Below are 113,635 nucleotides of genomic sequence, written 5' to 3' on the forward strand. Positions count from 1 at the left end.
CCGATGACAGCGCCGCCGCCGGACTCCTTCAGCTTCCGGGCCGCTGCCTCGAACTCCTCCCACGTGGTGGGGACCTCGATGCCGGCCGCGTCGAAGAGGTCCTGGCGGTAGAGCATGCCCATGGGGCCGCCGTCGACCGGGATCGCGTAGACGGCGTCGCCGCTGCTCGCGTCTTCCCAGGCGCCCTCGGCGTAGTCCGCCTTAACGTCATTGGCACCGAACTCCGTGAGGTCCACGAGGGCATCGCGGATGGTGAAGCTGGAGAGGACCTCGGATTCGAGCTGGATGACGTCGGGGGCGCCGGAGCCGGACTCGATGGAGGTGGAGAACTTCGTGTACTCGTCGTTGCCCTGGCCCGCGTTGGTCCAGCAGATCTGGACGTCGTCGTTGGCGTTGTTGAACTGGTCGACGACCTCGTTGAACGCGGGGTACCAGGCCCAGACCGTGACCTGGGGTGCTTCGGCATTCACGATGGTGTTGGTGCAGGACGCCTCTTCCGAGCCGCCTCCCCCGCCGCTTCCGTTTCCTCCGGAGCAGCCGGTCAGTGCTACAGCAGTGGCGGCGACGATGCCTGCCGATGCCAGGAACTTGGCTTTCATATCTCTTGCTTCCTCTCGCGGTGATGTTCCACCGTGGTCCGCCCAGGGGCGGCCGGTCCGGGTGCTGCAGGGAGGAGGATCACTGTGGCAACAGATGCTGTGCCCGCTCGAATCTTCCTTGATCCGGGCCCGTCCTCCTGCAGATACACCTCGCTCAGCGAGGGTCTCCGCAAGTGCCGGTTCCGTCGTTTACATCGTTGTAGGTAAACGTTGTAGAGAAAGCATGCCGAGTGGGGTGGGTCACTGTCAAGCGGTGCTCCGATATTCTTTCGGAGAGGCCGACATTACCCGGGCAGGGCCGTGGACTCGCGCTCGATCACCCGGAAACGGGCCTCGAACTCCCGGGGAGCAGTGTCCTGCTCACTGCCGGAGATGCGCTCCTGGAGGACGCGCACGGCGGTATCGGCGATCTCGTCCCGGCCGGGATCGATCGTGGAGAGCGTCGGCAGGGAGTAGCGTCCCTCGTCGAGGTCGTCGAACCCGATGACGGCGACGTCGTCGGGTATCCGCCGCCCGGCCTCCTGCAGCACGCGCATCGCGCCGAGGGCCAGGGTGTCATTCATGCCGAACACGGCGTCGAACTCGACCCCGGACTCGAGCAGCTCCCGCATGGACGTGGCCCCGTTCGAACGATGCCACAGGGTCGTGTACCCCAGGAGCCGTGGATCGACCGGGATGCCGGCTTCCTCGAGCGCCTGCTCGTACCCGCGCAGGCGAAGGCCGGCGGAGCCGATCACCTCACCCTCGTGGGCGCCGACGACGGCGATCCGCCGCCTGCCCTTGGACAGCAGGTGCGCCGTGGCGGCACGCGCGGATTCGACGTTGCTCATCGTCACATGGTCCGTCGGACCGCCGAAGATCCGCTCTCCGAGGAGGACGAGCGGGAAGTTCACGTTCAGGTGGTGGGCGTCATCGTTGGACATGCCGAGGGGGCTGAACAGCAGCCCGTCGGTCATCTGGAGCCGGGGGCTGGAGAGGATCTCGAGCTCATGGGCGCGGTCTCCGCCCGTCTGCTCGATGAGGACCTTGAGGCCGCGCCGCTCGGCGGCCCGGATGATGGAGTCGGCCAGTTCCGCGAAGTAGCTCAGCGAGAGTTCGGGCACGGCCAGCCCGATCACGCCCGTCTTGCCCGAGCGCAGGCTGCGCGCCGAGAGGTTCGGGCTGTAGCCGAGTTCGGAGATGGCCTCCATGACCCGCTGCTTGGTGTCGGCGCGGATGTGCTGGTAGTCGTTGATGACATTCGAGACGGTCTTGATCGAGACACCGGCCGCCAGCGCGACGTCCTTCAGTGTGGCCGCCATGCCGCTCCCTCATCCTGCCGTGATGCCCTGTACGTCACGCGTGAGGCGAGTCTACAACGATGTAGGATGGCCGGGCACCGTTGACGAGGTGATGCAGCTTTCATCCATCGTCGTGATACCCATCGTCGCGATACCGGCCAGAGAAGGACCACCATGATCGAGGAACAGGTACGGGACCGGCTCAACTGGGCGGGGAACTACGAGTACCGTGCCCGGACGATCGAGCATCCCGCCTCTCTCGCCGACCTCCAGCGGGCGGTGGCCGGTGCCACGCGCGTGAGCGCGCTCGGCTCGCGCCACTCCTTCAACGACATCGCCGACAGCCCCGAGACCCTCGTGTCCCTGGACGTGCTCGACCCGGGCGTCGACGTCGACGAGCGTGCGCTCACCGTCACGGTCGGCGCCGGGGTCCGGTACGGCGTCCTCGCGGAGCACCTGCAGCGCCGCGGCTTCGCCCTCCACAACCTCGCCTCGCTCCCCCACATCTCGGTCGGCGGCGCCGTCGCCACGGCCACCCACGGGTCGGGGAACGCCAACGGCAACCTCGCCACCGCCGTCGTCGGGCTGGAGCTGGTCACCGCGTCCGGCGAGGTCCTGACCGTTCGAAAGGGGGACGCCGACTTCGACGGCATGGTGGTCGGCCTCGGCGCACTCGGTGTCGTTCACCGCGTGACCCTGCGCATCGAGCCCACCTTCGAGGTGCGCCAGGACGTGTTCACCGACGTCCCATGGGACGCGGTTCTCGCCGACTACGACGCCGCGACCTCGTCCGCCTACAGCGTCAGCCTGTTCACCGACTGGGCCGGGGACACCATCGGCCAGGCGTGGCTCAAGAGCAAAATGGACACCGGCTCCGACGCGCCGGCGCAGTTCTACGGCGGGGTTGCGGCGGACCGCGCCTACCACCCGGTGCCGGGCGTCGCCGCCGACCACTGCACGCAGCAGCTCGGCGTCCCCGGACCGTGGTCCGACCGCCTCGCGCACTTCCGCCTCGCCTTCACCCCCAGCAACGGCCAGGAACTGCAGACCGAGTACCTCGTGGGAAGCGAGCACGCCGTCGAGGCCATCCAGCGGATGCGCGAGCTCGCCCCACGGATCACGCCCCTGCTGCAGGTCTCGGAAGTGCGGTCGATGGCGGCGGACGAGCTGTGGCTCAGCACCAACTACCAGCGCCCCGGGATCGGGCTGCACTTCACCTGGAAGCCCCTGCAGGACGAGGTGGAGGCACTCCTGCCCGAGATCGAGGCCGCGCTCGCCCCGCTCCGGGCCCGTCCGCACTGGGGCAAGCTGTTCGCGGCCGAGGCCGCACAACTCGCGCCGCTCTACCCCCGCTTCGACGACTTCCGCGCGCTGGCCCTCCGCATGGACCCCGAGGGCAAGTTCCGCAACGCCTTCCTCGACCGTACGGTCTTCGGCACGACGCCGTAGGAGGGGACCACTACTGACCTACCTACCCTGCTCTCCATGGCAGGGATACCAACGACAAGGCCGGCGCCATACTCGCCCCCACGCTGGTACTCACCCTGGAATAGCAGGTCGCGGTCGGTATCCGACACCACGTGCCGGGACCAGTTCCCTCGGGATGCTGTCCCGGCACGTTCATGTCCGTCTGCTGACCCCGGTACAGTTCAGGCACCCTCCGGCTGCCAGTAGCGCAGCCCCCCGCTGGTGGTTCCGTCCCGGGCGACGTCGACCACGACGTACGGGAACGCCCGACGGTCCGATCGGTCAGGTCCGCGACCGCGGACGTCCGAACTCCAGGTGCCGGTGTTGGCGTACCGGGTGGGGCTCGACTCGAGGGCTGATTCGAGGGCCCGGTGGGTATGTGCCGAGACGTACCAGGCCACTGCGGCACCGTGCATCTCGAGGGTACGGGCGACGCGGACGGCTGCAGCGGGGGCGTCCTCCCTGACGACGTTCCGCCCGGCGGCCGCGAGCACCATCCGGGTCGCGGTGAGAGGGAGCGCCGACACCGTCCGGAACCGGGACAGCCGCGCCAGGTCGCGAACGGCCACCCGGTCGAGCGCGAGCCGCCGCGACTCGGTCTGCAACAACTGGTCGTACGCGTGCTCCCGGACGCGGAGTTCCGCACGCTCGGACGCCAAGCACGCACGCGCGACAGCCCCCACGCGGCTCAGGCGAGACCTGGACGGATTGTCGTGCCAGGCGGCGAGCGGTGGTAGGTCCAGCTCGTCGGTACCGTTGACCGCGGCACGGAGTACCTCAGGTATTCGGTGCAGCGCGTGGTGCTGGTGCCCGTGCTCCGCCACCAGCACGCGGGGCACGTGGAGGAACCATGGGTGCACCCGGACCCGTGTGGGCTCCACGGGTGACAGCAACGCCGACAGGCGTGCGGCGACCGAAGGCCGTGCCAGCTCCACGTCATGGTTCCCGCACACGAAGTGCAGCTGCAGGCCGCGCATGGCGCACGCTTTCAGCGCCCGGAAGGCGTCGAGGTGGCAGGACAGGATGGACTCGAGCCGGGCCAGGCTCTCCTCCTCGGTGAACCCGGCCAGTTCGAACGTGTCGCCGACGAACACGACGTGCTGCTGCGGACCGGAGGATGCAAGGACCTCGCGGCGCAGGAACTCGGACAATACCGTCCCGGGGGATCGGGGGTCGTCGTCCGACACGCCCAGGTGGAGGTCGCTGACGAGCAACCACCGCGCCGCGCCGCTCACAGGAGCAGTCCCATGACGCGGGGAAGAACGAGGAGGAGGTACATGATCCACATGATGGCGACGCCCCTGCGACTCACGGTCCCTGCCAGGTCGATCAGCACCCTGCCCGCCGAGCGCGTGCCCTGCACGTAGGGACGCTGATGGCGTCCGTCATGACGACGCACACCTGCCACGGCCGCAAAGCGGGGTAGAACATCGCCGGGAGCGAAGCGAGGCAGAACACCAGGACGAGCAGCGTGCCGAGCAGCATGTCGGGCAGCTGCGGAAGGTAGGCCGCTGTCCGTTCCGACGCGCCGGAATTCGAGCGTGACGAGGGTGAAGAGCAGAATCGCAGTCGCAAGCAGTCCCGCCACGTCGATGATCATGCTGCCGCCTCCTGCCGTGCGCGCGCCACGCACGCGAGGATGGTGATGACGCCCATCGTGACGACACACGCCTGCCACGTCCAGAGCGCGAGGTAGAACATCGCTGTCGACACCGCCGTGAGCGAGGCGAGGCCGAGTGCCAGGACGAGCAGCGCGCCGAGCGCCACGTCCTTCACGTGTATGAGTCGTACCAGTGCCTGTCCTGGGAGCAGGATGAGGACGGCTATCGCGGAGACCGCCTGCAGCGGTGCCGGCAGCCCGACGAGCGTCGCCAGCGACAGCGCGACGGCCAAGAGACCGAGCGCCAGGGTGCCCCGGCTGACGCCGCTCATCGCGCCACCGTGTAGGCGCGCGCATCGGCGTTGCTGAACGCGAGCTCCACGCCATCCTGCACGCTCAACCACTCCTCCAGCTCGGCGAACTCGCCCGCAGTGGTGTTGCCCTGAAGCACGAGGCTCGCCTCCGCGGAGCGCGTGAGCAGCACGACGCCGCCGGCAGGATTGTGCCGGATGTAGTCGTAGACAGCCGGGCCGCAGGTCACCGCCGCCAGGTCTTTCAGGCACAGGTCATTGATCGTCCGGTACCGGTTGTCGAGGTAGCCCTCGCTGCGCCACGGCGTCGGATTTGCAGCCGAGACGATCGCCGAACCCGGCTGCGCGATGCCCTGCACGGCAGCGATGGCGCTCATCTCATCGTCGGTGAAGACGTCATACCGGGCGTTCCCGAACCGGCCGGTCACTGTCAGCACGGCCAGCAGGAAGCAGATGAGAACAAGGGCCGCCGCGGCGCGGGAGGAAGGACGTGTGCCGCTGTCGGGAAGCAGGACCGAACACGCCTGCAGTGCGACGAAGGGCAGTGCGAACAGCGAGACGCGGATGAGCATCTCCCCGCCGTACGCCTGCGCGGGGAAGAGCATCAGGGGGGTGACGGCGAGGAGTACCACGCGGATATCGAGACGCCTTCGGCGCCAGTCCCGTAGCGCACCCACTGCGGCGAGCACCCACAGCACGAGGGTGAGAACCACCCGGATCTGCACCACGAGCACATGCCCGGCCGAGCCGGCCACGCGGTCGACGACGTTCGCTTCGGTCGCGGTCTGCAGTCCTGCGTCCGCCAGCGGCGGGTGCCCGACGAGGTAGGCACTCGCGGGGTAGAGAAGCCAGAGCGCCAGCACGACTGCCGTGATCAGAAGCAGCCGACTCGGCCAGATACGTCCACTCAGGGTGAGGGCGGTGATGGCAATGAGCAACATGAACGGTGTCAGTTGATGGCTCGCGCAGATGATGACGACGAGCAGGAGGGTCACCGCGAGGGCGCCCGTCCGGAACCTCGGCCGGGTCTCGGCGGCCGATCGCCCTCGCCACCACGACGCGAGCTCCACGCGGCCGAGGCCGTGGATCCTGGGCACCCGTGCCGCCAACGGGCCGACGACCAGCGCGATCACGACGAGATGCAGGAAGAAACCGAACGCCTGGGGGGACAGGTAGTCCTGGTCCTGCCAGTTGCCGAGGCAGAAGAGCCAGAGCGCAAGCCAGCGCCGTCGCGCATCGCGCGTCAGGTAGCCGGTCAGCACACCCATGGCAGCGAGCCACAAACCCATGTTGAGCACCGGTGCCCACAGAGCGAGGGTCATCGGGTCGAGTCCGGTCGCCCCGAGCACCGTCGCCAGGAGGGCGAAGAAACCCGGCCAGTTGAAGTACGCGTCGATGGACGGGTCGATCCCCTTGGTGCGCGAGAGGGCGTCGGCGATGCCGAGGTGGCGGAACGCGACCTCACCCCGCGGTACGTCCGTCACGAAGGCCGCGGTCCCGAAGAGCATGACCACGAGCACCACGACGAGCCAGATCATGACCGGGCGGCGCGCCGGGCCGGCGGCATCCCCCCGCAACGCCACGACGAAGGCAACGTTCAGCAGCAGGACCCCCACCCAGAACGGGTAGGGCAGCACGGCGACGAGCCCCAGGTCGCTGTCCACGGGCACAGCCACCGTGGAGGCGGCCCCCGCAGCGAGTGCCAGCGCCACGACGCCGGCCACTATACATAGCACATCGCGCGGCTTCCGGCGTCCGGCGGTGCGGTGGCTGGTTACATCCAGCGTGCTGGTCGTCATTGTGCGTCCTTCGTCAGGCGGCGGAGGACGGCGACCAGCCGGAGGCCGATCGCCACGGACCCGATGGAGAGCACCACGAGCCACGCCAAGGCCATCGCCGTGGCGCCCCTGTCGGCGGCCAAGAGCGCTGCGGCGCAGAGGGCGATGCCGAGCGCGAGGCCGACCGCGATCGCCTCCGCGTAACGACCGCGGGCCCGGCACACGGCGTTGTAGGCCTGCAGCACCGCGTATGCCACCACTCCGGTCGCCAACCATCGCAGGGCGCCGGCGGACGAATCGGCGTACCGCTCCCCCAGCAGGGTGAGCAGCGGGTGGGCGAAGAGGATGAGGACGGCAGCAGCCAGGCCTCCTACCGCGAGCGACCACCGGAGACTCGCCCAAGTGGTCGACACCAGACGGGCCGGTTCGCGGACCCCCTCCGAGAACTGGACGATGCCCATCAGCATCGGGGCGGTGTATGCAGCCCAGGCCATCATCCATGCGGGATACCAGTAGGCCGCGGCCTCCGGCGCCACCATGTGCGCGAGCAGCAGCGGCAGCACCAGCCCGGGGAGGCGCTCGGTGAGGGTGAGGAGTTGGTTCGGGATGCCCAGCGACAGCAGTGGGAGGCCGCTCGCGGCGCCCAAGGACGGTCGCGGCCGGTAACCGACCAGGCGTCGCAGTTGGACCGCACCGACGGCGCACGCCGTGATCGATCCAAGCCCCCAGCAGGCCATCAGCACGTCGGCGGACGCACCCTGCGCCTGCCACGCGACGAGCGCCGCGGCCGCAAGTGAGACCCCGCCGGCCAGGATGTACCTCGGGGTAGCGGTAGCACCTCGACCCAACGCCACGAGCGCCTGGTCCAGGACGATGGCGACGGTACCGGCGACGGCAGCCACGAGGAACGTGAGCCAGAAGAGCACCGATTCCGAGGACGTGTCCGGTGCAAGGGCGGACTGCAGCACGAGGTACCCAAGGGCCAACGCTGTGCCGGCCAGCCCAACGATGGCGAACGCCGCGTCCAGCACCCGCCCGGGCGGCTCACCTCGGCCTACCGCGACGATCACGGCGGACCCGGCGCCCAGCACGGCCAGCTGCGTGCAGATCATCACCGCCGACACCGCGGCCGCGGTAAGACCGATCTCACGATCCGCCGTGGCATTGGCCGCCACGACCCAGAAGGCGAAACCCGAGCCTGTCTGGGCGACCTTGCCCACGATGAGGCCGAGCGAGCTGCGCAGGGCGGAATGGCGGACGATCGCCGCATCCGCTACAGCGGGCCCGCGCCTAGTCCTCACGGCGCGAGACTCCCCTCGCCAGGCCCGCGTAGTTGTACCAGCAGAAAGCGACGTAGTAGCGCAGCCACCGGGGCTGACCTGCGACCAGGCTCAAGGCGCTACCCCGAACTGCTGCGGCGGCCGGCAGTAGCGCCAACCTCGCCCCGCGCCAGCCGTGCTTCCGGATCATCCGGCCCAGTCCCGTTCCGTCCATGAGGAACTGGTCGAGCGCGAAGTCGAAGTCGTCCGCGGCGAAGCGATGTTCGACCATGACCCGCTCCGACACCGCCGTTCGCAGCCCGGACTCCCGCATCCGCCACCGCAGCTCGATGTCCTCCCCCGACTTGAAGGAGTCGTCGAAACCCATGCCCAGCATCAGGTCCCGGTCGACGAGCGTCGCCACCAGCCCGAACCAATTCCGGCTGCGGCCGGTGCGGTGGTGATGCGCCAGCGCCTGTCCCCAGTAGCCCGGTCCAGCGACACTCTCCAGACCGGCCTGGAGGGCGTCGTAATTGCCCTCAACCAGCTCCGTGAGCAGGTCGGTGACCCCCGTGGACCCGAAGACGACGTCGGCGTCGCAGAGCAGGACCCACCGGGTGGTGCTGCTCTGCACGCCGAGCGTCCGTGCCCACGGCAGACCGCGGCCCTCGTCGCTCAGGACCCGGGCGCCGGCCGCGCGGGCGAGTTCGACGGTGCGGTCCGTGGACAGTCCGTCCACCAGGATGATCTCGGCGACACCGGACGCGCGCAGGGCCTCCAGACAGCGCGGAAGCAGTTGCTCAGCGTTGCGGGCCGGAACGACCGCAGTGACCTCGGCAGGGCTGTGACCCACGGTGCCCACCTCAGACCTGCTCGAGGACCGACGGCAGCAGCTCCTCAAGGTACCGGACGATATCGTCCGACGCCTCGTCGGCAGTGTACGCGGAGGGCACCTGCAGCAGGTGGCAGGGTCGTCCGTCGAGCGCCTTGCTCAGCACGTCCCCCTTCGCCGCGAAGTGCTCGCGCCATGGGACGACCGACGTAGCCGCCAGACCGGTGACAACCTGCTGCGAGAAGCCTGCCATCTCGATGTGGAAGTTGCCGATCATACGGTCGACCATCCACTCCTTCGACCGCTCGATGATCCGGGAGCGGGTGCCCTCGTAGCGCTCGATGTAGACGACGGCGGCGAGCGGGGCCGAGGTCGTCACGTCCTGCCCCGGGAACGCGGTCGCCGGTGCGACCATGCGGTGCTCGGGTGACCAGCGCCGGGAGAAGTCCGCGAGGCGCGGATAACGAATGACGTACGGATGCACCACGGTGGTGAGACGGCCGACGCTCTGGGAGAGCCGTGATGGGACGAGGGGCTTCCGGACACCTTCGAACAGATGCGGGTAGATGGTCCGGTGGTGGGGCTTGATGAACATCGGCTTCGCGTAGCCAAGCAGCCTGGCGTCCTCGGAGAGGAAGGCCCAGTCGTCGCCGATGAACGACCATCCCTCGCGCCGCATCAGCTTGGCGGCGGTGCTCGTCTTGCCGGTCCCTCCGGCGGCGGGAAGCGCGATCGCGTGACCCCGGTATGCCATCGTCGCCGCGTGGATCATTCCCGCTCCCCGACTGACCATGGCGGCGTCGAGAACAGGGACCACGGAGGTCAGCAGTTCGCCCGGCCCGTGGATGCGCCACTGGTCTGCGTCCCTCACGATCTGGACCCGATCGTCCTGGAAACGAACGCTGTTCTCCGTGTAGGCAAGCTCGTGCTCGAGCAGGCCGGCCTCGGGCATCGGTTCCGGCCGGTCATCGACGACGATGTCAGCCGGCCGTTCCGTGTCGGTGGCGAAGCACGCCAACATGCTCTTGAGCTGCATCGCTGCCGGTGCTTGTGCGTCGACGCGGATCGTGACGCGGCCGTGGATGTCGAAATACAGTGCCTCGGTCTGCGAGGTGCGCATGGTCGTCCCCTGTCTGGATGTGGTGTAGATCGGATCGTCGTGCTGGTGGGCGGTGTCAGCCGGGTCAGGCCACGCTTGTCACGGGAAGAACGCTTGTCGGATCAGTGGGCGTTCGGGGGAAGGTCACGTTGGCGTAGGCGTACTTCACGCGGCGCAGCGCCTCCGGGCGCGCGCCGGCAGTGGGTGCCTCCCAGAGAAGGCATTCATGGGCCATCGTCCCCAGCACCCGCCAGCCGTCCCTGAAAGTCTGGAGGTTCGACGCCCCGGAGATGCGGTCCAGTTCGAAGCTGGGGACCTCGGCGATCCTGAGGCCCGCCCTCGCGGCCCTGACGATCAGCTCCGTCTCGATTTCGAATCCGTCCGATTCCAGTTGCAGAATTTCCAGGCACTCCCGCCGGAACGCGATGTAGCCGTAGCAGAGATCGGAGTAGTTGCTGTGCAGAACAGCGTTGGCCAGCCCGGTCAGCGCGCGGTTTCCTGTCCGCCGCAGCCACGTCAGGTCCTCGGACCCTCCTCCGGTGACGTATCGGGAACCCTTGACGAAGTCGTAGTCGTGCTGGAGTGGGGAGACGAACCAGCCGATCTCCTGGGGATCCATGCTTCCATCGGCGTCCAGCATGACGATGATGTCACCCGTTGCCGCAGCAAATCCCGACCGGAGTGCGACACCCTTGCCCTTGCGCAGTTCATTGACCACGACGATATCGCTGCGCAGTGCCCGCGCGACCCCGACGGTATTGTCCGTGGAACGACCGTCGACAAGCACGACCTCGTCCACGTACAAAGGCATACGCCGCAGTACCCAAGGGATGTTTTGGGCCTCGTTCAAAGTTGGAATTACGACGCTTATCGACGCTCTCACCGGCACTGTCGCCGGTTTGGAGAACGAAATTGAGGGCTGGATGGAAATAGACAAATGCCTCACCACTTCATGGTGTGTAGGTTACTGCGGCCTCTGGAAGGCCCCGTTGGGGGGCCAGTGACCCCCGAGCATATAGTCGACCAAGCCGGCTAAACACCAGTAGCAGGTACTCGCTTTTATAGCGCTTCCTACTTGGGGAATTCCCCTGTACCGCAAGGGCTAGGGGTGCAGGAGTATCGCCGAGTGACCCGTTAGGTACAGGGGGGATTATCCCGCGAGCGCGTTAGGTAGAGGGGGTGCCGTTCCGCTGCAGGGCACAGTGCTCCCGCTTCGTGCCTTCGGGTTGATCGAGGAAAACGGCGCCCGAGTTCCAGGAGGTCCGGGGCAGGGCCTCGGTAACCCGTCCCTGCCGGCCCGGTGCTAGTGCTTGCGCGTGAGCCACTTCCAGTGTGCCAGCGTGCGCAGGCGGATGAGCAGGACCCGCGACTGCTCGGGACCGTACGGCAGGATGGGGATGGCCTTCGTCACGTCCAGGGACGCCTCATCCATCGCGAGGCGGGTCACGCGGACGGCGCTACGCATCTTGTTCATCTGCGTGATGACCTCGGCCACCGCCACGGGCTCGCCGTGGCCCGGCACGAAGACGTCGTAGAGGTCCTCCAGCGCCACCATCTTGCCGAGCGTCCGCACCCAGTCGGTGGGGAACGAGTCCTCGAACGCCGGGTCGGCGCCCTCCTCGACGAGGTCCCCCGTGAAGAGGACGTTGCCCGCTCCGACCAGGAGGTCGTGGTCGGTGTGGCCCCGGCCGAGGTGGAACAGGGTCACGGATACGCCGCCGAGGTCGAGGTCCACGGGTGTCCCCTCGACCAGGCGGTTGGCAGGCAGGACGTCCGTCTGGGCGCCGTCGCCCGCTCCCATCGCGGGTTCGACGGTGGCGACCAGGGTGCGCTGCTCCTCGCCGGTCTCTGCCTGCACCGTACCGCAGCGCGACGTCGCCCAGAACTCCTCGACGCCGCGCGAGGCGAAGTAGCTGTTGCCGAAGAAGTGGTCGGCATGGGCGTGCGTGTTGACGACGATCAGCGGCAGTTCCGTGATGCCCCGCACGTGCGCGAACACCTCGGCGGCTCCGAGGGGGCCCGCGCCGGTGTCCACGACGAGCGCCCGCTCCGCCCCGACGACGAGCCCGACATTCATCCGGAAACCAGCGGTGCGCAGCACGTAGATGCCCTGCCCCACCTCGCGCCAGGGGCTGAGGTTCTCGGTGGCGGGGACGACGGTGATCATGGGATCCTCTCGGTGGCGGCAGGACTACCAGTCTAGGTCGGCGTCCGCCGATTGCCTCCGGCTCCGCCGGTTACCCCTGGCTCCGCCGAAGGAGTGCCGCAGGCGCCGGGAATCAGCCGACCGCGGGCTCCGGCACCGGCCGGGGACGCTCGGGGATGCGGAACAGCGGCAGCGCGACATTGACCAGCGGCCCGATGAGGAGTGCGAAGGCCACCGTTCCGAGGCCCACCGATCCTCCGAGCAGCCAGCCGAGCAGCAGGACCGTGCCCTCGATCGCCGTCCGTACAAGCCAGATCGGCAGGCCGAAGCGGTCGTGGAGGCCGGTCATGAGGCCGTCGCGGGGCCCGGGGCCGAGCCGCGCGCCGATGTAGAGCCCGCTCGCGGTGGCCAGCAGCACCAGGCCACCCGTGAACAGCAGGATCCGCGCCCACAGCGGGCCCGGCTCGGCCAGGAGCGCCAGGCCCACCTCCGCGCTCGGTCCCACGAGCAGCGCGTTCAGGACGGTCCCGATGCCCGGGCGCTGCCTGAGCGGTATCCAGAGCAGCAGGACGACCAGGCCGATGATGTTGGTCATGAAACCGAACGGGATCCCGGTCCTGAGGGAGCCGCCCTGGCTGAGGACGTCCCACGGCGACACCCCGAGCGTGGCCCGGATCATCATGGCGAGCGAGAAGCCGTAGAGGAAGAGGCCGAGAAGGAGCTGCAGCCCGCGCCGGGCGCCGAGAAACGTCATTCCCCCAGTAGAGCCGTTGATTGGACTTACATCAAGATGCCAATCGTGGCATCGTGGCCCCATGATGGTTCTACCCGCCCGCCGCCTGGTCACGGAACTCGGTGCCTGGCGCTCCACCGGCCCCGCCTACGTCGCCCTGGCGGACCGCATCCGGCTGCTCACCCTGGACGGCCGGATCCCCCTCGGCACGCGGCTGCCGGCGGAGCGTGAGCTCGCCGTACAGCTCGCCGTCAGCCGCACCCTGGTGGCAGCGTCCTACGCGCGGCTCAGGTCTGCCGGCTACATCGAGAGCACACGGGGTTCGGGAAGCGTCGTCGCCATGCCCGGGCGCGGTGCCGCGCACGACGACGGCGGGACCGGCGTCGTCCTCGACCTCAGCAAGGCAACTCTTCCCGCAGCGCCCCAGGTCGGCGAGGCGGCAGCCAGGGCAGTCGCGGAGCTTCCCGCCTACCTGAATGCGAGCGGCTACGATCCGCACGGACTTCCGCGCCTGCGGCAGGCCCTCGCGGACCGGTACACGGCGCGCGGCGTCCCTACCGGTCCCCACCAGATCATGGTCACCCTCGGTGCACAGCACGCCATCGCGCTCCTCGCGCGAACCCTGCTGAAGCGCACCGACACAGTGCTCGTGGAGGCGCCCAGCTACCCCCACGCGTACGAGGCCCTCCGATCGGCCGGCCGGCGCCTCGTTCCCGTGGCGGTGGATGTGCACCGCGGCTGGGACGACGACGGACTCGACCAGGCTCTCCGGCGTGCGCAGCCGGCCCTGGCATATGTCATGCCCGACTTCCACAACCCGACCGGAGCCGTCATGCCCGCCGAGCAGCGGCAGAGGCTGATGGACGCGGCCGCACGGCAGGACACGGTCGTCATCGCCGACGAGACGATGGCCGAACTGCGCATCAACGGCAGTGCAGAACTCCCCCTTGCCGCCTACGGGCCGGCCGTCCTGATCGGATCCATGGGCAAGACGGTCTGGGGCGGGCTGCGCATCGGCTGGATCCGCGCGGGCGAGGAGCTGATCCACCGGCTCGTCCAGTCCCGGTACTCACAGGATCTGGGGACACCGATCCTCGAGCAGCTGATAGCACTCGAGATGCTCGGGAACTACGACGAGCTGCTGAGATTCCGTGCGGGCCAGCTCGCGGAGGGCCGCGGGAACCTCGAGTCGCTCCTGCGCGGGGTGCTGCCGGAGTGGGAGGTTCCGCACGTGACCGGCGGTCTGTGCACGTGGGTCAACCTCGGTGCGCCCGTCAGTTCGCAGCTCGCCCTCGCGGCCCGGGACCGGGGACTGCTGCTGGGAGCGGGGCCGCGCTTCGGCATCGGCGGGGTCTTCGAGCGCTTCCTCCGCGTCCCCTTCAGCTACCCGCTCGAGGACACACGCCAGGCCGTCGACATCCTGTCCTCCGCCTGGCACTCACTGGATCCGGGGGTGCCGGTCCGGGACGACTTCGCCCCGGCGCTGGTTTAGCGCCCCTACGGTCGTCGCATGAGTTCTCTCGAATTCACCTCACTGGTCGTCCTGCTGGCAGGTCGGCGGAGATGGTCCTAGCGATGTGTCTGGCCGCGGCCGCGCAGAAGATGAGCTGGCCGGGCACGTTCTCGAATCCGATGAAATGGAGCCCGCGTTGCGCGGCCTGGAATGCGGAGGTCACGGGAACGCCGCGGTCGTCGAGGACTTCGAGATGACCGAGGAGCGTTCCGAGGTCAGGGGCGTATCCCGTCGCAGCGATGATCCGGTCGACGTGCAGGCGTGAGCCGTCCACCAGCACCACACTTCCGACATCGAAGCCCGCCACCGCGGGGACGACGTTAATCCGGCCGGCCCTGATGGCGGCCAGGACCTCCGGGTCGACTCCGGCAGGGCTTGCCCCTGTCCGTTTCAGCTGGGTGAACGGTCCCTCCGCGGGGGTGGGCAGCCCATGACCGGATAGGTCACCAATGGTCAATTTTTGGATCACCCGCACCTGAGCGTCCCCCAGTCGGGGCGGGAGCTTCATCATTTGTTTGACGCCCGGCAGTGCTCCGAAGATGCGCGGCATGATGTTCGGCGGCGTGCGTACGGACAGGCTGACCGACGCGGCTCCTGCTGATTCGAGCTCACCGGCGATTTCGAAACCCGAGGTGCCCGATCCGATGACCAATACGGCCTGCCCGATGAACGGCTCGGGCCGGATGTAGTCGTAGGCGTGGATCAGGCGGTCCGCGACCAGTTCTAGTCCCGGCCATCGGGGCGTCCGGGGAGAGCTGTAGAGACCAGTGGCGACGATGACGTGCCGGGCCCGTAAGCGGCCGGCAGTTGAATCGAGAATCCAGCCGTCACTGGCTCGGTCGATGCGATGGACTTCAACTCCGGTCCTGAGATCGTCGACGTGCTCTGCAGCGTATGTCTCGAGGTATGCAATCTCCTGATCCCGGGTGGGAAAGACAGGAGTGTGGCGGGGATAAGCAGTTCCCGGGAACCGGGACATCCTGCGGCCGCTGTTCAGCCGCAATCCTTCGGGACGGTGTCGCCAGGAGGAGGCGACGGCGTCGGACTTGTCCACGACGACGGCGGTGATTCCACGGTTCTTGAGCGCCGCGGCCACAGAGAGACCGGCGGGCCCCGCGCCGATGATGATCGCCGGGTATACGTCCATGCCGGGTCTCCTTGCCTCGCTGGCCGGAGGTGCCTCCACAGTAGACCCGCACGCCCGGGGGCGTAAGCCCTGGGTCAAGGAAAACCGGCCCGTGGTGCCTCATCCACCTGACTCTCCCCGACCTGCCAGCCGCTCACGGGCGGGCGTCGCCGCGGGTTGCTTCACCGGATTGCGACCACTCGACCGGGCCGATGTCCTCGGCATCGGTGGCCCTTCGGGACCGAAACTGACGGAACAGATCCGCCGTCCAGGTTGTTGTACAGGGTGATGACGACACTCCAGGAACTGGATCTGACCTCTATCTCTCCTCCGCGTCTGTGGGTCCCCCGGCATGTGATGATCACGCGCGCTGCGGCGGATCTGCCGCATACCGCAGAGATCATCAGGCGTTGCGAGCGTGCGGGAGTCGAGGACATCCGGTTTCTGCCCGGAAACGCGCTTACAGGCCTCCGCGGCGCCAGCGAGCGCGAGACATATGCGTCGGCGAAGAACACGCTTGCGGTCGTCGTAGCCCCTCCCAGCGCGCTGAAGCCGCAGCCGATCCCACCGAGTGCTGACTGGCGGATCGATCTTGCCAAGGGCTGCCCCGCCCACTGCCAGTACTGCTACCTCGCCGGGTCCCTGCAGGGGCCGCCCGTGACCCGCGTGTACGCCAATATCGACGATGTGCTGGACGGGGTACGCACCCACTCCGGCAGGGGTTCGGTTACCCGCGGGACCCTGGAGCGGGGGAACGAGGGGACGACCTTCGAGATGTCCTGCTACACCGACCCACTCGGCATCGAGAGTGTCACCGGTTCGCTTGCTGCCGCCATCTCCCGCATCGGTTCGGGCGAGTTCGGCAGTGACGTGCAGATGCGGTTCACGACGAAGTTCGACGACGTCGGTGAGCTGGTGACCCTCGACCACGGGCGGCGGACGCGCGTCCGGTTCTCGGTCAATGCTGCAGAGGTGGCGAACCGGTTCGAAGGCGGAACTGCGCGAATGCCCGCGCGCCTCGCCGCTCTCCGCGCGGTGGCGGCCGCCGGCTACCGGGTGGGTCTGACGATCGCCCCCGTCATGCCCATCCCCGGCTGGCGGGAGCAGTACGGGGCACTGCTGGACGACATCTCCGGCGCGGTCGCCGGCATCGACGACCTCGATCTCACGGCCGAGATCATCACGCACCGCTTCACCCCCGCGAGCAAGGAGGTGCTGTTGGGGTGGTACCCGAAGACCAAGCTCGAGATGGACGAGGATCTGCGGAGCCAGAAGCGTTCGAAATTCGGCGGAGTGAAGTACGTGTACCCGAAGCAGACCATGGCGGAGATGCGGGAGTGGTTCACGGAGGAGCTCGAGCGGCGCCTACCGGCTGCTCGGCTGCTCTACTGGACCTGATCCGCAGGCACTCGTCCCGGTGGCCGGGTCTCTGGTGGCGCTCCGCGACCTGTGGTTGGATGTCCTTAGGTAACTTAGCAATCAGGCGGACCGTGGCGCACAGTGTCGTGGGCATCTGATTGGACGTGGTTCCTAGAAGGTCTCAGTCACATGCTCACTGCTCCGCTGCCCATCCTTTCCCCTCGTACGAGTCCGTCCGATCCATCTGCCCGCGCCGACACCGGTGGTCCCGGGTCCGTTGATGCGTTGCTGCTTCGTCTCGCTGACGGTGATGCGTCGGCGTTCACCGCACTGTATGAGTGCACCTCCCGCCGCGTGTACGGGCTTGTGCGCAGGGTGCTGGTGGACGCGGAGATGAGCGCCGAGACGACGCAGGACGTGTACCTCGCCCTCTGGCAGGGTGGAGCAGCCCGTTTCGATCCCGCCCTGGGCTCGGGGATGTCATGGATCCTGACACTCGCGCACCGCCGCGCGGTGGACAGGGTCCGCGCGGAGGAATCCCACCGCGTCAGGGATCTGACCTGGGGCATCAGGAACCGCGACGTCGACTACGACCAGGTCGCCGACGCCGTCGTCCAACGGACTGAGACCGACGCAGTCCGGGCGGGACTGGGCATGCTCTCCGCCGTGCAGCGGGAGGCCATCGATCTCGCGTACTACGCGGGCATGACCTACACCCAGGTCGCCGACCATCTGGGCATCCCCCTGCCGACGGCGAAGACCCGGATCCGCGACGGCATCAAACGCCTCAGCTCGTGCCTGCAGGAATCCGGCTGACCTCTTCCGGAGGGGACGTGGGACGTCACGCTGCCGGAGGGCGCCCGTCGAGGTGGTCCGCGAGGTAGGGCGCGGTGACGCTCGTCCCCGAGGCGAGCGCGGCAACCTGCTGCGGAGTCCCGGTGGCGACGATGCGGCCACCGGCCGAGCCGCCGCCGGGACCGAGGTCGACCACCCAGTCGGCCGCGGCGACGACGGCCATGGTGTGCTCCACGACGACGACCGTGTTGCCGGCCTCCACCAGCTTCCGTAGCTGGGCGAGGAGCAGGACGACATCCGCGGGGTGCAACCCCGTGGTCGGTTCGTCGAGCAGGTAGAGGGTGGAACCGCGCCGGGCACGCTGGAGTTCGGTCGCCAGTTTGATGCGCTGGGCCTCCCCTCCGGACAACTCGGTGGCCGGCTGGCCGAGCCGCAGGTAGCCGAGACCGACCTCCCGGAGCGTGGCGAGGGAACGGGCCGCGCCCGGGATATCGCCGAGGAAGCCCGCCGCGTCATCGACCGTCATCCCGAGGACATCGGCGATGGTGCGCCCGTTGAACCTCACCGACAGGGTTTCCTCGTTGTAGCGGGAACCGTGGCAGGTGGGGCAGGGCCCGTAGCTTCCGGGCAGGAAGAGGAGTTCGACCGACACGAAGCCTTCGCCCTGGCAGGTCTCGCACCGGCCGCCCTGCACATTGAAGGAGAACCGGCCCGCGCCGTAGCCCTCCGCCTTCGCGGCGGGCGTGGCCGCAAAGGCTTTCCGCACCGCGTCGAAGAGCCCTGTGTAGGTGGCGAGGTTGGAGCGCGGGGTCCGGCCGATCGGCTTCTGGTCCACGCTGACCAGGCGGTCGATGTTCTCGAGCCCGCTGATGCGTCCGACGACGGTGGCGGCGCGGTCCGCGATGTCGTCGGCCGGTTCGCCGTCGACCGGCGTGTCATCCCGCACATGGGCACCGACCGCCTCCGCCAGGACCTTGCTCACGAGGGTGGACTTTCCGGAGCCGGAGACACCGGTCACTGCTGTCAGCACCCCCACCGGGATCTCCGCGTCCAGCCCCCGGAGGTTGTGGCGGTGGATCCCCTCGAGCCGCAACCACGCGGCCGGCGTCCTCACCTCGCCCTGCCCGTCACGGGACGGCGCAGTCCCGGACAGGAAGGGTGCCGTCAGGGAGTCGGGGACCTGCGCGAGCCCGTCGGCGGGCCCGCTGTAGATGATGGTGCCTCCTCCCTCGCCGGCGAGCGGTCCGACATCGACGATCCAGTCCGACCGTCGGACGACATCCATGTTGTGCTCGACCACGAAGACGGTGTTCCCCGCGTCCTTCAGGGCCTCCAGCACGGCGAGGAGCGGCTCGACGTCGGCGGGATGCAAGCCTGCGGACGGCTCGTCGAGCACGTAGACCACGCCGAACAGGCCCGAACGGAGCTGCGTGGCGATCCGCAGCCGCTGCATCTCACCGGGCGAGAGCGTGGGTGTGGCCCGGTTGAGGCTCAGGTATCCCAGGCCGAGGTCGACCAGGACGCCCAGCCGCTGGACGAGGTCCCTGCTGATGGTGACGGACACCTCCGTACCCTCGCCCGAGGAGGAGGACCGGTGCGCGGCTGCCGGATGCTGGATCGTCGCTGCGGGCTCGAGCCGGGCCGCCAGCTCCCCCAGCGGCAACGCGTTGGCGTCCGCGATCGAGAGCCCGCCGAATGTCACGGCGAGCGCCTCCGGGCGCAATCCGCTGCCTCCGCACGCGCTGCAGGGCCCTGATTCCATGAAGGGCAGTACGCGGTCGCGCATCTGCTGGCTCTTGGAGTCGTGCAGCGTGTGCAGCACGTAGCTCTTCGCACTCCAAAACCGCCCCTTGTAGGGCTTGGCCACGCGGTCCCGCTGGGGAGTGACCTCGACGACGGGCTGCTCCTCGGTGAACAGGAGCCAGGCCCGTGCTTCCTCCGGAAGTTCGCGCCAGGGGACGTCGATGTCATGGCCGAGTTCGCTGACCACATCACGGAGGTTCTTGCCCTGCCAGGCACCGGGCCAGGCCGCGATGGCGCCTTCGCGGATCGTCAGGGAATCGTCGGGGACGAGCGTCTTCTCCGTCACGTCACGGGCGATCCCGAGTCCGTGGCAGCGGGGACATGCCCCGGCGGCCGTGTTGGGCGAGAACGCGTCCGACTCCAGCCTGCCAGGTGCATCCGCCGGGTACGTCCCCGCCCGTGAGTACAGCATGCGGAGGGAGTTCGAGAGCGTCGTCAGGGTGCCGACGGTGGAGCGGACGCTCGGCGTGCCGCGGCGCTGCTGGAGGGCGACAGCGGGAGGAAGCCCGGTGATCGACCCGACATGCGGCGTGTGCCCCTGCTGGATCAGCCTGCGCGCATAGGGAGCGACGGATTCGAGATAACGCCGCTGGGCTTCCGCGTAGATGGTCCCGAAGGCCAGCGAGGACTTCCCCGAGCCGGACACACCGGTGAAGGCGACCACGGCGTCCCTCGGGCAGTCGACGTCGATCCCGCGCAGGTTGTTCTCGCTCGCGCCGCGTACCCGGACGAACCCGTCCCGGACACTCGACAGCTGGGCAGGGGCGTCGTTCAACGATTCGATCACCAGTCCCACCCTACGGTCCTTCAGCCGCCCCGGAACACAGGCGCCGGATGGCGGATCACAGGACGCCCGGAATCGAAGTGGAAGGAGCCCTGCACCGGCGGATTCGCATCGGCCGGACGATGTCCCGCTCCTAGGGTGGTGGAATGGCTGATATCAAGGAAGAGTTCCCCACGCTGGACGACCTCAACCCTGACAACGACGCTGTCGCGCCCCTCCCGCCAGACACACGGGAAGGCCGACGATCACATGGACGGCGACGCTCTCGCCCTGGCTACCGAGCGCGAGGAAGTCGCTCTCGGCCTGAAGGACTACGTGCCGGACGACGTCCCGGACGCCACGGATCCGCTGCCCGAGGGCTCCGCACACGAGGCCGACCTGGCACAGCGGGGATTGCTCGGCGACCCCGACGACGCCTGATCGCTGATACCCGTCGCCGCGATCCCCTCCTCGAGGGGCGCGGCTACAGGTCGGCGAGCATCGCCCCCGGGTCCTCCATCGCGTCCGCGACGAAGCGCAGGAACCCACCCGCGGTCCCGCCGTCGCAGGCACGGTGGTCGAACGCGAGCGTCAGTTCGGTCACCTTGCGCACCGCGAGCTGCCCGTCCACGACCCAGGGACGATCGAGGATGCGGCCCAGGCCGAGGATCGCCGCCTCCGGGTAGTTGATGATCGCCGCACTGCCGTCGACGCCGAACACCCCGTAGTTGTTGAGGGTGAAGGTGCCCGAGGACAGGTCCGACGGCGACACTTCGCCCTCACGCGCACGGGCGGCAAGGCGGCGGATCTCCGCGTCGAGCTCGCGGGCGGACAGGGTGTCCGCCCGACGGATGCTGGGCACGACAAGTCCGCGGTCCGTTTGCGCGGCAATCCCGAGGTTGACGCCATCCACCCGCACCACCTCCTGCGTGCCGTCGTCGCCCGTCTCGACCCTGCTGTTCAGCTCCGGGTACCGGGCGAGGCCCGCGACCACGAAACGGGCCACGAAGGCCAGGATGCCGGGGACCGCGTCGGGCGTGCGTCGCTTCATCCCCTCACGCAGCTCGACGAGGGCCGTCACGTCGACATCGACCCAGACCGTGGCCTCCGGGATCTCGCGCCTGCTGCGGGTCACCGCGTCAGCGATGGTTCGGCGGACACCCCGTAGCGGTGTCCGCTCGAGCACGGCGAGCCCCGAGCGTGAATCGAGCGAACGCACCTGCGCAGGAGGGACGGAGACCTCGCCCGACGGCGGCCGGGCACCGGCCGGTTCGGCCGACCGCACCGCACCGGAGTGATCCTCCGATCGCGCGAGGGCCTGCTCCACGTCGCGGCGCAGGATGAGCCCCTCCTCCCCCGACCCGGGAACGGCATCCAGACGCAGTCCGTGATCCCGGGCAAGTTTTCGGACCAGCGGGGACACACAGAGAGACGCGAGCCCGCGGGCGAATGCCGTGGGAGCCGGTGCCATGGGAGCCGGTGCAGTCGGAGCCATCCCGGGGTCCGTGATCGTGGCCAGGTCGGTTGCAGGGGCGGACGCGGCAGGACGCCCACCCTTCCTGCGCGGACGCGTCCGCCCTCCCGTGAGGCCGCAGGTGGTCCCGTACCCGATCAGCACATTTCCCGAACCCGCACCGTCTACAGGCGGGTCGTCCGTCCCCCGGGCCGCGGGCGCGGGAACCCCCGCGTCCTCCCGCATCTCGGCCGCCGCCTGCTCGACGGATTCCCGCACGGACTCCCGCGTGGACTCCGGCGTGGACTCCGGCGTAATCTTTTCGCTCGGGGTCGGAGCGGAAGCCGGGGATTCGACACCCTCGGGGCGCACCGACAGGAACGGTGCCCCGACAGCCAGTACCTCCCCGGGCCTGCCGTGCAGGACAGCGACGGTACCCGCGAAGGGCGACGGAACCTCGACGACGGACTTCGCGGTCTCCACCTCGGCGACCGGCTGGTCGACGGCGACAGCATCGCCCTCGACGACGAGCCAGGACACGAGCTCCGCCTCGGTCAGGCCCTCCCCGAGGTCGGGAAGCGCGAAGACCAGGAGCTTCGGGGTGATGGTAGGCACGCTCACGGTCAGTCCTCCCACTGCAGGTCGTCCACGGCATCCAGGATGCGGTCGACGCTCGGCAGGTGGAAGTGCTCGAGCTTCGGGGAGGGGTACGGGATGTCGAAGCCGGTGACGCGGAGCACGGGTGCAGCGAGGGAATGGAAGCAGCGCTCCTGCACCCGTGCCACGATCTCCGAGGCGACCGAGGCGAAACCCGGGGCTTCGGCGACGACGACGGCGCGTCCGGTGCGTCGCACGCTCGCGCAGACGGTCTCGTCGTCGAACGGGACGATGGAACGGAGGTCGATGACCTCGATCGAGCGCCCCTCCTCGGCGGCAGCGGCAGCTGCTGCGAGAGCCGTCGGAACGGACGGGCCGTAGCTGATGAGGGTCGCGTCGGTTCCGGCACGGGCCACGACGGCGCGTCCGATGCGCCGGGGAGCCTGCCCGTCGTCGAAGGTTCGCCGGAGCTCCGCGAGGTCGACGTCCTCCCGCGACCAGTACAGCTTCTTCGGTTCCAGGAACACCACCGGATCCGGGAAGGCGATGGCCTCGCGCAGCAGGAAGTAGGCGTCGCGCACCGTCGCCGGAGCAAGCACCGTGAGGCCGGGCGTGTGCGCATAGTAGGCCTCGGACGAATCACAGTGGTGCTCGACCCCGCCGATACCCCCGGCGTAGGGGATCCGGATGACGATCGGCAGGTGCACCCTGCCCCGCGTGCGGTTGCGCATCTTCGCGACGTGGCTCACCACCTGCTCGAAGGCCGGGTAGGCGAAGGCATCGAACTGCATCTCGACCACGGGCCTCATGCCGTTCATGGCCATCCCCACGGCCATCCCCACGATGCCGGCCTCGGCGAGCGGCGTATCGAAGCAGCGATCCTCCCCGAACCTGGCGGTGAGGCCGTCGGTGATGCGGAAGACTCCGCCGAGCACGCCCACGTCCTCGCCGAACATCAGGACGGTCGGATCAGCCTCCATCGCATCCGCGAGCGCAGCATTGAGTGCCTGCGCGAAGGTCGAGGCGGCCTTCACCGGAACGGGCCGGGACCGGTGCGGGGAGCCCGCCAACGGTGCTTCCGTGGTCTGCGTCATGGCAGTTCACCCTCCGACTGGTCCCCGGTTCTCGCTGATCCGGCCTCAGCATCCCGCGCCAGTTCCTCCCGCAGCTGCTCCGCCTGCTCGCGTAGCTGGGATGTCTTCTCGGCGTACACGTACTCGAACAGCTGCGCCGGATTCACCTCGGCCTCCGTGCCCAGTTCCCTGCGGATGGTTGCGGCAATCGAATCCGCCGTGTCGGACAGGGCCTGCTCGCCCTCGTCGGTGAGCAGGTTCAGCCCGCGCAGGTAGGTGCGCATCCGCAGGATCGGGTCCCTGGGCACCCAGCGCTCGACGTCGTCGGCCGAGCGGTAGCGCGTGGCATCATCGGCGTTGGTATGGGCGTGCATCCGGTACGTGTGCGCCTCGATGAGCGAGGGTCCGCCGCCGTCGCGCGCGCGGTCCACCGCGGCTCCGAGCACGACGAGCAGGGCAGCGAGGTCGTTGCCGTCCACGCGCTCGCCGGGCATCCCGTAGCCGATCGCCTTGTGCGCGAGCGAGGGAGCGACCGTCTGGTGATCGAGAGGAACGGAGATCGCGAACTCGTTGTTCTGGATGAGGAACACCACGGGGACGTGGAAGACGGCCGCGAAGTTCATCGCCTCATGGAAGTCACCCTCGCTGGTCGCCCCGTCCCCGCACATCGCCAGGACCACGGTGGACTCACCGCGCAGCTTCGCCGCGTGGGCCACCCCGACGGCATGCAGCAGCTGGGTCGCGAGCGGCGTGGCCTGCGGTGCCACCCGATGCTCGTGCGGGTCGTAGCCGCCGTGCCAGTCGCCGCGCAGCAGGGAGAAGACCTGGAGCGGATCGATGCCACGGGTGATGACGGCGACGGTGTCGCGGTAGGTGGGGAAGAGCCAGTCCTCCTCGGCGAGGACGACGGCGGCGGCCACCTGGCAGGCCTCCTGGCCGTGCGACGAGGGATAGACCGCCAGGCGCCCCTGCCGGACGAGGGCGTTGGCCTGGTCATTGATGCGGCGGCCCGCGACGAGGCGCCCATAGGCGGTGAGCAGCAGTTCCCCGTCTGGCAGCGGGTAGCGGTCGTCGTGGATGTGGCATCCCTCCGGATCCACCAGCTGCACGGGCTTCGCCGACGGGAGCAGGGCGCTGTCCATGCCCGGCTGGGTTGCACCGGCCGACGCCTCCATGCTTCCGCGTCCATTCGTTGCCGTACTCATCCCGCCTCCATCTTCGGCCGCCGCGGCGGCTCTCCTACGGTGCGCCAGCGGTAGCTCCGGCGCTGGATGCTGTGTAGATCCAGTATGGGCAGGCGCCCCTTTTGTATCCATGGACTGCGGGAAGTGTGGATTATCGGGCGAAAAGCGCACTAGTGTTTGGACGAATCAGCAATGTGAGCTGTATTACACGGAGGAGTGTGGACACGTGGCGGATGGCAGCCTGGACGACGTCGATCGGAAGATCCTCGCCGAGCTCACGAGGGACGGCCGGCAGTCGGTCACCTCGGTGGCGGAACGCGTGCACATCTCCCGCGCACACGCCTATTCGCGGATCGCGAGGCTGACCGAGGACGGCGTCCTGACCCGGTTCACCGCGATCATCGATTACGCCAAGGCGGGGCTGCGGTCCTCCGCCTACGTCACGCTCAAGGTGCGGCAGGATTCGTGGCGGGAGCTCCAGGACAGCCTCCGGACCATCCCCGAGATCCACCACATCGCACTGGTGGGCGGCGACTTCGACGTGATCCTCCTGGTGCGGGCGGAAGACAATGTAGGGCTGCGACGCGTCATCTTCGACCAGCTGCAGTCGATGCCGGGCGTACTCGATACGCAGACGTTCCTCGTCTTCGAGGACCTCGACACGCGCTGAGTCCAGCTTCCTGAGACGACAATGCGGGAGAACAGCAAGCTCCTACCATTCGTTCCCGCTGTCGGGCTCGTCGTAGTCCGGCGTGTCGAGGGGCCCCTGCCTCCAACCGCGAGAGCCCAGCCCTCTCCGGGTACTCATCCAGAATCGGGCCCCGGATCTCGTCCCCTTCACGAGTGCAGAGCACTACCTGGTGCTATGGGTCACCGTCCTCATGACTCCAGAGCAGCACAGATATCCACCTGACGCCCAGAAGTACTCACCAAGGTGAAGACACCGGTGACGGGGTCAACGTTGTAGACGATGCGGCCTACGTACTGGGTGGCAGTGGGGCCAGCGGGCACATCAGAGGGGAACAGAATGAGGCCGTTGTGCCCTGTTCCCGTGACGGTCAGAGTTCCATCCTCATCGGTCTCTGTCCGTGTGACTGACCCGGCTGTCTTGAAAGTGATGGATTCCCCGGCGACGGGGTTTTCAGGGTCGGTTCCGTAGTTGGTGTAGGTCAGGACGACGTCATTGCCGACAGAAATCGTGCGGACCACGTTGCCCTGCTTGTCGGTGAACTCCCGCACCAGGGGGTCGCTGCCGGTGGCAGACAGTCCAAGGATGAAGTCCGGACAGCCGAGACCGGCGGGCAACAGGACATCCGGCTTCTCCTCTACCGCCGAAGCCGGCGGGGTGCTGATGGACAGGACTGCACCCAACAACACCGTCGGCAGGAGAGCGCGTTTCGTTGATGATTTCATGACCGTCTCTATTCATTGCATAAGCACAACAGAGGTGGACTCACAGCCCTGAGGTCTCAGTACGAGATGGTCTGATGCGGAGGGATAAGTCCTGATGACAGCTGGTCAGGCCAACTGCTCGTAGCGACGGCCGATCACGCCGACTGCTCAGCGTTCGGGCCACAACGGTCGCTCACCCTCAATAGGTGACGTACGGTTCAGAATGGCACTGGCTATGAGGAATGTCGAGATAGACGAACGGGTAATTAGCGACGTAGATCATCGGGCATCACAGCCCAATCACAGAGAAGATCAAGACCATCGACCTGCCCGGCCCCCGGACGATCGAGATCTCGCCGGGTGCCAAGGTCACCCTGACCGGCGTGTCGCCGACCGGTTAGACCGGACCGACGGTCACCTACGTCATCACCGGTTCCGCACATACCCTCACCCTGCCCGACGGCTCGCAGGAGATCAGGTCGATCGGAAGGAACCTTGTCAGGGTTCCCGAGACGGATGACCACTCCGAGGGCCTTTTCCTTACGGCGGGCAACGTCGACTTCGCCCTCAACGCGGACGGATCCGAGAAGCGGCTGTTCTCCGGGTCCGGCTCGGTGACGGACGTCTGCGCGGTACTCGCACCCTGACCTGCTCAGCACCTCCTCCGGGATTGCAGACACTTCAGGCGGTTGCTGGACGTGCCTGCAGCGCGCCAGGGTCCTAGCCACGGGTAGAAAGGAGCCGGGCAGCTTCTCCCGCATCGCGACGTCGATGCGGCCGTCGATGCGGCCGTCGATGCGGGCCGAGGACAGCGGCCCTACGCCTTGTTCAGCCCTGACCTGGAATCTTCCAGGGAAGCCCGCAGCCACTCGTACGCGCTGGCTTCCGAGGTGAAGAAACGGGTGGGGTGAACGGCTCGGCGGGCCCCCGCCGCCAGCACCTCGTCCATGGGGCCATCCCCCAGCAGTGCCGCCGCCACTACGAGCGCCTCCGCATTGAACGCAGCACGCGCACCCGGGTGAAGATCGACGATCTCGGTCATCTCGACGAGGATCGCGTAGGGGCGGCCGCCCGAGAGCTGCCTGCTCACGGCGAGGACGGACAGTGCGTCATCGGGAGTGATCGCCACGCGCGCAGCCCAGGCGAGGTGCTGGAGGTCCGATGCCACCAACCGGACCGTAGCCCTTCCGCCTGCTGCCGCCAGGCTTTCCATGGTCCCCCTTCGGACGAGGCCTCGACGGCCGCGCTTGCCGCACTGCCGCGGAGTGCGCGCGATGACGCCGGATGTGCCAGAAGATATCACGACGACCGGTCCGGGGGGACGCTTCCGGGGCGAGGGGTCAGCGCGAATGGGCGAGGGGTGTGGCTCTGCGGGCCGCCTTGGCAGCCGCGTCCGCCGCCCGGGCAGCCTCCGCCGCTTCCGCCACCTGCACGAGGTGACGCAGGGCAGCGGCCAGTTCGGGATTCGGACGTCCGGCGAGTTGTGAGTGCAGCCAGGCTGCCAGACGCTTCTCTCCGGCCGACTGCGGTGACGTCAATGATGGCAGGCGCCCCTCCTCCTCGAGGAAGTCGGCGATGCTCTCGACCTTCAGCCACACTGCACCGCTGTGGCTGCTGTCGCGCTGTTCCCGCGCGTGCAGCAGCCCCGCCTCCTGCAGGGCCAGGACGCGACCGGCACCCAGCCTCCCGGCCCGCACCGACTTCCGCTGCTCCTCGAGCCAGAGGGCGAGCCGGTGCTCACCGGGCGAGGCTGCGCGACCGGAGGGCTCCCGACCTTCGGCGGCGACGAAGGCCGTCAGGGCCCTCAGCCGGACCTCCCAGGATGTCGTCGCCATGGAATGGCCTCTCGAAAGCAGGAATCGGACGATCAGTAGTGAGTTTACTGATAAGTATGCTTACCAACTACATCTGACCGGTTCATGACGTCGGAACAGCACTGCAGGCCGCCCGGGTCCATGGGCCCGTCCCGCCTGCCGGGGTCACCGGACGCCGGAGCGTCAGTGGCAAGATGGGAGCCATGACCGCTGACGCCATCGCACTCGTTGTCCCCGTCCCGCCGCCGGCCAGGAAGGTGCCTCAGCTGCGCACGCACCACGGCGACACGTTCGTCGACTCCTACGAGTGGATGCGCGACAAGGAGAGCCCCGAGCTGATCGACTACCTCACGCGCGAGAACGAATACACCGACGCCGTCACGCGCCACCAGGAACCGCTACGGGAAGCGATCTTCGACGAGATCAGGGAACGGACGCAGGAGACCGACCTGTCGGTGCCGGCTCGCAAGAAGGGCTGGTGGTACTACTCGCGGACCGAGGAAGGGAAGCAGTACGGCATCCAGTGCCGGACTGCCGCAGAGGACACCGGCGATCTCAGCCGTGACTGGACGCCCCCCGAGGTCGTCCCCGGCCGGCCCGTTCCGGGCGAGCAGATCCTGCTCGACGGCAACGAACTCGCCGAGGGCAAGCCGTTCTTCTCCCTCGGGGGCCTGTCCGTCACCGAGGACGGCACGCTGCTCGCCTACTGCGAGGACAATGCCGGCGACGAGCGGTTCACGCTGCGCATCAAGAACCTCGAGACGGGAGAACTCCTCCCCGACGAGGTGCCGAACATCTTCTACGGGCTGTCCTTCTCCCCCGACGGTACGCGCGTCTACTACACGGTCGTCGATGACGCCTGGCGCCCCTACCAGGTGCGCGCGCACACGCTGGGTACTCCAGTCGCGGACGACGTCGTGGTGTACCAGGAGGACGACGTCGCGATGTGGACCGGCTTCGAGGTCTCCGCCGACCGCACACAGCTCCTCCTCAGCATCGGCTGCTCCGAGTACAGCGAGTACCGCGTCCTCGACCTCGCGAGGCCGGAGGACGGGCTGACCACGCTGATCTCCCGCGACGAGCGCATCCTGTACGACGCCGAGCCCGTCACCATCGGTGGCGCCCCGCACTACCTGCTGACGCATGACCGCAACGCGAAGAACTCGATGGTGAGCCTCGTCGCCGCGAGCGAGTTCGCACGCCCGCTCGCGGAGCAGCAGTGGACCACGGTCATCCCGCACGACGACGCCGTCCGGGTGAACGGTGTCGCGGTCACCCGCACCCACCTCGTGCTGTCCGTGCGCAAGGACACCATCGAGCGCGTGCAGGTCCTCCCGCTGGCCGGGCTCGGGACGGCGGGCCAGGAGCTGCCGACGGAACCGGACTTCGACGAGGAGCTCTTCTCGAGCAACCTCGCCAACGCCGAGTTCGACTCCCCGATCGTTCGGCTGTCCTACACCTCCTACCTCACGCCCCCGCGCGTCTACGACTACGTCCTCGAGGACGGCTCGCTGAAGCTGCGCAAGGAGACCGAGGTGCGCGGCGGGTACGACCCCGCCTCCTACGTCGCCGAGCGGCAGTGGGCGCCGGCCGCTGACGGCACCCTGATCCCGCTCTCGGTCGTCCGGCGTGCGGAGCTCGTCCCGGACGGCACGAACCCCGCGGTGATCTACGCGTATGGCAGCTACGAGGTCAGCATGGATCCGGGCTTCTCCATCGCGCGGCTGTCCCTGCTGGACCGCGGCATCATCTTCGTCACCGCGCACATCCGCGGCGGCGGTGAGATGGGCCGCAGCTGGTACGACCAGGGCAAGAAACTCGAGAAGAAGAACACCTTCACCGACTTCGTCGATGCCACCACCTACCTCGGCGCCTCCGGCTGGGTCGATCCCGGACGGATCGCCGCGATGGGCGGGTCCGCCGGCGGTCTGCTCATGGGCGCCGTCGCCAACCTCGCGCCTGAGAAGTACCGGGCGATCGTGGCGCAGGTGCCGTTCGTGGACGCCCTCACCACCATCCTCGACCCGGAGCTACCCCTCTCGGCGCTCGAGTGGGAGGAATGGGGCAACCCCATCACCGACCCCGAGGTGTACCGGTACATGAAGGAGTACACGCCGTACGAGAACGTGCGGCCGGTGGCGTACCCGCGCGTCGCGGCCGTCACGAGCTACAACGACACCCGGGTGCTCTACGTCGAACCGGCGAAGTGGGTGGCGCAGCTCCGCGAGACAACCACGGGCAGCGAGCCGATCGTCCTGAAGACCGAGATGGACGGCGGCCATGGCGGGGCCAGCGGGCGCTACTCCCGCTGGCGGGACGTCGCCTGGGACTACGCCTTCGCGGCGGATGCGGTGGGCGCCACCGAGGTGCTGGCGCGTTCCACCAGCTCCGTCGAGTAGATCACCGGCTCCGGGTGCGAGCCCGGAGCCTCGATCTCCTCGAGGAGCATGGAGCCGGCCTTCACGGCCATCTCCACCATGGGCTGGGTGATGGTGGTGAGGGGTGTCGGCGCGGTCTCCGCCACGGCATGGTTGTCGTATCCCATCAGGGCGATGTCCCCGGGGACCGTCCTGCCGGCAGCGTGGATGACGTCCAGGACCCCGAGCGCCATGAGGTCCGAGGCCGCGAAGATCCCGTCGATGTCGGGATGCTCGGCGAGCAGCCTGCGTGCCGCGGCCGCGGCGCCGTCGGTGGTGAAATCTGCATGGACCACCGGCCCTTTGGGGAGCCCTGCCTCGGCCAGGCCCTCCCTCCAGCCGCGGAGGCGGTCGACGGCGGCCGTCATGTCCGCGGGGCCCGCGACCGTCGCGAGGCGTCGTCGTCCGATGCCCGCGAGATGACGTGCGGCCAGCCGCCCGCCGCCCACGTTGTCGGTATCCACATACGTGACGTCGAACGCCATGTCCCACGGGCGTCCGATGAAGATGGTCGGCAGGCCGGTCTCGGCGAGTGACCTCGCCCAGGAGTCGGCCTTGTGGTGCGAGACGACGATGGCCCCGTCCACGTGCCCGCCCCGCAGGTAGCGCAGCGTGCGGGACGAGTCATCGTCGGTCCTCGACATCAGCAGCACCAGCTGCACGTCGGTCTCGCGGAGGGCCTCCGTGATGCCGGTGATGACGACGGCGAAGAACGGGTCCATCATGACGCGGACGTCAGGCTCCGGGATGACCAGGGCAATGGAGGACGTCCGGCGGGTCACGAGGCTGCGGGCGGCCCGGTTCGGGATGTATCCGAGGGCGACGACGGCGCGGTCCACCGCGGCCTGCGCTTCGGGGCTGACACGGTCCCCTCCGTTGATGGCGCGCGACGCGGTGGACCGCGACACCCCGGCGGCCACGGCGAGATCCTCGAGCGTGGGGCTCGTGCGAACTGCTGCGTGCCGCAGCGACCGGGGCGGGGACGTCTTCATCACCTCGACAATACGACACCCGCGCTTCCGCCGTCAGTCGCCGGGACGGCCGACGGGACGGTCGACGGGACGGGCGACGGGACCGCGTTGGAGGCCGCGACGCGTGCGTACCAGAGGGCGCTCGCCTTCGGTGTCCGCTCCTGCGTCCCGTAGTCCACACGGACCAGCCCGAAGCGCTGGTGGTACCCCCACGCCCACTCGAAGTTGTCCAGCAGGGACCAGGCCAGGTAGCCCCGGACGTCCACGCCGTCGTCGATCGCGTCCTTCATGGCCCGGAGGTGGACGTCGAAGAACGCGAGGCGGTCCTGGTCGTCCACGAAGCCCGACCCGTCGGGGACGTCGTCGTAGGCGGCTCCGTTCTCCGTGATGTAGATCGGGATGCCCGCAGGGCCGGTGTACTCGTCCTGCAGCCTGTTGAGCAGGCGGCGGAGACCGTCCGGCTGCACCTCCCAGTCCATCGCGGTGACCGGCAGGCCGCGCGCAACGGAGCGTACGCCGGAGGCGGCGACGTAGGGCGAGGAGACCGGGCGCTCGAGGGGCGCGTGGCCCTCCTGCGGCGTCGCCTCGTCCGACGCCGTCCTGGTCACGGCCTCGCCGTGGTAGTAGTTGACGCCCAGCACGTCGATCGGCGTGCCGATGATCTCCAGGTCGCCCTTCCGGATGGACTCGGTCAGCCCCAGGTGCTCGACGTCCCGCAGCACGTCCTCCGGATACGAGCCGCGCAGCACGGGGTCGAGGAAGATGCGGTTGAACTGGCCGTCGATGCGCCGGGCGGCGTCCCTGTCGTCCTCGCTGGTGGGATCGAGGGGATCGGGGACGGTGAGGTTCAGGGTGATGCCGAGCGTGGCGTCCCCGTCCCGGCGGCGCAGCTCCCGGGTTGCCAGCCCATGTGCGAGCAGCAGGTGGTGGGCGGCGGCGAGTGCCGCGGTCGGCTCCTGCCGTCCCGGCGCGTGCACGCCGGCCGCGTAGCCGAGGAACGCGGCGCACCAGGGTTCGTTGAGGGTCGTCCAGACCCGGACGCGGTCGCCGAGGGCCTCGTGCATCACCGCGGCGTACTCGGCGAAGCGGTAGGCGGTATCCCGATTCGTCCAGCCTCCCCTGTCCTCGAGGGCCTGCGGCAGGTCCCAGTGGTAGAGGGTGAGCCACGGCGTGATACCGGCCTCGAGGAGCTGGTCCACGAGGGTGGAGTAGAACCGGATCCCCTCGATGTTGGGCGTCACTCCGTCCGGCATGCAGCGCGACCAGGACGTCGAGAAGCGGTAGGCCTGCAGGTTGAGGCTCTTCATGAGCGCCACGTCCTCGGCGGACCGGTGGTAGTGGTCGCAGGCGACGTCGCCGTTGTGCGCGTCGGCCACCGCTCCCGGGACGCGGGAGAACGTGTCCCAGATGGACGGTCCCCTGCCGCCTTCGCGGGCGGCGCCCTCGATCTGGTAGGCGGCTGTCGCCGCGCCCCAGAGGAAGCCCTCGGGGAAGGTTCGTTCGGTGCTGCTCATCCTTTGACTGCTCCTTGCATGATTCCTGAAACGAGTTGGCGTCCCGCGACCGCGAAGAGGAGCAGCAGCGGGATGGTGGAGAGAACCGCTCCGGCGAGCACGATCGAGTAGTCGACGAAATGCGCGGCCTGGAGCAGCTGAAGCGCCACCGGGAGTGTGGGGTTGGACGGATCCAGCACGATGAACGGCCAGAAGAAGTTGGTCCACGTTGCGACGAACGTGAACAGTGCGAGCATCGCCGCCGCCGGTCGGGCCGCCGGAAGGCCAACGTACCAGAACGCCTGGATCATGGAGGCGCCGTCGATCCGCACGGCCTCGATCAGCTCGTCCGGCAGCGCGTCCCGCAGGTACTGGGTCATCCAGAAGACACCGAACGCCGTCACGACGCCGGGGACGATGACGGCCCAGAGCGAGCCGGTCCAGCCGAGCTTGGCCATGACGATGAACAGGGGTACCACCCCCAGCTGGGTGGGTACGGCCATCGTGGCAACCACGAACACCAGCAGTCCCTTGCTGCCCCGGAAGCGGAGCTTGGCGAAGGCGAAGCCGGCGAGGGTCGAGAACAGCACCACCGAGGCTGCGGTGACCGTGGAGACGATGATGCTGTTGCCGAGTGCCTTCCAGAACGGGATGCTGTCCAGCACGGTGGCGGCGTTGGCGAGGAAGTTGCCCCCGGGAATCAGGGGTACCCCCTTGCTGATCACCGAGCTGTCGTGGCTGCCCACCAGGAAGGACCACCACAGCGGGAACACGGAACCGAGGATCACCGCGCCGAGGAAGCCGTAGGTCAGGAACCCGGGGCGCCGCATGGTGCCGCCCGTGCGGCGCCTCGCGCCGAGCCCCCGCTGCGCCGCACGGGCAGCGCCCTTGCCTGCAGTCTGCTCGATCATGGGGATGGAACTCATCGTCGGCCTCCCTGGCTTGCGATGCGGCGGGTGATGAGGAAGTTGGCCATCGCGATGAGGACGATGATCAGGAACAGGAGCCAGGCGACCGCCGAGGCCCTGCCGAAGTTGCGCTGGCCCCAGCCGAGCTCCCAGATGTACATGGTGAGCGTCTGCCATTGCCGGTCCGCGCCGCCGAGGCCCGCCTGGTCGAAGACCCTGGCCTCGTCGAAGATCTGGAGTCCGCCGATGGTGGCTGTGATGACCACGAAGATGATGGTCGGGCGCAGCATGGGGACGGTGACGGAGAAGAACTGCCGGAGGCGCCCGGCGCCGTCGATGGTCGCCGCCTCGTAGACGTCCCGGGGGACGGCCTGCATGGCGGCGAGGAAGATGAGCGCGTTGTACCCGGTCCACCGGAAGTTCACCATCGTGGCGATCGCCGCGTGGCTCGCCAGGGACTCGGAGTGCCAGCGGACCGGGTCCAGCCCTATCCCCGCCAACAGCTCGTTGAACAGGCCTGCCTGGTCAGCGAAGAGGTTGTTGAAGATCAACCCGACGGCCACGGGGGCCACCACGAAGGGAACGAGGACGCCCATCCGCCAGAACGTCCGGGCCCTCAGGTTGGCGTCCAGCACCGCGGCGATGGCGATGGCGAGGACGACCTGCGGGACGGACGAGAGGAGGAAGATGCTGAACGTGTTCCCTACCGCATTCCAGAAGAACGGCTGCGCGACCACGAACTCGTAGTTCTCCAGCCCGATGAACCCGCCCTGGCCCCCGATGAGGTTCCAGGTGTGGAGCGAGACCCATGCCGTGTACAGCAGGGGGAACAGGCCCGTGATGGCGAAGAGCAGGAAGAACGGCGAGATGTAGAGGTACGGGGACAGCTTGACGTCCCACTTCGACACCTTCTGGGAGAGGGCCAGCCGCTTGACGCTCCTGTCGCGCAGCGCCCGCTGATGCGTGTCGGGAGGAGGTTGGACCCGGTCCGTGACGGCCATCGGCTACAGAGCGCCCACTGCGGTGACGAACTTCTCCCAGGAGGACGCGGGGTCGTCGGTCTTGTCGACGTCGACCCGGGTCAGGGCCTGCTGCATCGCGTCGTTGATCGCGAAGTACTTGGGGCCCTTGAACGGCGTGACCTTCACGGCGGCGGCGCGGTTGGCGAGGATCTCACCGGTCGGTGCGTCGTTGAAGAACGGGTCGACCTGTCCCTGGAGTTCCTCGCTCTCGAGCGCCTCGACCTGGCTGGGGAACGTGCCCTTCGACTCGAAGGCCTTGATCTGCTGGTCCGGGGCGGTCAGCCATTCGGCGAGCTTCTTGGCTTCGGCCTGGTGTGCGCCCTGGGTGGGAACGGTGAGGTACGATCCGCCCCAGTTGCCGCCGCCGCCGGGGAAGACATCGGCGATGTCCCAGCCCTCGACTCCTTCGGCGTTGCCCTCGATGATGCCGAGCATCCAGCCCGGGCAGAGCTTCGTGGCGAAGGCGTCGGACTGGAAGCTCGCCGTCCAGTCGTCCTCCCACTGCGTGAGGTGGGCGGAGAGCCCGTCGGTGACGGACGCCTGCAGGACCTGTTCGTAGATGTCCTTGACCTCGGGGTTCTCGGTGGCGATCACCGCGGCGTCGTCGTCCTCGTAGGCGTTCTGGACCTGGTTGATCATGCCCTGGTAGGTGGCTCCGGCGGAGTCGAACCAGGCCACGCCGTCGCTGGCGGCGACGAACTTCTTGCCCGCATCGAAGTAGTCCTGCCACGAGCCGTCGAGCATCTCGGCGACGGACTCCCGGTCGCTCGGCAGCCCGGCCTTCTCGAACAGGTCGGCGCGGTAGCACACGCCCTGGGGCCCGGCGTCGGTACCGTATCCGATGAGCTGTCCGTCCTCGGTGGTCGCTGCGGCGGTCTTCCAGTCCAGCCAGCGGCCCTGGACGGCGGGGTCGGTGAGGTCGGCGAACTGGTCGGGGTATTCGAGCAGCTCGGGCAGCCAGTCCACCTCGATCGCCTCGATGTCGGAGAGGCCCGAACCGGCGGCGAGCCTCGTGGTGAGGTTGTCCCGGGCCTCGTTGGAGGTGGCTGCCTTCTTGTGTTCGATGGTGACGTTCGGGTTGAGCTGCTCGTATTCGTCGAACAGCTCCTCGTAGCCGAATTCGTTGAAGGTGCCGACGGAGAGGGTGACGTCCTCGGTGCCGGTCTCGCCGTCGACGCCGGCCTCGCCTGATCCGCCGGATCCGCAGGCTGTGAGGGCCATGGCCAGGCATGCCGCTGCGGCCGAAAGTGCGGTGATACGTGCTCTGCTGTGCACGGGTGACTCCTTTGTCAGCTTGGATTCCGCTACGGGGTGCAGCGGAGTCTTGGTGGACCATCCCGACAGGAACTGCCGGAGGGGAATCCGCCTGCGGAGCCGGTTCGCGAGGACCCGGCCCAGGACGGTGGCGGCGACGGTTGCGTGATCGCCCGGAACGCCGCCGAAGAGAGCGCAGGAGAGACCGCGGGTCCACGGGCTGATCAAACGCCGTGGGAGCGCTCTCACGCCGTGCACCCATCCTGACTGTGACCTCTGACACTGTCAAGTGGGAGCGCTTCCACAGCGGGAAGATTTCTTGTCCGAGCTGTATCACCGCAGGTCAGAGCAGCCTTGGCCGGGAACCTGTGATCCGATCGTTACGCCGCCGCCACGTCCCGAGGCCCCTCCCGAGGCCCCTCCCGGGGCGCTAGAGTGGCGCACACCCCATCAGCACGCCGATCAGGAGCAGCCGGGCAATGACGCACGAATCCCCTCCACCGTGGACCATCTCGCTCGGTGAACTCGACGAGAAGATGGGCGTGGCCATTCTCGAGCAGTCAGCCGAGCGGGTCGTGGCGACGATGCCCGTGGAAGGCAACCGCCAGTCCTTCGGACTCCTCCATGGGGGCGCCTCCCTTGCAGTGGGTGAGGCGGTAGGCTCCTGGGCGGCGGTGATCCATGCGTCCTCCCTCGGGAAGACCGCCGTCGGAGTGGAGGTGTCGGCCACGCACCACCGCAGTGCGCGCGACGGCACAGTCACGATCACTGCGACCCCGCTCCACCTGGGCCGGACCCTCACAACCCACGAGGTGCTCCTGACGGACGAGGCCGGCCGTCGACTCTGCACCCTCCGCATCACCAACCTGCTCCTCGACAAGCCCGCAACCCTGAGTAGCTTTAACCCATGACTCCCGCGACGCACACCCTCCGGTTCCGCTCCACCAGGTTCATCGCCCTTGCCGCCGCGGCCTCCGCCGCGCTGCTCGGCGGTTCCGCGGGTCCAGCCGCGGCAGCGCCCAAGGAACCCCTGTCCTATGCCGCCCTCGGCGACTCCTACGCTTCCGGTTTCGGCGCGGGTTCGTACGTCAACGCCTGCGGCCAGTCTCCCCTCGGTCTGCCCGGACTTCTCGACGCCAAGAAGCAGATCGACCTGGTCGTCGACGCGACGTGCGCCGGCGCGAAGGTCGCCACGGAGCCCGGAGGCGCCATCGACCTCCAGGAGCAGCTGGCCGCCCTGTCCGCGGGTACCGACCTCGTGACCATCTCCGCGGGCGGCAACGATGCAGGCTTCGGCACGGTGGCAGGAGTGTGCGCCAGGCAGCCGGCTGAGGCCTGCCGGCAGGTGATCGCCGCCACCAATGCGACGACGCTGCCGGTGCTCACCGCGAACCTCGACGCCCTGTACGACGCCATCCAGGCGGCTGCGCCCGACGCCACGGTGGTGGTCACCGGCTACCCTCACCTGTTCTCGCCGGAATTCGGTAACACGACCATCCCCCTGGCATCACAGGAGGCGTTCAACACGGCCACGGACGCCCTCAACGCCCTGATCCGCGAACAAGCCGAGGCGCACGGCTTCGTCTTCGTGGACCTGGTACCGAAGTTCGAAGGACACGGGTTCGGCTCCCCCGACCCGTGGATCACCTTCCAGCCGGGTGCCATCGACAACCTGCACCCCACGGCCGAAGGCTACAAGTCCGGGTACTACCCGGCCGTGCGGAGCGCGGTCAACTTCGCCCAGCTCCAGCGCTAGGCCTGTTGCTGGTGCGTCCTGCCCGGCCCGGAACGGCCGGTTCCACCCACCCCTCGTGCAGCGGGGTGGGCGGACCCGGCCCGGGCTGCCTCGCCGCTAGACTCGACGGGTGACTTCAGAGCTTCCCGCCAAGGTATCCGACATCTTCGACCCCACCCGCTGGCGCGTCGTGGCGGGTTTCGAGGACTTCACGGATCTGACCTACCACCGCCAGGTGGAGCGCGACGGCGCCGTGGTGCGCGACCTCCCCACCGTACGCATCGCGTTCGACCGCCCGGAGGTCCGTAACGCCTTCCGCCCCGGAACGGTGGATGAGCTGTACCGGGCCCTCGACCATGCCCGCATGACCCCCGACGTCGCGACCGTGCTGCTGACCGGCAACGGCCCCAGCCCGCGGGACGGCGGACATTCCTTCTGCTCGGGCGGCGACCAGCGCATCCGGGGCCGCGACGGGTACCGCTACGCGGAGGGCGAGACGAAGGAGACCATCGACCCCGCCCGTGCGGGGCGCCTCCACATCCTCGAGGTCCAGAGGCTCATCCGGACCATGCCGAAGGTCGTCATCGCCGTCGTCAACGGCTGGGCGGCCGGCGGCGGACACAGCCTGCATGTCGTCGCGGACCTGACGATCGCCTCGGCCCAGCACGGGAAGTTCAAGCAGACCGATGCCACCGTGGGCAGCTTCGATGCCGGCTACGGCTCCGCGCTCCTGGCCCGTCAGATCGGCCAGAAGAAGGCACGCGAGATCTTCTTCCTGGCCCGCGAATATTCCGCGCAGGACATGGTGGACATGGGCGCGGTCAACGAGGCGGTCGACCACGCGGAACTCGAGGCGACAGCGCTGGCCTACGCCGCGGACATCGCACGGCAGAGTCCTCAGGCCATCCGCATGCTCAAGTTCGCCTTCAACCTCGCCGACGACGGCCTCGCGGGCCAGCAGGTGTTCGCCGGTGAAGCGACCCGCCTCGCCTACATGACCGACGAGGCCGTGGAAGGCAAGGAAGCGTTCCTCGAGAAACGCGCCCCGGACTGGTCCTCGTTCCCCTACTACTTCTAGGAGACACGTGGAACTCCTCCCCGTGCACACCCCCGAGGGCTTCGATGCCCTCGGACTGCTGAAGCCACTCGCCGCCGCGCTGGCAGGCGAAGGCCCCGCCGTCGCGCCACACGTGCTGCCGGACCAGGCCTTCGGCGGTTCGCTGCCGAACGACGAGATCGCCGCCGTCATCAGCACGTCGGGGTCCACCGGCGTACCCAAGCAGACGATGCTCAGCGTCGACGCCCTCGCCGCGTCGGCCATGGGTACCGCCTTCGCCCTGAAGGCGGAGGGCCAGTGGCTCCTCACCCTCCCCGTGCACTACGTCGCCGGTTTCCAGGTGCTCGTCCGGTCGCTCTACGCCGGCACGCAGCCATGGGTCATGGACACCTCCGCGGGCTTCACGCCGGAGGCCTTCACCCGGGCCGCGGCGGAACTGACCGACCGGGTCCGTCTCACGTCACTGGTACCGACGCAGCTCCACCGGCTGCTGACGGATCCGTCCGCCGAGACGCTCCGGCTCCTGCGCCGCTTCGACGCCATCCTGCTCGGCGGTGCACGGGCCGGGGCTCCCCTGCGCGCCCTCGCCCGCAGCCAGGACCTGAAGATCGTCGAGACCTATGGCATGAGCGAGACCTGTGGCGGGTGCGTCTACGACGGGACTCCGCTCGACGGCGTGGAGCTCCGCTCGGTCGGAGGGCGCCTGCGCATCGGCGGACCAGTCCTCGCCGATGGCTACCTCGACGCCCCGGAGCTCACCGAGGAGAAGTTCGTGTTCAATTCCGGCCAGCGCTGGTTCGTCACGGACGACGCCGGCGACGTGGCACCCGACGGCTCCGTCACCGTCCACGGGCGTCTCGACGACGTCATCATCACGGGGGCACTCAAGGTGTCTGCCGCGAAGGTCTCCGACGTCATACAGGCCCTCCCGGGCGTGGAACAGGCAATGGTGCTCGGCATCCGCAGCGAGGAATGGGGCACAGCCGTCGCCGCGGCGATCGTGGGTGACGTCGACGCCGACGTCATCCGGCAGGCGGTCCACGTCGAGCTGGGAGCGCACGCCGTGCCCAAGGCCATCGTGAGCCTCGACGCGTTCCCCTTGCTACCCGGTGGCAAGCCCGACCGCCGGACCATCCAGGCGCTCCTCGAACGCGCCTAGGACGTTCGAGGCACACAAGCACGAGACCGACCGCCCGACCGACCGACCGACCGACAAGAAGGAGCTCCGTGGCGACTGCCGCTCAATGGCTTGAAGGAGCCCGTCCCCGCACCCTCCCCATGGCTCTCGCACCCGTGATCATCGGGAGCGCCGCCGCGTTCGGCCTCGGCTCCTTCCGGCCCGTCAACGCCGTGCTTGCGGCGGTCGTCTCCGTGCTGCTGCAGGTCGGCGTGAACTACGCGAACGACTACTCCGACGGCATCCGCGGCACGGACGACGAGCGCGTCGGTCCGCTGCGCCTGACGGGGTCGGGTGCAGCGCAGCCGCAGCAGGTCAAGCTCGCCGCCTTCGCGTGCTTCGGCCTCGCCATGCTCGCCGGCCTGGCACTGGTCGTCCTGTCGCAGGCCTGGGTACTGCTCCTCGTCGGCGTGGGCTGCATCGCGGCTGCATGGGGCTATACCGGCGGAAAGAACCCCTACGGGTACCTCGGCCTGGGCGACCTGTTCGTCTTCGTGTTCTTCGGGCTGGTCGCCACCCTCGGAACCACGTTCACGCAGGCCGGCCAGCTCAGCGGCGCGGCCTGGATCGGCGCCGTGAGCACCGGCCTGATCGCCATGGCGCTCCTGATGGCCAACAACGTCCGGGACATCCCGACGGACAGCGCGGTCGGCAAGCGGACGCTCGCCGTCCGGCTGGGGGACCCTGCTGCCCGCATCAGCTACGTCCTGATGCTCGCCGCGGCCATCCTGCTGCCCGTGTTCCTGAGCTCCGACTATCCGTGGGTGCTGCTCGTCCTGCTGCTCATCCCGGCGGGCCTGGCGCCGAGCCGACTGATGCTGAAGGGCGAGAAGCGCAGGAGCCTGATCCCGGTGCTGAAGCAGACGGGTCTAATCAACCTCGCGTTCAGCCTGCTCTTCGCTGCGGGTATCGTCACCACGGTCCTGCTGCGAGGCTGACCGACCAGGCCCGACCGAGGGTCAGGCTGCAGTGCCGCGGGGCCGGCGATCCGAGTTGACCGTGATGTTGGGATCCAGCGAGTCCTCGGCGGCGGCGTCGTCGAGCTCGACAGCCGTGCGGAGCGGCGGGGCGCCGGGTGTGAGCCGGCGTTGCAGGGTGGCCCCTGCGGCGTCCCGCAGGTTGCGGAAGAAGAGGTACGTCACGCACCAGGCGAGGATGGCCGCCACCACCGCGGAGAGGAAGAGTCCCAGCCCGAGCAGCACGCACGCCACATAGAACACGACGATCAGCAGCAGGCGGAGGGCGGTGAATTTGAGGAAGGCCACGCTCCAAGTTTACTCGCCTACAATTGGCGCATGCCCCGCCTCCTGCTCTTCGCCGCGATCCTGGGGGTCGCCGTCGTGATCTATGCGCTGATCGACTGCGTCATGAGCCGAAAACACGAAGTGCGGAGCATCTCGAAGACCGCCTGGTTCATCACCATCCTCGTGCTGCCGCTCATCGGTGCGGGAATGTGGTTCCTGTTCGGCCGCCCGCGCAGCGAGGGTCCCTCGGGGCCACGCCGCCCGGCGCCCCGCACACCGACCGCTCCCGACGACGATCCCGCCTTCCTCCAGAACCTCGAGGCCCAGCGCCGGCAGCGGGCCCGCGAGCAGGAGAAACGCCTCCGCGAGAAGGAACAGCGCGAGCGCGAAGCCAAGGCCCGCGACGCCGACGGGGACCGCAAGGACGACAAGCACGACGGCGAGGGCAACGACGACGCCGGGTCCGGTCCTGCGGGAGTCCACCGCCCCTGACGCAGCCGGAGGGCCGGCACCTCGCGCGGCGACGCCCTCCCTGCACGCGAGAGCGCCCCGGCGACGACGTCGGCCACGTGCGCCCTGCGGCCCCTTCCGGCACGCGAGAGCTCCCCGGCGACGAGGCCGGCCCGGACACCTGTGGCACCGCGTGTTCTCCCCCGGTACGCAGAAGCCCCGCGGCAAACGCCGCGGGGCTTTCGCGTACCGGCCCGGACGGGAGACCCGGCCTAGACCCCGGAGTAGCTGTGGAGGCCCGAGAAGTAGATGTTCACGATCGTGAAGTTGAACACGATGCACAGGTACCCGACGATCGAGAGCCACGCTGCACGTGTCCCGGTCCAGCCGCGCGTGGCCCGCGCGTGCAGGTACCCGGCGTAGACGGTCCAGATCACGAAGGTCCAGACTTCCTTGGTGTCCCAGCCCCAGTAGCGGCCCCACGCCTGCTCCGCCCAGATGGCCCCGGCCATGAGGGTGAAGGTCCAGCCGACGAACGCGATGGCGTTGAGGCGGTAGGACAGGTTCTCGAGGCTGAGGGCGGACGGCACCAGGCGGAGGAATTTCGCGGGGTCCTCCTTGCCCGCGAGGAGCTTGGCCTCGCGCGAGCTCTGCAGGAGCTGGAGCACCGACATGGAGAACGTGATCGTGAACAGTGCCGAGGACGCAACGGCGATGGACACGTGCACGATCAGCCAGTAGCTCTGAAGGGCCGGGATCAGCCGCGCGACCGGCGTGGGGAACCCGACAGTGGCGGCGCACAGCATGATGACCACGAGTCCCACCACGAAGGAGCCGACGAAGCGCAGGTCCTTGCGGGTGAGGGTGATGAGGAAGATCGCAGCGACGAGGAACGCACCCGTGGTGCAGAACTCGTACATGTTGCCCCACGGGACGCGGTGCGCGGCGACACCGCGCGTGATCACGGCGGCACCGTGGATGACGGCGGCCAGGACGGTCAGTGAGACGGCCATCCGCGCGGTCCTGCGCCGGGGCCCGGATCCGTAGTCCATGGAGTCGTCGGCCGCAGCGGATGTGCGGGCGGCCGCCGTCGTCGAACCCGCCCCACGGGAGCCGACACCGGCCAGGGCACGCGTCGGGGCCGCCTGCTCGCCGGCGAGGCGCGCCTCGAGGGAACCGATGGTCGTACTCGACTTCACGAGGTCGAGCACGAAGAAGACGAGGGCCACCACGTAGGCGATGGAGGCCAGCAGCATGAAGAGCTCACTGACCTGCCCGAGCTCTGCGTTGACTGGTGCTGTCATGAGTTGTCCTTTGAGTTGTGGTGCGACTGCCCCGTGCCGGCTGCCGACGAGGCACCGACCTCCTGCTGTCCATTTTCCCCTGCTGCGCCGGACGGCACCAACCAGCGGTCGGCCAGCAGCTTCTCGACGGCCGCGCCCTCGGCCGGCAGCCGGTGGTCCTCCCCGCGGGCAAGGAGCCCGTACTCGACGAGAATGCGCCCGTCCGGGTGCTCGGCCGTCCGGACCCAGAGCCTGCGGCGCCCGATGAACAGGGACGCCGAGAGTCCGAGGAGCGCGAGGGTCGAGAACACGAGGGCTCCAACCTCGCCCGGGTCGTGGTGGATGTCGAGTGCGACGTAGCGCTTGAGCCCGTCGAAGGTGATCGACCCCTTGCCCTCGGGCAGGTCGTAGGTCTGTCCGACAGCGAGCACGATGCCGCCGTCGTCGTTGTTCCGGCTGTTGAGCTCGGTGAGGTTCTCGGTGTCGAGGACGTAGACATTCTCCGGCGTGCCGTCGTCCAGCCCCAGGTCCCCGTAGTAGGAGTTGAGGTTGAGCTGCGGGTTGAAGGGGTCAGGGTCGCGTGAGAAGGAGACGCCCTGCTCGTCGACGAACGCGGTGGGGAGGAAGAACCCCACGAACCCGAGCTGGTCCGGCTTGGCGTCCGGGGCCTTGATGACGATCAGGGAAGTGTAGAGGCCGTCCGACGGGACCGAGACGACCGGTCCCTGCTGGGCGATGTTCCCGTCGCCGTCCCGCACGGTCACCACGGGCGCGTAGCCGTTGCCGACGAGGTACACGTTCGTCCCGCCGATCGTGAGCGGCGCGTTGACCTTGAGGACCTGCTGCGTCTCGTCCTCGCCGGGGCCGTCCTGCGTGGTGAGGTTGGCGGTGAAGTCGAGCGGCTGGCCGTAGTGACTCTCCTGCTCGCGGTCGAAGCGGACGTCGAACGAGTCGAGGCGGAGCGAGTACGGCTCGAGCTGGTCGTCCGAGAAGTTGGAGCCCGGGTTGAAGGAGTCGTAGCCGATCAGGGTGTTGACGAAGCTGTCCCCCTCGACGATCACCTTCTGGCCGTTGTAGCCGAAGAGCCCGCCGACGGCGACAGAGACCAGGACGCCGATGAGCGAGGTGTGGAAGACGAGGTTGCCGAGCTCCTTCGCCAGGCCACGCTCTGCCCCGACGGACGGACGGTCGGTTCCCGCGTCGCGCACGTCCACGCGGTAACCGCGCTTCCGCAGGACGGCCGCGGCCTCCTCGACGGCGGACGCCGGGGTGAGACCGGCTTCGCGTGCGGTGTGCGCGAGCACCTCGAGCGTCCCGTGGACGGGCAGGCGGGAGAGCCGTTTGGGAGTGCGTGGGGGCTTGGATCGGACAGCCCTGAAGTGGGCGATCGCCCGCGGCACCACGCACCCGATGAGGGAGATGAAGAGCAGGAGGTAGATCGCGGAGAACCAGACCGACGAGTAGACGTCGAACAGCTGGAACCGGTCGAGGACGGGCCCGGTGTCGGGGTTGTCCTCGATGTACCGCGTCACCACGGCGGGATTGGCGGGGCGCTGCGGGAACAGCGAGCCGGGGACGGCGGCGACGGCGAGCAGGAGGAGCAGGAACAGTGCGGTACGCATGCTGGTGAGCTGTGTCCAGGCCCACCGCAGGGTGCCGAAGAACCCGAGCGAGGGCAGCACGACGTCGGACGTCGCGCCCCGGGCGCCTGCCCGTTCCCTCGTGTCCTGCGGAGTGTCCTGCTTCACTGTGCCCTTTCCCTTGGCATCGGTCCTCGCGTGGCTTGGGTCATCATGGGTCAGATCGGCAGGACGACGTTGCCGATGAGGAGGTCCTGGAGCTGCGTGATCCAGTAGTTCCACACGCCCGTCACCATGAGGACCCCGACGAGCACCAGAAGTCCTCCCCCGGCCCGCTGCAGCAGCAGCCGGTGCTTCCGGAAGAAGGCGAGGGCTCCCATGCCGCGCCGCACGCCGAGTGCGATCAGCAGGAACGGCAGGCCCAGGCCCAGGCAGTAGACGAACGTGAGGACGGCGCCCTTGAGGGCTGTCGCATCGTTCCCGGAGATCGCCAGCAGCTGCACGGCCCCCAGTGTCGGGCCGATGCACGGCGCCCAGCCCAGCCCGAAGGTCACCCCGAGCAGGGGGGCACCGAGGAGTCCCGCGGGCACCTTCGCGTGCAGGCGGCTCTCGCGCTGGAACCAGGAGATGCCGCCCATGAAGACGACGCCCAGCAGGATCACGACGAGGCCGAACACCTGGATGAGCCATCCCTGCGAGACCCTCAGGAACGCTCCGAGCTGTCCGAACAGTGTTCCGTAGGCCATGAAGACGACGGAGAAACCGAGGACGAAGAGCCCGATCCCGGCGAGCATCCTGCCCTTCTTCTGCTTCTCGAGGTCCACGCCCGTCAGTCCCGTGACGTACCCGAGGTATCCCGGGACCAGGGGAAGGACGCAGGGGGACGCGAAGGAGACGAGTCCCGCCAGCAGCGCGACCGGCAGGGCGAGGAGCATGGAACCGTTCAGGACGGCGTCGGCGAAGGCGTTCCCCGCCACGAGGGGAACGGACGCAGCCAGCTGGCCCGCCATCGGCAGGGTCATCGGCCCATTCATCGGCACAGCGCGGCGACCGCGCTACTCGGCGAGCACATCGGAGATGAGTGCCTTGAGGGTCCCGCGATCGGCGAGTCCGAGGATGCGTGCGGAGACCCGGCCCTCGCGATCGAGGACGATCGTGGTGGGAACGGCCTGCGGGGGGACATACTGCGTCATGTCGAGCAGCACCCCGCCGTCCTTATCGTCGAAGCTCTCGTAGGGAATGCCGAAGCTGCGCTCGAAGGCCTCTGCCGTCGCCTGCTCGTCGCGGATGTTCACGCCGTAGAACGCGGCGCCCTGGGGTCCGTACTCATCGTGGAGCGCCACGAGGTCGGGGGCCTCCTCCCGGCAGGGTGCACAGGAGGCGTACCAGAAGTTCAGGACGGTGACCTGGCCGCTCCAGTCGGAACTGGAGACGGAGGTGCCGTCGAACAGGCTGCCGGTCACGCCCACGGGCTCACCCCGATCCGCCTTCGCGTACTCGGTCACGGAGCCGTCCCCCGCGATGTAGTTCTTGCCGTCCCCGGCTGCGGCCTGCTGGGCGAGGGGATCCTCAGCGGCACACGACGTCACGAGCGAAACCGGCACGCTGAAGGCAAGCATCATGCCCACCTTGAGCAGGAGACGGCGCTTGGGAGAACGGGCAGTTGAGGTCACGGCTTCTTCCGATGATTTCTACGGCGTGTAGTAATTCTATTACGCGCCGGGGACATTCGCGGCACCGGGCAGCAGATCGGCGCAGGGTTCCGCATAGCGCACCCGGCGGATGGCGTCACCCTCGAAGTCGAGGGACGTGACCGACGTGAGGGTGCACTCGCGCTGGCGCGGGTCGTGCCACAGGCGGCGGTGCTCGGCAGCCAGCCTCGTCACCCAGATCGGCAGCTGGTGACTGACCAGGATGGCCTCGGCCGGACGACCCGCAGTCTCCTGCCCTGCGAGCTCGACGGCACGGCGTCGGGCATCCTGCACCCCCGCCATGACGCGCTCCACCTGCAGGTGATAGGGCTCACCCCAGGACGGCCTGAACGGGTTGACGAGGAGCGGCCAGTAGCGCGGCTGGCGGAGCCGACTCTTGATCTTCGACATGCCCTCGAAGCCGTTCTCCGCCTCGATGATGCGCTCGTCGGTCGTGATGTCGAGGCCCAGGGCATCGGCAAGGGGCTGCGCCGTCTCCTGCGCCCGGGTGAGCGGAGAAGCCACGAGGTGGACGATGTTGGCACCCTCGTCCCGCTGCTGCTCGAAGTAGCCGGCCACCTGCTCGGCCATCTGGCGACCGAGTTCCGAGAGGTGGAACTCGGGGAGCCTCCCGTAAAGGACGCCTTCGGGGTTGTGGACCTCACCGTGGCGCACCAGGTGGACGGTTGATCTCTGCATGCTTCCAGTTTCCCGCATGGTCCCGCACGACGGCCAATCGGGAAATCGTTCCGACAGGCCCTCGCCATCGCTTTACTTGAAGGTTTTACCGATCTCTGGAATAAAAGATGCATACGCATGCTTTTGTATCTCGTAAGCATGCGCCACCCCCTTCCTCTCAGGAGTTCACAATGACTGTCCCCTCAGGCCTCACCACCGGCACCTGGTCCTTCGACCCCGCTCACAGCGAAGTCGGCTTCAGCGTCCGTCACGCGGGCATCAGCAAGGTCCGCGGCTCGTTCAAGGATGTCGACGCGTCCCTCACGGTCGGCTCCTCCCTCGAGGACTCGCGCATCACGGCGACCATCAGGACCGCGTCCTTCACCTCCGGCGACGAGAACCGCGACGCGCACGTCAAGGGCGCCGACTTCTTCGACGTCGAGGAATTCCCCGAGATGACCTTCGTCTCGACCTCCCACGAGGGCTCGGGCGAGACCTACAAGATCCACGGCGACCTCACCATCCGCGGCATCACCCGGCCCGTCGTCCTCGACGCCGAGTTCAACGGCGTCGCGGTCGACCCCTTCGGTGCCACCCGCGCCGGCGTCTCCGCCTCCACCAGCATCTCCCGCAAGGACTTCGGCCTGACCTGGAACGCAGCCCTCGAAGCCGGCGGCGTCCTCGTCGGCGACAAGGTGACCATCACCATCGAAGCCGCCTTCGTGGCTGCCGCCGTCGCAACTGTCTGATCCCCCGCCCGGCTCCCCTGCCGAAAGGCACCGCGGCTCCCGGCCGGCGTCGTCCACTGGACGACGCCGGCCGTCGGCGTCAAGACCCTGTTCCCGCCCGGGTCGACGAACTAGGCTGACGAGGACCGCATCCGCGCGAGGCGCCGCCATACGGGCGCCTGTGTCGGACGACAGACCACACGACGGGGCCGTGATGAGCACGCAGGACAACCCGCCTTCGGGCCAGGACGACAAGCAGTTCCGGATTCCTCCGGGATCGACGGGCGGCACGTCGCCGTACGGGCAGCAGGGCACCTGGCAGCAGAACGGCGGCCAGTACGGCCAACCGGGCCAGACCGGACAGTACAGCCAACCGGGACAGACCGGACAGACCGGCCCGTACGGCTACCAGGCAGCACAGCCCTATGCCTACCCCGGCGGAGGTGCAGGCCTGCGGCCTGCGGAGAAGGGACCCGCTCCGGCGGAGGTCGTGAGGGCCTACTACCTGATCGTGGCCGCCGGCGTCCTCTCGCTCGTGGCGTCGATCATCTCGGCGCTGACCACCGAGGTACCCGACATCGCCGGCGCGTCACTCGGCGTCGGGCTGGGCATCGCGTTCGCGGCGCTCTTCGCCGCCGTGTACGTGGTGCTGGCGGTCTTCATCAGGAAGGGCCACAACTGGGCCCGCATCACCGCGACGGTGCTCGCCGCCCTGAACGTGCTGTCCGTCCTCAGCACCTTCCTCCTCATGCCGCTGCTCGGCCGGGCCGCCGAGCTGAGCGACCAGCCGCTGGCGGCGCCGTCGGGGCTGTCGCTCGTACTGGGCGTCATCGTCATGCTCCTCGGAGTCGCTGGCGTCGTCCTGACCTATCTCAGGCCCTCGCGGCCATACTTCGCGCCGCGACGGCTCGGCTACTGACCGCAGCCCCGCGAGGAGCGGCCTACTGGGCGCGGGAGATCGGGACTACTGGACGCAGCCTATTGGGCGCGGGAGATCGGTCCGAGGTCCGGCTCCTGCGCCCTTTGCGCGTGGTACGCCAGGATCTGCAGTTCCGTGGACATGTCCACCTTGCGCAGCTGAACGTGCGGCGGAACCTGCAGCACCACCGGCGCGAAGCTGAGGATGCTCGAGATCCCCGCGGCGACGAGCCGGTCGCACAGCTCCTGCGCTACGGACGCCGGCACGGCGAGGACCGCCATGTTGGTCCGGGTGCGCTCCAGCACGGTCTCGAGGTCGTCCACGGCGCTGACGCGGAGATACCCCACTTCGGAGCCGACGACGAGCTGGTCCGCATCGAAGATCGCGACGATCTCGAAGCCGCGTGAGACGAAACCGGAATAACCGGCGAGCGCGCGGCCGAGGTTGCCTGCGCCGAGGATGGCCACGCGCCAGTCCAGTGTGAGCCCGAGGGCGATCGAGATCTGTCGGTTCAGGTACTGCACGTCGTACCCGACCCCGCGCGTGCCGTAGGACCCGAGGTAGGAGAGGTCCTTCCGGAGCATCGGAGAGTTGACGCCGGCGGCATCCGCCAGTTCCTCCGACGACACGCGTTCGATGCCCTCGGCGAGCAGGGAGTTGAGCGCCCTCAGGTAGATGGTGAGCCGGGCCACGGACGCAGGCGGAATGTGACGCGCCGTGTCGCCCACGGGGTGAAGGCCTGGCATCTCCGGCGTTGTCACTGTCATCGGCTCCGTTGCTAGCACCGCCGCGCCCGGTGGCAGGGCGGCAGTTCCGGGTATCCCCCGGCGTCGGGGGCGGAAGTAGAACCACTGTATGCCGACGACGCGGGGCCTCCAAGCCGGGCCCGGCGTCGGGACTGTCGCTGACGACGGAACGGTCGCAGCCAAGCAGGCCGGCGCCGTACCGGTGGGCTGCTAGGACAGCAGCCGGCGCAGCCTCGTCTCGTCGATGGACCAGAAGTCCCGCTGCACACCGTCGATGAACAGGACGGGCAGTTCCTCGGCGAACCGTTTCCCCAGTGCGGGCGCGTCCGTCACGGAGAGCTCCCGCCACTGGACGCCGAGTTCCGCCGTCACCCGCCCCACGACGATGCGAGCGTCCTCGCAGAGGTGGCACTCCGGCCGGGTCAGGAGAACGACGCCGGTACCTGGCTGATCCGCGGGCATTTCCATCCTCCAACCGTACTGCCGCGCCGCAGGGCAGGCACGGAGGGGAAGAACTAGACTCGGATCATGCCGGACGCCGCCCGGGGCACGCAGCCCCCCCAAGAGCCTCCGGCGCCGGTCGAGGGCGAAGCAGCCTTCTTCGATGTCGACAACACGCTGATGCGCGGCGCGAGCCTGTTCCACGTGGCCCGCAAGATGTACCAACGCAAGGCCTTCACCCTCCGTTTCGCCGCGGGACTGGCGTGGAAGCAGCTTCGCTTCATCATGCGGGGCGAGACGATGACGGACGTCAATTCGGTTCGCGATGCCGCCCTCGCCTTCGCCATCGGCATCGCCCACGAGGACATCCTCGCCCTCGGCGAGGAGGTGTACGACGAGATGATCGCCTCGAAGATCTGGCCCGGCGCCCGCGCCCTGGCGGAGCAGCACCTGTCCTCGAACCGGCAGGTCTGGCTCGTCACCGGGACCCCCGTCGAGGTTGCCGCAGTCATCTCCAGCCGCCTCGGGCTGACCGGCGCCCTCGGCACGGTGGGCGAGGTCGCGGAAGGCCTCTACACCGGAAAGCTCGTCGGCGAGTTCCTGCACGGACCTGCAAAGGCCGCCGCCATCATGGCACTGGCGGAGCGCGAGAACCTCGACCTCGCGCGCTGCTGGGGATACAGCGACTCCTACAACGACATCCCGCTGCTGACGGTGGTGGGACATCCCGTGGCCATCAACCCGGACAGCAGACTCCGCCGCCACGCCCGCGCGAACAACTGGCCGGTCTACGACTTCCGCAGCGGTCGGCGGGCCGCCACATTCGGCCTGCGCGCGGCCACCGTCGCCGGCTCCATCTACGGACTCTGGCGCGGGTTCTCACGCTTCAGGGCCCACTGACACGACTGCCCTGTCCCTCCGGACGACCCCGACGATGCCCTCGGGACCCCGGGAACGACGACGGCCCGGCTCCCCGCGAGGCGGGGATCCGGGCCGGTCGGCACACTCCGGCTCGGGGCCGGGCGCCTGACTACTTCTTGTTGCGGCGCTGGTGACGGGTCTTGCGAAGCAGCTTGCGGTGCTTCTTCTTTGCCATACGCTTGCGGCGCTTCTTGATTACTGAACCCATAGAGTCCTCACAAACTGTTGTGTAGCCAGCGCGGATCCAGGCGGGAAGCCAGGAGGCCGGCGCTGTGATGACGAAAGGCGCATGCCTGCTGGCAGTTGCCCGATGGTGCAAAAAGTCGAGCGGGCCTAGGCCCGCCCAAAACGCTCCTTAACAGGGTACATCCGTTTGGAGAACGGACCGGACGGCCCGCCCGCCGCTCAGGCGCTCTCGGTATGGACGTCGACCTGCGCCCGGCGGAGGAACTCCCCCACTGCCGATTCGGGGACCCGGTAGGACCGACCGAACTGGACGGCCGGCAGGTCTCCCGCGTGGACCAGCCTGTACACCGTCATCCGTGAAACGCGCATGAGCTCGGCCACTTCCGCGACCGTCAGAAACTGCACATCCGAGAAGTTATTCCCGTCTGCCATCACACCACTATTCCTTTGCATGGAGGCCTGGATCCCGCCCCGAGACCGCATCGAGAAGGATGCCCGGAGCGACTGCACGGCGTGTCGCCTTGTAGCAAAGGATGATCCGCCTAAGGAATCACTTTAGTGGCTGATGGAACCAAACGAAAAGGAAGCGCTGCGCCGGCCCTGCGGAGAGGGCCTCATGAATCGCGACGACGGCGCAGCTGCGACAGGAGATCGGCGGCGCGCTCGGCCGCCCTGCCCATGGTCCTGCCGATTTGGGGCCTCGGGGCACCCGGCTCGGCCGGGACCACCCGACCTGCCAGGACCGCAGCGGCAAGGACTCCCGCTTCTGCCGGCGTCGCCTCGGCGACCACGCGGGACACGACCTCGGGCACACCATCCGGTGCCGAGTCCAATCCCGCGTCCAATCCCGCGTCCAATCCCGCGTCCAATCCCGCGTCCGGCACAGCGTCCGATCCCGCGTCCGATCGCGAGTCCGATCCCGCCCCGGGCACAGCGTCCGATCTCGCGTCCGATCGCGCATCGGGTCCCGCGCCGGACCCGGCCTCGGCTCCTGCGGCGGCCGACGCGCTTCCTTCGGCCCGTTCCGCGACCCCGGGCTGCGCAGGGCGCGGATCGAATTCGGCAAGCCAGTCCCGCACGCGGCCGAGGGGGGCAGTGTCCAGCGAGTAGTAGCGCTTCTGGCCCTGCGCCCTCATGCTGACCAGTCCTGCCTCCCGGAGGACTTTCAGGTGCTTGGACACCGTCGGCTGACTCACCTGCAGCTCGACGACGAGCTCCCCCACCGCTTTGTCGCCGTCGAGCAGGTGCTTGAGGATCTGCCTGCGCGTTCCTTCGGCGATGACAGCGAATACATCATCGATTCCCATTCGCCCACCCTAGCGATATATACGCCGGTCGGCATCCTGACACCCGGCGGATCAGTCGAACCAGGGGTCCAGCCCGTGGAGCGGGAACACTGCCTTGCGCGTGGCCATCACCGTGCGGTCCAGGTCGTCGTTCGGGTCGTACCCGACCTCCCAGGAGCGCCACCACGGATCAGCGCCGTCACCCATGAGCGCCGGGGTGTCGATGCCGTGCCGCTCGAGCACGTAGTCCCGCCATGCCGCGGGCACCGGGGTCGCCGGTACTATTGCGGCCCCGGCAGCCACGGCGACGAGCAGCGTCCAGGACCGGGGCACGACGCTGGCCAGGGCATAGCCACCGCCGCCGGTTGCGATCCACCGCCCGCCGCAGAGCCTGTCCGCCAGCTCCCGTACGCCGAGCATCATCGCGTGCTGTGCGTCCACGCTGACGCGCAGGTTGGTGAGGGGATCCTCCCGGTGGGAGTCACAGCCGTGCTGGCTGACGATGACATCGGGCGCGAAGGCTCCGGCGAGCTGCGGCACGACGGCGTGGAAGGCCCGCAGAACGGCGGAATCCCCCGCGACCGTCGGCAGCGCGACGTTCACGGCGCTGCCTTCCGCACCCGGTCCGCCCGTCTCGTTGGCGAAGCCGGTCCCCGGGAAGAGGCTCATGCCCGTCTCGTGGAGGGAGATTGTCATGACGCGGGGGTCGTCCCAGAAGATGCTCTGGGTGCCGTCGCCGTGGTGGGCGTCGACGTCGATGTAGAGGACGCGCCGGGCGCCGCGGTCGAGCAGCCGCTGGACCGCCGCCGCGGCGTCGTTGTAGATGCAGAAGCCGCTCGCGCGCGACCGGGCCGCATGGTGCATACCTCCGCCGAAGTTGACCGCCCGCACCACGGAGCCCTGCAGGATCGCGTCGGCAGCGCCCATCGAACCGCCCGCAAGACGGGCGCTCGCCTCGTGCATGCCGGCGAACGCGGGGTTGTCCTCGGTGCCGAGTCCCCTTTCGGCGTCCGAGTGGTCAGGGTTGCTGCTGACTCTGCGGACGGCGCTGATGTAGTCGGGGCTGTGGACCGTCGCGAGGTCGTCGTCCGAGGCCACGAACGGTGATACGACCGTCACGTGGCCGAGGTCGAGCAGACCGCAGTTCCGGGTGAGCCGGGCGGTGAGGTGCAGCCTCTCCGGGTTCATGGGGTGCTGCCCGCCGAAGTCGTAGGCCAGCATCGATTCGTCCCAGACGACCTGGAGGGGTACCGCTGGCCCTGAGTGCGTAGACATCCCTGCAAGGCTACGCGATGGGGGAAATTACGACGACGCGTGCGGGTGAGATGCTTTACTACTGCAAGGGAGAATAAGGGATGATTCCGATGCCGCTTCGGCGGGACGACCAGCGAACGGGGCAGAGCGGGCGGCAATGGTGAGTATCCAGCCACGATGGCTGAAGGACGATCAGAACGGGTACTTCAGGCTGCTGGCCTCGATCCGCGACTTCGTCGACTCCTTCGCGAACAGCTCACCCGCCCGGCTCGCCCTCTTCATCTTCACCGCCGTCATCCTGGTCTTCACCGCGCTGCTGAGCCTGCCCATGTCGACCAGCAGCGGCACGGTCACCCCCCTCCACGATGCGTTCTTCACTGCGGTGTCCGCCGTCTGCGTCACCGGCCTCACCGTCGTGTCCACGGCGACGCACTGGTCCTTCTTCGGGCAACTGGTGATCCTGCTCGGCATCTTCATCGGCGGCCTCGGCACCCTCACCCTCGCGTCCCTGCTGGCCCTGATCGTCAGCAAGCGCCTCGGGGTCCGGGGGAAGCTGCTGGCGCAGGAAGCCCTCAACAATGCCAGCCGCCTCGGTGAGATCGGCACGCTCCTGCGGATCGTCATCGTGACTTCCGTGGTCATCGAGATCGTGCTCGCCGTCGTCCTGATCCCCCGGTTCATGATCCTGGGGGAACCGTGGTGGCAGGCGCTCTGGCACGGCGTCTTCTACTCCATCTCCGCTTTCAACAACGCAGGCTTCACCCCGCACAGCGACGGCCTGGTGCCCTACGAGACGGACCTCTGGATCCTCACCCCGCTCATGGTCGGCGTCTTCCTCGGCAGCCTCGGCTTCCCCGTGGTCATGGTGCTCGTCCAGGTGCGCCACCGGTTCAGGAAGTGGACGCTGCACGCGAAGCTCACCGTGTCCGTCTCGCTGATCCTGCTCGTCGCCGGCACTTTCGCGTGGGGGTTCCTTGAGTGGGAGAACAGTCGCACGATCGCCGACCTCAGCGTCACCGACAAGACCATCCACGCCCTCTTCGCCTCGGTCATGACCCGCTCCGGCGGGTTCAACCTCGTGGACCAGAACGACATGAACACGACGACCATGCTCCTGACGGACGCCCTGATGTTCGCGGGCGGCGGGTCCGCATCCACCGCCGGGGGCATCAAGGTCACCACGATCGCCGTCATGTTCCTCGCCATCGTCGCCGAGGCGCGCGGCGACGCCGACGTCCGCGCCTGGGGGCGCACCATCCCGCACAGCGTGATGCGCGTCGCCATCTCGGTGATCTTCATGGGCGCCACGCTCGTCCTGGTCGGCAGCGGCCTCATCCTCGCCCTCTCCGACGAACCGCTCGACAAGGTGGTCTTCGAGGTCATCTCCGCGTTCGCGACCGTCGGCCTCAGCACGAACCTGAGCGCCGAACTGCCCCCTGCGGGAAAGTACGTCCTGTCCGCCCTGATGTTCGCGGGGCGCATGGGCACCATCACCCTCGCCTCGGCGCTCGCGCTGAGACAACGCAGCACGCTGTACCACTACCCCGACGAGAGGCCGATCATTGGCTGAAAGACCCGCACACAACGCACCCGTCCTCGTGATCGGACTCGGCCGCTTCGGCGCGGCCACGGCCGAGCAACTGGTCCGCCAGGGCCGCGAGGTCCTGGCCATCGAGCGGGACCCGCAGCTGGTCCAGAAGTTCGCGGGCATCCTCACGCACGTCGTGGAGGCGGACGCGACGAACATCGACGCACTCCGGCAGCTCGGCGCCCAGGAGTTCTCCGCCGCCGTGGTCGGCGTCGGAACCTCGATCGAGTCCAGCGTGCTCATCGCCGCCAACCTCGTGGACCTCGGCATCGACCACCTGTGGGTCAAGGCGATCACCCCCTCGCACGGCAAGATACTCAAGCGCATCGGCGCCAACCACGTCATCTATCCCGAGGCGGACGCCGGCCAGCGGGCCGCGCACCTCGTCGGCGGGCGCATGCTCGACTTCATCGAGTTCGACGACGGCTTCGCGATCGTGAAGATGTACCCGCCGAAGGAGACCCAGGGCTTCACGCTCGCCGAGTCGTCCGTGCGCTCGAAGTACGGCGTCACGGTGGTCGGCGTGAAGTCGCCCGGCGAGGACTTCACCTATGCGCGGCCCGAGACGAAGGTGTCCGGCCGCGACATGCTCATCGTCTCGGGCCACGTGGACCTGCTCGAGCGCTTCGCCGGCCGGCCCTAGCCGCGGGCCGTCCCGGTCAGAGCCCGCGGGCCGTCCGGGTCAGAGCCCGCGGGCCGTCCGGGTCAGAGCCCGCGGGCCGTCCGGGGGTCAGTGCCCGCGGGCCGTCCCGGTCAGAGCCCGCGGGCCGTCCGGGTCAGAGCCCGCGGGCCGTCCGGGGGTCAGTGCCCGCGGGCCGTCCGGGTCGGTGCGCCGGTGCGTCCGGGTCGGTGCCCGCTGCCCGGCGCGGTCAGGACGACGCCGGCTCCGCCAGCTCGCGCGTGATCTCGGCCGCGCGAGCGGTGGCGGCCCGGGCGCCGTCGGCGACGATGTGCGCCAGCCCGAGCTTGTCGAAGGTCTCGATCGCGCTCTGCGTGGTGCCGTTCGGGCTGGTCACCGCCCGCCGCAGCGCCGAGGCGTCGGCGCCCTCCTCGGCGAGCATGAAGCCCGCCCCGGCGACCGTCTCGCGGGCGATCAGCCCGGCCAGGTCCGGTCCCAGCCCGAGCTCCTCGCCTGCCGCGGCCATGGCCTCGGCCAGGTAGAACGCGTAGGCGGGGCCGGAGCCGCTGACGGCCGACAGCGCGTCGACCTGCTCCTCCGGGATCTCGACGACGGTACCGGCCGGCCTCAGCAGGTTCCGCGCCTGCGCCATGAGGTCCGGTCCGGCGGAGGATCCCGCGGAGATGGACAGCACTCCTCTGCCCAGCCGTGAGGGGGTGTTGGGCATCGACCGGATGACGGGCTGCCCCGCGGGCAGGGCGGCCTCGATCATCGCGATGGACACGGCGGCGGCAACGCTCAGGACCACGGCGGAGGGCTTCAGCGCCGGAGCGACCTCCCGGGCAAGCGGAACGATGCCCACCGGTTTCACCCCCAGGATGACGACGTCGGCGTCCCGTACGGCCGCGGTGTTCGCGCCGTCCACCTCCGAGGTCGCCTGCGCGTCGATCCCGTGGCGTTGACGGAGTTCTTCCGCCCGCTCGGCGCGTCGCACTGTAGCCGTGACCAGGGCGGGCTCGAGACCGGCTGCCAGGAGCCCGGCCAGGATGGACTCGTTCATGGATCCGCAGCCGAGGAAGGCGATGCGCCGCGTGGTGTCCGTCGTCATGGCCCCATCCTGCCACGAGCGGTTTCCAGCCTGTTCCCAGCGTCCTCCGTGTTACGGCACAAGGAAGGCGCCTAGTGTTCCAAGTACCTCATAAGGGTGCGAGTGACGGACCGGAATTCCTGATCCGGTCCGGCGCCGGTGGCAGCAGATGATTCCCCGATATCCGTTCCCACCGGCGCCATTCTTCGTGGTTCCGGTCCCGTTTTGCCGGCCGTGTGCGGCGGCCTGTCGGTGACGGCCCGTCAGTGGCCGAGGTTCATCCGCGCGAAGCGGAGCGTCTCCGCGAGCCACTCCTCGCGCTCGCCCGCACCGCGTGCCCGGCGCGTGCTGACCTCCACGGCCACCACCCCGTTCCACTCCGCGTCGGCGAGGTGGTTGAGCGCCTCGGCGCACCGCTGCTGGCCCTGGCCCGGCAGCAGGTGCTCGTCCTTGCCGTTCGGCGTGCCGTCCGTCAGGTGGACGTGCGCGAGCCTGTTCCCCAAAGCCCGGATCTCCTCGTACGAGTCCATACCGGCGATCGCGGCATGGGAGAAGTCCCAGGTGATGCGCTCGTACGGCTCGGGAACGGGGTTCCAGTGCGGCAGGTATGCCTTCGCCTCGCGGCCACGGACCTTCCACGGGTACATGTTCTCGACGGCGATCTCGACGCCGTACTCGCGGGCGACCCGCATGATGCCCTCCGGGAACTCCTCGGCATAGCCCGTCTGCCACCGGAACGGCGGGTGCGTCACCACGGTCTTCGCCCCCACCTCCGCAGCCATGGCGGCGGAGAGCTCGATCTTCGTCCAGGCCTTGCCCCACACCTGCTGCGTCAACAGGAGCGTGGGTGCGTGGATGGCCAGGATCGGCATCTCGTAGCGCTGGCTGAGCATGTTGAGCTGGTCGGGGTTCTGGCTCACGGAGTTGTTGGTGACCATGACCTCCACGCCGTCGTAGCCGAGGTCCTGTGCGAGCGCGAAGGCGTCGTGGACGGAGAGCGGATAGACGGATGCGCTGGACAGCGCGACCGGGATGCGGCCGTCGGGCTGTGCCACCTCAGGCTCCCCCGGGCAGGGACACGCGTCGTGCCGAATCGAGCTGGACGTGGCCCACCCCGACTCCGGGCAGCGGCTCGTCGGCCTCGAACATCTTGGCGTCGAACCGCCGCAGCAGCAGGCCTTCCCGCAGCGCCCAGGGGCAGATGTCCATGGACGGGACGTCGAACAGTTCGAGCGCGCATTCGGCGACGAGCGCACCCGCCAGGACCTGCGGCGCACGGAGTTCGGAGACGCCGTCGAGGTTGATGCGGTCCTTGACACTCATCGCGGCCAGGCGCTTGGTCCACAGCTTGAGGTCCTCGAGGCGCAGCTCCCGGCGCACGAAGGGCCCGGCGGCCGACGGGGCTGCCCCTGCCATGCGCGCCAGCGAGCGGAAGGTCTTCGAGGTGCCGGCCACGAGGTGGGGGCTGCCGAGGTGGGCGAACTGCGGCACCGCTTCGCGGAGGGTCGCGCGGATGTAGCGGCGCAGTTCCTTCACGCTCTTCGCCGACGGCGGGTCACCGCGAAGCCAGTCGCGGGTCAGGCGGCCCGCGCCGAGCGGAACGGACAGCGCCACCTCGGGAAGCTCGTCCGTGCCCATCGCCATCTCGAAGGACCCGCCACCGATGTCGAGGTTGAGGATGGATTCGGCTCCCCAGCCGTACCAGCGGCGGACGGCCTGGAAGGTCACCGCGGCCTCCTGGTCCCCGGACAGTTCCTGGAGGTCGACGCCCGTCTCCTCCCGCACGCGCGCGAGGACCTCGCCGCCATTGCCGGCCTCGCGGATGGCCGAGGTGCAGAACGCGAGGAAGTCCTCGGCGTCGTGCCCGGTCGCGAACTCACGCGCCTCACGGACGAAGCCCACGAGCTCGTCCTGGCCCTCCCACGAGATCCGGCCGTCCTCGTCGAGATAGGCCACGAGCTGTAGTGGCTTCTTGTGGGAGGCGAACGGCACGGGCCGCCCACCCGGGTGGGCGTCCACGAGCAGCAAATGGACCGTGTTCGACCCTATGTCCAGCACACCTAGCCGCATTGTTCCCGCGCTTCCCGCTCATCCCCCGCTATCGTCTGTCTCCCCGCCGTGCTACTTGCCCGCCGCGACCTTGCGCTTCGCGGGCGCCCGGCGCGTGGTCTTCTTCGGGGCCGGGCCCTTGGCACGCTTGTCGGCGAGCATGTCGATCGCCTGTTCGCGTGTCAGTTCCTCGATCGCCATGGAGCTGGGCACCGTGATGTTGGTGACGCCGTCCGTGATATAGGGGCCGAAGCGGCCGTCCTTCACCACGATGGGCTTCTCGCTCACGGGATCGTCCCCGAACTCGGCCAGCGGTGGGGTGACCGTCCTGCCGGCACGCTGCTTGGGCTGCTTGTAGAGCTCCTGCGCCTGCTCGAAGGTGATCGTGAAGATCTCCTCCTCCGAGCCGATGGAGCGGGAGTCGCTGCCCTTCTTCAGGTACGGGCCGAACCGGCCGTTCTGCACCGTGATCTCCTTGCCGTCCTCGTCCGTCCCGAGGACGCGCGGCAGGTTCATCAGCTTCAGGGCGTCCTCGAGCGTGACCGTGTCCACCGTCATGGATTTGAACAGCGAGCCGGTGCGCGGCTTGACCTTCGCGGGCTTCTTCGGCGGCTTGGGCTTGCCGTTCTTGTAGTACTCGACCGGCTGGCTGGCCAGTTCCTCGGCCGTCTGCTCGGGGATCAGCTCGATCACGTACGGTCCGTAGCGGCCGTCGCGTGCCACGATGGTCCGCCCGGTCTCCGGGTCGGTCCCGAGAACGCGCTCCTCCGACGTCGGGGCTTCCATCAGCTCGATCGCCTTCTCGGCGGTCAGCTCGTCCGGCGCGAGGTCCTCGGGCACGTTGGCGCGCTGCGGCTCGGTGCCCTCCGGTGCGTCCGGTGGCAGGGGCTTCTCGAGGTACGGCCCGAACTTGCCCACGCGCAGCGTGATGCCGTCGGCGATCTCCACCGAGTTGATGCGGCGCGCGTCGATCTCACCGAGCTCGCTGACGATCGTGTGCAGGCCCGTGTCCTTGCGGTCACCGTAGTAGAAGTGGTTGAGCCATTCCACGCGGCCGGTCTCGCCGCGGGAGATACGGTCCAGGTCCTCCTCGAGCTCCGCCGTGAAGTCGTAGTCGACGTAGTCGTTGAAGTGCTCCTCGAGCAGGCGCACCACGGAGAAGGCGATCCAGCTCGGCACGAGGGCCTGGCCCCTGGTCCGGACGTAGCCACGGTCCATGATGGTGGACATCGTCGCGGCGTAGGTCGACGGGCGACCGATGCCGCGCTCGTCGAGGACCTTCACCAGGGACGCCTCGGTGTAGCGCGGGGGCGGCGACGTCTCGTGGCCGGAAGCCTCGATCGCCGTCGCGCCGAGAGCATCGCCCTGGGCGACGTTCGGCAGGCGCGTACCCTGTGCATCGTCGTCGGCGCCGTCCTCGTTGCGGTCCGCGTCGCGGCCTTCCTCGTAGGCGGCCATGAAGCCACGGAAGGTGATGACGGTACCGGACGCGGAGAATTCGGCATCCCGGCCGTCGGCGCTCCTGGCACCGAGGCGCAGCGACGCCGTCGAGCCCTTGGCGTCCGCCATCTGCGAGGCGACGGTCCGCTTCCAGATCAGCTCGTAGAGCCGGAATTCGTCGCCGCGCAGGCCCTGAGCCACCTGGGCGGGCGTGCGGAAGGAGTCGCCTGCGGGGCGGATGGCCTCGTGCGCCTCCTGCGCGTTCTTGGCCTTGCCCTTGTAGACGCGGGGAGACCCGGGGACGTACTCGGGGCCGTAGAGCTCCGACGCCTGGCGGCGCGCGGCATTGATGGCCTGATCCGACAGCGCCGACGAATCGGTACGCATGTAGGTGATGTAACCGTTCTCGTACAGCCGCTGCGCCACCTGCATGGTGACCTTCGAGCTGAAGCGCAGCTTGCGGGCCGCCTCCTGCTGCAGCGTCGATGTCGTGAACGGCGCCGCGGGACGGCGCGTGTAGGGCTTGGTCTCCACGGACCGCACCGTGAAGGCGGCGCTCTCCAGTCCGACGGCGAGGGAGCGCGCGGCGTCCTCGTCGAGCCGGACCACGTTGGCCGCCTTCAGCTCACCGCGGTCGGAGAAGTCCTTGCCGGAGGCGATGCGGCTGCCGTCGACGGCGACGAGCTTCGCGGGGAAGGTGCTGCCCTTCGAGGAATCCTCGGGAGTGAAGGTGCCCGTGAGGTCCCAGTACGACGCCGCGCGGAACGCCATGCGCTCGCGTTCACGTTCGACGACGAGGCGGGTGGCCACGGACTGCACGCGGCCGGCGGACAGGCCGCGGGCCACCTTGCGCCAGAGGACGGGCGAGATCTCGTAACCGTAGAGCCGGTCGAGGATACGCCGGGTCTCCTGGGCATCCACCATGGGGATGTCGACGTCGCGCAGTTCGCCCATGGCCCGCGTGACGGCTTCCTTGGTGATCTCGCCGAACGTCAGCCGGTAGACGGGGACCTTCGGCTTGAGGACCTGCAGCAGGTGCCAGGCGATCGCCTCGCCCTCGCGGTCCGCATCGGTTGCGAGGTAGAGCTCGTCGGCGTCCTTCAGTGCGGCCTTGAGCTCCGCGACGGTCTTCCGCTTCTCGGGGGACACGACGTAGTACGGCTCGAAATCCTTGTCGAGGTCCACCGCGAACTTGCCCACGGAGGACTTCTTGAGTTCCGCGGGGAGATCGGAGGGCTGCGGCAGGTCGCGGATGTGCCCCATGGACGCGGCGACCTGGAAACCCTCGCCGAGATAGCCCGAGATGCTCTTGATCTTGCTGGGGGACTCAACGATGACGAGCTTCTTGCCGTGCTTCTTGTCCGTGGCCTTGGTCGGCACTTCTCTCCTATATAAGCGGGTGCGATGCCGCAGCAGTAACGTGGATATCTGGTCCGGATCCCGCTGCTGGGCCTCACCTGACAGTATGCGTCATGCGTACCTGCACAAGGGTAACCGCTGGTTTCAGGGGGCAGGAATTAGGAAGCCCTCCCGGATGAGCTGCTCGACGTCGACCAGCAGGGCCGAGGTGAAGGCCGCGTCGGGCCTCTCCAGCAGCATGGCGAGGGCGCCTGCGATCTGCCCCGCCGTGAGGTCGCCGTCGCATGCGGAGACGAATCCGGCGAGCTCGGTGCTCAGGAGCGTGGTGCGCCGGAGGCCGGCTCCCTGCCGTAGGAGGATGACTCCGGGGTGCTCGGCCCCGGGCCGCTGGTGGCGTTCCTCCGTGACGTCGTCGGCGACGAGCAGGAACTCGTCGGCGATGCCGATGCCCGAGGCGGCCTGCTCGGTGTGGGCGGCCAGCCAGTCGTTGCGCGCGACGGCGGCGGCCAGGTGCGGGCCCACAGGCTGCTCGATGTCGTGGGTGATCTCCTCGAGCGTCACCCGGACGAGGTTGCTGGGCGTGCCCGGCCTGCGGAGCCACACCGAACCGAAGCCGATCGCCTCGACGTCCCGTGAGGCGAAGTCCGCCAGGTAGGCGGCGAAGCTGTCCAGATAGGCGCTGCGGTCGCGGTTCTCGGCGGCGTCGCGCAGCCACGTCTCGGCGTACTGCACCGGCGTCAGCTGCTCGCGCTGGATGATCCAGGCATCCACACCGGGAGGGACGAAGCTCCGGATACGGCGCTCCCAGGCCGCACCCTCGGTGATCTCCCAGTTACCGAGCAGCTGCGCGGCGCCGCCCGGTGCGAGGATCCCGGGCAGGTCCCGGACCAGGGTCTCGACGATGGCATCCCCTGCCAGTCCCCCGTCACGATAGGTATAGCCGTCCTCCCCCGTGCGCGGCGTGATCACGAAGGGCGGGTTGGAGACCACCAGGTCGAAGTGCTCCTGCTCGACCGGCGCGAGCAGGCTGCCCGAACGGAGGCTCACCCGGTCCCCGAGCCGCTGGGCGTCGAGGTCCAGCGCCGGTGCATTGAGCAGGAGGTTGAACCGGGCGAAAGCGAGGGCGCGGTCGGAGATGTCCGTCGCGGTCACGTGGCGGGCGTGCGCGAGGAGGTGGAAGACCTGGATGCCGCACCCTGTTCCGAGGTCCAGGGCCCGGTCCACCGGCGTCCTCAGAACGGTCTGGGCAAGGGTCAGCGACGCCCCGCCGATGCCCAGCACGTGGTCGTGTCGCAGGGGGCCGGGGCGCTGTTCCGCCCCGAGGTCGCTCGCCACCCACAGGTTGCCTCCCACGTCCGAGCCGTAGGGACGCAGCTCGACGGCGGCGCGCCAGCCGGGGCTCGTCGGGGCCGCTCCTGCATCGCGGCCGGCGGCGCCCTCCGCGCCGTGTCCGGCGGCGCCCTCCGCGCCGTGTCCGGCGGTGCCCTCCGCGCCGTGTCCGGCCCCGGCTCGGGTGGGGTCGCCGGCAACGCCTTCCGGTAGGACCCTCTCGATGAGCCTCAGCCGTTCGAGGCCGGGTACGCCGATGCCGGGGAAAGCGGCCTGGAGCCCCGCTTCCGGAACGGTCTCCCCGAGGAGCCACAGCAGCACCGGGACGACCTGCGCGCTCCCGCCTCCCTGGAGGAGACGCCGGCATTCCAGGAGCGCCGGAACCAGCTGTCCCCTGCCGAGGGCGGAGTACGCGGGAGCGCCGAGAAGGGCTTCGACGCCGTCGACGGTGTAGTCGAGGGCAGCCAGGTCCCCGGCGAGCGCCTCCAGTGCGGGCACGTCCGTGCTCGACGGCGCGGACGCGACGTCGTCGTCGAACTCCTGCCGGCCGGCACCCTCGGTAACCGGCATCAGGCAGCACCTGCTGCCGTCGCCTCGGCCTCGTCGGACTCGCACCCCTGCGGGCAGCGCAGGGTGACGGGGTCCGCCGCGCACCCGGCGCAGTACAGGGTCAGGTTGCGGCAGGACGGGTTGGAGCAGTTCTCGAACTTGTTCGTGGGTGCCTGGCAGCGCACGCACTTGCCGATCGTCACGGCGTCGTCGCTGAATTCAAGGTGCATGCGCTTGTCGAAGACGTAGAGCGAACCCTCCCAGAGCCCGCCGTCGCGGTACTTCTCGCCGTAGCGCACGATGCCGCCGTCGAGCTGGTAGACCTCCTGGAAGCCGCGGTTGACCATGAGGCTGGAGAGCACCTCACACCGGATGCCGCCCGTGCAGTAGGTCACGACAGGCTTGTCCTTGAGGGCGTCGTACTTGCCGGAGTCCAGTTCGCGGACGAAGTCGTGCGTGGTGCGCACGTCGGGGACCACAGCACCCTTGAAGCGGCCGATCTGCGCCTCGAGAGCGTTCCGGCCGTCGAAAAAGACGACCTCCTCCCCTGCCGCACGCTTGGCGTCGACCAGCGCATGCAGCTCCTCGGGTGCGAGGTGCGTGCCGCCGCCCACGACGCCGTTCCCGTCGACCTTCAGCTCACCCGGGGCGCCGAAGGAGACGATCTCGTCCCGCACCTTGACGCTCAGCCTCGGGAAGTCATCCGCGCCGCCGTCGGACCACTTGATCTCCATGCCCCGGAAGGCCGGGTACTCGCGCGTGGTCTTGACGTACTGCTTCACGGCCGAGATCTCGCCGCCGACCGTTCCGTTGATGCCGTCCCTGGAGATGAGGATCCTCCCGCGCAGTCCCCACTTCTCGCAGAGGGCGCGCTGCCACAGGCGGATTGCTTCAGGATCAGGCAAGGGTGAAAAGGCGTAATAAAGGGCAATACGGTTCATCGACACGGCTTAAAGCCTACTTTGCGGCTTCAAACGGCCGCCTCCGCTGCCGCAGTCCCTGTGATTCGCGGTCCCCGGGAACTATGGTTCAGCACATGGGCGCACATGCAGACGACGAGCTCCTCCAGACCTGGATCGACGGATGGTCCGCGTGCCGGGGCTACGAACCGCACCGGGACGGACGCAGTACCTCCGTCGTGCTGACCGGCCAGCAGAACCAGACGGAGCACTTCCTCTTCGAACCCACCACCGAACGGTTTCTCGAGCTGGCGTCCGAGACCCAGGAGGATCCGGGACGGGTGCTGACCGTCGTCACCAACCGGATGCAGGAGCTCATCGACGCGGCCCAGCCGCTGCACATGCATGTCACGGACCGCCAGCAGTCCCTGATGAGCGTCGACATGCGGGGCCAGGACGTCGAGGACCCGCGGGTGCCCGATGACGACTTCACCCTCGAGCGTTCCCGTGAGGGTGCCTGCCGCAGCGTGACGGTCCATGCCGGCGGGGAGCTTGCGGCCCGGGGATCGGTCTCCGTGGTGGGCGAGTACGCGGTCTACGACCGCATCATCACGGAGGAGGGCTACCGGCGGCGGGGGTTGGGCAGCTATGTCATGCGTGCCCTGACCGCCGCGGTCCTGGAGGACGACATCACCACCGGCCTGCTCATGGCCTCGGCGGACGGCCGCGCCCTCTATGCATTCCTCGGGTGGCAGAATCTCGCCGACGTGTTCGTCATCAGAGGATAAGCACCGTTTGCGCCGCGCGTGCGGGATCCGCGATGGGACAATTGCGGCGTGGCTGCGCAGAACCCCCTGATCCCGCTGCTCGGAGGTGGACCGGACCCTGAGCAGCTGCTGCACGTCCGCGAGATCCCGGCCCGGGAGGCCGAGCACGCCCCCTGGCCCGAGTGGGCGCACCAGGACGTGGTCGAGGCGTTCCGGACGCGGGGAGTGGTGGAACCGTGGCGCCATCAGGTGGAAGGTGCCACGTCCGCCCACGATGGAGCGCACACCATCATCGCGACGGGCACCGCCTCGGGGAAGTCCCTCTGCTACCAGCTTCCGGTCCTCGACGAGATCCATCGCAGCGAACTCGGAAATCGCGCGACCCTCGCACCGAACGGGTCGGTGGCCCTCTACCTCGCGCCCACCCAGGCCCTCGCCGCGGACCAGCTGTCCGCCATCAACGCGCTGAAACTGCCCACGGTTCGGGCCGAGACGTACGACGGCGACACGGAGTCGGGCGCGCGCCGCTGGATTCGCGACCATGCGAACCTGGTCCTCGCGAACCCGGACATGCTGCACTACGGCATCCTGCCCAACCACACCTGGTGGGCCCGCTTCTTCCGCCGGCTCAAGTACGTGATCATCGACGAAGCCCACAGCTACCGGGGCGTGTTCGGTTCGCACGTCGCGAACCTCCTCCGACGGTTGCGGCGCATCTGCGCCAGCTACGGCGCCGACCCCGTGTTCATCGGGGCATCGGCGACGTCGGCCGAGCCCGCCGCATCCTTCGGACGGCTGATCGGCGCCCCGGTGTCCGCCGTCGCCGAGGACAGCTCGCCGCACGGCTCGACGACGGTCGCGTTCTGGGAGCCGCAGCTCACGGGCATGAAGGGCGAGAACGGCGCTCCCACCCGGCGGACGGTCATTGCCGAGACGTCCGACCTGCTCGCGAACCTCGTGTCCTCCCGGGTGAGGACCATCGCGTTCATCAAGTCGAGGCGCGGCGCAGAGAGCATTGCCCAGACCTCCCGGAGGATGCTCGAGGATGTGCATCCGAGCCTCCCGCACCGCATCGCGGCCTACCGGTCCGGATACCTGCCGGAGGAACGCAGGGCGCTGGAGACCGCGCTGCGGAGTGGGGAACTGCTGGGCGTCGCCAGCACGTCGGCGCTGGAACTCGGCATCGACATCTCCGGCCTCGATGCCGTCCTGGTGGCCGGCTGGCCCGGGACGAGAGCTTCCCTCATGCAGCAGATCGGCCGTGCCGGACGGTCAGGACAGGACGCCATCGCGGCCTTCGTCGCCAGCGACGACCCGCTGGACACCTACCTGGTGCACCATCCCGAGGCGGTCTTCGACCTCGCCGTCGAGGCGACCGTGTTCGATCCCTCCAATCCCTATGTCCTCGGTCCGCACCTGTGCGCCGCCGCGGCCGAGCTGCCCCTCACCGACGGGGACCTCGGCCTGTTTGGTGCCACCTCGGAGGATCTGCTCGGCACGCTGTGCGACCAGGGCTTCCTGCGGCGCCGTCCCGCGGGATGGTTCTGGACACACCCGCAGAGTGCCGCCGCGATGGTCAACCTGCGCGCCGACGGGGGCGGACCGATCAATATCGTGGAGGCGGATTCCGGGGCGCTGCTCGGGACGATGGACTCACCCCAGAGCCACTACCAGGCACATCCGGGCGCGGTGTACGTCCATCAGGGGCGCACCTACGTGGTGCAGGAGCTCAACGAGCAGGACCACTGCGCCGTCGTCTCCCGCGCCCATCCCGACTACTACACCCAGGCGCGGGACGTCACGCAGATCGAGGTCATCGGACGCGATGTCAGCCGACTCTGGGGTGGTGTCCTCGCCAACTTCGGCGATGTGAAGGTCACCACCCAGGTGGTGTCCTTCCAGCGCAAGGCCTTCTCCTCCAACGAGGTCCTGGGCGAGGAACCGCTCGAACTCGGGGCTCGGGACCTCTTTACCAAGAGCGTGTGGTTCGAGATCAGCCCGGAACTCCTCGAGGCGGAAGGCATCCTCGCGGAGGAGCTTCCCGGAGCACTCCATGCGGCGGAGCATGCAGCGATCGGGCTGCTGCCCCTGGTGGCGTCGAGCGACCGGTGGGACATCGGCGGGGTGTCCACCGCCCTGCACGCCGACACGGGGCTGCCGACCATCTTCGTGTACGACGGCCACCCGGGGGGCGCAGGCTTCGCCGAGCGCGGTTTCGAGGCGGCACGGACCTGGCTGTCCGCGACCCGCGACGCGATCGAAGCCTGCGAGTGCGAGTCCGGCTGCCCCTCCTGCGTCCAGTCCCCGAAGTGCGGCAACCGCAACAATCCGCTCAGCAAGGGCGGTGCCGTCGCGGTCCTCTCCCTGATCCTGAAGCAGGCCGCCGGCGCGGCGACCGGAGCCGGGCCGGCACCCGGAGCAGATCCCGCCTCGGCGGCACACGCTGCAGGCGGAACGGGCTTCGCCTCCGGAACGGACTCCGCTTCCGGCAGTGCACCGGTGTCCGGATCCGCGTCCGGATCCGCCGTCGCTTCGGGCTGGAAAGCCTAGACCGCCAGAACCAGACGCCGCGTCATGGAGGACGTCCAGCCCGCGCTGTCCTCGACGTCATGGCGGAGGTCCCGCCCGCGCCGCACCCACCGCATCGGGAAGCAGGCCCGCAATGCTGACGGAGACGCGGACCAGGGCAGTTCCCGGGCCTGTCTCGCCGATGACGCAGTCCTGCACGGCTGCACCATGGTGCTCCGCAACTGCTCCGGCAAGGGAGCACGGGTCGCCGGCCGTGAGTCCCCGGGCAGCGTCCGCTGCGGCCAGGGCCGCCAGATCTGCTGCTGTTGCCGCTTTCGACGCACCCGATGCGGCCTGCAGCAGGAGGGCCGCGAAGGCAATCAGCAGCAGTGCAAGCATGGCGAGGCCTGCCATCAGCAGCGTTCCGGCCCCGCACTCGGACTCGGTGGGCGACCCCACGCCGCCCACGATCGTGCGCCTATCCATCGTCCTCCTCCTTCCCCGAGGCCGTCGCAGTCAGCTCGATTCCGATCAGGTCTACGACAGGTCCTTCGACCCGCGCCCTCACCTCCACGGTGGTCCAGCCGGAGCCGAACGTCACGGAGGTGGTCGCGTTGCTTCCCGCAAGCCGCCGCACCGTCTGTTCCACGGACGCGCTGCTCTCACCGCGCATGGCCTCGCGTGCTCCTGCCCGTGCTGCTTCCTCCAGTCGCAACTGGACCGTGCCGACGTGCGCGGTACCGAGCAGGAGCGCGAGCAGGACGACCAGGGAGGGAAGGACGACGGCGACCTCGGCGGTGACCGACCCGCGCTGACCAGGGCGTGGGCGCGCCCTGCCACGGTCCCAGGCGGCAGGCATCCCGCCGAGACCGCCGGAAGGGAGACCGGGGCGACCGCGCGTTGTCCATCGCGTCTGTCCCCGCTTCGGCCCGCCCCGGTCCGCGCCCATCAGCCGAAGTTCAGTGCAGACGTGATCAGGGACATCAGGAGGCCCTTGACCTCGCCACTGGACAGCACCGCGACGAGCAATGCCGCAAAAGCGACTGCAGCGAGTGTGGCGATGGCGTACTCGGCGGTCGCCATGCCTGCCTCCCCGCCGGGCACGTCATCCTGACGGTGCCGGATGATCCGTGCGTTCGACCGTCGCCGCCGGGCATCGGCCCGGCGGGCGGCCCGGTCCCCCACGGTCTCCCGGTCCGCGGAACCGCCTCTGCCGTCTCTGCCGTCTCTGGCGTCTCGGCCCAGGATCGGTTCGGGACTGGCCGCGTCGACCGGGGACCCGCTGATCGTGCAGGACGACCCGTCATGCCGGGCTTCGGCGGGCGAGTGGAACGAGGATCCGTTCAACGTCCTGGGGTGCGTTTCCGATGACATGAGAACTCCTTCTGCCGGCGGGGGCGCTGGTCCCCCGTGCTGGAAGCGGCAGTCGCCGCAGGACCAACTCTCGCGAGGCGGGAGTGCCCCGAGGGTTGCCCGAAGGGCTAAGTGGATAACCGCCGGCGGGACTAGACGGGCAGGAGCCCCAGGACGACGGGCACGACCCCGAGGCAGATGAAGGCAGGTAGTGAACACAGGCCGAGGGGCAGGACGAGTTGCACTCCCAATGCCGCGGCCTTCCTGTCCACCTCACGGTTGTGCCGCCGTCTCAGCTGGGCCGCGTGGGCATGCAGGAGCGCCGCGGACGGAGCGCCCGTGGAGGTGGCGAAGCGAAGGCCCTGCCGGATGTCGTCGACAACCCCATCCTGATCCAGCACTCCACGTCTCCGGCCGGGTCCCGGTGCGCGCTGCTTCGGGGCAGTGGGATAGCTTCCACCGGTCAGCCCGTCGTGCCCCGCGGCGCCGCCGGCGGAATCCTCTGGGGAATCCCATGCGGCGTCCCATGCGGCGTCCCACGAAGCGCCGAGCACCCGGGCGGTGTGGACCCGCACCAGGGACGAGCGGATCCGGGGCTCACAGGTCGCCGCGACGAGGAACAGTGCCTTCTCGACCGAAGCTCCCGAGGACAACACGGCAGCCAGCAGATCGAGGATGAGAGGGGCGTCCCCGATTCCCCGTCGTCCTCCCGGACGCACGGGTGGCGGGATCCTCGACCTGACCCGCCCCGATCCGACCATGAGCGTAAAGGCCGCAGCGGCCAGGAGCAGCGAGACCAGCGGCCCGGCCATCATGGCGCACCTCCTGCACGCCGCACCAGGCGCCGGGACCATCCGCGTGACGCCACCATCAGGACTGCGCCTGTCATGAGGGCGAGCCGTCCCAGGGCTGAGCCGGCGAGCACCTCGAACGGGTTGATGCCGAGGGCGAAGCCGAGACCGAGACCGACGACGGGCAGCCAGGCGAGGAGGACGACTGTTGCACGGGGTCCTGCGAGCGCAGTGTCCCGGGCGGAGAGCCCGTCGATCTGGGCGTCGAGCTGGGCTGCGTAGTGCTCGAGGATCCCTGCCAATGGCGCCCCGCTGCGCTCCGCGACCTCGAGGCAGCCTGCGAGGTCGATCCACAGGCGGTCGACGTGGGTGCTGCTCGAGGCCCTGCGGCGTGTGTCGCTGGAGCCCGCTGCAGCCTGACGGAGGGCATTGGGGACGCTGAGGCCCAGGCCGGACGCCCGGCGTGCCGTCGCGATCACCGGTAGGGCCGCATCGCCGAAAGCGCTGTGCCGGTCCGCGTAGACGACCTCGAGGTCCGCCCACAGGACGTGGGGCGGCCGCCCCGCCCTGAGGAGCCCGGCCAGTTGGTGCACGAACAGCGGCAACTCGTGCAGGTCGACCGTCCTGGATCCGGTCCGCCCGCGCCCGACCCGGACACCGGCTCCCCGAACACCGGACGCCCCGGTGAGGACCGTACCCGACGGCGGCCTCCTGCTCCGCCGGACCGTCCTGGGGAGTGCGAGCACGACGGAAGCACACGCCAGCAGACATGCGACGGTCGTCCCTGTCACGGGTCGCGCCCGGTCCAGCCCACCCTGGCCGCGAATCCGCTCCATCCCGCCGCCCGCCGGCAGCCCTCACCGGTATCGACCAGGGCCGGTGTCACCTCGAGGTCCTTGCCCGGGCTCAGCTCCAAGAGCCCGAGGCTTTCGACGCGTCGGCCCCGGGCATCGCGCACCACATGCACCACCACGTCCAGGCCGCTGGCCGCCTGCAGTGCGAGGGCTTCCGGCGCCAGGCCCGCAAGAGCGGCGAGCGCGCTCAGACGGGCCGGGACGGCGTTCGCTGAATTCGCATGCACCGTTCCCCCGCCACCGTCGTGTCCGGTGTTCATCGCCGACAGCAACTCGCGAACCTCCGCACCGCGGCATTCCCCGACCACCAACCGGTCCGGTCTCATCCTCAGCGCCTGCCGCACGAGTTCGGTGAGATCGAGCACACCCGCCCCCTCGAGGTTGCCGTGCCGGGACTGGAGTCCGACCGTGTGCGGATGGGACGGGTTCAGCTCTGCCGCATCCTCGACCAGCACCACGCGCTCCTGGTGCCCGGCCAGGCCGAGGAGTGTGGAGAGGAGTGTGGTCTTCCCGGTTCCTGTCGCGCCACTGATGAGGAAATTCAGGCGGTGCCGCATCATCAGCGTCAAGGCCTCCGCCATCACGGGGGCGACTGTCCCGCTATCGACGAGTTCCGGAAGGGTGAACACCCCGGGCCTCCGGATCCGGATCGACAGGAGTGTCCCTGCCGTCGAGATCGGCGGAAGGACGGCGTGGATCCGCAGTCCTCCCAGACGGACATCCGCGGCGGGGCACCCGTCGTCGAGGCGCCTTCCACCGGCGGCCACGAGGCGGACGGCCAGCACGCGCACCTCCTCGTCGGTGTCGAACATGCGGCCGATCCGCCGCAGGCCCGTCGCGCCGTCGACCCAGACGTCATCGGGCCCGTTGACGAGGATGTCCGTGACGGTTTCCTCCGCGAGGAGATCCTCGAGCGGCCCCAGTCCCTTGAGTTCGGCACGAACGTGATCAAGGGCGGACAGGGTTCCCTCCGACCCGAGCAGCTTCCCGCTCGATCCCACGGCATCGGCGAACGCCGCTCCGGTCGCCGGCACATCTCCGGCAAGGACGGCCCTCCGCACCGACTCGACCATGGATGCCCCGGATGCCCTCGATGTCCCACCGGCATCCTTGCCCCCTGTCCTGTCGCCGGCCGGCCACCCCGGAGGATCCTCGGAGGGTCGTGCACTGCCGAGGGCGGCACGCAGCTGGCGCCGGGTCAGCCCGCCGTGCATGTCGCTGCCCCTCATGCCGTCCGCTCCATCCCCGCGACGACGCCCGCGGCGGCACCCGCGCCGGCACCCGCGACCACGGACTCGACCACGGACTCGACCACGGACTCGACCACGGACTCGACGAGCTTCCGCGCCTTTTTGGGCAAACGGAAATCGAGCATCCTGCCATCGGCTTCCGCCTGCGCCGCTCCCCGCAGGAAGGGAAGGTACGGAAGGGGCTCGGCTCGTCCGATCGATTCGGCGACGAACCACGCGTCCAGGCCGTCGAGTACCGGACCGCGCAGCACCACCGTCACGGGTATCGACCTGTGGGCCTGCAGGACGCCGACAGCTGCGGCGACGCTGCGGGGCCTGGCCGGCACGAGGAGGACCAGCCGATCGCATGCAGCCGCCAGCGACGGAACGGCGGCACCGCTGCCCAGATCGATGAAACTGGTGTCGAAGGCACCGCGTGCAGCTTCGAGGACGACGCCGGCGGATCCCATGCCGTCCCCGGACGGAGCATCGACGGCGCCGGCCGGCGCGGCATGCGACAGCAGGAAGAAGGTGCCGTCCGCCGGCAGCGCCGCCGCGAGCTGCTCGGCACTCAGCGTGCCCCGGATGTCCCCGAGGTCATGCCATCGCGCGCCGGGCCGGTCCTCGAGGCCGAGGGCGAGGTCGAGACCCCCACCCAGGGGATTCCCGTCCACCAGCAACGCCGATCCGCCCTCGGCCGCTGCGCGGCGTGCACACCAGAAGGCGAACGTACTGACCCCACATCCACCGGCAGTCCCGAGGACACCGACCACGGGCCCTGTGGCGGCCGGGTTCAGGAGCCGTCCGAGGTGTTCCGCGAGCCACCCTGCGCCCTGCGGCAGGATGACGACGCGGGACGACGGCAGGCCGGCCGCGCTCCCCCATGCCCTCGTTTCATCCCCGGCTGCCCCCACCATGATGACTTCACGCTGACCGTGCAGCCCTTCAGTGGCCTGCTCGCAGCCGACAAGGAGCACCAGCGGATCGAGGGGGAGGGCTTCGGCGAGGACGGGAACGAGCATCGGCGCGACGCCCGCGGCAGCACAGGCCCTCGCCACCTGGTCCTTGACCAGCTGTGAACCGCCCGCAAGGACCACCGGCCTCCGGCGGGTGTTCAGGGCCCACATCGCCTGCGTCATCGGCCAAGCATCGCCGGGGCGGGTTCCCTCCGGATCGGGCACCGCCGCTATGTGGACAGCCCTCCCGATTGGAGGAATGACACCCCCACCGCCGACAATGTGCTCATGTACATTGCCGTGGCTTCCGTGCCGTCGAGTCGCGGTGGCAGCGCGGGAATGGCGCTCCAGCACCTGGACTCCGAGGGCCGGAACCTCGGAGAGCCCGACGTCGTCGATCAGGACGCATTCGCGGCAGCCGTCGCAGAGGCGGAGACCCGGCAGCCGCGCTGGGTCTGGAGCAGCACGCGGCTCTGGTACCCCGATCTCCTGGCCGCGGGCGTGTCCGTGGACAGGTGCTGGGACCTGGTGCTGACGGGGAACATCCTCGCGCACTCGCCGTCGTGCAGCCCCTCTCCGTACATCGAATCCCTGAGGGCCACGACCCGGACGGACGACGGCACGGAGCCTCCCCGCCTCCTGCTGCCGCCCCCGGCGGCACCGAACCAGCACTCGCTGTTCGACGAACCGCAGGAGCCGGTGGGCCCTCCGGTGGGCGACGTCGTCGGGCAGTTCAGGGAGCAGCTCGCCGCGGTATCGGGTGCCGCGCCCGGTCGCCTCAATCTCCTCGTCGCCGCGGAATCCGCGGGCTCGCTCATCGCCGCGGAGATGGAGCACTGGGGGCTTCCCTGGCGCAGGGATGTCCACGAGGACCTGCTGGAACGAACCCTCGGACCGCGCCCGCCGGAGGGCTCCAGACCGGCCGAGCTGGAGCGGCTCGCCCAGGAGCTGCGCACTGCCCTGGGCAACCCCTCGCTCAATCCCGATTCACCGCAGGAGGTTCTGCGAGCCCTGCACCGCGCCGGAATCGAGGTCCGGACGACGCGCTCCTGGGAACTCGAGCGGCAGGAGCATCCGGCCATCGAACCGCTCCTCGCCTACAAGAAGCTCTCGCGGCTGCTGACCGCCAATGGCTGGAACTGGCTCGACGCCTGGGTCCGGGACGGCCGGTTCCGGCCCGAGTACGTGGTGGGCGGGGTCGTCTCGGGACGCTGGGCCTCGCGCGGCGGAGGTGCGCTGCAGATCCCGAGGCAGGTGCGGGACGCCGTGCGGCCCGACGAGGGTCACGTCTTCCTCGTCGCCGACGCAGCGCAGCTCGAGCCGAGGGTCCTGGCAGCCCTCGGACAGGACGCGGCGCTCGCAGCCGCGGCCCGCGGACGGGACCTCTACCAGGGGATCGCGGACCAGGGTTTCGGCGGCGACCGCGCCCAGGCGAAGCTCGCCATGCTCGGCGCGATGTACGGTGCGACGAGCGGCGAATCGGGCAGGTTGATGCCACAGCTGACGCGCGCCTACCCGCGTGCCATCGCCGTCGTGGAATCGGCCGCCCGGGCCGGCGAAGCAGGGGGCGGCGTCTCGAGCTACCTCGGCCGCGGCTGCCCGCCCGCGTCGGAGGAATGGCGAGCGAGGCAGAGGACGACGACGGCGGAGGAGCAGCGCCGGGCGGACGGTGCGGCCCGGGCTCGTGGGCGCTTCACGCGGAACTTCGTGGTCCAGGCCTCGGCAGCGGAATGGGCGCTGTGCTGGCTCGCCGAGATCCGACGGCGACTGGCCGCGAGCAGCATCCCGGCACCGCGAAGCCGGATCGTCTTCTTCCTGCACGATGAAGTGGTGCTGCATGTCCCCTCGCAGCAGGCGGCCGAGGCGGGCACCATCCTCGACCTGGCCGCGCGGGCGGCGACACGCCTGATCTACGGCGACATTCCTCTCGAGTTCTCCGTCAACACTGTCACGGTCTCCTCCTACGCCGACGCGAAGTAGGTCGGACTCCGGACCGGTTGTCCACATCGACCGCGGCGGCTTCGAGCACGGACGGGCCTTTCCGTACGGTGGCAGGACGAGCGCGGAAAGGCGGAGCGCGTGAACGTCCTGAGGATCGATACCGACCGGTACGCGGAAGCAGCAGTACTCGCCTCGGTCGCCGCCCGTGGACTCGCCGGCGCCGCGGGTGCGGCGAGTGCGGCACTGATGCGGACCGGCGGCATGGCAGGGTGGGACGCCATCGGCGCCGGGTGGGCCGCCTCCTACGACCCGGCGGCCCGCGAGGTCCTGGCCGCGTGCCACGAGCTCGCGCTCGCATCGTCCGACACGTCGCACGCGCTGACCCTCTCGGCAGGGAACTACATCCTCGCGGAGCACATCGCATCCCAGGGCCTGTCTGCGCTGATGCGCCCGTCGCTTCCGGTGGCAGTCGGGGAGGCAGCGTGTCCGTGCCCGCCGTCCGCCTGCGATGTCAATCCCGGCTGGCCCCCTCCGTGCTGGGACATCGTCGCCGGGATAGCCGGCGTTGCGTGGCCCTCCGGTGATCCGGAAATCCTGCGTTCGGCGGCGATGTCCTGGGCCGTCCTCGCCGATGACGTCGACGCGACTCTCGACGGTCCCGCCTCCCAGTCGCGCACGATACTCGACGGCCTGCTGGCCGAGGATCTCGCGCTGCTCCGGACGAGGAGTGCGGTGCTCCAGAGCTGCGGCCGGCGTGTTGCCGAGGCATCGAGGGACATCGCCACCGGGTGCGCGTCGCTGGCCACCGCCATCGACCAGGCGCACCAGGAGCTGATCGACGAGACCCGGTCCTTCGCCCTCGAGTGCGCCGCGCTGGCGGCCGTCGGAGCCGCGCTGAGCTTCGCCACGCTCGGTGGTTCGGCCGCGATCACCGCCCTCGTCGGGGCGGCCCGCACCGCGCAGATGGTGGCCCGGGTGCATCAGGTTCTCGCACGACTGAGCACGCTCGCGCGCACCGGGCCCGTCGTCGCCGCACGGATACCCGGAGCAACGAGGCTGGGAACCGGGCTGCAGGGCGCGGGGGCCCCGGCGCTTCTCCGGTCAACCGTCCAGTCCGCCGTCCACTCCGCTCGTCAGGCGCTCGGATCGGTGACGAGCGCGGGAACCGCAACGGGTCACCTTTCCCGCCTCGCGCCGGCCGTGCGCATCCTCCGGCCCATCGGGACGGCCGGACTCCGCGGGCTCGATTCGACGGCTGTCTCCGTCGCTCTCTCGAGTCCTGCTGCTCTGGTGCGGAATGTCCTGTCCTACCAGGTCCGGAGCGCCGTGCTCGGGCCCGGGGCGGTCAGGGGTAGCGGGGTGGATCAGGCCCTGGCGGTGCTACGGAGTTCCCGCTTCGGCGCCTCGCCCGTCATACCCGCCGCCGAGGCGGCCCTCAGGACCAAGGGCCGGATCGACACGGTCACCGGACTGGCTGCACTTCCGGGTTCCCTCAGGGACCGGTACTCCCCCGATCGCCTCGCGATCCCGGCGACCGGATTCCAGGGTCCCGGCCGGCTCACAGGGGTGCGGGGATCTCCCGGGACCGGTCCCAGGCGCGTGTCCAGCCGAGCCCATCGAACATCGCGTCCAGCAGCATCGCCGTGAAACCCCAGATCACGGCTTCCGGCACCAGGAAGGCAGGGGTTCTGCTGACGAATCCGTCGCGCCTGACCACGGCCGTCCTGCGGTGCACCGGGTCGAGGAGGGTGCTCACGGGAGCCCGAAAGACCAGCTCTGACTCGGCCGTATCGACGGCATGGATCGGCGACTGCTCGGCCCACCATCCGAGCACCGGCGTGACCATGAAATTGCTGACGGGAAGTCCTACCTCCGGCAGCAGGCCCAGGATCTCGATGCCGTCCGGATCAACACCTGTCTCCTCCCGGGCCTCGCGCAAAGCCGCGGCACCCTCGTCCGCGTCACCCGGGTCGATGGTGCCGCCGGGGAAGGCGACTTGGCCGGGGTGGTTGGACAGCGAGCCGGCGCGCATCACGAACAGGATGTCCAGATCGTGACCGGGGGCATCGTCGGGACCGGGACGGTCAGAGTCTCGCGCGGAGGGTGCGCGCGGGCCGACCAGGATGAGGACCGCCGCACGCCGGGCCCGTGCCGGATCGAGCCGTGCGAACTGCCAGCCGCTCGGGCGCACCAGGGTGGCGTCGGGGCGATCCATGGACTTCGCCCAGGCCGCCAGTTCGTCGTACACCGTCACCGCAGGACCGGTCCCGCAGGCGTGCCCCGGGCCGGGGTGGGCCGGAGGCTAGGCACCCAGACCGTACCCGGCCTCGCGGAGCTCCGCGCGGGTCCGTCCGGCTCGCATCAGCTCCACCAGTTCCTCGCGGCCGGGTGCCAGCTCGTACTTGAGCAGCTTCGCCGCCTTCATGGGATCCACCTCGCCCTCACCGAAGGACGGACACAGGGCGGCGACGGGACACACCCCGCACGCGGGCTTCTTGGCATGGCAGATCCGACGCCCATGGAAGATGACGTGGTGCGACAGCATCGTCCAGTCCTTGCGGTCGAACAGGGCACCGACCTCGCGTTCCACCGTGACGGGATCCTCCGACGCCGTCCAGCGGAACCGTCGGGACAGTCGCCCGAAGTGGGTGTCCACCGTGATGCCCGGGACTCCGAAGGCATTACCCAGGACGACGTTCGCGGTCTTCCGCCCGACACCGGGAAGGGTCACCAGGTCCTCGAGTCTTCCCGGGACCTCGCCGTCGAACTCGTCGACCAGGCGCCGGGAGAGTGCAAGGAGACTGTTGGCCTTCGCCCGGTAGAACCCCGTGGGACGGATGATCTCCTGCAGCTCGAGTTCCTGGGCCTCGGACATCGCACGGGCGTCGGGGTATCGCTCGAACAGTGCAGGGGTGGTGAGATTGACCCGGACATCGGTGGTCTGCGCGGAGAGCACCGTTGCCACCAGGAGTTCGAAGGCGTTGCCGAAGTCGAGTTCGGCCACCGCGTACGGGTACGTCTCGCCGAGGACCCGACCGATCTTCCGGGCCCGACGCTTCAGGGCGACGGGCGATTCCTCCTCGGACTTCGCTTTCCTGCCTGCCACTCGCGTGTCTCCTCTCGGTGGTGCTTCTCGGACCACTGGGCGCCAGTGGCAGGCGTCAGTCGCGGGGGGCGCGCTCGATGTTGCGCAGGTCCCGCAGGATGCCGACGGCCCCCGTGCGCTTGTCCTGAACCAGGAACTCGTTGCCGCGATCCTCGATACCCACTTCCCAGTCACCGGGCTGGAGGGTGAAGACCTGGCGGCCCGTCTGCTCGTCGAAGACGGGCCGGGACGAGCCGACAGCGAACCAGAAAGCCTCGACGACCGGTTCCTCGTCGGTGGACCGGGTCGCCGTGATGGGCTCCTGGCGGCGTTCCTCCTCGACGGCGGGAGCGGAGGCGGTGGAACCCTCGTGGACGACATCCTGGATGCGCGTTTCGCCCACGGCGCCCGTAGCGGGCTGCGACGGGACGGCGTCGGAGGAACGGTCCGGGGACGGACGGCGCCCCTCCTGCGTCTTCTGCTCGCCGTTCTCCTCGCCGGCAGCGACGGCGTGTTCGCCGCTCTCCACATGACGCGGCGCATGCGACGCCGGGGTGGATGCGGATGAACCGGACGTCGGACTGCTCTCGGACCCCTCGCGCTCCATGCCCGACTGGCCCGAGGCCGCAGCCCCGGCGCCCACCGCCCCAGCTCCGCCCGCGCCATACAGCCCTGCTCCGTTCTGCAGCACCGCCGCGGCCGCGGGGTTCACCCCTGCCGACCCCGACTCGCTGCGGGACGCGGTTCCGGTCGGGCCGGCCTTCGCTTCAGCGGCGGGCTTCGCCGGCTTCGGCGGGCGGGGACGCGCCGCGGTGACAGGGCGCGCCACAGTATGTGCCGGCGTCTCGGGCCGGTCCGCGAAGTCGTTCCGGAATACAGGGAGGAACGGCCCGACGACGGTCGCGGCCAGCATGAGCAGAGAGCCGACCAGCGCCAGCAGTGGCCCTGCATGGAACGCGGTGACGGTCTGGAGGAAGAAGTACGTCGCCGCGAGGACCGCGGAGACCGACGCGAACTGGTCGACCGACAGGGACCCCACACGCAGGCCGGAACTGCCCAGGCGCCGTCCCGCGAGCAGCGCCAGCGCGATCACGGGCAGCAGGATCCCGATTCCTATGAAGAAGAGCGGGACGCTGTTCCAGAAGTTGGCGTACAGCACCCTGCCATCCATGAAAGGCAGCAGCGTTCCGATGAAGACGATCACGACACCGCCGCCGAAGACGAGTTCGCGCAGGGTGAAGGGACCGAGGGCGGCAGAGCTCGGACCGGCGGCCAGACCAGCAGAGTCGCCGGCCGACGATCGTCCAGCCGTCCCTGCCGCGAGGGTCGATGCACCGGAGGCGCTCGCACCCGCCGTCCCTGGACCCGATCCGTCCGTACCGGGCGAGGAGCCCTGTCCCGACGTCGACGGTTCGGGGCGGATCGTGCGCTGCCCCTCGGATGCTTCGGTCATCTGTTACTCCCGTTTCTAGCGCTGGTCACCCGCGGCCGACTCCGGGCCGGCGAGGATCGATTACCTTCTTCCACCCTAGCCACCGGCACCCTCCTTCTCCACCAACGACGGGGCCGTGGCCTCCAGCCGCTCACCGCACAATCGCCGCAACTCGGCTAGGTCCTGTGACGCCGGGCACACGCCGCACTGAGAACTCGATAGTGTTCCCCTGGAGCACGTGGCGGTGCGGCGAGTCGTCGCCGCGCCCTGCGTCCCGTCCGTTCCACAACACGTCACAAAGGGGTAGACCATGAGCGCCGAACGACAAGGCGACGCCTTCGAGAACCTGCTGCATGAGGAACGCCGTTTCCCGCCCAGCGAGGAATTCGCTGCCAACGCCGTCGCGCAGCCGTCCCTGTACGACGAGGCGCGGGAGCAGGGGACGGAATTCTGGGCCCGTCAGGCCCGGGACCTCCTCACTTGGGACTCGGACTTCACGCAGACGCTCGACTGGTCGGACGCGCCGTTCGCCAGGTGGTTCGTCGGCGGCACCGTCAACGCGGCATACAACGCGCTCGACCGGCACGTCGAGGCGGGGCTCGGGGACCGCGTGGCCATCCACTTCGAGGGCGAGCCCGGCGACACCCGCACCATCACGTACGCGGAGCTGACCCGGGAGGTCAAGAAGGCGGCGAATGCCTTCGAGGCACTCGGCGTGCAGAAGGGTGACCGCGTGGCGGTCTACCTGCCCATGATCCCCGAGGCTGTCGTGACGATGCTCGCCTGCGCCCGGATCGGCGCGGTCCATTCCGTGGTGTTCGGCGGCTTCTCGGCGGACGCCCTCCGCAGCCGCATCGACGACGCCGAGGCCAAGATCGTCGTGACCTCGGACGGCACCTACCGCCGCGGCAAGCCGAGCCCGCTCAAGCCGGCCGTCGACGGCGCCCTCGAGAAGGAGGGGCACACCGTCACCAGCGTCGTGGTGGTGCGGCGCAACAACGAGCCGGTCCAGTGGACCGAGGGACGCGACCTCTGGTGGCACGACGTCGTCGACACGGCGTCGGAGGAGCACACGGCGGTGGCGCACGACGCCGAGCACCCCCTGTTCATCCTCTACACCTCGGGCACCACCGGGAAGCCGAAGGGCATCCTCCACACGACCGGCGGCTTCCTCACGCAGACCGCGTTCACCCACCGGAACACCTTCGACCTGCGCCCCGAGACGGACGTGTTCTGGTGCACGGCGGACATCGGCTGGGTCACCGGGCACAGCTACGTCGCCTATGCACCCCTCGTGAACGGCGCGACGCAGCTGATGTACGAGGGAACGCCGGACACGCCGCACCAGGGCCGCTGGTGGGAGCTCATCGAGAAGTACAAGGTGACCATCCTCTACACGGCGCCGACGGCCATCCGCACGTTCATGAAGTGGGGCCGCGACATTCCCAAGAAGTACGACCTGTCCTCCATCCGCGTCCTCGGATCCGTCGGGGAACCGATCAACCCCGAGGCGTGGATGTGGTACCGGGAGGTCATCGGCGGAGGCAATGCTCCCATCGTGGACACCTGGTGGCAGACGGAGACCGGCGCCCACATGATCGCGCCGATGCCGGGCGTGACCGCGACCAAGCCGGGCTCCGCGCAGGTCGCCGTGCCGGGGATCGCCGTCGACGTCGTCGACGAGATGGGCGAGTCCGTGCCCAACGGGTCCGGCGGCTACCTGGTCATCCGGGAGCCGTGGCCGGCCATGCTCCGCGGCATCTGGGGTGACCCCGAGCGCTTCAAGGAGACCTACTGGTCCCGCTTCGACGACATGTACTTCGCTGGGGACGGCGCCAAGAAGGACGAGGACGGGGACATCTGGCTCCTCGGCCGGGTAGACGACGTCATGAACATCTCCGGCCACCGCCTGTCGACGACGGAGATCGAGTCCGCACTGGTGAGCCATCCGTCCGTGGCGGAGGCCGCCGTCGTCGGGGCCAGTGACGAGACGACGGGCGAGGCCGTGGTCGCTTTCGTCATCCTGCGCGGTTCGGCCAAGGACGACGACGACATCGTGACCACCCTGCGCAACCACGTGGGCAAGGAGATCGGACCCATCGCCAAGCCGCGGAACATCCTGGTAGTCCCCGAACTGCCGAAGACGCGCAGCGGGAAGATCATGCGTCGCCTGCTCAAGGATGTCGCCGAGGGCCGCGAGGTGGGCGACGCAACGACGCTGTCCGATCCGACGATCATGCAGCAGATCGCCGTCTCGCTCCGCAAGTAGCGGCCCGGCCCGGGCGTGGGGCCCGGGAGTTGAGGCCCGCGACGAGGAAGGACCCCCGCACCTGCGGGGGTCCTTCCTCGTTGCGGCGGGACGACGCCCGACCGCATCGCGCGGAGGCGCGGTCAGCCGATGGTGGCGTCCACGATGACCTCGATGTTGCCGCGGGTCGCGTTGGAGTACGGGCACACCTGGTGCGCCTGCTCGACGAGCTGGTCCGCGGTCTCCTGGTCCACTCCGCCGATCTCGGCGTGCAGGGCGACGGCCAGCTGGAACGCTCCGCCGTCGACCGCGTTGATGCTCACCTCTGCGGTGACCGCCGTGTCGCTGATCCTCGCCTTGCTGCGGCTCGCGACGAGCTTCAGTGCGCTGTGGAAGCAGGCCGCGTAGCCGGCGGCGAAGAGCTGCTCGGGGTTCGTCGCACCGCCGGTGCCACCCATCTCCTTTGGGACCGCCAGGTCGACGACGAGTTCTCCGTCGTCGGTGCGTGCCTTGCCGTTGCGTCCGTCGCCGCTTGCCGTTGCCACTGCCGTGTAGAGAGCGCTCATGCTGCCGATCCTTCCGTTCCGGGGCCGGACTGGCACCCTCACTACGGGTAGACTAACTAGTAACTCTACTTCCTCCAAATCCTGTGGCCTCCCGCCCCGAACCTCCAATGGAGCATGATGAACGCACAGCTTCCCGTCCGCGAGCGCATCCTCGCGTCGGCTACCCGACTGTTCGACACCACCAGCATCCGCTCGGTCAGCGCCGACAAGGTCATCTCCGACGCGGGCACCACCAAGGTGACGTTCTACCGGCATTTCCAGTCGAAGGACCACCTCGTGGTCGCCTACCTGGACAGCCAGCTCGAGCAGCTGAAGGCCGTCGTGACGCGGGAACGGATGGACCGGGACGCATGCGCCGTCCTGCTCCGTCTCGCCGCCGTCAATGGCACCGCGGCCTGCCGTCCGGGCTTCCGCGGATGTATCTTCATCAACGCGGCGGCGGAGTACCCGGCGGACGGCAACCCGGTCCGGGACGCCGTCGAACGCTACCGGACGTGGCTGCACGGCGTGGTCGCTGAACTGCTGGCCGAGCTGGGAGCGGACCAGCTCGACGTCGTCGCGGACCAGCTCATCATGCTGCGCGACGGTGCGATGGTGCACGGCTTCATGGGCGATGCGTCCGCCGTGACCCGGTCCCTCGTGACCGCCGGGCGGGCCATCGTCGCCGCCCACGTCAGCACCCCGCTCCCCGCCTGACGCACCGGGTTCCCGCCCTGAGGGACCCGGAAATGCGTCCCCGGCGTCCGGAGAGGCCGCGACCGGTGCTGCCGTCGGCACCGCCCTGCCGCCGGTGTGACGTTCGTCCTGAAAGGTGGCCCGGGCCCGGGGGCAAGAGGACAATTTCAGCGTGTCCACAACCCTGCAGCAGCCCCCCGTCTCGAATCCGCGCATGGCCCGCCGCGTCGCCGGAGCCTCCTTCGTCGGAACGGCCCTCGAGTCCTACGACTTCTACGTGTTCGGCACGGCCGCCGCGCTCGTCTTCAACACCGTCTTCTTCACCGAGCAGGATCCGCTCGCCGGTACGCTGTCGGCCTTCCTGGTCTTCGCGATGGGGTTCGTCGCCCGCCCGCTCGGCGCCATCCTGTTCGGGCACCTCGGCGACCGGATCGGCCGCAAGCGCACCCTGATCTGGACCATCACGTTGATGGGACTGGCCACGGGCACGGTCGGGCTGCTGCCCGACTACACCACCATCGGCGTCTGGGCCCCGATCATCCTCACCGTGCTCCGGCTGCTGCAGGGCCTCTCGCTCGGCGGTGAGTGGGGCGGGTCCATCCTGATCGCCACCGAGCACGCCGAACCCCGCAAGCGCGCGCTTTACGCCTCCATCCCGCAACTCGGCTCCCCCGTCGGCACCATGCTGATCTCCGCCATCTTCCTCGTCCTCGCCCTCGTCGCCCCCGATGTCATGGCCTCGTGGGGCTGGCGCATCCCGTTCCTGCTCGCCTTCCCGTTCCTCGCCGTCGCCATCTACCTGCGGCTCGCGATCGACGAGACTCCCGTCTTCCAGGAGACGAACCGGAAGCACGCGCTCCCCCGCGTCCCCTTCCTCGAGGTCCTGAAGTCCCAGCCCGTCGCCATCGTGGTGGCCATCGCCTCCGCCGTGCTGGGCATCGGCTCCTACTTCCTGATGGTCACCTACACGCAGGCCTACGGCACGCAGACCCTGGGGCTGTCGCAGGAGACGGTGCTGAACGCCGCCCTCGTGGGTTCGGTCCTCCAGCTCGCCACCATCCCCGCGTTCGGTTACCTGGCCATGCGCATCGGATCCGCGAAGGTCGTCGCCGGCGGCGCGCTCGGCACGGCCCTGATCGCCTTCCCCCTCTACTGGGTGATCAGCATCGCGACCGAGCCGATGTACATCGCCGCGATCATCCTCGGCGGAATCCTGCCGACCGCCAGCTGGGCAGCCCTGGGCGGACTCATGGCGGACATCTTCCGGCCGGCGACGGCGTTCACCGCCCTGTCCTTCGCCTACAGCATCGCCGCCATCGTGGCGGGCTTCGCTCCGTCCATCACGCAACAGTTCGGAATCGCGACCGGTGGCGCCTGGTGGCACCCCGGCGTCATCCTGGCGGTCATGAGCCTCGTGACCGTCGCCGGGGCGCTCGGCGCGGTACGGGTGCGGTCGCGGCTCGCGGATCCCTCGGCCGCCGCCGGCAGTGCGGCATAGTTAGGGCATGACCCCGGCACGCACACCCAGCATCCTCGTGATCAACGGACCGAATCTGAACCTGCTCGGCAGCCGGGAACCGGCCGTGTACGGGACGGCGACGCTCGACGACGTCGTCCGCCTCGCGTCGGACACCGCGCGGGAGCGCGGGTGCACCACCACCGCGATGCAGTCCAACCACGAGGGCGAGATCATCGACGCCATCCATGCGGCGCGCTCGACGTCGGACGGGATCGTCATCAATGCCGGGGCCTTCACGCATACCTCGATCGCGATCCGCGACGCCCTCGCCGGCGTGGGCCTGCCGGTGGTGGAGGTCCACATCAGCAATGTGCACCGGCGCGAGGAGTTCCGGCACCACTCGTACATCTCCGCCGTGGCCGACGCGGTGATCGTCGGCGCAGGCATCGATGGCTACCGCCTCGCGGTGGACCACCTCGCCGCACGCCTCAGCACCCGCCGCACTGCCGAGGGTGCCGGACCGTTGCCAGAAAGTTAGCCCTGCGCCGGCCGATTGCGCGGCGACCGACCAGCCCATAGGGCACGATGGTGCTATGACGGACATCACCCCGGCCGACAGCATGACCGACCTGACCCTCGACCCCGACGCACCCCTGCTGGAGGTGCGCAACCTGGCGGTCAGCTTCCGTACGACCGGCGGTGAGGTGAGGGCGGTCGAGGATGCCAGCTTCTCCCTCGGGCGCGGCAGCGCCCTCGCGATCGTCGGCGAATCCGGATCCGGCAAGTCGACGACGGCGATGGCGTGCATCGGCCTCCTGCCCGGGAACGGCCGGGTGACCTCCGGCAGCATCCTCTTCGAGGGCCAGGACCTCGTGACCCTGCCGGAAGCGAGGATGCGCTCGATCCGTGGCAGGGCGATCGGTCTCGTGCCGCAGGACCCGATGTCCAACCTCAACCCGGTGACGAAGATCGGCACGCAGGTCGCCGAGACGCTCCTCGTCCACGGCATGGCCACCAAGAAGAACGTCAAGCAGCGCGTCATCGAGGTGCTGACGGCCGCCGGCCTGCCCTACGCCGGCGAGCGTGCCAAGCAGTATCCGCACGAGTTCTCGGGCGGGATGCGCCAGCGGGCCCTCATCGCGATCGGCCTCGCCTGCCAGCCCCGGCTCCTCATCGCCGACGAGCCGACGTCGGCCCTGGACGTCACGGTGCAGCGCACCATCCTCGACCAGATCGACACGATGACGGACCAGCTCGGCACGTCGGTGCTCCTCATCACCCATGACCTCGGCCTCGCCGCCGAGCGAGCTTCGCAGCTCGTGGTCATGCACCGCGGACGTGTCGTGGAGACCGGGCCCGCCGACCAGCTGCTCAACGATCCGCAGCACCCTTACACGCAGTCGCTCGTCCGCGCTGCCCCGAGCGTCGCTGCCGTCCGCCTGCGCCCCGGGGCCTTCACAGCGGATTCCGCCAGCCGGCGGAAACTCGCCGAGGAAGTGTTCGCGGAGCACGAGGCCGGGCACGGGAGCGCGGCATCCCCGGACTCCGGGCACGCGGCGGCTCCCGCAGGGCAGCTTCCCTCCTCGACCGGCGCCCATGCAGCGACGTCGTCCGCCGACCGGCCCGCCGGCCCGCCCGCGCCTGCCGCCGCTCCCCCCAACATCGTGGAGATCCGGGACCTCACGAAGGTCTACAAGCGCCGCGGCAGCAAGGAGGACTTCTACGCCGCGAAGAACGTCACGCTCGATGTCCCGCGGGGGCAGACGGTGGCGATCGTCGGTGAGTCGGGGTCGGGCAAGACGACCACGGCACGCATGCTGCTCAAGCTCATCGAGCCCACGTCCGGCACCATGACCTTCGACGGCATGGACGTCGCCACCCTCGACAAGGCGCAGCTCAACGACTTCCGCCAGCGCGTGCAGCCCATCTTCCAGGACCCCTACTCCTCGCTGAACCCGATGTTCACGATCGAGCGCATCGTCGAGGAGCCCCTCAACGCCTACAAGCGCGGGTCGAAGAAGGAACGCTCGGCACGGGTCCGCGAGCTGATGGACCAGGTCTCCCTCCCCCAGAACGCTCTGCGCCGGTACCCGGCGGAGCTCTCCGGCGGGCAGCGGCAGCGTGTCGCGATCGCGCGTGCGCTCGCACTGCAGCCCGAGCTGATCGTCTGCGACGAGCCGGTCTCCGCCCTCGACGTCCTGGTCCAGGCCCAGATCCTCAAGCTCCTCGGTGATCTGCAGTCCGAGCTGGGCCTGAGCTACCTGTTCATCTCGCACGACCTCGCGGTGGTGCGCCTCATCTCCGACTATGTGTGCGTGATGAAGGACGGCGAGCTCGTGGAGGCCGCCAGCTCCGAGGAGGTCTTCCAGAACCCCCGCCACCCGTACACCCGCAAGCTGCTGGCCTCCATCCCGGGCAACGAGCTCAAGATCGACGAGGACCTCGCCTCCTAGCGTCCGTCACCAATTGATGCCCTCGGGGCCTGTACCAGCCCTGGTGAGGCGCATAGATTGGCCGCACACGACGACGCGGAGGAACGATGGGCGAGCAGGTCAGAACGGATGGGACGACGGCGGTTTCGGGATGGCCGGCGCTTCGCGTCGGGGACTGGGAGGACACGCAGGCGACGCTGCACATGTGGCTCCAGGTGGTGGGCAAGGTCAGGATGGCGCACGCGCCCCTGGTCAACCACTGGTGGCAGGTACCGCTCTACGTGACACCACGCGGACTCGGCACGTCCCCGATCCCCTACCGGGACGGCATGTTCGACATCGAGGTGGACGTCGTGGCGCACCGGCTGGTGGTGCGCAGCAGTTCCGGCGAGGACCGCGGCGTACCCCTCGAACCGCAGTCGGTGGCGGAGTTCCATGCGCGGACCATGACGGCGCTGTCCGAACTCGGCATCGAGGCACCGATCCGGCCCGTTCCGACCGAGGTGGATCCGGCCGTGCCCTTCGCGGAGGACCACCACCACGCGTCCTACGACGCAGCGGCGGTCACGGCGTTCTGGCGGCAACTCATCCAGGCGGAGCGGGTGCTCACGCGCTTCCGTGCGGAGTTCCTCGGCAAGGTGAGCCCCGTGCACTTCTTCTGGGGCGCCATGGACCTCGCGTGCACACGCTTCACCGGCCGCCCCGCCCCGACCCATCCCGGCGGCGCCCCGAACTGTGCCGACTGGGTCATGGAGGAGGGGTACTCGCACGAGCTCTCCAGCTGCGGATTCTGGCCCGGCGGCGGAGAGGAAGGCGCCTTCTACTCCTACGCCTACCCGGAGCCGGAAGGGTACCGCGACGCCGTGATCGACGTCGACGGCGCCTACTACAGCACCGAGTTCCGCCAGTTCCTGCTGCCCTACGAGGCCGTGCGCAACGCGGCGGATCCGGATGCCGTGCTCCTCCGATTCCTGCGGGGCACCTACCGGGCTGCGGCGACCGCGGGCGACTGGGACCCCGCCCTCCTCATCGACCCGCACCGGCTGGACCGGCACGCCCGCTGACGGGAGCGGCTCCACTCCGACGAAAGCGGCCACCGACCCGGAGATCGGTGGCCGCTGACGCGCTGATGCTACTTCCTGCGGGTCTTCGGATCGAGGGCCTCACGCAGTGACTCGCCCAGCAGGGTGAAGCCCAGCGCCGTGATCGCAATGCACGCTCCCGGGAGGAATGCGAGCTGCGGGGCGACGGCGAGTTCCACCTGCGCATAGGTGAGCATGCGGCCCCACTCAGCGGCTTGGGGCAGTCCGCCGCCGAGGCCGAGGAAAGACAGCGCGGCCGCGTCGATGACGGCGGTCGCGAGAGTGAGAGTCGCCTGCACGATCACGGGCCCCATGCTGTTGGGCAGCAGGTGGCTCATGGTGATCGTCCTGCGGCTGAGCCCGAGGGTCTGCGCCGCCAGGATGTAGTCCGCCCCGCGCTGCGACAGCATCGAGGAGCGCAGGAGCCGCGCGAAGATGGGGATCTGCGAGACGCCGATGGCGATCATGATCGCGTAGGAACTCTGCCCGAGCACCGCCGCGATGCTGACGGCCAGGAGGAGGTTCGGAACGGACAGCAGGATGTCCACGAAACGCATGATCACGTTGTCCACCCAGCCGCCGAGGCCGCCGGCGAGGACACCGAGGAGCATACCGCCGGCGAGTCCCAGCCCCGTCGAGACCACACCGATCAGCAGCGATGCCTGCGCACCCCAGATGAGCTTGCTCAGGACGTCACCGCCGAAGCGGTCGAGGCCCAGCGGGAAGCCGTCGATCTCACCAGGTCCCGGAATGGTGGTGGGCGTGATCGAGGTGCGGCCGGGGAGATCGTCACCTCCGTAGGGTGCCAGGATCGGGGCGAGGATCGCGACGAGCAGGAAGATCCCGATGATGACGGCACCCACGATCGCCTGCGGGTTCCTGCGCAGGCGGAGGAAGGCATCCTTCCACAGGCCGGTGCCGCGCCCGGTGTCGATGGCCGGATCGTTCGGCGCCGCGGAACCGTCCGCAGCGGGGGGAAGGATCGTACTCATTGCACACGCACCCTCGGGTCGATGACGGAGTAGGAGAGATCGACGATCAGGTTGATCAGGGCGTACAGGATCGCGATGAAGATGATGAAGCCCTGAAGCACCGGGTAGTCCAGCCCGAAGATCGCGTCCCGCAGGAACCTACCGATCCCGTTGAACGCGAAGACCGTCTCGGTCAGCACCGCACCCGAGATCAGCAGGCCCAGCTGGAGGCCGATGGTGGTGACGACGGGGAGCATCGCGTTCCGCAGGATGAAGCTGCCCCTGATGGTGCGCTCCATCAGGCCCTTCGCACGGGCGGTCCGCACGTAGTCGGCGTTCTGCACCTCGAGGACCGATGCGCGGGTGATTCGGACGATGATCGCGAGCGGAATGGTGCCGAGGGCAAGTCCCGGGAGGATCAGGTGCAGGACGGCGTCCCAAGCGGCATCCCACTCCCCCGTCAGTATGCCGTCGAGGACATAGAAGTCGGTGAAGTGGGTGGCGTCGATACGCGGATTCTGCCGGCCGTCGGGAGGCAGGATGGACCACTGGATGGCGAAGAGGTATTTGAGGATGAATGCGAGGAAGAACACGGGAACGGTGATGCCGATCAGGCTGAGGACGACGGAGCTGTGATCGACGAAACGCCCGTAGTGGCGGGCCGCCGCATAGCCCAGTGGCACACCGACGCCGATGGCGAAGATCAGGGCCACGATCGTGAGTTCGACCGTCGCAGGGAACCGGGTGGCGAACTCCTCGAGCACGGGACGGCCCGTGTTGATGGACACCCCAAAGTCTCCCCGCAGCAGTTTGCCCATGTAGGTGAAGTACTGGACCAGGAGCGGGCGGTCGAACCCGTAGAGCTCATTGACCCGGGCGATGGCCTCGGGGGTTGCCTTCTCACCGAGCAGCGCGGTCGCGGGACCGCCCGGAAGGCTGCGCACCCACAGGAACAGCAGGATGGACAGGCCGAACAAGGTGGGGATGAGCAGGGCAATTCGCTTGCCTATGACGCGTAACACGATGTCCTCTCGGGGATGAACCAGGATGTGCCCGCCAGCGCAGTGGAGCCGGACCTCGAGTGCGGGTCCGGCTCCACTGGAGATGCTGGTGCTACTTGCTGAGCTCGATGTTGTTGAAGACCTCGTCATTGACGGGGCTGGCGGGGTAAGACGTGACGCGCTCGTTGAACGCCAGCGAAGGAGCCGGGTGCGCCAGCGGGATGGCCGGGATGAACTCGGCGATCTGCTCGTTGATGTCCTCGTATGCCTTGGTCTGCTCGTCGCGGTCGCTCATGCCGCGCGCCTCGCTCAGTGCGGCGAACAGCTCGGGGTTGTTGAAGCCGAATTCCGGCTTCTCCTGGCCGAAGAACACGCCCACGAAGTTGTCCGTGTCGTTGTAGTCGCCAGTCCAGCCGAGCAGGTGCAGGCCGTGGTCCTCGGTTCCCTGGACCTGGTCGAGGTAGTCGGGCGACCAGGCAGCGGGTGCCGGGGTGACCGTGATCCCGACGTCGGCGAGCTGCGCCTGGAGGTTGGTGAAAACCTGTTCCGGGGTGGGCATGTAGGGACGGGAGACGTTCGTCGGGTAGTTGAACTGGATTTCGAACCCGTCGGGGTAGCCGGCTTCGGCGAGGAGCTCCTTGGCCTTCTCCGGATCGAAGTCGTACGTCTCGACCTCTTCGTTGTAGCCGTCGACGACGTCGGGGATGAACTGGGTTGCGACCTTGGTGCCTTCGGGAAGAGTCTGGTCGACCAGAGCCTGCTTGTCGATGGCGTAGGCGATGGCTTCGCGCACCTTGGGGTTGGCGAGCTGCTCGATCTTGTGGTTGAAGCCCAGGTACAGGATGGTGAACGGATCGCGGGCGACGACGTTGTAGCCGGCGTCCTTCAGTGACTGGACGTCGGCCGGCGCGACGAGGTCGTACCCGTCGATCGTTCCGGCCTCCAGGGCCTGGCGGCGGGCCTGTGGGTCGTCGATGATCCGGAAGATCGTGTTGGTGATCTGTCCCTTTTCTCCCCAGTAGTCCTCGAAGATCGACAGCTCGAGCTGCTGTCCGACGTTCCAGGAGTCGAACTTGAACGGGCCGGTGCCGACGGGGTGGGCCGTCGCGTATTCGCTCTGCTTCGGGGATTCCGCCGAGCCGCCGATCTCGTCTGCCTTGTACTCCTCGAGGGCCGTGGGGCTCTGCATGGAGAAAGCGGGGAGGGAGAGTGCGGGGACGAACCCGGCGAAGGGCTTGGCGAGGTTGACGGTGACTTCATTGTCTCCGTTCACTTCACAGGACTCATAGATGGCGTTCTCCGGCTTGTCGGCGAAGCCGCGGAACAGGTCGTTGTAGTAGGTGGAAACGGTCGGCGCCTGCTGGAGGCCCGTCCAGTTGTACCAACGGTCGAAGTTGAAGCAGACGGCGTCGGCGTTGAAGTCGGTGCCGTCGTGGAACTTGACGCCTTCCCTCAGTGTGAAGGTCGTCGAGAGGCCGTCCTCGGAGGTCTCCCACGACTCCGCGAGCAGGGGCTCGGGGTCGGGGGTGCCTTCCTTGACGCCGACGAGGCCCTCGAAGATCTGGCGGCTGACGCGGAAGGACTCGCCGTCACTGGCGAACGCGGGGTCGAGGGACTTCGGGTCGGCGGACGCGGCGAAGACGAAGGTGGAGTCGACGGCGGCCTCGCCCTCGGTGCCGGTGTTCTCCTCGCGCTGGCTCTGCACGCAGCCGGTGAGGAGGAGTGCGGCGATGGAGAATCCGGCGGTGAGCGCAGCGCGTTTTCTCGCGAATCCTGCGCCGCGCACGGAAGTGCCTTTGTTAGACATGTGTTGCTCCCTGGTGAACGAGTGATTCCTACCGGATGTACCGGTAGCCGTGGGGACCACAGCGGCGAGCGCGCTGATCCGTGTGACGAGCCTAACTTCCGCGAGGGCCGCCAGCGGTATTTTCCAGGCCCAACTGGTTACGATTTGGCATCGCGAGTGGTACGTGCGGCAGGTGAAACGGCGACGTAATCCCGCCGAAACAGGAGAGCCAGTCAGTGCAGCCGCAGGCGCACCGAGTGCCGCACCATGCGGGCGATCAGGTGGGCGGACGTGTCACGCGGGCTGATGTAGCAGCGCGGCAGGGTGAACCGGTCGCCCGGCTCGTAGTCCCCGATCACGCAGCCGTGGTCGTAGCCTGCCGCGCGCACGGCTGCGGCGGCGGCGTCGTCGAACTCGCCGTAGGGGTAGCAGAAGCTCGCGATCTCGGCCTGCAGGAGGTCCTGCAGGACCTCACGGCTGCCGCCGATCTCCGCGATCAGGACGTCCGCACCGGCGCCGGCGAGGTGGGGATGGGTCATGGTGTGGCTGCCCACCTCCTGGCCGGCGGCCGCAACGGCGCGCAACTGGTCGCGGTCCAGCAGGCCAAGGCGGGGGCCGTCGTCCCACTCGTTACTGCCGCCGATGCGACCGGCGACCGCATACAGCGTGCTGGTCATCCCGTGGCGCAGCAGGGCCGGGAGGGCGTGCTCCAGATAGTCGGTGTAACCATCGTCGAAGGTGAGCCCGACGAGACCCCGGGCCTTCCCCTGGTCCTGCGCACGCAGCAACTCCGAGAGGGACACTCCGCGCAAGCCCAGCCGCCGCAGCAGCCTCAGGTGCCGGTCCAGCCTGTCCGGGTGGACCCGCAGCCGGTGTGGATCCGGCAGGCTCGACGGGCTGATGGAGTGGTACATGAACACCGGCGGCGTGGTCACTCGGACCCTCGCGGCAGGGGCGTCTGATCTGGAGATGATGTCCCCTTCATGGAAGTGCGAAGTATGCGCTGAAGCGTACCAGCGCGACTATTCAGCCCCGCGTGCACTGTCCGGCCGAGACGGAGTCGCTCAGTCCTGCGGCACTCTCGGCGACCGGGCGCAGCTCCTCGAGCGAGAGTGCATAGCCGACGGGGGCGTCCGCCGTGGACTTGGCGAACACGACGCCGGCCACGCGGCCCTGCAGGTCGAGCAGCGGTCCGCCCGAGTTCCCCTGCTGCACGTTAGCGGCCAGACTGTAGACCTGGAGGGGCTGGGGGTCCGCACCGTAGATGTTGTTCACGAGCACGGGCGAGAGGCCCTGGACGCTGGCGGGCTGGATCCGGTACGGCCCGCCGGCCGGATACCCCGCGAAGGCGGCCGTCGTCCCATTGGCCAGTTCGTCGCCGAGCGGCAGCGCGGCCGCCTGGAGGTCGTCGACGGCGATCACGGCGATGTCGCGCGCCATGTCGAGCTGCACCACCCGGCCCGGCAGGGCGCCTCCGCCGGGCACCTCGACGACGGGCTCGTTCACCCCGGCGACGACGTGGGCGTTCGTGATGACCCTGCCAGGAGCGACGACGAAACCCGATCCCGTCTGGTTCTGGCCGCACTGGTAGGCCGTGCCGGTGATGCGGACCACGGAGGCGGCCGCAGCGGCGAGTTCGGGAGTGTCCACCGATGCGTCCGGTACCTGCGCAGGCACGGGCGCGACGCCCTCGAGCAGCGTGGGGATGCCGTCGTCGACGGCGATCGTCCGCAGCTGCGCCATCCACGACCGCACCGGACCCGGTGTCGCCGTATCGATTCCACGGATCACCTGCGAGGACGAGAGCTGCTGGGACACCAACGGGACGCCGAGGGTTCCCACGCTGAAGGCGAGCATCGAGAGGACGAGCGCGGCGACCACGACGTTCACCGCGCCGCCGAGGAGGCGGTCGACGAGCCGCAGCGGCGGGAAGTCGGACCAGCGGCGGATGGACGCACCGAGCGCGGAACCGACCGCCTGGCCCACGAGGACGAGGACGATCACCGTCGCTATGACGGCGATCAGCCGCCAGGGATTGTCCGGGACCCATTCGCTGACGAGGGGGATCGCGAAGAACGCCGCGACCGCACCCGCGACGAAACCCGCGATGCCCCCGAGCGTGACCAGGAACCCCTTCCGGATCCCGCTCACGAGGTACCCGAGGAGGATCACCGCCAGGATGACGTCGAGGAGGGTGAACCCCGCGAGATTCAATTCCGGCACGTCTATTCTCCCCTGGCTATGGACGACGGAAGGTGGCCCACCTCCCGGCACTGCGAGCGATTCTAGCCGCGAAGCATGGGAGCACGGTGGGAAGGAAGGGTGCGGCAGCGGGCATGGAGCGGGAATACGGGTCCCCGGAGCGCGTATCTGTCGTCACATCCGCTCCAGTACGGCAAGATGGAGAGGAGAATACAGCGCGGACCGCCGCATCGAGACGCATCAGAGACGCATCAGGAGAATTCATGGATATCGAGGTACTGCGCCGGGCGCCCCTCTTCGCATCATTGGGAGACGATGTCTTCGCCGCACTCACCGACGAGTTGATCGAAGTGGACCTCCCCCGCGGCTCGTCGGTGTTCCGTGAGGGTGACCAGGGCGACCAGCTGTACTTCATCGTCTCCGGCAAGATCAAGCTGGGCCGCACCGCCCAGGACGGCCGCGAGAACCTCCTGGCGATCCTCGGCCCCGGCGAGTTGTTCGGCGAGATGGCACTGTTCGACCCGAGCCCGCGCACCGCGACCGCCACCGCAGTCTCGGAGACACGCCTGGCCGGCCTCAAGAACGAGAACCTCCGCACGCTGCTCGAGACCCGTCCCGAGGTCTCGGCCCAGCTGCTGCAGGCACTCGCCCGACGGCTGCGCCGCACCAACGAGTCCCTCGCCGACCTCGTGTTCTCCGATGTTCCCGGCCGCGTGGCGAAGGCCCTGCTCGACCTCGCAGACCGCTTCGGCCGGCCCGCGACCGACGGGATCCTCGTTGCCCATGAGCTCACCCAGGAGGAACTGGCCCAGCTTGTCGGCGCCTCCCGCGAGACGGTCAACAAGGCCCTTGCCGAGTTCGTGCAGCGCGGCTGGCTCCGCCTGGAGGCCCGCGCCGTGGTCATCCTCGACATCCAGCGGCTGCGCCAGCGAAGCCGCTGACTCCTACCTGACGAAGAAGGCACCTGCCCGCGGGCAGGTGCCTTCTTCGTCGTCCAGGGGCTCCTGGTGTGCGATCCGCTGCGGGCCGGGACGACAGGTGCGACCGCCGCGGGGCGACGAGAGCCGTCTTCTCTGCCGTCCCGGCGGGACGGGCCGGTCACCGACCCCGCTGGACCGAGCCGCCCTCGCTGAGCTTCGGACACTCGACCTGCAGCACGAGGTCGCCGTCGTGCTCGGAGAGCTGCGGGTGGTAGATCTTCACGGGGCGCTTGTGCGAGAGGTAGGCGATACAGCCGCGCGAGGAGCCGATCTTCTCGAGGATGATCTCGACCGCCGGCACCGCGAGCTCGCCGAGCGTGCGGCCCACGGTGTTCGCCTGGCCCACTTCGTCTCCGAGCCTCGTCGTGTCCCGGTTCGCGATCTCCTGCGCAGCCCAGCGCCACTGGCCCCACACGCCCTTGCTCTCGAGGATGCTGGGCTCCTGGTTCACGGGCTGCGCCGCGGCGAAGTAGTGCGTGTCGAAACGGCGGTGGGCGAAATCGGGGGTGAGCCAGTGCGAGAGCGGCTTGATGAGGTCCGTGCGGACGCCCATGCCGCGGCGGGCGAGGATCTCCGAGAAGCGGCTCTCACCCTCGTTGATGGCCTCCCGGGCCTTCATCCATTCCTTGGCCTGCGTGCCCTCCACCATCGAGGAGGCATCGGGGCCGGCGAGGAGCACACCGGTCTCCTCGAACAGCTCGCGGATGGCGCAGAGCACGTGCCGCCGGGCCACCCGGTGGTCCTCGACGCCGAGGGTCTTCGCCCACATCGACGGAGTGGGCCCGAACCACGGGAGGTCGTCGTCGTCGGACTCCTCGATGCTTCCGCCCGGGAACCCGATGACGCCGAGCGGCGACTGCCCCCGGCGGTAGGAGAGATACGTCTCCGTGCCGATCGCGGTGTCGCGCAGGAGGACCACCGACGACGCCGGCCGGGCCTTCAGGGGGGTGCGCTCCCCGTGTTCGATCCAGCTCTCAGCTGCCGTGCGCTGGTCGGGAGGCACGGGGAAGAGCCTGGTGCTGACGCGGTCCACGGCCTAGACGAACTCCGCGAGGAGTTCGACCTCTACGGGTGAGTCGAGGGGAAGGACGGCGACGCCGACGGCGGAGCGGGCATGGACGCCGGCGTCGCCGAGGACGGCTCCGAGCAGGTCGGAGGCGCCGTTGATGACGGCGGGCTGCCCGGTGAACGAGGGGTCGGACGCCACGAAGCCCACGACCTTCACGATGCGGGTGATGCGGTCCAGGTCGCCGATCTGGCTCTTGATCGCCGCCAGCGCGTTGACCGCGCAGGTGGCGGCAAGGGAGGCAGCCGTTGAGGCATCGACACCGCCGTCGGCCGCGCCGACCTTGCCCGTAGCTGGGAGTTTGCCGTTAATGAACGGCAGCTGGCCGGAGGTGTACACGTAGCTGCCGGTGACGACCGCAGGGATGTAGGAGGCGACCGGCGGAGCCACCTCGGGGAGCGTGATCCCGAGGTCCGCGAGGCGCACCTCGACCGCCGAAACCGCTGTATTTCCAGCAGACACCGCTAGTTCTTCTCCCTCTTGAGGTACGCGACGAGGCCGTTTCCGTCCGGCCCGGGGACCACCTGCACGAGCTCCCACCCATCGTCGCCCCACTGGTCGAGGATCTGCTTCGTTGCGTGGATGATGAGCGGAATCGTAGAGTACTCCCATTTCTTCATGGGGAAAGCCTAGCGCGTGCTTGTAAACTGGGATAATGGCTGCGCGCAAATCACCCCTGTTCGACACGGCAACCACCTTCGGCAGGATCATGGCATTCCTCGGCATCAGCGGGCTCGCCGGCGTGCTCGCCGCGGGCCTGCTCGTACCCGTGGCTGCCGCGGCGGGGACGGGAGCCTCCGCCTCGATCCAGTTCTTCGAGGAACTCCCGGCCGAGCTGGAGCGCGAGGCGCTCGCCCAGCCCACCAAGATCGTGGCGACTGACGGGTCCCTCATCGCGACCCTCTACGAGGAGAACCGCCAGCCGGTGACGCTCGACCAGGTGTCGCCGACCATGCGCGACGCGCTGATCTCCATCGAGGACTACCGCTACTACGAGCACGGCGGTGTGGACCTCGAGGGCATCCTCGGCGCGATCGCCAGCAACGTCTCGAACGGCACGCAGCGCGGCGCGTCGACCATCACGCAGCAGTTCGTCAACAACGTCCTGATCGATACCGCCCGCCAGAACGGCGGGACCCTCACGCTCAGTGGTGGCGGAAAGACCGTGGGCGACAAGCTCCGCGAGATGAAGCTCGCCATCGCCGTCGAGAAGGAGCTCAGCAAGGACGAGATCCTCGAGGGCTACCTGAACATCGTGCCGTTCAGCGGCACCACCTACGGCGTCCAGGCTGCCTCGAAGTACTTCTTCAACGTCGACGCCAAGGACCTCAACATCCAGCAGAGCGCGCTGCTCGCCGGTCTGGTGAACGGCCCGAGCGCCTACAGCCCCGAGTCCAACCCGGAGGGGGCGCTGCAGCGCCGCAACCTCGTCATCGACGCCATGCTGACCCGCGGCAAGATCACGCAGGAGCAGCACGACGCCGCCCTCGCCACGGACCTCGGGCTGAACATCAGCCCGACCCTGAGCGGCTGCGTCGGCGCCGCACAGGCCCCCTACTTCTGCGACTACGTCACGCATCTCATCATGAACGATCCCGCCTACGGCGAGACCGTGGAGGACCGCGAGAAGGTCCTGTTCCGCTCGGGCCTGACGATCAAGACGACGCTCGACTCCCGCGTCCAGGCCGCGGCGCAGACCGCCGTCACCGAGACGGCGAATCCGGACACCACGGACGGCAAGGTGGGGCACACGATGATCAGCCTCGACCCGAAGACCGGCAACATCCTGTCCATGGCGCAGAACACCCGGTACAACCCCGAAGCGGGCCAGGGCAACACCGTGCTGAACTTCAACGTCGACCAGTTCGACGGCGGGGACCCGTCGAAGAGCCTCGGTGGCGGCGGCGGGTTCCAGCCGGGCTCGACCTACAAGCCGTTCACCGTGGCAGCGTGGGTGGAGGACGGGAAGAGCCTGAACCAGGTCCTCGACGGCACCAAGAAGACCTACCGCCAGTTCGACGAGTGGAAGGCGAGCTGCGCGCAGGGCGGGAAGTTCCTGATCCAGGAAGAGGACGGCTACACGCCGCAGAACTACGGTGACATCAACTACCGCTTCACCAGCGTCCTGGACGGACTCGCGCAGTCGCTGAACACCCTGACGATGGCCAGCGCCAAGCAGCTCGATCTCTGCAGGATCCGCGACATCGCCTACGACCTCGGCGTCCACCAGGCGAAGAGCTCCGAGGGCGAGGAAGCGAAGTTCGGCTTCCAGCCGTCGGCCCTGATCGGCGGCGGCGGCGAGGCCGCACCCATGTCGATGGCCAAGGCGTACTCGGGCTTCGCCAACGAGGGCGTCGTCTGCGACCCCCGTGCACTCACCGAGGTGACCGCCGTGGACGGGAAGAGCTACCCCGTCCCCGCCGTGTCCTGTGAGCGGAAGATCTCCCAGGACGTTGCGCGCGGGGTCAACTACGCCACGCAGCGCGTCATGACGAACGGTTCGGGGCAGCTCCTCGAATACGGGGACATCCCCATGGCGGGCAAGACCGGTACCAACGATGCACGCTCGCAGACCTGGTTCATGGGCTACAACTCCGGCATGGTCACCGCCAGCTGGGTCGGGAACTGGCAGGGCGAGGGCGACACCAGCTCGCTCGGCGGCCTGCAGATCGGCGGGCAGGTCTACCCCGAGATCGACGGCTCACTCATCGCGGGACCGTCCTGGGCACGCTTCATGCAGCAGATCCCCGGCCTGTACGTGGGAGCGCCGTTCGCCAACCCTCCGGCCAACATGATCAACGGCCCCCAGCGCCCGATCCCCGGTGCGTCCCGCACGGCGGTTCCCGCCACGCCCGGCACCAATAACGGTGGGACTGGCACGGGCGACTCCACCGGTGGTACCACTGGGGGATAGGCGGACGACGACGGAGGAAGCAGCTAGCGTGAAATCGACTCAGACAACCCGGAGCGGGGCACCGCTCGGCTGGGCGGCAGGGCTCACCCTGACCACCGCAGCCGCAACCCTCGCCTACGCATCGGTGGTCGAGCGCACGCTGTACCAGCTGCGGGAGGAGACGGTTCCGATCCTCCCGCAGGGCGCCGCTATCCTGCGGGTCCTCCACCTGTCGGACATCCACATGGTTCCCGGACAGAAGTCCAAGGCCGACTGGCTCTCCAGCCTGGCGAGCCTGAAGCCCGACCTCGTTGTCAACACGGGCGACAACCTCAGCTCCAAGAAAGCCGTCGGTCCGCTGCTCGAGGCACTCGAGCCGCTGATGAGGGTTCCGGGCGTCTTCGTGCCGGGATCCAACGACTACTACGCTCCGGTGTTCAAGAACCCGCTGCGGTACTTCGCAGGGCCGTCGATCACCCCGAAGGACCCCCAGGACCTTCCCTGGGCCGACCTGTTCAGCGCCTTCGGCGCCGCCGGCTGGATCGACCTGACCAACAGGGCGCAGTCCATCGGCTTCCGGAACATGCGCATCGACTTCACGGGAGTCGATGATCCGCACCTCGGCCGCGACCGGTACGCTGCCTACCCTGCCGGAAGCAGCACCTCGGCCGACGCCCCGCACGTCCGGGTCGCCGTCGCGCACGCACCCTACCAGCGCGTCCTCGACTACTTCACCGACGGCGGAGCGGACCTGATCCTCGCCGGCCACACGCATGGCGGCCAGGTGTGCATCCCGGGCTACGGAGCACTCGTCAGCAACTGCGACCTGCCGACCTGGCGTGCCCGCGGACTGACCCAGTGGGACTCCAGCGGCCGCACCGTGCCGCTGAACGTCTCCGCAGGCATCGGAACCTCGCGTTTCGCGCCGATCCGGTTCGCATGCCGGCCTGAAGCAGTGCTCCTGACGCTTACTCCCCGGAGTTCCCGCTAGCCGGCATCTCCCTGCTTCTTCGGGTTCACGGGATGTGGTCGGTGGAACAACCGCCCTGCCCTAGCATGGTTGCTGAGGGACACCAACAACCACCGAAGAGTTGGCATGAAGAACCAGAACACACTGTGGCAATCGCTCGGACGGCTGTACCCGCACGTCCGGCCGATCATCCCGAGACTGCTCCTCGGCCTGCTCTGCGCCCTCGGTGCGAGTGTCATGGCGCTCGCCATCCCCCAGGTGCTGCGTGTCCTGATCAATGACGCCCTGGCGGAGGGCGGATCCGCACGCACGGTGTGGATCGCATCCGGCGTCGTCCTCCTGCTGGGAGTCCTCGAGGCGACCTTCGTGGCGCTGCGGCGGCAATTCGTCATCACGCCGGCCACAGCGGTGGAGACGAGCATGCGCACGTCCTTCTACCGCCACCTGCAGGATCTGACGGTCGAGTTCCACGACCGCTGGGGCAGCGGCCAGCTCCTCTCCCGCGCCATGAGCGACCTGAACCTCATGCGCCGCTGGATGGCGTTCGGGCTCATCATGCTGGTGGTGACCTCCCTGACCGTGGTCATGGGCGTGACCGTCATGTTCCTGACCAGCTGGGTGCTCGCCCTGATCTTCCTTGCGGCCGCAGTGCCCCTCATGGTCTACGGCTACCGCTTCCGCAGGTCCTACAGCCGGGTCTCCCGGAAGAGCCAGGACCAGGCCGGCGACCTCGCCACCACGGTCGAGGAGTCGGTCCACGGCATCCGTGTCCTGAAGGCCTTCGGGCGCAGCCGCGAGGCGCTGGAGGACTTCGAGGAGCAGGCGGAGGAACTGCGCCGGACCGAGATCTTCAAGGCGAAGTCGCTCGCCAATTTCTCGATGACCGTCACGCTGCTGCCCGAACTCGCGCTGGGCGCGTCCCTCGTCGTCGGCGTCATGCTGGCGGCGGACGGGAGCGTGTCCATCGGGGCGCTCGTCGCCTTCTTCGCGACCGCCGCGGCCGTTGCAGGACCGGTCGAATTCATCGGCCCGCTGCTCGCCATGACCTTCACCGCGAAGACGGCCATCGACCGCCACTACGAGGTCATGGACTCCGAGAACACGATCACGGATCCGCGCGAGCCCGTCCACCTCGCCGAGCCCCGCGGCGACGTCGTCTTCGAGTCCGTCCAGTTCCGCTATCCCGATGCGCAGGTCGATGCCGGCGACGTCCTCGACGGCATCGACCTGCACCTGCGGGCCGGCGAGACCATGGCCCTGGTCGGAGTCACGGGATGCGGCAAGAGCACCCTCCTCCAGCTCGTCCCGCGGCTGTACGACGTCACCGGTGGCAGGATCACGATCGACGGCGTGGATCTGCGCGATTTCACCCTCGGGGAGCTGCGGACGCTCGTGGCGGTCGCCTTCGAGGACACGACCCTCTTCTCCAGCTCCGTGCGGGACAACGTCCTGATGGGTTCCGATGCGACCGGCCCGGACGCCGAGAGGATCCTCGCCGAGGCGCTGGAGGTGGCGCAGGCACAGTTCGCTCTCGCCCTGCCGGACGGGCTCGACACCCTCATCGGCGAGGAGGGCCTGAGCCTGTCCGGCGGCCAGCGCCAGCGCATCGCCCTGGCCCGGGCGATCGCCGCGCGCCCCACGGTGCTCGTACTCGACGACCCGCTCTCGGCGCTCGACGTCGCGACCGAGGAACGCGTCGAGGAGGGGCTGCGCGCCGTCCTGAGGTCGACGACCACGCTGATCGTGGCGCATCGGCCGTCCACCGTGGCCCTGGCCGACCGCGTCGCGCTCCTGCAGGACGGCCGCATCGCCGACGTCGGCTCGCACTCCGAGCTGCTGGCTCGCAACGACCACTACCGGTATGTGATCGCCAGCCTCGACGACGAGGAGATCGCGCAGCTGGGACGCGCGGCCCGGCCGGAGCACGACGACGAGGAGGCGCTGGCATGAGCCGCATGGCAGCACCCGGCGGGGTCCCCCGGGACAATGGCAGGGAGCCACGGGGAACGACTTCCTCCGGCGTCCTCAACGAGGACGACGTCCTGCTCGATCGGGCGCAGAGCAAGTCCGTGCGCTCGAGGTCCTTCCGGCTGCTGGGCTCGCTCATCCGGCCGAACCGCCGGCAGTTCCTGTGGACCATCCTCCTGGTCGTCATCTCCCAGGCCGCCCGCGTGGCAGGGCCGGCCGTCATCGCTTTCGGTATCGACCACGCCCTGCCCTCCCTGATGGCGGGCGATCCGTTCCTGCTGTGGGCGGCCGGCGGCACCTACCTCGTGGCGGCGGTACTCGCCGCTGTCCTGACCGCGGGCTACCTGCGGGCCACGGCCCAGCTCAGCCAGGCCATGCTGCTGGACCTCCGCCTGCGGGTCTTCCGCCACACGCAGCGGCTGAGCCTCGAGTTCCACGAGAAATACACGTCCGGGCGGATCATCTCCCGGCAGACCTCCGACCTCGATGCGCTGCGGGAGCTGCTCGATTCCGGTATCAGCTCACTCGCCTCGGGCGTCATCTTCATGCTCTTCACCGCCGCCACGATCTTCGCCCTCGACTGGCGGACGGGCCTCCTGATCCTGGCGGCGGCGGTCCCCATGTTCTTCCTGGCCCGCTGGTACCAGAAGCACTCACAGATCGCCTACCGCGAATCCCGCGTGGTGTCGGCGAAGCTGATCGTCCACTTCATCGAGACGATGACCGGCATCCGCGCCGTGAAGGCTTTCCGCCGGGAGGCGGGCAATGCACGCCGGTACGACGAACTGGCCGAGGACTACCGCCGGGTCACCGTCCGTTCCATCAACCTGAACGGTGTCTTCCAGCCCGGGCTCGTGCTGATCGGCAACGTCACCGTCGCCGTCGTGCTGGTGTTCGGCGGGTTCCGGGTACTCGGCGGAACCCTCGAGGTGGGTGCGCTTCTCGCCCTGCTCCTCTACAGCAAGCGCTTCTTCCAGCCCGTGGACCAGATGGCCATGTTCTACAACTCGTTCCAGTCCGCCGCCGCGGCCCTGGAGAAGGTCTCCGGACTGCTGGAGGAAGTGCCCACCGTCCGGCCGCCGAAGAACCCCGTGCCCCTGCCCCAGCCACGCGGAACCATCGAGTTCTCCGACGTCGGTTTCCGTTACGGGGACGGGCCGGTAGTGCTGCCTACCCTGAACCTGTCCATCCGCGCCGGGCAGACCGTCGCCCTGGTGGGCCAGACGGGAGCCGGCAAGTCCACCATCGCCAAGCTGATCGCCCGCTTCTACGACGTGTCGGAGGGTGTCCTCACGCTCGACGGCGTGGACCTCCGCGACCTCGCGCCGGCGGACCTGCGGCGCGCCGTCGTCATGGTCACGCAGGAGGCGTTCCTCTTCAGCGGATCCGTGGCGGACAACATCGCCCTGGGCAGGCCCGGGGCCGGCCGGGAGGAGATCGTGGCGGCGGCCCGTGCCGTGGGTGCGGAGGGTTTCATCCTCGAGCTTCCCGAGGGCTTCGACACGGACGTCAACAAGCGCGGCGGGCGCGTGTCCGCGGGGCAGCGGCAGCTCATCAGCTTCGCCCGGGCATTCCTCGCCGATCCGGCCGTCCTCATCCTCGACGAGGCGACCTCGTCGCTCGACATCCCGAGCGAGCGCCTGGTGCAGGAGGGCCTGCAGAAGCTCCTCGGCACCCGGACGGCGCTGATCATCGCGCACCGCCTCTCCACCGTGGCCATCGCCGACCGCGTGCTCGTGGTGCACGACGGCCAGGTGGTGGAGGACGGGACGCCGGCGGAGCTGATCGGCGGAACGGGGCGTTTCGCCACCCTGCACGCGGCGTGGAAGGACTCGCTCGTCTGATTCGCCGTGCGCTCGGCGGGTCCGGTTTTCCTCGCCGCTGATCCTCGGCTATTCTTGGACAGTTGCTGTTCGGGAGGTTCACGCCTTCCGAAGCAACACCGGGGTGTGGCGCAGCTTGGTAGCGCGCGTCGTTCGGGACGACGAGGCCGCAGGTTCAAATCCTGTCACCCCGACCAAGAAGGCCCGCCGGCAGACGCCGGCGGGCCTTTCCCATAGCAGGACGCGGTCAGCGGGCCGCGGTGGTCACGACCTCGTACCCGCCGGGATCGACGACGCCGAACTTCGCATTGGCGAGCGCCAGGGTGTTGCCGAAGAGGGCCACCGTGGTGGGGACGTCGAACGCATCGCTCCTGATGACGTCCTCGACCACACCGCTGGAGAGATCCTTCGACAGGTCGATCCGGCTGACCTGGTTGATCCTGTTCTGGACGGCGTAGAGCGTGTCGCCCTTGGCGAGGATGCCGTCGACGTTCGGCAGCGCCCCCGTCGCGATGACGGCGCTGGCCCCGGTCTCCGGATCCACCGTGTAGACGGCCTGGTTCGCCGAATGCGCCACGATCAGCGTCCTGCCGCGATCCACGGACGTGATGCCGTTGAGGTTGAACCCCGGCGTCACCAGTGCCGCCGGGCCGGACAACGCGATGGTTTGCAGTTCACCGAGCGCTCCCCCGCGTTCCACCGGGATGAAGTAGAGCTCGGCGCTGCGGGAGTTGGTGAAGTACGCGCCGTCCCGCGTGAGCGTGACGTCGTTGATGAACGCGTCACCGGTCGTGAGCTGGATGTTCGCCACCGGAGCACCGGTGCGGGTGTCGTAGACGTAGGCCTGACCCGTGGCGCCGCCCGCGACGAACAGCAGGTCGTTGCGGACGTCCGCCTTCAGGCCGACGGCCACCCGGCCGTCGGGTGCGTCGATGAAGAGTTCGGCCGTGCCGCGGCGGACGTCCCCGCGGTAGATGTCGCCGTCGCCGAGGTCGCCGGCGTAGAACGTGTTGCCCCTGCCCGCGGCGATGCCCTCCGCTCCCGACGCACCGGGGAGGGGGATGATGCTGTCCTGGTGCCTGGAGAAGGCGGGGGCCACCTGGCTGGACGGCGAGGGAGGGGCTGCGGCGGCGGCGGTGCCCGGCAGCAGGAGGATGCCCGCCGCAACGGCGGCAACGGCGGCGCGTGGTGCCCGGCGGGCGGTCGATCGGCCCGTGGTGTTCTGGCTGGTGTTCACTGTGCTCCTCGCTGGTGCGACGCGAGGGCCCCTTCCGGAGGTTCCGCACGGCGCTGTGTCGCATGAGATCTGGAGAGGGGTCGAACAGTCGATCATCGTGCAGTGCGGCCGGGTCCGTCCCGTGGCCGGGTACCGACCAGGGCCGGACGGCGATCACATTCCGGTCACGCCCCATCGTGCCCGTCCAGCCCCCGCTACGGCAAGGCCTGCAGAGCCTCAGGCGAAGGTGCGCCCGGTCAGCCGTTCGTACGCCTCGATGTAGCGGGCACGCGTGCGCTCCACGACATCCTGCGGCAGGGCCGGCGGTTCGGAGTGGCGGTCCCAGCCCGAGGCGTCGGACGTCAGCCAGTCGCGCACGAACTGCTTGTCGAAGGAGGGCTGTGCCTGCCCGGGTGCATAGAGGGCGGCATCCCAGAATCGCGAGGAGTCCGGGGTCAGCACCTCGTCCCCGAGCGTGATGCGGCCGGTGAGGGGGTCGAGGCCGAACTCCACCTTGGTGTCCGCGAGGACGATGCCGCGCTCCCGGGCGATGGCCTCGGCCCTCGTGTAGATGTCGAGCGTCAGTGACCGCAGCTGCGCTGCGGCGTCGTCGCCCACGGTCATGACGACGGCGTCGTAGCTGATGTTCTCGTCGTGCTCGCCCACCTCGGCCTTGGCCGACGGCGTGAACAGGGCCGGCTCGAGGCGCGAACCGTCCACCAGCCCGGCGGGCAGCGGCAGGGAGCACACCGTCTGCGACTCCCGGTACTCGACCAGCCCGCTCCCGGTGAGGTAGCCGCGGGCGATGCACTCGATCGGGTACATGGCGAGCTTCCGGCAGATCATGGCCCGGCCCTCGACGGCGGCAGGCACACCGCCGGCTACGTCGGAGGCGATCACGTGGTTGGGGATGCCGGTGAGCCGCTCGAACCACCAGAGGCTGAGCTGCGTCAGCACACGCCCCTTGTCGGGGATCTCCGTGGCCAGGACGTGGTCGTACGCGCTGATCCGGTCGCTCGCGACGACGAGGACGACGTCGTCGCGCCCGTCCTCCGGTTCGTACAGGTCCCGGACCTTGCCGGAGTAGACGTGCCGCCAGCCGGGCAGCTCGGGGTGGGCGGGGGCGAAGGTGCTCATGCCGGAGCCGCCGCGGGCCCGGTGACCGTGACTTCCGAGCGGGAGGCCTTGAGCGCGATGTCCGTCCGGTACTGGCCACCCTCGAGCTCGATCAGCTCCAGGCTCTCGTAGGCGGTGGACCGCGCGTCCTCGAGGGAGTCCCCCAGGCCGACGACGGCGAGCACGCGGCCGCCGGCGCTGACCACCTTGCCGTCGCGGAGTGCCGTGCCGGCGTGCAGCACGTGCGCGCCATCGACCTTCGCGGCCTTCTTGAGCCCACGGATGCGGCGCCCGGTCGCCGGAGCATCGGGGTAGTTCTCGGACGCGAGCACGACGGCGACGGCCGTCTTCGGCGACCAGTTGAGCTGATCCACCTGGTCGAGGGTGCCCTTCGCGGCAGCGAGCAGCACCCCCCCGAGCGGTGTCGTCAGCCGGGCGAGCACCGCCTGCGTCTCGGGGTCGCCGAACCGTGCATTGAATTCGATGACCCGCATGCCGCGCGAGGTGAGGGCGAGGCCGACGTAGAGGACACCGGCGAAGGGTGTGCCGCGGAGGGCCATCTCGTCGATCACGGGCTGCGCGACGCGTGCGATGACCTCGTCGACGAGGTTTGCGGGAACCCATTCCAGCGGTGAATAGGCGCCCATGCCCCCGGTGTTGGGGCCCTGGTCCCCGTCGGAGATGCGCTTGAAGTCCTGGGCCGGCGCGAGCGGGACCACGGTGCTGCCGTCGGAGAGGACGAACAGCGAGACCTCGGGTCCGTCGAGGTATTCCTCGATGACCACGCTGCCGCCTGCCTCGAAGCACGCCGACGCATGCGCACGGGCCGCCTCGAAGTCGTCGGTGACGACGACGCCCTTGCCGGCGGCGAGCCCATCGTCCTTCACGACGTAAGGGGCGCCGAAGGTGCACAGCGCCTCGTTCGCCTCCTCGTCCGTCGCGGCCACCCGTGCCATCGCCGTGGGTACGCCGGCGGCAGCCATGACCTGCTTCGCGAACGCCTTGGACGCCTCGAGCTGGGCCGCGGCCTTCGTCGGACCGAAGACGGGGATGCCCGCCTCCAGCAGCGCATCCGCGACGCCGGCGGCGAGCGGGGCCTCGGGGCCGATGACCACGAGGTCGGAGCCGAGCCGGCGGGCCAGCCCGGTCACGACGGCGGGGTCGTTCGCGTCGACGTCGTGGGTCGGAACGTCCTCGGCGATCCCGGCGTTGCCGGGGGCCGCGTGCACCTCCCGGACGTGTGGGTCGGCCAGCAAGGCCCGGACGATGGCATGTTCGCGGCCTCCGGGGCCCAGCACAAGAACCTTCACAGTAGGACAGCGTACTGGAGTGGGTTCCGCCGCACACAGAGCCCATCCCCCTGTTACGCCAGCCGGCAGGATGGCCAGTATTGACGGGCTCTGATCTGCGTGGGATTCTCGGGTGAACGAACGGTCAGTAACTAGGAGTCGATGGCGACCCCAAGCCCGTCGTGACAGGAGCCACCTCATGCCTGCACCTCCCCAAGCCTTCCTGGTCGGTGGCAGGCGCACTCCGGTCGGACGGTACGGCGGATCGCTGGCGAGCGAACGCCCCGACGACCTGGCCGCTCTGGTGGTCCGGCAGGTGGTGACCGACGCCGGGATCGACCCCCACGACGTCGACGAGGTCATCCTGGGCAACGCCAACGGTGCCGGTGAGGAGAACCGGAATGTCGCCCGTATGGCATGGCTGCTGGCCGGCTTCGGGGACACCGTGCCCGGGATCACCGTCAATCGGCTCTGTGCTTCCGGGCTGAGTGCGATCACGATGGCCTCCCACATGGTGAAGGCCGGAGCGGCGGATCTTGTCGTCGCCGGCGGCGTGGAGTCGATGTCCCGCGCCCCGTGGGTGATGGAGAAACCGACCACGGCCTATGCGAAGCCCGGAGAGGTCTTCGACACCTCCATCGGCTGGCGGTTCACGAATCCCGCCTTCCGGAAGATCGACAAGATGACGTTCTCGATGCCCGAGACCGCAGAAGAGGTGGCGCGGGTCGACGGCATCACCCGGGAGGACGCCGACGCCTTCGCCGTGGCGTCCCACGACAGGGCGATCGCCGCGATCAAGGCCGGCTCCTTCGACCAGGAGATCATCCCGGTTCCGGTTCCGGAGCGGAAAGGGCCCGGGACCGTCGTCGATACCGACGAGGGCCCGCGCCCCGGCACGACGATGGAGGCCCTGGCCGGGTTGCGCCCGGTCGTGTCCCACGGCTCGGTGGTCACCGCCGGGAACTCCTCCTCCCTCAACGACGGGGCCTCCGCGATCCTCGTCGCCTCCGAGGCCGCCGTGACGAAATACGGGCTGGTTCCGCGGGCGCGCATCATCGACGGCGCCTCCGCCGGCGTCCCCCCGCACATCATGGGCCTCGGGCCCGTCCCTGCCACGCAGAAAGTGCTCGAGCGCGCAGGCTGGAGCATCGACGACCTCGGTGCAGTCGAGCTGAACGAAGCCTTCGCGACGCAGTCCCTCGCCTGCATCCGGCGCCTGGGGCTGGACCCTGCCGTGGTCAACAGGTGCGGCGGGGCCATCGCCCTGGGGCATCCCCTCGGTTCGTCCGGTTCACGCCTGGTGGTGACCCTGCTCGGACGGATGGAGCGCGAAGGAGCAGCACGGGGGCTGGCGACCCTGTGCGTGGGCGTCGGCCAGGGAACCGCCCTCCTCGTGGAGGCGCCGTGACGGACCGGCAGCTCGGTGGAGAGTTCACCACGCTGCGGATCGAGGAACGGGAGGACCGCCTCTCCGTCACCCTCGACCGCCCCGCAGTGCGCAACGCCATCGACGCCACCATGGTCGAGGAGCTGCACACGGTGTGCGGCTACCTGGAGCGCCTGCCGAAAATCCTGATCATCTCCGGCACCCGCTCCGACGGCACAGGGGTCTTCGCCTCCGGAGCCGATATCGCCCAGCTCAGGGAACGGCGCCGCGACGACGCCCTGGCCGGGATCAACTCGCAGATCTTCGACCGGATCCACACGCTGCCCCTGCCCGTGATCGCCGCGATCGACGGCTTCGCCCTGGGCGGAGGCGCGGAGCTGGCCTATGCAGCCGACTTCCGCATCGCCACCCCCGACCTGAGACTGGGGCAACCCGAGGCCGGCCTGGGCATCATCGCCGCCGCCGGCGGACTGTGGCGGCTCAAGGAGCTCGTCGGCGAGCCCGTCGCGCTGGACATCCTGTTCGCGGGGCGGATCCTCGACGCCGAGGAGGCCCTCGCCCTGCACCTGGTGACCGAACTCCATGCCCCCGACGACCTCATGGCCGCTGCGCACGCACTGGCCGACCGCATCGCCCGGCAGGATCTCCTCGCCGTGCGGATCTCCAAACGCGTGTTCGCCGCGCCCCGGTCAGCCCACCCGCACATCGACGAGCTCGCCCAGGCCGTGCTGTTCGAGTCCCAGGCAAAGTTCGACCGCATGCAGGCCTTCCTCGACCGCAGGAAACCCTCCCACCAGGAGCACGAATGAGCTCCGCACCGACCATCCCGACCATCCCGGCTGTCACGGGTGTCCTCGGCGGAGGCCGGATGGGCGGTGGCATTGCGCACGCCCTCCTCGTCGCCGGCTCGACGGTCACGGTGGTCGAACGCGACGACGCAGCGGCCACCATCGCCCGCGGACGGATCGAGCGTGACCTCGCCGCCTCCGTGGAGCGCGGGACCGTGGACAGCACCTTCGGGGAGCTCGCGGGCCGGCTCACGGTCTCCCTCGACCTCGCCGATCTCGCGCAGGCCGGGCTCGTCGTCGAGGCCGTCCCCGAGTCCTGGGACGTGAAGGTCTCCGCCCTGCAGGACGTCGAACGCCACCTCTCCCCCACCGGATGGCTCGCCACGAACACGTCCTCGCTGTCCGTGGACGGACTGGCCGGGCAGCTGGCGCGGCCCGAACGGTTCTGCGGCCTGCACTTCTTCAACCCTGTACCGGCATCGAAGCTCGTCGAGGTCGTCCTCTCCAGGCACACATCACCCGAGCTCAGGGACCTCTCCGTGCGGTGGGTCCGGGACCTCGGCAAGACACCGGTCGTGGTGCACGATGCGCCCGGCTTCGCCTCGTCCCGGCTGGGCGTCGCCATCGCCATCGAGGCCATCCGCATGGTGGAGGAAGGCGTCGCCTCACCGACCGACATCGACAACGCCATGGTCCTGGGCTACAGGTTCCCGGTGGGTCCGCTCGCCCTGACGGACATCGTCGGCCTGGACGTGCGCCTCGGGATCGCGGAGTACCTGGCCTCCACCCTGGGCCCCCGGTTCGAGCCCCCGCAGCTGATGCGGGACATGGTCGATCGCGGAGAACTGGGCCGCAAGACCGGCAAGGGCTTCTTCACCTACGACGACCAGATCCCCCTTCCGCCGACATCGCAGTGAAAGGACCCCCGTGGCACTCCAAACCCGGACCATCCTCCCCAGCTACATCCGGGGCCGATGGTGGACTCCGGAGAACCCGCAGACGGTCACCGAGATTCTGGATGCGTCGACCGGCGAGACGGTCGCCCGTGTGTCGACGGACGGGCTCGACATCAGGGCGGCCATCGAGTTCGGGCGCACGGTGGGCCAGCGCTCCCTCGGGGAGTACACCATCCACGAACGAGCGCTCAAGCTCAAGGAGATCGCCCAGTACCTCACGGAGCACAAGCAGGTGCTCTACGACGTCTCCTACCTCACCGGAGGCACGTTGAAGGACCACTTCTTCGACGTGGACGGCGGAATCGGCACCCTCTTCACCTTCTCCTCCAAGGGTCGCCGCGAACTCCCCAACGCGAACGTCATCATCGACGGCGCCGTCGAGCAGCTGTCCAGGGACGGATCGTTCCTGGGCGAGCACCTGTACTCCCGGATGCCCGGCGTCGCCGTGCAGATCAACGCCTTCAACTTCCCGGTCTGGGGTTTCCTCGAGAAGTTCGCCCCCTCCTTCCTCGCCGGCATGCCGACCATCGTGAAGCCCGCGACTCCCACCGGGTACGTCACCGAGACCTGCGTGCGGCTCATGGTCGACTCCGGGATCCTGCCCGAGGGATCGCTGCAGCTGATCTCCGGATCGGCCCGGGACCTGCTCGATCACCTCGACTACCGGGATCATGTGGCCTTCACCGGATCCGCCGGGACGGCGCAGGCCCTGCGTTCTTCCGACAGGGTCCTCAACGGTGGCATCCGGTTCACCGCGGAGACTGACTCGCTCAACGCCGCCATCCTGGGTCCGGACGCCACGCCGGACACCCCGGAATTCGACGCCTTCGTGAAGGCCGTCTTCGTCGAGATCACGTCGAAGGCAGGGCAGAAATGCACCGCCATCCGTCGCGTCATCGTGCCGCGGGACCGCGTCGAGGACGTCGTCTCGGCGGTCGCGGAGCGGGTGCAGCAGCGGGTGGTGATCGGCGACCCTCGTACCGAGGGCGTCACGATGGGCGCCCTGGCGTCCAAGAAGCAGCAGTCCGAAGTCCGCAAGGCCGTGGAGCGACTCGTGGGAGCCGGCGGTACGATCCGCCTCGGGGGTCCGGACGCCCCGACGGGCGCCGATGAGGCCGCAGGAGCCTTCTTCCCCGTCACCATCCTGTCCTTCGATGATCCACTGACGCCGGAAGTGCATGTCGTCGAAGCCTTCGGCCCGGTCACCAGCGTCATCGGCTACACCGACATCGACGACGCGGTGCGCCTGGCAGCCCTCGGCGGCGGCTCACTCGTCGCGACCGTCTGCACCAATGACGGCACTACCGCAGCCCGCTTCGCCGCCGGCATCAGCGCCCATCACGGCCGCCTGCATTACCTGAACCGGCAGGACGCCACGACGTCGACCGGCCACGGCTCCCCCATGCCCCACCTCATCCACGGCGGGCCAGGGCGTGCAGGCGGCGGCGAGGAACTCGGCGGCGTCCGCGGCGTCAAGCACTACATGCAGCGCACCGCGATCCAGGGTCCGCCGGACATCCTCACCGCCGTCACCGGGGTCTGGCATCGCGGCGCCGCGGCGGAAACCGTGACCCGCGAGAGCGTGGATGACGGCACGGCCGTTCATCCCTTCCGTAAATCGCTGGAGGAGCTGCGCATCGGTGACCAGTTCGCGTCCGACCTCCGCACGGTGACCCTCGAGGACATCAGCGATTTCGCCGGGACGACCGGCGACAGCTTCTACGCACACACCGACGAGGAGGCTGCTGCAGCCAACCCGTTCTTCCCCCGCCGGGTCGCGCACGGCTACCTGCTCGTCTCCTGGGCTGCGGGGCTGTTCGTCGACCCCGCGCCGGGTCCCGTCCTGGCGAACTACGGCCTCGAGAACCTGCGGTTCATCACGCCCGTGACCTACGACGACGCCATCCGGGTGACCCTGACGGCCAAGCAGATCACCCCGCGGGTGACGGACGAGTACGGAGAGGTGTGCTGGGACGCGACCCTGCACAACCAGCGCGATGAGATCGTGGCGACCTACGACGTGCTGACCCTGGTCGCGAAGACCTGGCCTGCCGGCTGATCAGGCAGGCCCAGCCATCGAACCGGGTACCGGTCCCGTCACGGAGCGCGCAACCCGGAGAAGGCGAGCGCGACGACGGTGTCGGCGAGCTCACCGGTGGACTTGCCGGTGGACTTGCCGGCCTCGGGCCGGTACCAGTCGACGATCGAGTTGATCATGCCCAGCAGCAGGCGGGCGGCCGACCGGCTGCTAAGGTCGGTGCGCAGCGAGCCTTCTCCCTGGGCCCGTTCGATGAACGCTGCGACCTGACCGGTGATGGAACGCCGGCGCTCGAGCGCCCGGAGTTCGACGTCCGAGTTGCCCCGCAGCCGCAGCAGGAGGGTCACGTAGGGCATCTGCTCGACGAGTACGGACACCGTCCGCCGCACCACGTGCTCGAGCCGCTCCAGCTCGGACACGGCGGCGCTGTTCTCGGAGGCGAGAACCTCCTCGAGGGCGTCGAGGGCCCGGTTCAGGGCCTGCTCCAGGATCTCCTCCTTCGAGGAGACGTGGTGGTAGATGGCGGACTTGGAGATCCCGAGGTGCCCGGCCAGGGTTCCCATCGACGTCGCGTCGTACCCGTGGAGGTTGAAGACGTCCACGCACACGCGCAGCAGCGTCTCACGGTCGTAACCCGGCCTGCCCCGGCGCGGCGTGTCCGTCGGCGCGGGCGCCGGTGCGTTCGTCATGAGGACCTCTGTTTCGACGGAAAGGACGGGCCTGTTGCTCCGAGTCTAGAACGGGCTGCGCCGCCTGGGAGCGTTGACGTGACCCTGCGAACCTTATATCCTGAACGAACGGTCAGTCAGTCGGTCCGCTGGCCTGCCACTTCGGAAGGCACACCATGACGACGCAGACTCCCGGACTCCGCTCCGTTCCCGCCGCCGCTGAGCAGCCCGCCCCCTCCGACGAGGACCGTGCCGGGCAGGAGCACTTCGACCGCATCATTGCCGCCGACTCTCGGGTCGAGCCACGGGACTGGATGCCTGAGGCGTACCGCAGGACGCTCGTCCGCCAGATCTCCCAGCACGCGCATTCCGAGATCATCGGCATGCAACCGGAAGGTAACTGGATCTCCCGCGCGCCCTCACTGAAGCGCAAGGCCATCCTCATGGCCAAGGTGCAGGACGAGGCCGGACACGGCCTGTACCTCTACTCCGCCGCCGAGACGCTGGGAACCCCCCGCCACGTCCTCACCCAGCAGTTGCTGGACGGCAAGGCGAAGTACTCCTCGATCTTCAACTACCCGGCCCGCACCTGGGCCGACATGGGGGCCATCGGCTGGCTGGTCGACGGCGCCGCCATCGCCAACCAGGTCCCGCTGTGCCGCGTCTCCTACGGCCCCTACGGCCGGGCCATGGTGCGCGTCTGCAAGGAGGAGTCCTTCCACCAGCGGCAGGGCTTCGAGATCCTGCTCGAGCTCTCCCACGGAACGCCCGCACAGAAGAAGATGGCGCAGGACGCAGTGAAC

104 protein-coding genes and 1 tRNA gene (2 of these 105 only partly in view) are annotated in these 113,635 nt (G+C 68.9%); 39 read left to right on the top strand and 66 right to left on the bottom strand.

Annotation, left to right across the window (positions count from 1 at the left end):
- Together ACX80H_RS06420 and ACX80H_RS06425 are read right to left on the bottom strand one after the other, a co-directional pair.
- A protein-coding gene (locus ACX80H_RS06420; protein ID WP_459311878.1) for an ABC transporter substrate-binding protein crosses the window boundary here: on the bottom strand, window positions 1-599 show its 5' end (the start). Its footprint begins 754 nt before the window's first position; only the first 599 of its 1,353 coding nucleotides appear in the window; it begins with the start codon at window positions 597-599; the stop codon falls past the left edge of the window.
- Window positions 600-883: 284 nt separating this feature from the next.
- Window positions 884-1,900 carry a LacI family DNA-binding transcriptional regulator gene (locus tag ACX80H_RS06425; RefSeq protein WP_459311879.1) on the bottom strand — a complete coding sequence of 339 codons (1,017 nt, stop codon included), beginning with the start codon at window positions 1,898-1,900 and terminating at the stop codon, window positions 884-886.
- 153 nt (window positions 1,901-2,053) lie between these two features.
- Here ACX80H_RS06425 and ACX80H_RS06430 point away from each other — a divergent pair, with 153 nt between their 5' ends.
- A complete protein-coding gene (locus ACX80H_RS06430; RefSeq protein WP_459311881.1) occupies window positions 2,054-3,328 on the top strand; it encodes an FAD-binding protein in 1,275 nt (424 codons plus the stop codon).
- A gap of 200 nt (window positions 3,329-3,528) precedes the next feature.
- On the opposite strand, the gene ACX80H_RS06435 is transcribed toward ACX80H_RS06430, so the two are convergent.
- From ACX80H_RS06435 to yczE, 10 genes are all read right to left on the bottom strand, one after another.
- Window positions 3,529-4,581, bottom strand: a complete 1,053-nt coding sequence (locus ACX80H_RS06435; RefSeq protein WP_459311882.1) for a metallophosphoesterase family protein — start codon at window positions 4,579-4,581, stop codon at window positions 3,529-3,531.
- Window positions 4,578-4,709 (bottom strand): hypothetical protein, encoded by a 132-nt coding sequence (locus ACX80H_RS06440; RefSeq protein WP_459311884.1) that lies wholly within the window; start codon window positions 4,707-4,709, stop codon window positions 4,578-4,580. Before ACX80H_RS06440 ends, ACX80H_RS06435 begins: the two co-directional genes overlap by 4 nt.
- Window positions 4,710-4,942: 233 nt before the next feature.
- Window positions 4,943-5,278 (bottom strand): hypothetical protein, encoded by a 336-nt coding sequence (locus ACX80H_RS06445; RefSeq protein ID WP_459311886.1) that lies wholly within the window; start codon window positions 5,276-5,278, stop codon window positions 4,943-4,945.
- Window positions 5,275-7,056, bottom strand: coding sequence for a glycosyltransferase (locus tag ACX80H_RS06450; RefSeq protein ID WP_459311888.1), 1,782 nt, complete (start codon window positions 7,054-7,056; stop codon window positions 5,275-5,277). The genes ACX80H_RS06445 and ACX80H_RS06450 overlap by 4 nt, the downstream gene beginning before the upstream one ends.
- A complete protein-coding gene (locus tag ACX80H_RS06455) occupies window positions 7,053-8,336 on the bottom strand; it encodes a lipopolysaccharide biosynthesis protein (RefSeq protein WP_459311889.1) in 1,284 nt (427 codons plus the stop codon). Before ACX80H_RS06455 ends, ACX80H_RS06450 begins: the two co-directional genes overlap by 4 nt.
- Window positions 8,326-9,147 (bottom strand): glycosyltransferase family 2 protein, encoded by an 822-nt coding sequence (locus ACX80H_RS06460; RefSeq protein WP_459311891.1) that lies wholly within the window; start codon window positions 9,145-9,147, stop codon window positions 8,326-8,328. Before ACX80H_RS06460 ends, ACX80H_RS06455 begins: the two co-directional genes overlap by 11 nt.
- 10 nt (window positions 9,148-9,157) lie before the next feature.
- Window positions 9,158-10,246 (bottom strand): hypothetical protein, encoded by a 1,089-nt coding sequence (locus tag ACX80H_RS06465; protein ID WP_459311892.1) that lies wholly within the window; start codon window positions 10,244-10,246, stop codon window positions 9,158-9,160.
- A 64-nt stretch (window positions 10,247-10,310) separates the two neighbouring features.
- Complete coding sequence (locus ACX80H_RS06470; protein ID WP_459311893.1) at window positions 10,311-11,174, bottom strand: glycosyltransferase family 2 protein; 864 nt, start codon at window positions 11,172-11,174, stop codon at window positions 10,311-10,313.
- Window positions 11,175-11,528: 354 nt separating this feature from the next.
- On the bottom strand, window positions 11,529-12,392 hold the full coding sequence (locus ACX80H_RS06475; protein ID WP_459311895.1) for an MBL fold metallo-hydrolase: 864 nt from the start codon (window positions 12,390-12,392) through the stop codon (window positions 11,529-11,531).
- Window positions 12,393-12,504: 112 nt separating this feature from the next.
- Window positions 12,505-13,125, bottom strand: coding sequence for a membrane protein YczE (yczE, locus tag ACX80H_RS06480; RefSeq protein WP_459311897.1), 621 nt, complete (start codon window positions 13,123-13,125; stop codon window positions 12,505-12,507).
- 61 nt (window positions 13,126-13,186) lie between these two features.
- Here yczE and yczR point away from each other — a divergent pair, with 61 nt between their 5' ends.
- Window positions 13,187-14,596, top strand: a complete 1,410-nt coding sequence (gene yczR / locus ACX80H_RS06485; RefSeq protein ID WP_459311898.1) for a MocR-like transcription factor YczR — start codon at window positions 13,187-13,189, stop codon at window positions 14,594-14,596.
- Between the two features lie 34 nt (window positions 14,597-14,630).
- Here yczR and ACX80H_RS06490 read toward each other — a convergent pair whose 3' ends face one another.
- Window positions 14,631-15,764 (bottom strand): flavin-containing monooxygenase, encoded by a 1,134-nt coding sequence (locus ACX80H_RS06490; RefSeq protein ID WP_459311900.1) that lies wholly within the window; start codon window positions 15,762-15,764, stop codon window positions 14,631-14,633.
- A gap of 267 nt (window positions 15,765-16,031) precedes the next feature.
- Between ACX80H_RS06490 and ACX80H_RS06495 the strand changes: the two genes are divergently transcribed.
- Window positions 16,032-17,141, top strand: coding sequence for a spore photoproduct lyase family protein (locus ACX80H_RS06495; RefSeq protein WP_459311902.1), 1,110 nt, complete (start codon window positions 16,032-16,034; stop codon window positions 17,139-17,141).
- Between the two features lie 150 nt (window positions 17,142-17,291).
- Window positions 17,292-17,918 carry an ECF RNA polymerase sigma factor SigK gene (locus tag ACX80H_RS06500; RefSeq protein ID WP_459311903.1) on the top strand — a complete coding sequence of 209 codons (627 nt, stop codon included), beginning with the start codon at window positions 17,292-17,294 and terminating at the stop codon, window positions 17,916-17,918.
- Between the two features lie 25 nt (window positions 17,919-17,943).
- Here ACX80H_RS06500 and uvrA read toward each other — a convergent pair whose 3' ends face one another.
- Window positions 17,944-20,496 (bottom strand): excinuclease ABC subunit UvrA, encoded by a 2,553-nt coding sequence (uvrA, locus tag ACX80H_RS06505; protein ID WP_459311904.1) that lies wholly within the window; start codon window positions 20,494-20,496, stop codon window positions 17,944-17,946.
- 237 nt (window positions 20,497-20,733) lie between these two features.
- On the opposite strand from uvrA, the gene ACX80H_RS06510 reads away from it, so the two are divergent.
- Window positions 20,734-20,904, top strand: coding sequence for a hypothetical protein (locus ACX80H_RS06510; RefSeq protein ID WP_459311905.1), 171 nt, complete (start codon window positions 20,734-20,736; stop codon window positions 20,902-20,904).
- Window positions 20,905-20,947: 43 nt separating this feature from the next.
- On the opposite strand, the gene ACX80H_RS06515 is transcribed toward ACX80H_RS06510, so the two are convergent.
- From ACX80H_RS06515 to pdhA, 3 genes are read right to left on the bottom strand one after another with little or no spacing between them, the layout of a single operon-like run.
- Window positions 20,948-22,537 (bottom strand): dihydrolipoamide acetyltransferase family protein, encoded by a 1,590-nt coding sequence (locus tag ACX80H_RS06515; RefSeq protein ID WP_459311906.1) that lies wholly within the window; start codon window positions 22,535-22,537, stop codon window positions 20,948-20,950.
- 2 nt (window positions 22,538-22,539) lie between these two features.
- Window positions 22,540-23,607, bottom strand: coding sequence for an alpha-ketoacid dehydrogenase subunit beta (locus ACX80H_RS06520; protein ID WP_459311907.1), 1,068 nt, complete (start codon window positions 23,605-23,607; stop codon window positions 22,540-22,542).
- Window positions 23,604-24,761 (bottom strand): pyruvate dehydrogenase (acetyl-transferring) E1 component subunit alpha, encoded by a 1,158-nt coding sequence (gene pdhA / locus ACX80H_RS06525; protein ID WP_459313377.1) that lies wholly within the window; start codon window positions 24,759-24,761, stop codon window positions 23,604-23,606. Before pdhA ends, ACX80H_RS06520 begins: the two co-directional genes overlap by 4 nt.
- Before the next feature lie 235 nt (window positions 24,762-24,996).
- Here pdhA and ACX80H_RS06530 point away from each other — a divergent pair, with 235 nt between their 5' ends.
- Window positions 24,997-25,440 (top strand): Lrp/AsnC family transcriptional regulator, encoded by a 444-nt coding sequence (locus ACX80H_RS06530; RefSeq protein ID WP_459311909.1) that lies wholly within the window; start codon window positions 24,997-24,999, stop codon window positions 25,438-25,440.
- 209 nt (window positions 25,441-25,649) lie between these two features.
- Here ACX80H_RS06530 and ACX80H_RS06535 read toward each other — a convergent pair whose 3' ends face one another.
- The 3 genes from ACX80H_RS06535 to ACX80H_RS06545 all read right to left on the bottom strand — a co-directional run bounded on the left by ACX80H_RS06535 (window position 25,650) and on the right by ACX80H_RS06545 (window position 27,997).
- Complete coding sequence (locus tag ACX80H_RS06535) at window positions 25,650-26,183, bottom strand: hypothetical protein (RefSeq protein ID WP_459311911.1); 534 nt, start codon at window positions 26,181-26,183, stop codon at window positions 25,650-25,652.
- Between the two features lie 796 nt (window positions 26,184-26,979).
- Window positions 26,980-27,375: a DUF7793 family protein gene (locus ACX80H_RS06540; protein ID WP_459311912.1), complete on the bottom strand. Its 396-nt coding sequence runs from the start codon at window positions 27,373-27,375 to the stop codon at window positions 26,980-26,982.
- Window positions 27,376-27,502: 127 nt separating this feature from the next.
- Window positions 27,503-27,997: a helicase associated domain-containing protein gene (locus ACX80H_RS06545; protein ID WP_459311913.1), complete on the bottom strand. Its 495-nt coding sequence runs from the start codon at window positions 27,995-27,997 to the stop codon at window positions 27,503-27,505.
- A gap of 182 nt (window positions 27,998-28,179) precedes the next feature.
- Between ACX80H_RS06545 and ACX80H_RS06550 the strand changes: the two genes are divergently transcribed.
- Window positions 28,180-30,375, top strand: coding sequence for a S9 family peptidase (locus ACX80H_RS06550; protein ID WP_459311915.1), 2,196 nt, complete (start codon window positions 28,180-28,182; stop codon window positions 30,373-30,375).
- Here the strand turns inward: ACX80H_RS06550 and ACX80H_RS06555 are convergent.
- The 5 genes from ACX80H_RS06555 to ACX80H_RS06575 are packed head-to-tail and all read right to left on the bottom strand — an operon-like array spanning window position 30,306 to window position 36,008.
- Entirely contained in the window at window positions 30,306-31,385 is a 1,080-nt protein-coding gene (locus ACX80H_RS06555; protein ID WP_459311916.1) for a LacI family DNA-binding transcriptional regulator, read from the bottom strand. The genes ACX80H_RS06550 and ACX80H_RS06555 overlap by 70 nt on opposite strands.
- A complete protein-coding gene (locus ACX80H_RS06560) occupies window positions 31,385-32,878 on the bottom strand; it encodes a GH1 family beta-glucosidase (protein ID WP_459311917.1) in 1,494 nt (497 codons plus the stop codon). The genes ACX80H_RS06555 and ACX80H_RS06560 overlap by 1 nt, the downstream gene beginning before the upstream one ends.
- Window positions 32,875-33,783: a carbohydrate ABC transporter permease gene (locus ACX80H_RS06565; RefSeq protein ID WP_459311919.1), complete on the bottom strand. Its 909-nt coding sequence runs from the start codon at window positions 33,781-33,783 to the stop codon at window positions 32,875-32,877. The genes ACX80H_RS06560 and ACX80H_RS06565 overlap by 4 nt, the downstream gene beginning before the upstream one ends.
- On the bottom strand, window positions 33,780-34,766 hold the full coding sequence (locus tag ACX80H_RS06570) for a carbohydrate ABC transporter permease (protein ID WP_459311921.1): 987 nt from the start codon (window positions 34,764-34,766) through the stop codon (window positions 33,780-33,782). The genes ACX80H_RS06565 and ACX80H_RS06570 overlap by 4 nt, the downstream gene beginning before the upstream one ends.
- 3 nt (window positions 34,767-34,769) lie before the next feature.
- Window positions 34,770-36,008 (bottom strand): ABC transporter substrate-binding protein, encoded by a 1,239-nt coding sequence (locus tag ACX80H_RS06575; protein WP_459313378.1) that lies wholly within the window; start codon window positions 36,006-36,008, stop codon window positions 34,770-34,772.
- A 512-nt stretch (window positions 36,009-36,520) separates the two neighbouring features.
- On the opposite strand from ACX80H_RS06575, the gene ACX80H_RS06580 reads away from it, so the two are divergent.
- From ACX80H_RS06580 to ACX80H_RS06600, 5 genes are all read left to right on the top strand, one after another.
- The gene (locus tag ACX80H_RS06580; RefSeq protein WP_459311923.1) at window positions 36,521-36,952 is read left to right on the top strand and encodes a hotdog fold thioesterase; all 432 of its coding nucleotides are present in this window, start codon (window positions 36,521-36,523) and stop codon (window positions 36,950-36,952) included.
- Complete coding sequence (locus ACX80H_RS06585; RefSeq protein ID WP_459311925.1) at window positions 36,949-37,797, top strand: SGNH/GDSL hydrolase family protein; 849 nt, start codon at window positions 36,949-36,951, stop codon at window positions 37,795-37,797. Before ACX80H_RS06580 ends, ACX80H_RS06585 begins: the two co-directional genes overlap by 4 nt.
- A gap of 109 nt (window positions 37,798-37,906) precedes the next feature.
- Complete coding sequence (locus tag ACX80H_RS06590) at window positions 37,907-38,854, top strand: 1,4-dihydroxy-2-naphthoyl-CoA synthase (protein ID WP_459311927.1); 948 nt, start codon at window positions 37,907-37,909, stop codon at window positions 38,852-38,854.
- A gap of 7 nt (window positions 38,855-38,861) precedes the next feature.
- Window positions 38,862-39,992: an AMP-binding protein gene (locus ACX80H_RS06595; RefSeq protein ID WP_459311928.1), complete on the top strand. Its 1,131-nt coding sequence runs from the start codon at window positions 38,862-38,864 to the stop codon at window positions 39,990-39,992.
- A gap of 68 nt (window positions 39,993-40,060) precedes the next feature.
- Window positions 40,061-40,948 carry a 1,4-dihydroxy-2-naphthoate polyprenyltransferase gene (locus tag ACX80H_RS06600; RefSeq protein ID WP_459311929.1) on the top strand — a complete coding sequence of 296 codons (888 nt, stop codon included), beginning with the start codon at window positions 40,061-40,063 and terminating at the stop codon, window positions 40,946-40,948.
- A 21-nt stretch (window positions 40,949-40,969) separates the two neighbouring features.
- Here ACX80H_RS06600 and ACX80H_RS06605 read toward each other — a convergent pair whose 3' ends face one another.
- A complete protein-coding gene (locus tag ACX80H_RS06605; protein WP_459311930.1) occupies window positions 40,970-41,275 on the bottom strand; it encodes a DUF4229 domain-containing protein in 306 nt (101 codons plus the stop codon).
- Window positions 41,276-41,305: 30 nt separating this feature from the next.
- Here ACX80H_RS06605 and ACX80H_RS06610 point away from each other — a divergent pair, with 30 nt between their 5' ends.
- Window positions 41,306-41,746: a PLD nuclease N-terminal domain-containing protein gene (locus ACX80H_RS06610; protein WP_459311932.1), complete on the top strand. Its 441-nt coding sequence runs from the start codon at window positions 41,306-41,308 to the stop codon at window positions 41,744-41,746.
- 230 nt (window positions 41,747-41,976) lie between these two features.
- On the opposite strand, the gene ccsB is transcribed toward ACX80H_RS06610, so the two are convergent.
- The 5 genes from ccsB to ACX80H_RS06635 form a co-directional block, all read right to left on the bottom strand.
- Window positions 41,977-43,008, bottom strand: coding sequence for a c-type cytochrome biogenesis protein CcsB (gene ccsB, locus ACX80H_RS06615; RefSeq protein ID WP_459311933.1), 1,032 nt, complete (start codon window positions 43,006-43,008; stop codon window positions 41,977-41,979).
- On the bottom strand, window positions 43,005-44,735 hold the full coding sequence (resB, locus tag ACX80H_RS06620; RefSeq protein ID WP_459311935.1) for a cytochrome c biogenesis protein ResB: 1,731 nt from the start codon (window positions 44,733-44,735) through the stop codon (window positions 43,005-43,007). The genes ccsB and resB overlap by 4 nt, the downstream gene beginning before the upstream one ends.
- 50 nt (window positions 44,736-44,785) lie before the next feature.
- Window positions 44,786-45,589 (bottom strand): cytochrome c biogenesis CcdA family protein, encoded by an 804-nt coding sequence (locus tag ACX80H_RS06625; protein WP_459311936.1) that lies wholly within the window; start codon window positions 45,587-45,589, stop codon window positions 44,786-44,788.
- A 33-nt stretch (window positions 45,590-45,622) separates the two neighbouring features.
- Window positions 45,623-46,189 (bottom strand): TlpA family protein disulfide reductase, encoded by a 567-nt coding sequence (locus tag ACX80H_RS06630; RefSeq protein WP_459313379.1) that lies wholly within the window; start codon window positions 46,187-46,189, stop codon window positions 45,623-45,625.
- A 90-nt stretch (window positions 46,190-46,279) separates the two neighbouring features.
- Window positions 46,280-46,957, bottom strand: a complete 678-nt coding sequence (locus ACX80H_RS06635) for a histidine phosphatase family protein (protein WP_459311937.1) — start codon at window positions 46,955-46,957, stop codon at window positions 46,280-46,282.
- Between the two features lie 170 nt (window positions 46,958-47,127).
- Between ACX80H_RS06635 and ACX80H_RS06640 the strand changes: the two genes are divergently transcribed.
- Complete coding sequence (locus tag ACX80H_RS06640; RefSeq protein WP_459311939.1) at window positions 47,128-47,685, top strand: YceI family protein; 558 nt, start codon at window positions 47,128-47,130, stop codon at window positions 47,683-47,685.
- Window positions 47,686-47,875: 190 nt separating this feature from the next.
- Window positions 47,876-48,583, top strand: a complete 708-nt coding sequence (locus tag ACX80H_RS06645; protein WP_459311941.1) for a hypothetical protein — start codon at window positions 47,876-47,878, stop codon at window positions 48,581-48,583.
- Window positions 48,584-48,642: 59 nt separating this feature from the next.
- Here the strand turns inward: ACX80H_RS06645 and ACX80H_RS06650 are convergent, their stop codons facing one another.
- A complete protein-coding gene (locus ACX80H_RS06650; protein ID WP_301225769.1) occupies window positions 48,643-49,350 on the bottom strand; it encodes a redox-sensing transcriptional repressor Rex in 708 nt (235 codons plus the stop codon).
- Window positions 49,351-49,539: 189 nt separating this feature from the next.
- A complete protein-coding gene (locus ACX80H_RS06655; RefSeq protein ID WP_459311942.1) occupies window positions 49,540-49,797 on the bottom strand; it encodes a glutaredoxin family protein in 258 nt (85 codons plus the stop codon).
- Between the two features lie 60 nt (window positions 49,798-49,857).
- Between ACX80H_RS06655 and ACX80H_RS06660 the strand changes: the two genes are divergently transcribed.
- On the top strand, window positions 49,858-50,670 hold the full coding sequence (locus ACX80H_RS06660) for an HAD family hydrolase (protein ID WP_459311944.1): 813 nt from the start codon (window positions 49,858-49,860) through the stop codon (window positions 50,668-50,670).
- A gap of 130 nt (window positions 50,671-50,800) precedes the next feature.
- Here the strand turns inward: ACX80H_RS06660 and ACX80H_RS06665 are convergent, their stop codons facing one another.
- The 4 genes from ACX80H_RS06665 to ACX80H_RS06680 form a co-directional block, all read right to left on the bottom strand.
- Window positions 50,801-50,899 carry a 30S ribosomal protein bS22 gene (locus ACX80H_RS06665; RefSeq protein ID WP_003792170.1) on the bottom strand — a complete coding sequence of 33 codons (99 nt, stop codon included), beginning with the start codon at window positions 50,897-50,899 and terminating at the stop codon, window positions 50,801-50,803.
- A gap of 197 nt (window positions 50,900-51,096) precedes the next feature.
- Entirely contained in the window at window positions 51,097-51,309 is a 213-nt protein-coding gene (locus ACX80H_RS06670) for a helix-turn-helix domain-containing protein (RefSeq protein ID WP_459311946.1), read from the bottom strand.
- A gap of 182 nt (window positions 51,310-51,491) precedes the next feature.
- Entirely contained in the window at window positions 51,492-52,184 is a 693-nt protein-coding gene (locus ACX80H_RS06675) for an ArsR/SmtB family transcription factor (protein ID WP_459311948.1), read from the bottom strand.
- A gap of 51 nt (window positions 52,185-52,235) precedes the next feature.
- Window positions 52,236-53,438 carry an acetoin utilization protein AcuC gene (locus ACX80H_RS06680; protein ID WP_459311950.1) on the bottom strand — a complete coding sequence of 401 codons (1,203 nt, stop codon included), beginning with the start codon at window positions 53,436-53,438 and terminating at the stop codon, window positions 52,236-52,238.
- Window positions 53,439-53,574: 136 nt separating this feature from the next.
- Here ACX80H_RS06680 and ACX80H_RS06685 point away from each other — a divergent pair, with 136 nt between their 5' ends.
- Window positions 53,575-54,987: a TrkH family potassium uptake protein gene (locus ACX80H_RS06685; RefSeq protein ID WP_459311951.1), complete on the top strand. Its 1,413-nt coding sequence runs from the start codon at window positions 53,575-53,577 to the stop codon at window positions 54,985-54,987.
- On the top strand, window positions 54,980-55,648 hold the full coding sequence (locus tag ACX80H_RS06690) for a potassium channel family protein (protein WP_087074562.1): 669 nt from the start codon (window positions 54,980-54,982) through the stop codon (window positions 55,646-55,648). Before ACX80H_RS06685 ends, ACX80H_RS06690 begins: the two co-directional genes overlap by 8 nt.
- 226 nt (window positions 55,649-55,874) lie before the next feature.
- On the opposite strand, the gene proC is transcribed toward ACX80H_RS06690, so the two are convergent.
- The 6 genes from proC to trhO all read right to left on the bottom strand — a co-directional run bounded on the left by proC (window position 55,875) and on the right by trhO (window position 64,384).
- Window positions 55,875-56,732, bottom strand: a complete 858-nt coding sequence (proC, locus tag ACX80H_RS06695; RefSeq protein WP_459311952.1) for a pyrroline-5-carboxylate reductase — start codon at window positions 56,730-56,732, stop codon at window positions 55,875-55,877.
- Between the two features lie 242 nt (window positions 56,733-56,974).
- Window positions 56,975-57,766: a sugar phosphate isomerase/epimerase family protein gene (locus tag ACX80H_RS06700; protein ID WP_459311954.1), complete on the bottom strand. Its 792-nt coding sequence runs from the start codon at window positions 57,764-57,766 to the stop codon at window positions 56,975-56,977.
- A gap of 1 nt (window position 57,767) precedes the next feature.
- Window positions 57,768-58,781, bottom strand: a complete 1,014-nt coding sequence (locus tag ACX80H_RS06705; protein WP_459311956.1) for a Ppx/GppA phosphatase family protein — start codon at window positions 58,779-58,781, stop codon at window positions 57,768-57,770.
- A 51-nt stretch (window positions 58,782-58,832) separates the two neighbouring features.
- Entirely contained in the window at window positions 58,833-61,580 is a 2,748-nt protein-coding gene (gene topA, locus ACX80H_RS06710; protein WP_459311958.1) for a type I DNA topoisomerase, read from the bottom strand.
- Window positions 61,581-61,703: 123 nt separating this feature from the next.
- Window positions 61,704-63,458, bottom strand: a complete 1,755-nt coding sequence (locus ACX80H_RS06715; RefSeq protein WP_459311960.1) for a DUF7059 domain-containing protein — start codon at window positions 63,456-63,458, stop codon at window positions 61,704-61,706.
- The gene (gene trhO / locus ACX80H_RS06720) at window positions 63,458-64,384 is read right to left on the bottom strand and encodes an oxygen-dependent tRNA uridine(34) hydroxylase TrhO (protein WP_459311961.1); all 927 of its coding nucleotides are present in this window, start codon (window positions 64,382-64,384) and stop codon (window positions 63,458-63,460) included. The genes ACX80H_RS06715 and trhO overlap by 1 nt, the downstream gene beginning before the upstream one ends.
- Before the next feature lie 89 nt (window positions 64,385-64,473).
- Here trhO and ACX80H_RS06725 point away from each other — a divergent pair, with 89 nt between their 5' ends.
- Both ACX80H_RS06725 and sftH read left to right on the top strand, forming a co-directional pair.
- Entirely contained in the window at window positions 64,474-65,124 is a 651-nt protein-coding gene (locus ACX80H_RS06725; protein WP_459311963.1) for a GNAT family N-acetyltransferase, read from the top strand.
- A 48-nt stretch (window positions 65,125-65,172) separates the two neighbouring features.
- Complete coding sequence (gene sftH / locus ACX80H_RS06730) at window positions 65,173-67,653, top strand: DNA 3'-5' helicase SftH (protein WP_459311965.1); 2,481 nt, start codon at window positions 65,173-65,175, stop codon at window positions 67,651-67,653.
- A gap of 57 nt (window positions 67,654-67,710) precedes the next feature.
- Here the strand turns inward: sftH and ACX80H_RS06735 are convergent, their stop codons facing one another.
- The 7 genes from ACX80H_RS06735 to ssd all read right to left on the bottom strand — a co-directional run bounded on the left by ACX80H_RS06735 (window position 67,711) and on the right by ssd (window position 72,977).
- On the bottom strand, window positions 67,711-68,097 hold the full coding sequence (locus ACX80H_RS06735; protein ID WP_459311966.1) for an Rv3654c family TadE-like protein: 387 nt from the start codon (window positions 68,095-68,097) through the stop codon (window positions 67,711-67,713).
- A complete protein-coding gene (locus tag ACX80H_RS06740; RefSeq protein ID WP_459311968.1) occupies window positions 68,090-68,470 on the bottom strand; it encodes a TadE family type IV pilus minor pilin in 381 nt (126 codons plus the stop codon). The genes ACX80H_RS06735 and ACX80H_RS06740 overlap by 8 nt, the downstream gene beginning before the upstream one ends.
- Before the next feature lie 89 nt (window positions 68,471-68,559).
- Window positions 68,560-68,985, bottom strand: a complete 426-nt coding sequence (locus ACX80H_RS06745) for a DUF4244 domain-containing protein (protein WP_459311970.1) — start codon at window positions 68,983-68,985, stop codon at window positions 68,560-68,562.
- Window positions 68,986-69,116: 131 nt separating this feature from the next.
- Entirely contained in the window at window positions 69,117-69,779 is a 663-nt protein-coding gene (locus ACX80H_RS06750) for a hypothetical protein (RefSeq protein ID WP_459311971.1), read from the bottom strand.
- Complete coding sequence (locus tag ACX80H_RS06755; RefSeq protein ID WP_459311973.1) at window positions 69,776-70,546, bottom strand: type II secretion system F family protein; 771 nt, start codon at window positions 70,544-70,546, stop codon at window positions 69,776-69,778. The genes ACX80H_RS06750 and ACX80H_RS06755 overlap by 4 nt, the downstream gene beginning before the upstream one ends.
- Window positions 70,543-71,838 carry a TadA family conjugal transfer-associated ATPase gene (locus ACX80H_RS06760; RefSeq protein WP_459311974.1) on the bottom strand — a complete coding sequence of 432 codons (1,296 nt, stop codon included), beginning with the start codon at window positions 71,836-71,838 and terminating at the stop codon, window positions 70,543-70,545. The genes ACX80H_RS06755 and ACX80H_RS06760 overlap by 4 nt, the downstream gene beginning before the upstream one ends.
- Window positions 71,835-72,977, bottom strand: coding sequence for a septum site-determining protein Ssd (gene ssd / locus ACX80H_RS06765; protein ID WP_459311976.1), 1,143 nt, complete (start codon window positions 72,975-72,977; stop codon window positions 71,835-71,837). Before ssd ends, ACX80H_RS06760 begins: the two co-directional genes overlap by 4 nt.
- A gap of 156 nt (window positions 72,978-73,133) precedes the next feature.
- Between ssd and ACX80H_RS06770 the strand changes: the two genes are divergently transcribed.
- The gene (locus tag ACX80H_RS06770) at window positions 73,134-74,774 is read left to right on the top strand and encodes a bifunctional 3'-5' exonuclease/DNA polymerase (RefSeq protein WP_459311978.1); all 1,641 of its coding nucleotides are present in this window, start codon (window positions 73,134-73,136) and stop codon (window positions 74,772-74,774) included.
- 99 nt (window positions 74,775-74,873) lie between these two features.
- Window positions 74,874-76,382, top strand: coding sequence for a WXG100-like domain-containing protein (locus ACX80H_RS06775; protein WP_459311980.1), 1,509 nt, complete (start codon window positions 74,874-74,876; stop codon window positions 76,380-76,382).
- Here ACX80H_RS06775 and ACX80H_RS06780 read toward each other — a convergent pair.
- The 3 genes from ACX80H_RS06780 to ACX80H_RS06790 are packed head-to-tail and all read right to left on the bottom strand — an operon-like array spanning window position 76,294 to window position 79,273.
- Window positions 76,294-76,989, bottom strand: coding sequence for an NUDIX hydrolase (locus ACX80H_RS06780; protein WP_459311982.1), 696 nt, complete (start codon window positions 76,987-76,989; stop codon window positions 76,294-76,296). The genes ACX80H_RS06775 and ACX80H_RS06780 overlap by 89 nt on opposite strands.
- Before the next feature lie 48 nt (window positions 76,990-77,037).
- Window positions 77,038-77,841: an endonuclease III gene (gene nth / locus ACX80H_RS06785; protein WP_459311984.1), complete on the bottom strand. Its 804-nt coding sequence runs from the start codon at window positions 77,839-77,841 to the stop codon at window positions 77,038-77,040.
- 55 nt (window positions 77,842-77,896) lie between these two features.
- The gene (locus tag ACX80H_RS06790; protein ID WP_459311986.1) at window positions 77,897-79,273 is read right to left on the bottom strand and encodes a hypothetical protein; all 1,377 of its coding nucleotides are present in this window, start codon (window positions 79,271-79,273) and stop codon (window positions 77,897-77,899) included.
- Between the two features lie 289 nt (window positions 79,274-79,562).
- On the opposite strand from ACX80H_RS06790, the gene acs reads away from it, so the two are divergent.
- On the top strand, window positions 79,563-81,521 hold the full coding sequence (gene acs / locus ACX80H_RS06795; protein WP_459311988.1) for an acetate--CoA ligase: 1,959 nt from the start codon (window positions 79,563-79,565) through the stop codon (window positions 81,519-81,521).
- Window positions 81,522-81,643: 122 nt separating this feature from the next.
- On the opposite strand, the gene ACX80H_RS06800 is transcribed toward acs, so the two are convergent.
- Complete coding sequence (locus tag ACX80H_RS06800) at window positions 81,644-82,066, bottom strand: organic hydroperoxide resistance protein (protein WP_459311990.1); 423 nt, start codon at window positions 82,064-82,066, stop codon at window positions 81,644-81,646.
- Window positions 82,067-82,180: 114 nt separating this feature from the next.
- On the opposite strand from ACX80H_RS06800, the gene ACX80H_RS06805 reads away from it, so the two are divergent.
- The 5 genes from ACX80H_RS06805 (at window position 82,181) to ACX80H_RS06825 (ending at window position 87,696) form a co-directional block, all read left to right on the top strand.
- A complete protein-coding gene (locus tag ACX80H_RS06805) occupies window positions 82,181-82,762 on the top strand; it encodes a TetR/AcrR family transcriptional regulator (protein ID WP_459311992.1) in 582 nt (193 codons plus the stop codon).
- Between the two features lie 151 nt (window positions 82,763-82,913).
- Window positions 82,914-84,239: an MFS transporter gene (locus ACX80H_RS06810; protein WP_459311994.1), complete on the top strand. Its 1,326-nt coding sequence runs from the start codon at window positions 82,914-82,916 to the stop codon at window positions 84,237-84,239.
- A 7-nt stretch (window positions 84,240-84,246) separates the two neighbouring features.
- Window positions 84,247-84,738 (top strand): type II 3-dehydroquinate dehydratase, encoded by a 492-nt coding sequence (gene aroQ / locus ACX80H_RS06815; RefSeq protein WP_459311996.1) that lies wholly within the window; start codon window positions 84,247-84,249, stop codon window positions 84,736-84,738.
- A gap of 55 nt (window positions 84,739-84,793) precedes the next feature.
- Window positions 84,794-86,653: a dipeptide ABC transporter ATP-binding protein gene (locus tag ACX80H_RS06820; protein WP_459311998.1), complete on the top strand. Its 1,860-nt coding sequence runs from the start codon at window positions 84,794-84,796 to the stop codon at window positions 86,651-86,653.
- 86 nt (window positions 86,654-86,739) lie between these two features.
- Complete coding sequence (locus tag ACX80H_RS06825; protein WP_459311999.1) at window positions 86,740-87,696, top strand: DUF5996 family protein; 957 nt, start codon at window positions 86,740-86,742, stop codon at window positions 87,694-87,696.
- Window positions 87,697-87,764: 68 nt separating this feature from the next.
- Here the strand turns inward: ACX80H_RS06825 and ACX80H_RS06830 are convergent, their stop codons facing one another.
- From ACX80H_RS06830 to ACX80H_RS06850, 5 genes are all read right to left on the bottom strand, one after another.
- A complete protein-coding gene (locus tag ACX80H_RS06830) occupies window positions 87,765-88,706 on the bottom strand; it encodes an ABC transporter permease (RefSeq protein ID WP_459312001.1) in 942 nt (313 codons plus the stop codon).
- On the bottom strand, window positions 88,703-89,707 hold the full coding sequence (locus ACX80H_RS06835) for an ABC transporter permease (protein ID WP_459312003.1): 1,005 nt from the start codon (window positions 89,705-89,707) through the stop codon (window positions 88,703-88,705). Before ACX80H_RS06835 ends, ACX80H_RS06830 begins: the two co-directional genes overlap by 4 nt.
- Window positions 89,708-89,798: 91 nt before the next feature.
- Window positions 89,799-91,472: an ABC transporter substrate-binding protein gene (locus ACX80H_RS06840; protein WP_459312005.1), complete on the bottom strand. Its 1,674-nt coding sequence runs from the start codon at window positions 91,470-91,472 to the stop codon at window positions 89,799-89,801.
- 233 nt (window positions 91,473-91,705) lie between these two features.
- The gene (locus ACX80H_RS06845; RefSeq protein ID WP_459312006.1) at window positions 91,706-92,407 is read right to left on the bottom strand and encodes a polysaccharide deacetylase family protein; all 702 of its coding nucleotides are present in this window, start codon (window positions 92,405-92,407) and stop codon (window positions 91,706-91,708) included.
- A 91-nt stretch (window positions 92,408-92,498) separates the two neighbouring features.
- On the bottom strand, window positions 92,499-93,695 hold the full coding sequence (locus ACX80H_RS06850) for a MarP family serine protease (RefSeq protein ID WP_459312008.1): 1,197 nt from the start codon (window positions 93,693-93,695) through the stop codon (window positions 92,499-92,501).
- A gap of 242 nt (window positions 93,696-93,937) precedes the next feature.
- On the opposite strand from ACX80H_RS06850, the gene ACX80H_RS06855 reads away from it, so the two are divergent.
- On the top strand, window positions 93,938-94,615 hold the full coding sequence (locus ACX80H_RS06855; protein WP_087028341.1) for a Crp/Fnr family transcriptional regulator: 678 nt from the start codon (window positions 93,938-93,940) through the stop codon (window positions 94,613-94,615).
- 157 nt (window positions 94,616-94,772) lie between these two features.
- Here the strand turns inward: ACX80H_RS06855 and ACX80H_RS06860 are convergent, their stop codons facing one another.
- Genes ACX80H_RS06860 through sp36 form a run of 3 tightly spaced genes read right to left on the bottom strand, consistent with a single transcriptional unit; the run spans window position 94,773 to window position 96,340 of the window.
- Window positions 94,773-95,687: an NUDIX hydrolase gene (locus ACX80H_RS06860; RefSeq protein WP_459312010.1), complete on the bottom strand. Its 915-nt coding sequence runs from the start codon at window positions 95,685-95,687 to the stop codon at window positions 94,773-94,775.
- A 3-nt stretch (window positions 95,688-95,690) separates the two neighbouring features.
- Window positions 95,691-96,182, bottom strand: a complete 492-nt coding sequence (locus ACX80H_RS06865; protein ID WP_459312012.1) for a RidA family protein — start codon at window positions 96,180-96,182, stop codon at window positions 95,691-95,693.
- 2 nt (window positions 96,183-96,184) lie between these two features.
- On the bottom strand, window positions 96,185-96,340 hold the full coding sequence (sp36, locus tag ACX80H_RS06870; RefSeq protein WP_298253797.1) for a Sp36 family protein: 156 nt from the start codon (window positions 96,338-96,340) through the stop codon (window positions 96,185-96,187).
- A gap of 35 nt (window positions 96,341-96,375) precedes the next feature.
- Between sp36 and ACX80H_RS06875 the strand changes: the two genes are divergently transcribed.
- The 5 genes from ACX80H_RS06875 (at window position 96,376) to ACX80H_RS06895 (ending at window position 103,571) form a co-directional block, all read left to right on the top strand.
- On the top strand, window positions 96,376-98,634 hold the full coding sequence (locus ACX80H_RS06875; RefSeq protein ID WP_459312014.1) for a transglycosylase domain-containing protein: 2,259 nt from the start codon (window positions 96,376-96,378) through the stop codon (window positions 98,632-98,634).
- Between the two features lie 28 nt (window positions 98,635-98,662).
- Window positions 98,663-99,604, top strand: coding sequence for a metallophosphoesterase (locus tag ACX80H_RS06880; protein WP_459312016.1), 942 nt, complete (start codon window positions 98,663-98,665; stop codon window positions 99,602-99,604).
- Window positions 99,605-99,709: 105 nt separating this feature from the next.
- Window positions 99,710-101,533 (top strand): ABC transporter ATP-binding protein, encoded by a 1,824-nt coding sequence (locus tag ACX80H_RS06885; protein WP_459312018.1) that lies wholly within the window; start codon window positions 99,710-99,712, stop codon window positions 101,531-101,533.
- 5 nt (window positions 101,534-101,538) lie between these two features.
- Window positions 101,539-103,395, top strand: coding sequence for an ABC transporter ATP-binding protein (locus ACX80H_RS06890; protein WP_459313380.1), 1,857 nt, complete (start codon window positions 101,539-101,541; stop codon window positions 103,393-103,395).
- A 99-nt stretch (window positions 103,396-103,494) separates the two neighbouring features.
- A tRNA-Pro gene (locus ACX80H_RS06895) sits at window positions 103,495-103,571 on the top strand.
- A 50-nt stretch (window positions 103,572-103,621) separates the two neighbouring features.
- On the opposite strand, the gene ACX80H_RS06900 is transcribed toward ACX80H_RS06895, so the two are convergent.
- The 3 genes from ACX80H_RS06900 to purD all read right to left on the bottom strand — a co-directional run bounded on the left by ACX80H_RS06900 (window position 103,622) and on the right by purD (window position 107,016).
- On the bottom strand, window positions 103,622-104,611 hold the full coding sequence (locus tag ACX80H_RS06900) for an NHL repeat-containing protein (protein ID WP_459312020.1): 990 nt from the start codon (window positions 104,609-104,611) through the stop codon (window positions 103,622-103,624).
- A 216-nt stretch (window positions 104,612-104,827) separates the two neighbouring features.
- Window positions 104,828-105,727, bottom strand: coding sequence for a phosphoribosylaminoimidazolesuccinocarboxamide synthase (locus ACX80H_RS06905; protein WP_459312022.1), 900 nt, complete (start codon window positions 105,725-105,727; stop codon window positions 104,828-104,830).
- A complete protein-coding gene (gene purD / locus ACX80H_RS06910; RefSeq protein WP_459312024.1) occupies window positions 105,724-107,016 on the bottom strand; it encodes a phosphoribosylamine--glycine ligase in 1,293 nt (430 codons plus the stop codon). Before purD ends, ACX80H_RS06905 begins: the two co-directional genes overlap by 4 nt.
- Before the next feature lie 178 nt (window positions 107,017-107,194).
- Here purD and ACX80H_RS06915 point away from each other — a divergent pair, with 178 nt between their 5' ends.
- From ACX80H_RS06915 to paaZ, 4 genes are read left to right on the top strand one after another with little or no spacing between them, the layout of a single operon-like run.
- Entirely contained in the window at window positions 107,195-108,403 is a 1,209-nt protein-coding gene (locus ACX80H_RS06915) for a thiolase family protein (protein WP_459312026.1), read from the top strand.
- A complete protein-coding gene (locus ACX80H_RS06920) occupies window positions 108,400-109,191 on the top strand; it encodes an enoyl-CoA hydratase/isomerase family protein (protein WP_459312028.1) in 792 nt (263 codons plus the stop codon). Before ACX80H_RS06915 ends, ACX80H_RS06920 begins: the two co-directional genes overlap by 4 nt.
- Complete coding sequence (locus tag ACX80H_RS06925; RefSeq protein ID WP_459312030.1) at window positions 109,188-110,087, top strand: 3-hydroxyacyl-CoA dehydrogenase family protein; 900 nt, start codon at window positions 109,188-109,190, stop codon at window positions 110,085-110,087. The genes ACX80H_RS06920 and ACX80H_RS06925 overlap by 4 nt, the downstream gene beginning before the upstream one ends.
- Window positions 110,088-110,097: 10 nt before the next feature.
- Complete coding sequence (gene paaZ, locus ACX80H_RS06930; RefSeq protein WP_459312032.1) at window positions 110,098-112,185, top strand: phenylacetic acid degradation bifunctional protein PaaZ; 2,088 nt, start codon at window positions 110,098-110,100, stop codon at window positions 112,183-112,185.
- Between the two features lie 38 nt (window positions 112,186-112,223).
- Here the strand turns inward: paaZ and ACX80H_RS06935 are convergent, their stop codons facing one another.
- Entirely contained in the window at window positions 112,224-112,853 is a 630-nt protein-coding gene (locus tag ACX80H_RS06935) for a TetR/AcrR family transcriptional regulator (protein WP_459312034.1), read from the bottom strand.
- 155 nt (window positions 112,854-113,008) lie between these two features.
- Here ACX80H_RS06935 and paaA point away from each other — a divergent pair, with 155 nt between their 5' ends.
- A protein-coding gene (paaA, locus tag ACX80H_RS06940; RefSeq protein ID WP_459312036.1) for a 1,2-phenylacetyl-CoA epoxidase subunit PaaA crosses the window boundary here: on the top strand, window positions 113,009-113,635 show its 5' portion. 393 nt of this gene lie beyond the right edge of the window; 627 of the gene's 1,020 nt are visible here — the first part of the coding sequence; the start codon lies at window positions 113,009-113,011; its stop codon lies beyond the right edge, outside the window.

Source organism: Arthrobacter pasteuri (assembly GCF_054510955.1).

What these genes read in the sequence shown, in the direction of transcription:
- pdhA (WP_459313377.1), bottom strand. Translation starts at nt 24,761, where the DNA reads ATGGAGGCGTCGGCCGGTGCAACCCAGCCGGGCATGGACAGCGCCCTG.
- acs (WP_459311988.1), top strand. Translation starts at nt 79,563, where the DNA reads ATGAGCGCCGAACGACAAGGCGACGCCTTCGAGAACCTGCTGCATGAG.
- ACX80H_RS06625 (WP_459311936.1), bottom strand. Translation starts at nt 45,589, where the DNA reads ATGACCCTGCCGATGGCGGGCCAGCTGGCTGCGTCCGTTCCCCTCGTG.
- ACX80H_RS06640 (WP_459311939.1), top strand. Translation starts at nt 47,128, where the DNA reads ATGACTGTCCCCTCAGGCCTCACCACCGGCACCTGGTCCTTCGACCCC.
- ACX80H_RS06545 (WP_459311913.1), bottom strand. Translation starts at nt 27,997, where the DNA reads ATGGCGACGACATCCTGGGAGGTCCGGCTGAGGGCCCTGACGGCCTTC.
- ACX80H_RS06770 (WP_459311978.1), top strand. Translation starts at nt 73,134, where the DNA reads ATGGCGCTCCAGCACCTGGACTCCGAGGGCCGGAACCTCGGAGAGCCC.
- ACX80H_RS06630 (WP_459313379.1), bottom strand. Translation starts at nt 46,189, where the DNA reads ATGATGCTTGCCTTCAGCGTGCCGGTTTCGCTCGTGACGTCGTGTGCC.
- ACX80H_RS06585 (WP_459311925.1), top strand. Translation starts at nt 36,949, where the DNA reads ATGACTCCCGCGACGCACACCCTCCGGTTCCGCTCCACCAGGTTCATC.
- ACX80H_RS06875 (WP_459312014.1), top strand. Translation starts at nt 96,376, where the DNA reads ATGGCTGCGCGCAAATCACCCCTGTTCGACACGGCAACCACCTTCGGC.
- ACX80H_RS06560 (WP_459311917.1), bottom strand. Translation starts at nt 32,878, where the DNA reads ATGAGCAGCACCGAACGAACCTTCCCCGAGGGCTTCCTCTGGGGCGCG.
- ACX80H_RS06670 (WP_459311946.1), bottom strand. Translation starts at nt 51,309, where the DNA reads ATGGCAGACGGGAATAACTTCTCGGATGTGCAGTTTCTGACGGTCGCG.
- ACX80H_RS06550 (WP_459311915.1), top strand. Translation starts at nt 28,180, where the DNA reads ATGACCGCTGACGCCATCGCACTCGTTGTCCCCGTCCCGCCGCCGGCC.
- ACX80H_RS06520 (WP_459311907.1), bottom strand. Translation starts at nt 23,607, where the DNA reads ATGACGCAGACCACGGAAGCACCGTTGGCGGGCTCCCCGCACCGGTCC.
- ACX80H_RS06915 (WP_459312026.1), top strand. Translation starts at nt 107,195, where the DNA reads ATGCCTGCACCTCCCCAAGCCTTCCTGGTCGGTGGCAGGCGCACTCCG.
- ACX80H_RS06675 (WP_459311948.1), bottom strand. Translation starts at nt 52,184, where the DNA reads ATGGGAATCGATGATGTATTCGCTGTCATCGCCGAAGGAACGCGCAGG.
- ACX80H_RS06750 (WP_459311971.1), bottom strand. Translation starts at nt 69,779, where the DNA reads ATGATGGCCGGGCCGCTGGTCTCGCTGCTCCTGGCCGCTGCGGCCTTT.
- ACX80H_RS06495 (WP_459311902.1), top strand. Translation starts at nt 16,032, where the DNA reads ATGACGACACTCCAGGAACTGGATCTGACCTCTATCTCTCCTCCGCGT.
- ACX80H_RS06855 (WP_087028341.1), top strand. Translation starts at nt 93,938, where the DNA reads ATGGATATCGAGGTACTGCGCCGGGCGCCCCTCTTCGCATCATTGGGA.
- ssd (WP_459311976.1), bottom strand. Translation starts at nt 72,977, where the DNA reads ATGACGCAGGCGATGTGGGCCCTGAACACCCGCCGGAGGCCGGTGGTC.
- ACX80H_RS06445 (WP_459311886.1), bottom strand. Translation starts at nt 5,278, where the DNA reads ATGAGCGGCGTCAGCCGGGGCACCCTGGCGCTCGGTCTCTTGGCCGTC.
- ACX80H_RS06740 (WP_459311968.1), bottom strand. Translation starts at nt 68,470, where the DNA reads ATGCCTGCCGCCTGGGACCGTGGCAGGGCGCGCCCACGCCCTGGTCAG.
- ACX80H_RS06805 (WP_459311992.1), top strand. Translation starts at nt 82,181, where the DNA reads ATGATGAACGCACAGCTTCCCGTCCGCGAGCGCATCCTCGCGTCGGCT.
- ACX80H_RS06705 (WP_459311956.1), bottom strand. Translation starts at nt 58,781, where the DNA reads ATGCGGCTAGGTGTGCTGGACATAGGGTCGAACACGGTCCATTTGCTG.
- ACX80H_RS06715 (WP_459311960.1), bottom strand. Translation starts at nt 63,458, where the DNA reads ATGCCGGTTACCGAGGGTGCCGGCCGGCAGGAGTTCGACGACGACGTC.
- ACX80H_RS06680 (WP_459311950.1), bottom strand. Translation starts at nt 53,438, where the DNA reads ATGTCTACGCACTCAGGGCCAGCGGTACCCCTCCAGGTCGTCTGGGAC.
- ACX80H_RS06790 (WP_459311986.1), bottom strand. Translation starts at nt 79,273, where the DNA reads ATGACCGAAGCATCCGAGGGGCAGCGCACGATCCGCCCCGAACCGTCG.
- ACX80H_RS06580 (WP_459311923.1), top strand. Translation starts at nt 36,521, where the DNA reads ATGACGCACGAATCCCCTCCACCGTGGACCATCTCGCTCGGTGAACTC.
- ACX80H_RS06925 (WP_459312030.1), top strand. Translation starts at nt 109,188, where the DNA reads ATGAGCTCCGCACCGACCATCCCGACCATCCCGGCTGTCACGGGTGTC.
- ACX80H_RS06650 (WP_301225769.1), bottom strand. Translation starts at nt 49,350, where the DNA reads ATGACAGTGACAACGCCGGAGATGCCAGGCCTTCACCCCGTGGGCGAC.
- aroQ (WP_459311996.1), top strand. Translation starts at nt 84,247, where the DNA reads ATGACCCCGGCACGCACACCCAGCATCCTCGTGATCAACGGACCGAAT.
- ACX80H_RS06475 (WP_459311895.1), bottom strand. Translation starts at nt 12,392, where the DNA reads ATGATCACCGTCGTCCCCGCCACCGAGAACCTCAGCCCCTGGCGCGAG.
- ACX80H_RS06655 (WP_459311942.1), bottom strand. Translation starts at nt 49,797, where the DNA reads ATGGAAATGCCCGCGGATCAGCCAGGTACCGGCGTCGTTCTCCTGACC.
- ACX80H_RS06660 (WP_459311944.1), top strand. Translation starts at nt 49,858, where the DNA reads ATGCCGGACGCCGCCCGGGGCACGCAGCCCCCCCAAGAGCCTCCGGCG.
- ACX80H_RS06430 (WP_459311881.1), top strand. Translation starts at nt 2,054, where the DNA reads ATGATCGAGGAACAGGTACGGGACCGGCTCAACTGGGCGGGGAACTAC.
- ACX80H_RS06825 (WP_459311999.1), top strand. Translation starts at nt 86,740, where the DNA reads ATGGGCGAGCAGGTCAGAACGGATGGGACGACGGCGGTTTCGGGATGG.
- ACX80H_RS06565 (WP_459311919.1), bottom strand. Translation starts at nt 33,783, where the DNA reads ATGAGTTCCATCCCCATGATCGAGCAGACTGCAGGCAAGGGCGCTGCC.
- yczE (WP_459311897.1), bottom strand. Translation starts at nt 13,125, where the DNA reads ATGACGTTTCTCGGCGCCCGGCGCGGGCTGCAGCTCCTTCTCGGCCTC.
- ACX80H_RS06465 (WP_459311892.1), bottom strand. Translation starts at nt 10,246, where the DNA reads ATGCGCACCTCGCAGACCGAGGCACTGTATTTCGACATCCACGGCCGC.
- ACX80H_RS06575 (WP_459313378.1), bottom strand. Translation starts at nt 36,008, where the DNA reads ATGGCCCTCACAGCCTGCGGATCCGGCGGATCAGGCGAGGCCGGCGTC.
- ACX80H_RS06735 (WP_459311966.1), bottom strand. Translation starts at nt 68,097, where the DNA reads ATGGATAGGCGCACGATCGTGGGCGGCGTGGGGTCGCCCACCGAGTCC.
- ACX80H_RS06450 (WP_459311888.1), bottom strand. Translation starts at nt 7,056, where the DNA reads ATGACGACCAGCACGCTGGATGTAACCAGCCACCGCACCGCCGGACGC.
- ACX80H_RS06890 (WP_459313380.1), top strand. Translation starts at nt 101,539, where the DNA reads ATGGCAGCACCCGGCGGGGTCCCCCGGGACAATGGCAGGGAGCCACGG.
- ACX80H_RS06490 (WP_459311900.1), bottom strand. Translation starts at nt 15,764, where the DNA reads ATGGACGTATACCCGGCGATCATCATCGGCGCGGGGCCCGCCGGTCTC.
- ACX80H_RS06555 (WP_459311916.1), bottom strand. Translation starts at nt 31,385, where the DNA reads ATGAAGACGTCCCCGCCCCGGTCGCTGCGGCACGCAGCAGTTCGCACG.
- ACX80H_RS06510 (WP_459311905.1), top strand. Translation starts at nt 20,734, where the DNA reads ATGGACGGCGACGCTCTCGCCCTGGCTACCGAGCGCGAGGAAGTCGCT.
- ACX80H_RS06830 (WP_459312001.1), bottom strand. Translation starts at nt 88,706, where the DNA reads ATGAGTACGATCCTTCCCCCCGCTGCGGACGGTTCCGCGGCGCCGAAC.
- ACX80H_RS06760 (WP_459311974.1), bottom strand. Translation starts at nt 71,838, where the DNA reads ATGAGGGGCAGCGACATGCACGGCGGGCTGACCCGGCGCCAGCTGCGT.
- proC (WP_459311952.1), bottom strand. Translation starts at nt 56,732, where the DNA reads ATGACGACGGACACCACGCGGCGCATCGCCTTCCTCGGCTGCGGATCC.
- ACX80H_RS06610 (WP_459311932.1), top strand. Translation starts at nt 41,306, where the DNA reads ATGCCCCGCCTCCTGCTCTTCGCCGCGATCCTGGGGGTCGCCGTCGTG.
- ACX80H_RS06635 (WP_459311937.1), bottom strand. Translation starts at nt 46,957, where the DNA reads ATGCAGAGATCAACCGTCCACCTGGTGCGCCACGGTGAGGTCCACAAC.
- ACX80H_RS06935 (WP_459312034.1), bottom strand. Translation starts at nt 112,853, where the DNA reads ATGACGAACGCACCGGCGCCCGCGCCGACGGACACGCCGCGCCGGGGC.
- yczR (WP_459311898.1), top strand. Translation starts at nt 13,187, where the DNA reads ATGATGGTTCTACCCGCCCGCCGCCTGGTCACGGAACTCGGTGCCTGG.
- ACX80H_RS06540 (WP_459311912.1), bottom strand. Translation starts at nt 27,375, where the DNA reads ATGGAAAGCCTGGCGGCAGCAGGCGGAAGGGCTACGGTCCGGTTGGTG.
- ACX80H_RS06745 (WP_459311970.1), bottom strand. Translation starts at nt 68,985, where the DNA reads ATGTCATCGGAAACGCACCCCAGGACGTTGAACGGATCCTCGTTCCAC.
- ACX80H_RS06570 (WP_459311921.1), bottom strand. Translation starts at nt 34,766, where the DNA reads ATGGCCGTCACGGACCGGGTCCAACCTCCTCCCGACACGCATCAGCGG.
- ACX80H_RS06685 (WP_459311951.1), top strand. Translation starts at nt 53,575, where the DNA reads ATGGTGAGTATCCAGCCACGATGGCTGAAGGACGATCAGAACGGGTAC.
- sp36 (WP_298253797.1), bottom strand. Translation starts at nt 96,340, where the DNA reads ATGAAGAAATGGGAGTACTCTACGATTCCGCTCATCATCCACGCAACG.
- ACX80H_RS06425 (WP_459311879.1), bottom strand. Translation starts at nt 1,900, where the DNA reads ATGGCGGCCACACTGAAGGACGTCGCGCTGGCGGCCGGTGTCTCGATC.
- ccsB (WP_459311933.1), bottom strand. Translation starts at nt 43,008, where the DNA reads ATGACAGCACCAGTCAACGCAGAGCTCGGGCAGGTCAGTGAGCTCTTC.
- ACX80H_RS06800 (WP_459311990.1), bottom strand. Translation starts at nt 82,066, where the DNA reads ATGAGCGCTCTCTACACGGCAGTGGCAACGGCAAGCGGCGACGGACGC.
- ACX80H_RS06665 (WP_003792170.1), bottom strand. Translation starts at nt 50,899, where the DNA reads ATGGGTTCAGTAATCAAGAAGCGCCGCAAGCGTATGGCAAAGAAGAAG.
- ACX80H_RS06905 (WP_459312022.1), bottom strand. Translation starts at nt 105,727, where the DNA reads ATGAGCACCTTCGCCCCCGCCCACCCCGAGCTGCCCGGCTGGCGGCAC.
- ACX80H_RS06725 (WP_459311963.1), top strand. Translation starts at nt 64,474, where the DNA reads ATGGGCGCACATGCAGACGACGAGCTCCTCCAGACCTGGATCGACGGA.
- ACX80H_RS06885 (WP_459312018.1), top strand. Translation starts at nt 99,710, where the DNA reads ATGAAGAACCAGAACACACTGTGGCAATCGCTCGGACGGCTGTACCCG.
- ACX80H_RS06820 (WP_459311998.1), top strand. Translation starts at nt 84,794, where the DNA reads ATGACGGACATCACCCCGGCCGACAGCATGACCGACCTGACCCTCGAC.
- ACX80H_RS06500 (WP_459311903.1), top strand. Translation starts at nt 17,292, where the DNA reads ATGCTCACTGCTCCGCTGCCCATCCTTTCCCCTCGTACGAGTCCGTCC.
- ACX80H_RS06535 (WP_459311911.1), bottom strand. Translation starts at nt 26,183, where the DNA reads ATGAAATCATCAACGAAACGCGCTCTCCTGCCGACGGTGTTGTTGGGT.